Below are 115343 nucleotides of genomic sequence, written 5' to 3'. Positions count from 1 at the left end.
AAGATGAATCATGTAATTGTTCTGAATGTTTTTACATGAAATTATCCACATTAGAAAAATTATATCTGTGCATGAAATATGAATTGCCAGAAATACAAATCGAAGAAGAATTACGAGTTAAAGCGTTAGCTGCAATTAATAGAATGTTAGATTTATCAGAAAAAATCAAATAATGGCTATTCAAGATGTATTAGTCATTGGTTCTGGAATTGCTGGACTTTCGTATGCGTTGAAAATCGCGATTCGAAATCCTGATGCGAAAATTACCATTGTAACCAAAGCAAATAAAGACGAAACCAATACGAAATATGCGCAAGGCGGAGTAGCTGTTGTGAGCGATTTCGAGAAAGATAGTTTCGAGAAACATATCGAAGATACGCTTCGTGCAGGAGATGGTTTGTGTAAGTTGGAAGCGGTTGAGGTTGTCGTAAAAGAAGCACCAGAACGTATCAATGAAATTATAGATTGGGGCGTTCGTTTCGATAAAAATCATGAGGGGATTTATGATTTAGGTCGAGAAGGAGGTCATACCGAAAACCGAATCGTTCATCACAAAGATATTACGGGTTGGGAAATTGAACGTGCAATGCTCGAAGCAATAAAATCTTACCCAAATATCAAAATGCTAACACATCATTTCGTAGTTGATTTAATTACAGAACATCATCTTCGTCAAGATAATACAGATAAAATAACATGTTTTGGTGCATATATTTTAGATTTGAATACCGATAAAGTTGAGCAACATTTAGCCAAAGTAACTTTGTTAGCAACTGGCGGAGTTGGTCATGTTTATAAAAATACAACGAATCCTATTATTGCAACTGGTGACGGAATTGGGTTGGCTCGACGTGCGAAAGCAACCGTTTCGGGAATGCAATTTATTCAGTTTCATCCAACAGCTTTTTACAGTGAGTTTGATGGGCAATTGTTTCTGATTTCGGAAGCAGTTCGTGGTTTTGGTGCAAAATTGCGTACAAAAGATGGCGAATTGTTTATGCATAAATATGATGAACGTGAAGAATTGGCTTCGCGTGATATTGTGGCGCGTGCGATTGACAACGAAATGAAATTGCGTGGAGATGATTATGTTTATATTGATTGTCGACATTTAGAGAAAGAAAAATTCTTGGAGCATTTCCCGAATATTTACGAAAAATGTAAATCCGAAGGTTACGATATGTTTACCGAATTGGTTCCGGTTGTTCCAGCTTCGCATTATTTGTGCGGTGGAATAGACGTCGATTTAGAAGGAAAAACATCTATCGAGAATTTGTTTGCGGTTGGCGAATGTTCGAATACAGGTTTACATGGTGCAAATCGTTTGGCTTCGAATTCGTTGTTAGAAGCGATGGTTTTTGGTCATCGTGCAGCGTTAAAAACGGTCGATTTATTAAATGATAATCAATTTTCGATTTATAATTTTGAGTTTCCAGAATGGAACGAAGAAGGGATGAAAGTGCAAGAAGAATTAGTATTGATTTCTTATTTACGCAAACAATTACAAGCGATGATGAGCGAATTGGTCGGAATTGTACGAAGTGATAATCGTTTGCAAATTGCACAGAATCGTATCAATGAAATTGAGAAAATGGTCAACGAAATTTATTATTTTACGATTGTTTCACCTAAAATTTTAGAACTTCGAAATTTGGTTGATGTAGCACATTTAATCATTGAGCAAAGTATCAATCAAAAAGAAAATCGAGGAACTTTTTACAACAAAGATTTTAATTAATGAAGAAGTTATATCTGTTCGTTACATGTTTTGCAATGAGTTTTTCTTTTGCTCAAAATTCGAAAGAAAAACAAAACGTAAGTTTGACTTTTGGTAAAGAAGCTAAGAAAGCGGTTGTGTATTTTGGTTGCGAAAATTTCAAAGAGAATAGCGAGTTACAAACATGTATGAACAAAAACTTGAATCAAGATATTCAAACTCAAATTTCATTCTTTTCTAATATTGCTGATTATCTTCATATCGAAACTGCTCAATCTAAATTAGGTTTTAAAATTAATGAAGATGGTAATTTTGATGATGTCTCGACTGATGGTTCAAATCCAATTTTTAATAGTGTAGCATTGTCGAGTTTAGTTTTGTTGAACAATAAAATGGAACGAGCTAATTTAAAAATAACGCCTGCAAAAGGAGTTGATGGAAAAGCGGTTGCGATGAAATATACAATGCCTTTACGTTACGAATCGGCAGAAAAAAATAATGATTTTGAAACTTTCCCTTCAGAAAATCGTGTATTGTTTACTTTAAAAACTGATGAAGAAACGATTGAAGTAAGAATTGATAAAGAATTTAATTTAACAACTTTTGGTAATAACGGAAGTCGAGAATATTATTTAGGAAAGTTTTCTAATCTTTTCGAAATGGCTTCTATTGATCCTTATGCAACTGCTTTTGATTCGGCGTTCAAATCTGGAGCAATTGACATTACAAAAGGTAAAATTGATGACAAAGAATATAAACTTCAAATCAAAAACTTCTTCGAAAATGATCCTTCAGTACAAGTGTTGATTACAGTTGTGCGTGAAGAAAACGGTACTTGGGCTGAATATTATGAATACAAAACCAAGAAAGAATTTAATCAATCAAAATTTGCATCCTTAACATATAGATAATGAATTTTCCTCCATATATCACACAAGAAAAATTACAACTTTTTATTCGTCAAGCTTTTTTAGAAGATGTTGGCGATGGCGATCATTCAACGTTAGCGTCGGTTCCGTATGATGCAATTCAAGAAGCGGAATTGAAAGTGAAAGATAACGGAATAATTGCTGGAATTGAATTAGCAAAAATTATTTTCGATACGTTTGATCCATCTTTAAAAATAGAACAATATATAAATGATGGCGATAATGTTCAATTTGGTGATATTGCTTTCAAAGTGAAAGGGTCGTCACAATCAATTTTAACTTGCGAGCGATTAGCGTTGAATTGCATGCAGCGAATGTCTGGTATTGCGACTTATGCACATGAAATGATGGAATTGGTAAGCGGAACAAATGCCAAAATTTTGGATACAAGAAAAACAACACCTAATTTTCGTATGTTAGAAAAATGGGCTGTTAAGATTGGAGGAGCAGAAAATCATCGTTTTGGATTATACGATATGGTGATGTTAAAAGATAATCATGTCGATTTCTGTGGAAATATTACTAAAGCAGTTGTGCAAACCAAAGATTATTTGGAAAAACACCATTTACATCTAAAAATAGAAGTGGAAACACGTAATATGGATGAGGTAAAAGAAGCTTTGAAGGCAAATGTTGATTTTATCATGTTGGATAATTTTGAGCTTGAAACGATGAAAGAAGCCGTTCAATATATAAATGGGCGAGTAAAAACAGAAGCTTCGGGAGGAATTACAAAAGAATCTGTTCGCGCAATTGCCGAAACTGGTGTTGATTTTATTTCTTCTGGTGCGATTATCCATTCTGCTCCTAACTTTGACTTAAGTTTGAAAGCTGTTAAGGTTTGATTTCTTTAACATTTCGATTCTTTTTTATGATTAAGAATACAATACAACAAGTTTTAACGTTAGTTGTATTGTATTTAAATAATTTGTTTTGAAAATTTATTAGTATTAGCTTATAAATAAAAAAGTTATTGAATTTAATTTTATTAATACTAATTCTAAATAACTAATTTTTGATTGAACTTTTTCAGAAATGATAAAATAAAATCATTGTATTCCCATAATTAATGTTAAAAATTAACATTTTAATTATGTTAATTTTTGATTAGATGTTAAAAAATCTTTAAAACTTAATATAATTACTTCATCTAATTTACAATATTGATAATTTATTAACTATCTTGAATAAGATATAATAATTAATATTTAAGATGTTAATTGATTTTATAAAATTTTACCATAATTTAACAATAATCTCATTTAAAGTATAGAAATTTGCCGAAGTAAACTTTTAAACTATTTCAAAAGATGAGGTTAAACTCAACTAAGCTTTTACTAGTAGGAGCTTTTGCCTTAATGGCATCATTATCTTTCGCCCAAGTTGTTGAACCAACAGATTCTACAAAGGTTGAACAGGGCGAAAACGTATCTTTAGGAGAAACATTAATCATTGGTAAAGGGGTGATTGATATTGCAGAGGATCGTAAAACTCCTGTAGCTGTTTCTACAATTACAAAAGCTACTCTTGAAGATAAAGCAATAGGGAATGTAGATTTCCCAGAAATTTTTACTACAACTCCTTCTGTTTATGTATCTGGGCAATCTTCAGGATTTGGTGATTCTCAAATGTTTTTACGTGGTTTTAGTAGCCAAAATACAGCTTATTTATTAAACGGACAACCAATCAATGGGATGGAAGATGGTAAATTGTATTGGTCTAACTGGTCTGCTATGACAGAAGTAGCAAATACAGTTCAGATTCAACGTGGATTAGGATCTTCTAAATTGGCTATTTCGTCTGTAGGTGGAACTGTGAACATGGTGACAAAAGCCACAGATAAAAAACAAGGAGGGTATGTAAGATACAATGTAGGTAATGATAGCTATATGAGTGCTACTATTGCTTATAATACAGGGATGAAAGGTAAATGGGGAGCTTCATTCTTATTTAATCACTGGCAAGGTCATAGAGCATTTGCTCAAGGAACTGATGGTCAAGGTCAAGCATACTTTGTATCTGTAGGGTATAAGCCAAATGATCGTCATAATATTAACTTTATGATTTTTGGTGCGCCACAACAGCATGGGCAGAACTTTTCTACAAAAAGTGAGAAGCAATGGGCTGATGCAGAAAAGTATGGGTATGGTAAAAAATACAATACAACCTATGGTTATTTCAATGGTAAAGGAGAAAATTTAAGAACTAACTTTTACCACAAGCCAGTAGCAAACTTAAACTGGGACTGGACAATTAATGAAAACATGAACTTGTCTACAGTATTATATGCTTCTACAGGTACAGGAGGAGGAACTTCTGGAGTTGGTAAAGCAACAAGTACATTGAAAAATGGATTAGTTGATTTTGATTTAATTCAAAGCAATAACTTATTAGATCCAGACGGTATTGGAAATAATGGAGGTAAAGATGCAAACGGTAAACCAGTATCGAATGGTGCTATCCGTACATCTGTTAATAATCACTTCTGGTATGGAGGTGTAACAAACTTAAACTTTGATACTAAAACAGGATGGAACTTTAACTTAGGTGCTGATATCCGTTTCTATCATGGTAATCACTTCCAACAAATGAATAATTTGTTCGGATTAAAAGGTTGGTCAGAATTGAATAAGTCAAACAATCAAACAGTTGTTGTAACAGAAACTTTTGGAACAAATCCTTGGTCTGCATTATTCAAATCGGCTAAAAAAGATCAAAGAACAGCAAGAGATTATTCTGAAGATATTAATTATCAAGGAGCTTTTGGACAAGTTGAATACTCTAATGATATTTTCACAGTATTTGGACAAGGAGCAATCTCTAATCAATTCTACCAAAAATTTGATACTTGGAACTACGGAGGTGTAGAAACAGCTTCTAAAAAAGTAAACAAAACTGGATGGAATGTAAAAGGAGGTTTATCTGTTAATATTAATGAGGAAAATACAGTTTTTGCTAACGCAGGACGTTATTCTCGTCAACCATTCTTAGATAATGTGTTCGAATACAACAAAGTTGATTTACGTGAACCAAATGTAGATAACGAAGAAATTACTGGTTTCGAAGTAGGTTACAAATACGAAACAAGAGGTTTAAGAGTTAATATTAATGCTTACTCTACAAAATGGGGTAATCGTTTCTTAGGAATTTCAGGTTCTGTAACGCAACCAGATAATACAACTCGTCCTATTTATACATCTTATACAGATATCACACAATTACACAAAGGTGTTGAAGTTGATTTTGACGCTAAAGTTTCTCAAATGTTTAGCTTATATGGATTCGCATCTTACGGTGATTGGAAGTATGATGGAAAAACTCCATTTGAATCGATGTATACTGATGACGATACAATTTTCGAAAAAGGAAATGTTGATTTGACAGGAACTTATATCGGAGAAGCAGCTCAATTTACTTTCGGTATGGGAACTAAAGTTAACTTTACAAGAAACTTATATTGGGATGTAGATTTTATGTACAATGCTCGTACTTATGGACAAGTTAATCCAGAGGATGTTGTTAAAAGTGCATTAAAAGGAGAAGTTTATCAAGCTGAAAAAATCTCTCCATTTGCAAAAGTTAATACAGGTGTTGCATATGAATTCAAATTTGGTAAACAAAAAATCAAATTTAGAGGAAACGTTCGTAATTTATTCAATGATCAATACGTAAGTAGAATTGATAGAAATGGATACGGATATGCAGTAGGTAGAACTTGGAATGCAGGTGTTACTTATAGCTTCTAATAAGAATTAAAATTTCTTAACATATTAAAGTGGACTTAGTAATAAGTCCACTTTTTTTATGAAGTGTTGTGACTGAATTATTTGTATTAAATTAATAAAACCTTAAAATATAATTTATAATAAATCTAAATAAATTTATTTTAAGAATAATTATTCAATTGTTAATGAATTATTATACATATTGTTTTTTTTAAGTGTTATTGTTTATTTGGTCTGTTTTTGATAAAGAATTAAAATTTTTATTATCTGGTAATTTTATTTTAATTAGATTTTAATATTCATAAAATATTAAGAAAAATATTGTAATCATTTAAAATTGATTTTTTAAGTAATAATTATTCTTAATTAACATAACGTTTGTAGTCGTTTTAACATATATACACCTCAACTTTGCAGCGGTAAACATTTAAACTATTTCATAAGATGAGGTTAAACTCAATGAAGCTTTTATTAGTAGGAGCTTTCGCCTTTACGGCATCATTATCTTTCGCTCAAGTTGTTGAACCAACAGATTCTACAAAGGTTGAACAAGACGAAAATGTATCTTTAAGTGAAACTTTAATCATTGGTAAAGGTGTAATCGACTTACAAGAAGATCGTAAAACACCTATTGCAGCAACTACAATCACAAAAGAAGTTATTGAACAAAAAGTTGGTGCTAATGATATTACACAAGCATTTGTTAACACACCATCTGTTTATGTTGCAGGACAAGCAGGAGGTTTTGGAGATTCTCGTATTATTACACGTGGTTTCGATCAATCAAATACAGCTTTCTTATTGAATGGACAACCAATCAATGGAATGGAAGATGGTAAAATTTATTGGTCAAACTGGTCAGGAATGTCTGATATTGCTAACGCAGTACAAATTCAACGTGGTTTAGGATCTTCTAAATTAGCGATTTCTTCTGTTGGTGGTACGTATAACTTCGTAACAAAAGCTACAGAAAAAAGACAAGGAGGTTTCTTTAGTGCAGGTTTAGGAAATGATAACTTTTTCAAATCTACATTAGCTTATAACACTGGTTTAATCAATGATAAATTTGGTGTTTCTGTTATGTTGACTCACTGGCAAGGTGATGGATATAACGAAATGTCAGCAGGTCAAGGACAAAACTATTTTATCTCTTTTGGTTACAAGCCAGCTGAAAACCACACGTTAAATATTATTTTAACAGGTGCTCCACAATGGCACGACCAAAACTCAAGAAACAAAATTTCTGATTTCTTGAAATATGGAAAAAAATACAACAGTAACTGGGGTATGTTAAACGGTGATAAATTCAACGAAAGAAGAAATTATTACCATAAACCAGTGACTAACTTAAACTGGGATTGGGATATTAATGATAAAACATCTTTATCTACAGTTGTTTACGCTTCTTGGGGTAGAGGTGGAGGATCTTCTTCTGCAGGAACTAAAATTGGTACAGATGGTCAAAGAAACTTACAAGAAGTTTATGATTTACAATCAGTAGCTGGTGGTGAAGCTTCAGGACGTATTTTGTCTTCTGTTAATAATCACCAATGGTACGGAATGGTATCTAACTTAAACCATAAATTTACAGAAAACTTAAGTTTAAATGTAGGTTTTGATTTGAGAACATACAAAGGAGAACACTTCCGTCAATTAAACAATACATTAGGTGCTGATTATTATACAGAAAAATATAATAAACAACATCCTTCATACCAAGTTAATCAAACTTATTCAAGAAATCCATGGAAAGCATTGAATGATTTCGCTGATAACTACTCTCAAAAATTAGGTTGGGATTATAGCGAAAGAATTAACTACGGAGGATTATTTGCTCAAGTAGAATATGCTAAAGATGATTTTACGGCATTCTTCCAAGGATCTGTTTCTAATCAAGGAAATCAACGTTGGGATTACTTCAACTACGAAGCTGGTAAAGATAAATCTGAAAAAGTTACAAACTGGGGATATAACTTAAAAGGAGGTGTAAGTTATACAATCGCTGAGGCGCACCAAGTATTTGCTAATGCAGGATACTACTCTCGTCAGCCATTCAATGATAACTTATTCATGAATTATAAAAATGATATTAACCCATTTGCTGAGAACGAAAAAATCTTAGGTTTAGAATTAGGATACAAATTCAAAGCAAGAAATTTCTGGGCTAATTTCAATGCATATTACACAACTTGGGAAAACAGAATCACTTCTTCTAGTAAATTCATCGACGAAAATGGAGATGCTAATTATCCAGGAATTGTAAATGCTTATGTGTACACAGTTAACCAAGGTGTAAAACAAGAGCACAAAGGTTTAGAAGTTGAATTAAACTACAAACCAATGCGCGAATTAACTTTAACAGGTTTCGGATCTTTAGGTGACTGGAAATACAAAGGTCAAGCAACTACAACAGATTATGATGAAAATCAAAATGTAATTGGGGCTGCTAGAAAAGAGAACTGGGACGGTTTAAAAGTTGGTGATGCTGCGCATACTCAATTTGGTTTAGGTGCTAAATACGAATTCTTAAAAGGACTTTCTGTAGACGCTGATTATCGTTACAATGGAGATTTATATTCTTCTAAAGTAACAGAAAAAGACGGAAACTTAGAATTACCTTCTTACAATTTAATGGATGCAGGTATTACTTGGAACCAAAAATTGACTGCAAAAAATAGATTAACTTTACGTTTCAACGTAAACAATGTATTTAATCACATTTATATTTCAGAATCTTCTACAAATATTCAGCAAGCTTACGGTGTAGAAAATTACAAAGGAGTTAACGTAAACAACCAAGTTTATTTCGGATACGGAAGAACATGGAATGCTTCTGTTAAATTCACTTTCTAAGAAATATTTCAATATCATAACAAAAAGACGAACGCTTGTAGTTCGTCTTTTTTTTGTGTTTACCTTTACTAAAATTTTATAGAAAAATGATTCAACCCGATTTTTTAAAAGAAGGTGATAAAATAGCAATTGTTGCGCCAGCAAAACGAATGTTACAAGGCGAATTGGACGAAGCAATAGACTTAATAAAATCGTGGAAATTGATTCCTGTTCTTGGGAAAAATATTTATGCTGAATATGATTTTGGCTACAAATATGCTGGAACAGACGAAATCAGAACCGAAGATTTTCAATGGGCGTTGGATGATTCCGAAATCAAAGCAATTTGGTGCGCGCGTGGTGGATATGGTTCAGTAAAAATTATCGACGAATTAGATTTAACAAATTTCAAAAAATCTCCAAAATGGATAATTGGTTATTCTGATATCACTATTTTTCATAATCATTTTAACCGATTAGGTTTTCAAACAATACATGGTGTTACAGCGAAGAAATTAGCAAATACCGAATATCATCCAACATCTTATCAAAGTGTTTATGAAGCATTGTTTGGACATGAAATTAATTATGAAATTCAATCACATGCTTACAATAATTTAGGTAAAACTGAAGGCGAATTAATTGGCGGAAATCTTTCGATTGTGTATTCACTTTTGGGGAGCGAATCTGCAATTACAAATCCTTCGGATAAGATTTTATTTTTAGAAGATTGGTTCGAGAATTGGTATGCAGTTGATCGAATGTTGATGAATCTTAAACGCAACGGAATCCTCACTCAAGTAAAAGGAATTATTTTAGGAAATTTTACACACATGGATACGGAAGAAGAAAATGCTGATAACTACAATCATCCATTCGATCCAAAAACTTTTGAAGTCATTCATAGTTTCACCAAAAATCTAAATATTCCTGTCGCTTTCGGATTTCCTGCAGGACATACAGGACACAATGTTGCGCTAAAAATGGGTGCAAAAGTTCAGTTAAATGTTACTTCAAATAATGTAACTTTGCATCATTATACAAACATATATGAAACAAGATAATTTAACAGTCATTTCTCACCCGTTGGTAAAAGCAAAAATTACGCAAATGCGTGATAAAAACACAACAACGAAAGAATTTGGTGAATTAGTAGACGAAATTTCAGGTTTGATGTGTTACGAAATTACACGTAACATCGAGCTTGAAGAAGTAGAAGTTGAAACGCCAATTACCAAAACAATCGGTTACAAATTAAAAGGAAATGATATGGTTATCGTTCCAATTTTACGTGCAGGATTGGGAATGGTAAAAGGAATTCATCAATTAATTCCTACCGCTAAAGTTGGTCATATTGGGCTTTACCGCGATCATGATACATTACAACCAGTTGAATACTTGTGTAAACTCCCAACAGATTTAGATTCTCGCGATGTGATTTTGGTTGATCCAATGTTAGCAACAGGAGGTTCTGCAATCAAAGCAATCGAAATTCTAAAAGAGAAAGGAGCGAAATCTGTTCGTTTGGCTTGTTTAGTTGGTTGTCCAGAAGGAGTGGAGGCAGTACAAAATGTTTATCCAGAAGTTCCAATTTTCTTGGCTGCTTTGGATGAAAAATTGAATGAAAATGGATACATCGTTCCAGGTTTAGGTGATGCTGGAGATCGTTTGTACGGAACAAAATAATTTTTTTGAATGAGTATTAGTTACGATTTCGGAAAAGAAGCAGAAGATTTTGCCGTTAATTATTTAATCCAAAATGGATACAAAATATTGGCTCGAAATTATTTTTACAGAAAAGCCGAAATCGATATTATTGCTCAATTTGAAAATGAGATTGTTATTATAGAGGTTAAGAGTCGTACTTCAAATTATGTTGCGGAGCCAGAAAGTTCTATTAACACAAAGAAGAAGAAATTGTTAATTCTTGCCGCAGATGATTTTATTCAGAAAAATAATTTTATTTCTGAGGTAAGATTTGATATTTTAGCACTTTTAAAAAAACAACAATCTTGGAGCGTAAATCATATCAAAAATGCATTTAATGCTTCGGAAATTTAATCAACTTTTATGGAAGTATTTATGAGTCTTTTTGACTTTATTATGCATATCGACCAACATTTAGCAGAGTTTGCAAATGAATATGGTTTGTGGTTGTATGCAATTTTATTTTTAATCATTTTCGTGGAAACAGGTGTAGTTGTGATGCCTTTTTTACCTGGAGATTCATTGTTGTTTGCGGCAGGGATGTTAGCTGCACAAGAAACAAATGATATGAATGTGTGGATTATGATTGCAATTCTTTTGGTGGCCGCGATACTCGGTGATACATTGAATTATACCATCGGAAAGAAAGTTGGTTACAAAGCAACTAAAGTTAAGATTTTTGGTAAAAATTTCATCCAAGAAGAACATATCAATAAAACGCACGAATTCTACGAAAAATACGGTTCAAAAACCATTGTAATTGCACGTTTTGTACCAATTGTAAGAACTTTAGCGCCTTTCGTTGCAGGAATTGGGAGAATGGGATACTCTATTTTCATTACATATAATGTGATTGGAGCCGTGTTATGGGTTGTTGGTTTAACACTTATTGGATACTTTTTAGGAAATATAGAATGGGTTCAAAATAATTTTTCTAAAGTAATTTTAGGAATAACAATCGCTTCTGTACTTCCAATTTTAGTGGAAATTATCAAAGAAAAGTTCGGCAAAAAAAAGGTAGCTGAACAAGAATAACTATAAAAACTTAACTCGACTTCGGTCGAGTTTTTTTATACCTTTAAATCATGGAAATTTTAGATTATATTCTACATATCGATAAATATTTAGAAACCATTTTGAATGATTATCAACATTGGTTTTACTTGATTTTATTTCTCTTAATCTTTATCGAAACAGGTTTGGTTGTCATGCCTTTTTTACCTGGAGATTCGCTTTTATTTGCAGCAGGGATGTTAGCTGCGGCTTTTCCAGCTCAACTCAATATTTATATTGTATTAGGTTTACTTTGGATCGCGGCAATTGCAGGCGACACAGTCAATTATACGATTGGGAAAACCTTAGGAACGAAATTAGTTACAACTAAAATTTTCGGTAAACGAATTATTAAAGATTCTGCGATACTAAAGACCGAAGATTTCTTTACAAAATATGGTTCAAAAACCATTGTAATTGCACGTTTTGTTCCGATTGTAAGAACGCTTGCACCTTTCGTTGCAGGGATTTCTAAAATGCATTATGGCACATTTATCAAATATAATTTTATCGGAGGAACAATTTGGGTTTTCGGGATTACATTGGCTGGCTATTTCCTTGGAACAATTCCATTTATCAAAAACAATTTCGAAATTGTCGTAATGGCAATTATTGTGTTTTCTTTGGTTCCAATTATTGTAGAATTCGTCAAAGAGAAAATAAAAAAATAAAAAATGAGTACAGAAAATTCGATTTTCATCATCTTACTTTTGTGGATAATCTTTTTACCAATTATTTTATTTATCATTGAGTCTCAAAAAGAATATAAACACGAAAATGATGAAGTTATTCGCGTCAAAATTGGTTTTTTAAGCTATATTTCAGTTTTTAATATGATTCTTTTTGCAATTCTTTGTCTTACTTTTTTATTTATAGCTTATCAATTATTGTTTGTGACAGATTTCATTTTAACTAACATAATTATTGGAATGATTTTTTTGATACTATTCTTTTTTTTTACCATTCCAGTTGTCAATACTTACAATCATCTCTTAAAGGAATCTAAGCGCGAAATTTATTTTTTCAGGAATAAAAAGGCTTTGTTAGTTGTAGAAAAAGAAACAGAAATTACTATTGATTTAGAAGATGAAATGATTGAAATCAATCACGAAGTTTCTAATAAAAGTTCTAAATATCAAACTGGTCATGGTAAATATAATTTTATTCAGAATGATGAAATTATTCCAATTTCAGATTTAATCAAATTTCCGCAAGATTTTCTTGATCAAAATAATATTGAACAAGTTAAAGTTTCGAAACTTTTTATTTGGATTTAGATAATCATTCAAATAATTCCTATCTTCTATTTTTAAAAATATCAATCAATGAAAAACCTATTAATTATTTGTTCTATCCTTTTTTCTTTTGTTGTAAATGCACAACAAGGTTATCCTGTTCCTCCAAAATCAGAAAATAGATTATTTTACATTCAACACAACGACAATAAAAATACGTTTGTTTACGATGCACTTTTTTCGAGCAAAGGAATTTTAGATGCTAACAATCCAGTTGATATTTATCGCATTCTTTATGCTGAAGATGGCTCAAAAAAGCCCTTGACTTCTATACAAAAGAAATTGGCATATGGTTTAGATATTAAGAAAATTGAAAAGAATGTTTTTCAGTTGACATTAGTATCTTATCCAACTCAAAAATTAACGCTTAAGCTTGATTCTCAAAAAAATCCAATTGTTCAAACAACTGTTAATAACAAGTTGATAACACTGAATCGTGTTTTCTTAAAACAGAAGAAAGGAACGGCTGGAATTTCGGTAAAGCTTGATTATATTTTATTTTACGGAAAAGATATAAACGGAAAATCTGTAGAAGAGAAAATTGTTCTCTAAAAAATTCTTCCTAAATTAGAATCTGTTAGACGCAATTTAATAGCATATGATCGAAGTAAGAGAGGTGAATACGCCAAGTGAAATGAAGAAATTTGTCGATTTACCTTTTGAAGTGTATAAAGATAATCCGTATTGGGTGCCTTCTTTAAAGAAAGATGAACTCGCAAGTTTTGATAAAAATAATGCAATTTTTGAGACGGTTGAAGCTAACTATTTTTTAGCTTACAAAGGAAAAGAAGTCGTTGGACGAATTGTTTCGATTATTAATTGGACCGAAGTAAAAGAACTTGGAAAGACTAAAATTCGGTTTGGTTGGTTAGTTTTTAAAGATGATATCAACATTTTAAAAGCTTTATTAACAACTGTTGAAAACATTGCTAAAAATAATAAACTGAGTTATATAGAAGGTCCGATGGGATTTTCGAATATGGATAAAGCTGGATTATTAACAGAAGGATTTGATAAAGTTGCCACTTTGATCGGTTTATATAATTACGAATATTATCCAATATATTTGCAAGAATTAGGTTATCAACCAAAAGCCGAGTGGTTAGAATATTCTATTGATATTGCCAATTTGGGCAAGGTAAAGCAAATGGATAAATTGTGTGAAATGCTCAAAAAACGTTACGAAATAGATACGTATAAATTTGATACAATTGACGAAATGTTACCTTACGTAGATGAGATGTTCGATTTGTTGAATGTGACGTATGCAGAATTGCAAAGTTTTGTTCCGATAGAAAAATTTCAGGTTGAGCATTACAAAAAGAAATATCTAAAATTTCTTCATCCCGATTTTATTTCATGTGTAAAAGATAAAAACAACAAAATGATTGCTTTTGCGATTACAATGCCTTCATTTTCGAAAGCATTTCAGAAAACGAAAGGAAAATTGTTTCCATTTGGTTGGTGGCATTTGATGCAAGCGCAAAAAAAGAACGATCATGTCGAATTTTATTTGATAGGAATTGATCCTCATTATCAAAATAAAGGTGTAAATGCCTTGATTTTTAAAGAACTTTATGATCGATTTATAGCAAGAGGGATTAAAACTTTAGAAACGAACCCTTTGCTTGAGGAAAATACAAAAGTGCAACAATTATGGAAAAACTTTGATCCTGTTATCCATAAACGTAGAAAAACATTTTATAAAGATATAGAAGCATAAAAAAAGGTTAGGATTTTGTCCTAACCTTTTTAATTGAAATAATAATTAATCTTGATTGTCTTCTTTCCAATCTTTGATTGTACTTTCAATTTCTTCTCTAGATTTTCCTGTTTTTTCCTGAATTTTACCTACAACTTCATCGTATTTTCCTTCAGCATAAACTTTGTCATCATCAAACCAATCACCATATTTTTGTTTTACAGCACCTTTGATTCGATTCCATTTTCCTTCTAATTCTAATTTGTCCATAATTTTTTGTTTTATAAGTTGTAAATAGATTTATACTATATGTTGAACAAATATTAAACCATAGATTTCGAAAGACTTATAAAAAAATGTTAAATAAAATATAGGAATATTGGTTTAGAATACTGCGAAGTAAATCAAAATAATGATGATAATAACAACCACTATAAATTCAAAAATGGGGATAGTTCTCCCTCCAGATTTCAAATTTCTTTTTCTTTTCGAATACATACCAAACCAACTTATAACCAAATAATGACCTAAATTTATGAAAAATATTATAAATCGTTAGAAAACAATAAATCATAAAAAAAGACTTTGAAAAATATTTTCAAAGTCTTTTTTGTTGTACGGGCGGGGAGACTCGAACTCCCACACCTTGCGGCACTAGATCCTAAGTCTAGCGTGTCTACCAATTCCACCACGCCCGCTAAAATCTCACCGATTTGGATTGCAAATATACACAAGTTTTCTTTCTAACAAAATTTCGAAATAAAATTTTTTTAATCTTTTTTTACATTCTAAATTTGTACAAAGCTTTTACAAAAATGGAAATTACAGGAAGAATTAAAAAAATATTTGAAACTCAAAATATTACTGCAAGTTTCAAGAAAAGAGAATTCGTTGTTACAACGCAAGAACAATATCCACAAGATATTTTAATTGAGCTTACACAAGATAAGACAGATGTGTTGAATGCTTACAAACCTGGTGATGAAGTGAAAGTTTCTATCAACATTCGTGGTCGCGAGTGGGTGAACCCAGAAGGTGTAGCAAGATATTTCAATACAATCCAAGCGTGGAGAATTGAAAATATGGCAAATGCAGCTGCACAAGCACCTCAAGGTTACGATAATTTTGCACCAGCGCCTCCAGTAGATACTTTTTCTAACGGAGATGATGATGATTTACCATTCTAAGGAAAACAAAACATCAATTAATACTAAACGTGTTCTTTATTGGACACGTTTTTTTAATTTTATATAAATTATACACAAAACGATATGTATTGGTTAAGTTCTGATTTAATCTTTCCTGATTACGATGAAGTGAATAGTGAGGGAATTATAGCTGTTGGAGGAGATCTTTCACCAGAACGCTTAATTTTGGCTTATCAGAAAGGAATTTTCCCTTGGTTTAATGAAGAAGATCCAATTATTTGGTGGTTTCCTCAAGATCGATTTGTCTTATTTCCAGAAAATTTACATGTTTCGAAATCGATGAAGAAAGTTTTTCGAGATCAAACATTTACCTATTCAGAGAATAAAGCGTTTCGAGAAGTGATTACAAATTGTTCGCAAGCGTATAGAAAAGATCAAGACGGAACTTGGATTACAAATGATATGATCGAGGCATATTGTACGTTACATGAAATGGGAATTGCAAAAAGTATCGAAGTTTGGCTAAACGACGAATTGGTAGGTGGTTTTTATGGAATTGATATGGGCGACGTTTTTTGTGGAGAAAGTATGTTTGCGAAAGTGAGCAATGCTTCCAAAGCTGGTTTTATACAATTTGTTGCAAAATACCACAAGAAATATAAATTGATCGATTGTCAAGTTTATACCGAACATTTAGCGAGTTTGGGTGCAATGGAAATTCCGAGTGATGTTTTTTTGGAATATTTGGAGAAATAAAAAAAAGCGAAATTCGGATTTCGAACTTCGCTTTTTCAATTTACTTCGTAAAAGTAATAGGATATTTTAAATTTTTATATTCATTTAGATCTGCATTTAACGATCCAACTAATAAACCCGCTTTTATTTTTAGCGGAACTAAGTTATCATCGTCAGAAATCCACATTGTAACCGATTCTGATTCTTTGAAAACACGACCAGATTGTACATACGGACGAATTTTGATTGCTGCAATTTTTCCGAATTTTGTTTTTAGGGTTTCACGTCCCAAAACTTTCAATCGAAATTTAAGCGTTTCATCACCAAGAAAAATATTTTCGTTCAAATAATCTCCTGTTTTAAGAGTGGTATGATTGGCATTACGTAAGCTATAAAAAGCAGAAAGTAAATCTTGCGCATCGTAAGGAATCGTTTCTGTTGTAACTTTTCCATCTCGTTTATTTTCAACTTTTGCTTTTCTATTGGCATGATCAAAATAATAGATTTGATGACGTTTGTAACTTCCTTCTACAATATTTCGAACAAATTTTGTAGGTTTCAAATCTGTTTTGTCAATATACGATTCGTAATTATCATCTACCTTAAAAAAAGCACGCACAGCACCTGTTGAAGTTCCTTTTCCTATGATGTGATAATGGCTTTTTCCATTCAATGTAGCTTCTCTTACATCAATGGAAGCAAAACCTGCATTCAATCCAGAATAATGAACTCTAAATTTTAGATTTTCGCCAACTTTGTAGTTGTTTTGAGCATTTAAAGGCAATGCAAATGAAAGGACAATAAAAGTAAAAAATAAAATATATTTTTTCATTTTGAATTTTTGGTTTTGAGGTTAAGATTCAAATTGTTTGCCAAAAATAATAAAACGCCTTTATAAATTGATATAAAGGCGTTTTAATTTATGAGAATCTAATGATATTCTAATTTTCTTCTTTTAAGGAAGATATTTGATCTGCTTCAGTTGAAGTTTCAAAATCTGAAACATTGATAACCGAAACTATTTCTGGAACATATTTTTTGATGGTCATTTCAACACCTGACTTTAAGGTCATTTGGTTGACAGAACATGCTATACATGCACCTGTAAGGCGAACTTTTACAATATTATCTTCTACAGATACTAATTCGATATCGCCTCCATCTGAATTTAAGAATGGTCTAATTTCAGTTAAGGCCTTTTCAACTTCTGAATATTTTTCTTCTGGAGTCATGATCTTTTACTTTTTTAATTTTTTGCCGAACAACCTGCCATCGTTGTAATACGGACAGCTTCTGTTGGAGGCAAAGTATTGTTACGTTCTACTAAACTTTGTACTGCGTTACGTGCAATTTCTTTGTAAACATTAGCTACAACAGTATCTTCTTGCATTGCAGCTGGACGACCAACGTCAGCAGCTTCGCGAATAGATTGTACAATTGGAATTTCGCCTAAGAAAGGAACACCAATTTGTTCTGCTAAGTTCTTTGCACCATTTTGTCCAAAGATATAATATTTGTTGTTAGGTAATTCTTCTGGTGTAAAATACGCCATATTTTCTACAATTCCTAAAACTGGAACATTAATCGCTTCCATTTGGAACATTCCAACTCCTTTTTTCGCATCTGCTAATGCAATATTTTGAGGTGTAGAAACCACAACTGCTCCTGTAATTGGAACTTGTTGAACGATAGATAAATGAATATCACCTGTTCCTGGAGGTAAATCGATTAATAAGAAATCTAATTCTCCCCAATGTGCATCACGAATCATTTGATTTAATGCTTTTGCAGCCATCGGTCCTCTCCAAACAATTGCTTGATCTGTATCAGCAAAGAAACCAATTGATAATAACTTGATTCCGTAAGCTTCTACTGGTTTTATTTTCGTTTTTCCATTAACTTCTACAGAATATGGACGAGCATCTTGACAATCGAACATAATTGGCATAGAAGGTCCGTAGATATCAGCATCTAATAAACCAACTTTGAATCCCATGTTTGCTAAACTAATTGCTAAGTTTGATGAAACAGTAGATTTACCAACACCACCTTTTCCTGATGCTACAGCGATAATATTTTTAACACCTGGCAATTCTGAACCTTTGATTTCGTTCGGATTTTTTTCTTCAACTTCAACAGAAATGTTAAGTTTAAGATTTGACTCAGGTAAATTTTCTTTAAATGCATTTTTCAACGCAATTTCCAAACGCTTGCGTTCGTGCATTGCAGGCGAAGGAGAAACAATATCCAAAATAATATCATTTCCCATCACTTGAGCGTTACGCATCCAATTGCGAATACCCAATTCTTCTAATACTTGATATATTTGATCTCTTGTGTAAGCCATCTTTTAAATTTAATGAGACAAAATTACGAAGAATCAAAGACTTTAAATAATCTAAAAACGTGATTTTAATTGTTTTGCTTTATAATTTGATAAATAGACTTAATTTGATGTATATTTAAACTTTAAATCTGACTATGGAAGAGCATATTATTTATCTGACGAATATAAGAAAACAGATTATTGATGAGCTTGAACAACACTCTCTGAAACAACTACTTTATATACCTGTTGGCTATAAAAACAATTTGTTTTGGAATGCTGCTCATGTTTTGGCAACACAGCAATTGATCCATTATTATTTAACCGATAATAGGATGTTGGTCGATATTCAGTTTATCCAGAAGTATAAAAAAGGAACAATTGGAAATACGGAAGTAACAGAAGAGGATGTGACAGAATTGAAGGAAATGTTGGAAAGTACACCAATGCAGATGTTCAAGGATTATCGTTCGGAAAAACTATCGTATTATCGATCATATAAAACAAGTTTTGGTATGACGTTAGAATCGATTGAAGATGCAATTTTGTACAACAATATTCACGAAGCAATGCATTTGGGCTATATGATGGCGATGAAAAAGAATATTCCTTTTTAAAATCAAACGCAGAATAAAATTTAAAAATTTAGATGTTAACATATAGAGATGCTAAACGAAGAGATTTAGAAAAAATAACAGAAATTTATAATTCGACAATAGCTTCGCGATTAGTGACTGCCGATACAGAACAAGTTTCAGTTGAAAGTAAAGTAAAATGGTTCGAAGAACATTCACCTGAAAAAAGACCACTTTGGGTTGTAGAAAATGAATCGAAAGACATTGTAGGTTGGGTAAGTTTTCAATCTTTTTATGGAAGACCAGCTTATGATGCAACTGTAGAAATTAGCATTTATTTAGATGCTACGCAACGTGGAAAAGGTTTAGGAAAACAAGTGTTGGAATATAGCATTACGAAAGCGCCAGAATTTGGAATCAAAACGATTTTAGGTTTTATTTTTTCGCATAACGAACCGAGCTTGAAATTATTCAAACATTTTTGTTTCGAAGATTGGGGAAATTATCCCAATATTGCAACTTTAGACGGAATAGAAAGAAGTTTAACTATTTTAGGTAAACGAATCGCATAAAAAAAACCTCACTTCATTTGAAGTGAGGTTTTTTGGTTTATTAGATAAATTTTATTTACCAATACTCCAAATCAGTGCTTTTTCTTTAGTTGCTCTGTAAATTGTAACATGTTCTTCTTTCGGTTCTGGAGAATAATTCCATTGTAGATTTGGAAGTTTTTCTTGCGTTAAAATATTCTTCAAATCATCTGTATAAGGCAAAATATCACTTGCTCCAGATCCTGCAAACCATAACTTTTTTTGAGTAGAAGGAAATTTAGCTAAATCATTTTTTGCATTCAATAACATTTTATGATCGTTCCACCAAAGTGAAGGATCAATTGCAATATAATAATCAAACATTTCGGGTTGTTTCAGAAAAGTTTCCATGATAAATAATCCAGCCAACGATTCGCCAATAATTCCTTTTTGGGATTGAGTGCGATACTTTTTCGTGATTTCAGGAAATAATTCATCCTTGATAAAACTTCTAAATTCATTCGAACCACCCACAATATCGGCTATTTTTTTATCTTCTTCGTTTTCGGTTGGCGGACTCAAATCTTTGCGACGTTGTATATTTTCTATTCCAACCAAAATAACTGGTTTTATTTTTTTCGAAATAATCAAACTGTCCAATGTGTTTGCAATATGCGGAAAATCCTCTTTTGTTCCGCCATCTGGCATATACAAAACGAATAATGAATCCTGAGAAGTCGAATATTCTTTTGGAACCCAAACATTAATAATTCGCTTTTCATTCAGAATTTTAGAATCAATTGTAAATGTTTCATGTTTTGGAATAGGGTCGTCGTAAACAACTGGATTAGAGTTTTTGCAAGATGTCAAAAAACTAATAGAGATTACAACTAATAAATAGTTAAAAATCGATTTCATATATTTCATATTAAAGTGTTTTATCAAATATACAAAAATCATAAAGAGTTGATTTTCTATTTAATAAAAAAGACCACTAAAAAATTAGCAGTCTTTCTCAAATTATTTTCTAAAGAGTTTTTAATACTCTAAAAATCTCACTTTATCTTCGATTGGTTGACGAACAGCTTCTGGAGAATCTCCTTCAATTTTTCCCATATAGAAAACTCCAACACATTTTTCGCCTTCTTCCATAGTTGTAAATTCATCAACATTGGCGATAATATTTGCTGGAGAAGACCAATATGCACCAATATTTAAAGCGCTTGCCATTAACCACATATTTTGAACAGCCATAGAAGTAGCAGCTAATTCTTCCCATTCAGGATTTTTTTCTGTGTTGATAAAATTGATTAATACAATTTTATTCGACTTATCACATTTCTCAATTAATGCATTTATTTTTCTGTCGCTCAATTGATCTGTTGGCGTTCCTTGCACATAAACACGCTTTACGTATTCGCGGAAACGGTCTTTTGCAGGTCCTTCTAAAACAACAAAACGCCAAGGTTCTGTTTTTTTATGAGATGGCGCCCAATTTGCTGCCTCAAAAATTTGATTCAATTCTTCGCGCGTAATTTCTTCTTGATTGTATTGCGGAGGAAATATAGAGCGTCTATTTTTTATGATTGATAATAAATCGTTTGCATTCATGTTGTAACAATTATTAATTTTATTCTACTAATCAAGCAAATTTACATTAATTTCAATTAAACCAACGTTAAGATGAAAACATTAGATTACAACAAAATTGAGTATTACAAAAACAATAAATTTCAATTTGATATCGGGAAATATTTCAATCAATCATTAGAACTTTTCCAAAACAATTGGCAACCATTTGTTATTTATGCTCTTGTCGCAGCCATTATTTATATGTTTACTTCGTTCACTGTAATCGGATTGCTTTTTGTGATGTATCCACTTATAATGGGATTTATGATTGGTGCAGAACGTGCCGAAAACAAAATGTCGTTAGAATTGGGTGACTTTTTTGGAGGTTTCAAAAACATAGGAAGCTATTTCCTTTTAACACTTATCGTTATGGGAGTTTCGCTTGTCGTTTTGTCGCCTTATATTATTTTTTCTTTTTTACCACTTATGTTTAATGATCCCGAAAATGTAAACCCAGCATTGATGATTGGTTCATCACTTTTTGGGATGTTATACATCTTCGTGGCGATGGTATTTTTAATGTTCTTACAAGCGTGTATTTATCTGGCTCCGTATCTTATTCACTACGGAAATATGAATGCTATCGACGCAATGAAAACTTCTTATGCAATCGTAAAAAAGAATTTTTGGTGGATGGTTTTAATGGCGATTGTGGTTAGTCTGGTTGCTTCAATTGGTGCTATTGCTTGTTATGTAGGTGCTCTTGCAACGTATCCATTTGCTTATATTATGGTGTATTTTATGTTAAAAGATATGATTTTGACGGATGATGAAAAATCAGAAATTGATCTACTTGGTACAAATCAAGAATAATATTAATTTTATCGAATGTTAGCAAAGCATTCGATTTTTACGAAAATGAATGAATTGGGAGCTGCAAAAGTTCCCTTTTTTTTTATGATCGATTTTTTGAAAGAAAATGGAGAAGTAATTCCGTTAAATGAATTACCTGATGAGATAAAATTTGAAATAGATTCGCCAAAAAAAGAATCTTTTCAGAAAGATTTTAAATTCAATAAATTCCCGATTTCCTTTGACGAATATTTGCCAAAATTCAATTATGTTCACGATAATCTTTTGTTTGGAAATTCATATTTAACGAATTTAACTCTTCCAACAAAAATCGAAACGAATTTGACTTTAGACGAAATTTTTCAGTTTTCTGAAGCAAAATATAAATTGAAATATAAAGACGAATTTGTTTGTTTTTCTCCCGAACGTTTTGTGAAAATTGAAGATCAAAAAATCTTTTCAAATCCAATGAAAGGAACTATTGATGCTTCGATTCCAAATGCAAAACAACTCATTTTAAATGATGAAAAAGAAGCTGCCGAACATGCTACAATTGTCGATTTAATTAGAAATGATTTGAGTCTTGTTTCAGAAAATGTTGAGGTGACAAATTATCGATATATCGATGAGGTGAAGACAAATGATGCAACACTTTTGCAAGTAAGCTCTGAGATAAAAGGTGATTTGAACGATGATTATTACCAAAACTTAGGAACGATTTTCGATCAACTTATACCTGCTGGTTCTATTTGTGGTGCGCCCAAAAAGAAAACCGTCGAAATTATTTTAGAAGCCGAAAAGTATCATCGAAATTTTTATACAGGTGTTTTCGGCATTTTTGATGGCGAAAATCTTGATAGTGCTGTGATGATTCGTTTCATTGAAAATAATCAAGGTGAAATGTTTTTCAAGAGTGGAGGAGGAATAACGGCAAAAAGCAAAGCGAAAGCAGAATACGAAGAATTAATTCAGAAAGTATATGTTCCAATTTATTGAATCGATTTGTTGTGTGAATAAACAACTTCGAAATTTAGAATTTCATCAAGCGAGATTTGATCGGACAAGAAATGATAATTTTACTGAAATCAATCCGATTTTATTGAACGAAATTATTAAGTTTCCAACAGATTTAACGGATGAAAAATATAAAGTTAGAATTGTTTATGATCGAGAAATTCAAACGGTAGAATTTCAACCGTATCAAATCAAATCAATTGAAAGTATTCAACTTTTTGAGATCGAAAATAAAATTGATTATTCCTACAAATATTTAGATCGTTGGTTTTTTGATGAATATTTAAAAGAATCAAAAACAGATGATTTGGTGTTGATAAAATCAAATTATATTACCGATTGTATTTATTCGAATATTGTTTTTTTTGACGGTTCTCAATGGACCACGCCACGAAGTTTTTTGTTGAAAGGAACAATGAGAGAAGCTTTGTTGCAATCAGGCGAAATCATTCAGAAAAATATAAAGGTTTCAGATCTAGTTAATTTCAAATCGTTCAAACGAATCAATGCAATGATGAATTTGAACGAAAGTCAAGAGTTAGATATTTCATTGTTAATTCAATAACTCTATAAAATTGATAGAGTATTATTTGCATTTTCATTTTTTAACATTACCTTTGCATAACTTATCAAGAAAGGTGGAGGGATTGGCCCTGTGAAACCTTAGCAACCAGATGACTTATAATCTAAGGTGCTAAATCCAACCTATTAGAGGGAAAGATGAGTAAAAGTATTTCACTTTTATCTGTTGGTTTCTTGAAAGTTTTATGAAAATTAAAAATGAAAAGAAACAAATTTTTACTTGCTTCATTCGCATTTATTTGCGCATCTACACTTTTCGCTCAAGAAGTTGAAAAGGAGGAAACAAATCTTAACGAGGTTATTTTAATCGGTGGTCGTACATCAGAAAGAACGGTGGTTAATTCGTCAGTTCCTGTCGATATTATCGATGTTGAGAAATTGAAAACGTCTTCTCCTCAATTGAGTGTGAATGATATTTTGAATGTGGTTATTCCTTCTTTTAATTCGGTTCGTCAATCATCTGCCGATGGAACGGAGCATATCGATCCTGTGACGTTGCGTGGAATGGGGCCAGATCAGGTTTTGGTTTTGATTAATGGAAAACGTCGTCACACAACTTCGTTGGTGAATTACCAAAATACGGTAGGGAATGGTTCTGTAGGAACAGATTTAGGCGCAATTCCGATTTCAGCGATTGATAAAATTGAAGTTTTACGTGATGGTGCAGCTGCGCAATATGGTTCTGATGCGATTGCGGGGGTTGTAAATATTGTTTTGAAATCTAAACCAGGTGGTGACGCGTCTTTAACGTATGGTCAGACTTCTCGAAATGATGGAGAAACATACAATTTTAACGGAAGTTATGGAACGAAATTAGGACAATCAGGTTCAATTGTTTTTTCGGCGGTTGTAAGTGAGCGCAAGAAAACGAATCGTTCAAAAGATCATAATTTAGATATTTTTGGAGATAATTTCGCATACGATTTTGCAGATGATCCAGATGCAGCAAGAGCTGCGGATGATGCTAAAATTGCTGCTTTAGGACTTTCGAGAAAAGATTTTAGATTTCAAATTGGAGATGCGGCAATCAAAAATCAACAATTTTTTGTAAATGCTGAAACGGCGATTAATGATCGATTAGATTTTTATTCATTTGGAGGAGTTTCTTTACGTCAAGGAAATGGATTTGGTTTTAGAAGATTACCAAGCGAATTGTCTGAAGATGCGTTAAAAATTTATCCAAATGGTTTTCAAGCTACCTTAAAATCTAATGTAAATGATTATTCAAATTCGACAGGATTACGTTATTCATATGATGGATGGAAAGTTGAATTGAGTAATACTTTTGGTTTAAATTCATTCAAATATGATTTAGAAAATTCAATTAATCAATCATTAGGCTTAAATTCTCCAACCGATTTTTACGCAGGGAAACATCAATTTTTGCAAAATACAGTCAATTTAGATTTTTCGAAACGAATCAATCAAAATGTTAGTTTAGCGTTTGGAGGAGAATATCGTTTTGAACAATATAAAATCGAAGCTGGAGATGAAGCTTCTTACTCAGGTTCTGGATCTGAATCTTTTGTAGGATTTTCTCCATTGAATGCTGTAAAAGGTGATCGTCATTCAGTTGCGGCTTATGTAGATGGAGAATTGAAATTTGGAGATTTTACAGCTGATTTAGCTGGACGATTCGAAAATTACTCAGATTTTGGAAGTACAATCAATGGAAAATTAGCGATGCGATATGAATACGCAAAAGGATATTCGGTTCGTGGAGCAATTTCGACAGGATTTAGAGCGCCTTCTTTGCAACAAAAATACTTCAGTAATTCATATACTGATTTATTCTTGAATGATAATGGTGATCAAGTTTTGGTAACAAAAGGAATTATCCGAAATGAGTCTGAATTGTCGAAAGAAATTGGTTTGGATAAATTGAAAGAAGAAAAATCAATCAATGCAAGTTTAGGTTTAACATTTCGTCCAACTTCAAAATTATTTATCACATTGGATGGATATTTTATAAAAGTTGATGACCGAATTGTTTTGACTTCTGATATTACAGATCCTGCTTTAGAAAAATATAATGTAGCGACAGCGCGTATTTTTACGAATGCAATTGATACTGAAACCAAAGGTTTGGATTTAGTAATTTCCTATGATACTCGTTTAGGTCGAGGAAAATTGAATGCAAGTTTATCAGGAAATATCAATGAAACAAAGATTGTCGGTTATCATTTTCCAACAGCTTTGACAATTCCAACAGAAGAATTTTTTGGTCCTGATCAAGTCAATATTATCGAATCATTAAGCCCAAAAACAAAAGCAACTTTAGGATTGAATTATGCAATTTCTGGATTCAATTTTATGGTACGTAACACGTATTTTGGAAAAGTGACTAAAGATGGATATCCTTGGGGAAGTATCCAAGAGCACACGGGAAAAGTGGTGACGGATGCTTCGATTGGTTATGATATTACAAAGAATTTCAACTTTACAATTGGTGCAAATAATTTGTTTGATGTTTTCCCAGACAAACAAGTTTACGAAAATTCTTATTATGGAGTTTTTCCGTATGCGCCGGTGCAAATGGGGATGACAGGAGCGTATTATTTTGCGCGCGCAAGTTTTAAATTTTAATCAATAATAAAATATTCTAAGTGTCAATTTTAATGTAAATTCAAACATTCAATTGGCACTTTTTTGTGTATGGCACATTCAAAAATTGGTTGGAAAACCGCAGCAGCTTTAGTGATTTCGAATATGATCGGAACAGGTGTTTTTACCAGTTTGGGTTATCAAATTTCTGATCTAAAAAATACAACTTCTATCTTATTATTGTGGTTAATAGGAGGATTTTTAGCGTTGATTGGCGCATTTATTTATTCGGAATTAGCGTCAAAATTTAAACAATCAGGAGGAGATTATATTTATTTATCTCGGACATTTCATCCCGTTTTTGGTTATTTATCAAGTTGGATTTCTTTGTTTGTAGGCTTCTCTGCTCCAATTTCTTTAGCGGCTTTGGCAATGGGAAAATACCTCAATGTTTTTGGGTTGAATTTAGGAAAAGAATTTGCAATAGCTATGATTTTGATTGTCGCAGTTTTTCAATCATTCAGTCTAAATTTGAGTAGTAAATTTCAGAATATTTTTACTATTCTTAAAGTTATATTTATCATCGTTTTAATTGCTTTAGGTTTTTATTTTGCTCCAGCAGTTGAGCCAAACGCGGTACTTTTTGATTCGACTTGGAAAAGTGAATTGTTACTTCCAGCATTTGCGACTTCTTTGGTTTATGTCACTTTTGCTTACACAGGTTGGAATTCTGCTTCATATATCGTAGAAGAAATTGAGCAACCAAAACGGAATTTACCAAAAGCGTTATTTATAGGCGTTATTTTTGTCACGATTTCTTATGTTTTATTAAATTATATTTTCTTGAAACATGCATCATCAGCAGCTTTGGCTGGACAAGAAAATGTTGCAAATATTTCGTTCGACAATCTACTTGGAAATAATGTGAAATGGGTGAGTTGCTTTATTGCTTTGCAATTGATTGCGACGATTAGCGGTTATTTGTGGATTGGTTCTCGTTTGACACAAGCCACCGCGCGCGAAAATAAATTGTGGAATTTTATGGCAAAAGAGAATAAAAATAGAATTCCGGTTCGTGCAATTTGGGTGCATACAACAATTAGTATTTTGCTTATTTTTTCAGGAGATTTTGAAGTGATTTTTACCTATACATCGTTTGTTTTACAAATTTTGGCCACATTGGCAGTTTGTACAGCGTTCTTTATCAAACAAGATCAATTAACCATTATCAAAAGTAAATTCTTTTATGTTTTACCTGCGATATTTTTAGCATTTAGTTTATACATCTGTTATTTCGTTTTGATGCAAAAACCAAAAGAAAGTTTATTTGGTTTAGGAATTATCGCATTAGGAATTGTATTATTCTATTTTGATAAGAGAATTGAGAAAGAGAAAAATTAGCTATAAATCTTAAGATAAAAAGAATAATTAAACGTTTAAAATAAATTAAACGTTTAATAAACGGATAATTCATTTATTATATAGAATTTTAACATATTAATTAACATAAATTAGTATGATAAAAAAATTACTCTATTTCAATCTCTTAGCTTCGTTAAGTATGTTTGGAGGTTTGGTCAATGCACAAGAATATTGTTCATTTGATGAAGTCAATAAAAGATATTTGGCGGAAAATCCTCAAGTACAGCAAATGGTTAACATTGCTGAGAGAGAAATTGCATTAGCAACTAAAAACGGAAAACTTCTTAACAAAACAGCTGGACAAATTTATGAAATACCTGTTGTGGTTCATGTTTTTGCAGATAAATCAACTTTAGGAACTTTAGGAAATCCTTCTGATGCTCAAATTGTAGAATGGATAGATTTTACTAACAAGTTGTATGCTAATACTTATTATTCAGGAAATAATAGTACTGCATTCCCTTTTCGTTTGGTTTTAGCAAAACGTAATCCTAATTGTGAAAATACAACTGGAATTGTACGTTTTAATTTATCTAATAATCAGGATTATAATGATTTTGGATTAAAGTTTAGTGGTACAAAAGGTGTTACTGAAACTGAACTAAGACAAATGAGTCGTTGGGATCCAACAAGTTACTATAATATATATGTAACGAATAAAATAGATGGTTTTAATGGAACTTCTGGAGGAGGAACTAATGGTTATGCGTATTTATTTGGAGCAGCAGGAGGTGATGTCGATGGAGCTTATCACCACGCAGGAGTAGTAGGAAAAGATAAGCCTACTTTAGGACATGAGTTTGGACATGCACTTGGTTTGTATCATACTTTTGGACAAGAGAATTCAACTACTGCTTGTCAAACAACTTTTGCCGATGATCCATACACAACAGGAGATCTTGTTTGGGATACAGCACCTACAATAAATGGAAACTATTATTATTCAGTTTATGGAGTTTCTCAGCCTACAAGTGCAATTATCAATGGTTGTACAAATGAACCTTTTGATAATGTTGTTACAAACGTAATGAATTATGGAAGCTATCGTAATAAATTTACTCAAGGACAAGTAGAGAGATCAGTTGAATTATTCTTACAATATAGAAGATCTCTTTTAAATTCAAAAGCTCTAGAACCAATTGATAATAATAACCAAATAACATTAACCCAGAGCTGTATTCCTAATGCTTCAACAGTAGCTCAAGGTAGTTATGGATATGGAATGACTAGAGTGCAATTTGGAAGTATTGACGTTTCTTCATCACCAAAAGATGGAACAAATAATTATTATAACGATTATTCTAAATCATGTCTAATTAAAAATAATTCGACAGATATTCTAGAAGGAAAAACTTATGAATTAAAACTTACAGAGAGGACACCAAATGCAATGTCATTTATAGCTTATTTAGATTTGAACAATGATGGAGTTTTTACAAATGATGAGATTTTATTAACGAAAAGTAATGTTGCAAGTGAAACAAATGTTTGGGTAGATAAAACACATACATATTCTGTTGTGATTCCAAATGGAGCCGTTAAAGATACGCCTCTTAGATTACGAATTATAGGAGATTCTCAAACTGCAAGTTTTGAAGCATGTGGTGTGAGAACTCGTGGTGAAATTGAAGATTATGCAGTAACTGTTAAATCTAACAATACAATTTGGAATGGAACAGCTTGGAGTAATGGATTACCAGATGCTACAAAAGAAGCTATTGTAAAAGGAGATCTATCTTTATCAACTAATATTGTTACATCGAAATTAGCATTAGAATCAGGTTCTATAACAGTAAAAGCTAATGCTATTTTGAAAGTTGAAAATGAAATCATTAATAAATTAACTGCTGATAAATTTATTATTGAAGACGGAGGAAATGTTATTCAAACAAATGCTGTAACAAATACAGGAAGTTTCACAGCAATCACAAATAGTAAACCGATGATTTTTAATGATGCAACATTATGGTCGTCTCCAGTAAATGGTCAAAATGTACGTAGTTTCTCGCCAAATACTTTAGATAAACGTTTTTATATTTATAATGAACAAACGAATAAGTTTGCAAGTTTGTTTGTAAATGATCCGTTATATCCAAATAGTAATTTACAAAATCCTGCAACATATAATTTCGAGAATGGATTAGGTTACCACATTCGTGTAGCAAACAATCATACACAAACAGCTCCAGGAGCCATTTTTGCTGGTAAATTTATAGGAAACTTAAATAATGGAAATTATACAAAATCAGTTACGAAACAAAATTTAGGTTATCATTTAATAGGGAATCCTTACCCATCCTCTCTTGATGCTAAAAAGTTCTTGCAAGCAAATCCTTCTGTAAAAGCATTGTATTTTTGGACACACCAAGCTCCATTAACTTCTGCTGGTTATGCTAGTAATAACTATGCTTCATATAATCTAACAGGAGGAACACAAGCTGCTGCTGGAGGTGTTATTCCGAATGGGATTATAGGTAAAGGACAAGGATTTATTGCAGAAATTAATGCTGCTACTACTTTAAAATTTGATAATACTCAACGTACAGATTTGAGTGCGATTTTTTACAAAAATGAAGATGATTCAAAACGAATTTGGATTGATTTATTTGAAGGAACTCAAGCTAAAAACCAAATATTAATTGGTTATGTACAAGATGCAACAAACGAATTTGACGAAAGAATGGATGCGAAACTTAATCAAAATTATGATGGTTCTGCTATTTACTCATTGATTAATAATTTGTCTGATCGATTTGTAATTCAAGGTAGAGCTTTACCATTTAATAATGATGATACTGTGAAATTAGGACTTGATGCAAAAGCAAATGCGTCATATACAATTCAATTGAATAATACAGAAAATATTGCAGATGATGTTTCAATCTTTTTGTACGATAAAGTAGATAAACAAATTGTTGATTTAAGAAAACAAGCTTATACATTTAATGTACAAGAAGGTATTAATAATGATCGTTTCGAATTAATGTTTACGAATAAAACATTAGGAATTAGTAATGTGACGAAGCAAGAAACGGTTGTATTTAAGAAAAATAATACAATTGTAATTCAATCTCCAAAAGAAATAAAATCAGTAGAAGTTTATGATATTTCTGGACGAAAAGTTTTATCTAAGTCTACTTCTGGAAAAGAGATCACATTATCTAATTTACCTAAAACGAATCAAGTATTGGTAATTAAAGTAATCAATACAGATCAAACAATTACTAACACTAAAATCCTATTCTAATGAAAAAAATTATCTTAATAACATTATTTTCATTTTCACATTTAGCTTTTGCTAATGAGCAGGAAGAAGTTTCTTTTTTCTCAAGTTCTAAAGCTTCAAATGATATTGGAACTGTAGACGATCCTGATGATCCAAATGCTACACCAATCTCGGATTATGTATATCCATTAATAGTTTTGGCAACTGCTGTTGGATTTTATTATACTAGAAAGAAAATAGTAGTCAAAAATTAAAAACAAAACCCACTCAGATTTGAGTGGGTTTTTATTTTTTTTTAATCTTTTATTCCATTAAAAATATATTGTAAAATCGGATTGATTTCTGGATTTTCAAGATGTTTTTTGAAAATTTTGGTATGATATTTTGGTTTATTAATCATTTTACGCTCAACTAATTCGTCAATTGTATCAATGTATTCAACCGAAGTTTTTCCAATCAATAAATTATCCAAAGAACGTCCTTGATCAACATAATTCAAAATTGTTTTCAAACCTTTCAAGTAAAGCGCATCTTTTGTAAAACCACCACCACGATAAACACGAGTTGTCAGATAAAATGCGTCTTCTGGTTGCATTTTGTATTCTTCCATCAACGTCATAAATGTTTCGTTGAACGATTTTCCATTTGTCAACATATGTACCGCCATTACGCGCAAACCAAGTTCTCTTAAACGGCTATGATTAATAGAATCAGAATAATACTCACTTAAAATCGCTAAACCTTCTTGTGTCAACGTATTCACAGGTAAACCAATACTAAAGATTTTTAATGGTTGATCCAACGCGTTCATCGTTGTCACCATATGAACTCCAATTTCGTGCTCAATTAAACCATTTGTAAAACGTTTGTCAAACTTAACGCCACGCTTAATCACAACTTTTCTCTTACTATTTATCACAAGCGCTTTTGAAGCGATATCATCCGAAACTTCGATGTCAAATTTGAAACCATAATCATTTGTAGCATTTCTAAAAAGATTAACCACTTCTTCCTCTGTATAATTGCCTTGTTTATCCATTCTAAACTCAGGACAATAAAGGATAAAATTCGCATTTTCGATATCTTTTTTAGATGGTTCGCCAAAATAACGCAACGAATTGTACAGAAATTTATCCGTACCAAGATTCGCTAACAAATCTACTTTATCAAAATAAGCGTTAATCGTGTTAACATACATATTTTGAATACTAATATCATTGATTTTTTCGACTTTAATATTCGATAATTTTCGTTTAAATTCGAATGGATCAATGTTAAGCGGATTGTACTTAAATTGTGGTTCGTATGTATATTTTGAAGCTAAGAATTTCTTCTTTTCAAATTCTAAATTAATCGGATTGATAACACTTAACAACTCAAAATTCTGAACCAATTGATACAATTGTTTATCAATTTTGACCAAATCAGATTCTAATTCATTGTGCAAAATATTCACTTGCTTAGAACCTACTTTGTACGTCGTTTCCGTTTTTACGAACTCGTAAGCGTGGTTAAGAATCGCCGATTTGAAACCTTCTTTTATTTGGTTAATAATCTCAGGAAAAGATTCTCCTGTTAATTCATCACAATAAATTTTTGAAACTTCTGTGGCTAAAACCAATGTATTTTTGAATCGATTTGTAACAAATTCTAACAAATATCCGCGTCCATAAAATACATCGTTAATCGCTGAATAATTGTGAATATTTTCTAACTCAATATTCGCTAATTCATCGCGCCAACTTTCTACATAATTTCCATAACGTTCGTTGTCAACTCGCTCTGCACCAATGTTGAATACAGGAACCGGACGATCCCAACGTTTCCAATTGTACGAATGAATATCATAAACCAAACATGATTTAAATTTAGTTTCAAGCTTATTGATTAAAGCTTCTAAAACCTCATAAAAAGCGTGATGTTTTGCAATACTTTTTTGTTTTTGAGAAACCGACAAAGGCTCTTTCCAAACCTGTTTTCCCCAAGCTTCTTCGTACACAGCAGTTTCTGGACCACGATTTAGATCGTATTCAAATCGAGAATCACAACCTTGAATTAAGATTGGAAAAGTTTCTACAAACTCAGCTGTATGCGGATCTTCCTCGTACCAACGTTCATAATTGCTTAATAAACATTTTTCGCGAATATCTTCGCGCATTTGTCCACCATCATGAATGGCAGCACAAACGTAAGGAATGTATTCGTCTATCTTTATTTTGAATGATTCGTCTTCTGCATAAGCTTCAAATACAATTTCGTTCTCAATATTATCTAAAATTTGCTGTATACTTATGGATTTCATGCTTTAAATTCTTTATATTTCTCCAATAACATCGACACAATTTGTTTCTGAATTTCGTTGTTATTGTTTACATTATTGTGAGGAACAATTCCTCCAGGACTTACGACATTTAGCTCAACCATTTTCCCGTTAATCAAATCGATTCCGCAAAAATAAATTCCATCTTCATTTAGTTGTTTTCCTATTTTACGGCACAATTCTAACTCATGTTCACTCATGTCATGTCTAATCGCAGAACCACCAGCCGAAATATTAGAACGGTGATCGCCTTCTGCAGGAACACGCATAATTGCACCAATTGGTTCTCCATTAATCACAATGGCGCGAACATCACCTTTTTCTGCACCTTCTATATAATTTTGACAAATAATAGGCTGAGAATTTCCGGTATGATTGATATAAAAATCGCAAATCGAGCTTAAGTTACCAATATTTTTTCGTTCGAAAAGTATAACACCTTTACCACCCATTCCGTCTAAAGGTTTGATGATAAATTTCTCGAAATCATTTTCCTCTACAAACGATTTTATCAAATCGATATCTTTTGTAATAAGTGTTTGAGGAACAATTGTTTCTTGACCATCATCAAAAGAAGCGGCGTATATTTTGTTATTTGCTTTACGTAATCCCGAAATTTTGTTAACGAAGAAAACTTTTTCTTCAATTAATTCTAACATATTCAACAAAAGCGGATCAATTGGTGGATCGGCTCTCATAAAAATTATGTCAAATTCGGTCAAATCTTTTATACTACTTTCAAATTTCATGGTGTGATAAAATTCAACACAATCATTTGTTTCTGTAGTTATCATCTTTTTGCAGTTTCCTACAACTTTGCCCTTGGCAATAGAGATATCTTTTTTTGTTAAATAGGATACTTCAAATCCACGATCTACGCATTCTTTAATAATTCGCATAGTGGTGTCTTTTCCTGGTTCAACCTTGTCCCAAGGATACATTACGAAGCATATTTTCATATAAATAAAAAGGGTATTAAAATCAATGCAATAATAACTAAAAGTTTGATACAAAAAATGATCTATAAAAAATTATAGAATATTTATTTTTATTCTATGAAAGGTATTGATTTCTAATGATTAATAAAAGAAAATGGTGATTGATTTTTCAATTTCAATCACCATTTGGTTGGTAAACTATAAACTATTTATTTCTTAAACGATCAATTGTTTCTTGAACTTTAGGATCATCAGCTTTTACGCTGTAATAATCTGCAATTTTTCCATTTTGATCAAGAACCAAATATCTCGGTATCCAATTTAAATCAATCCCTGTGCCAAAATTGCCTTTCCAGTTGTTTCCTAAGTAAAAGTGTTGACCCTCAATTTGATATTTTTCAATACCATTTTTCCAAGCTTCCTCATTCTTGTCCATTGAAAGGTAAACAAAGGTTACATCAGGATTTTTTTCGTGCAAAGATTTCAAAGCTGGCATGTTTTTGATACAATCTCCACACCAAGTTGCCCATAAATCTAATAGAACAATTTTTCCTTTATAATTCGAAAAAACTTTTCCTATAGTTGTCGAATTTCCATCCAAATCAACTACACTATCTTGCAAAGCAGCAGCGGGAAATTCAGTTTTCATCACCGACGGAATATTTTGCGCAAACGCATTCATTCCAATAAATAATATAAAAACGCTAATTATTTTGTTCATGATAAATTTTTATCGATTTCTTGTATTTTCAAAATCTATACCAATTTAGTAGATTTTAAAGCGAAGTTAAATATTTATTTCTAATCATTGCAAAAAGATGTAATTTTGTTTCATGCAAAAATATCTGATTATTGGGCTTGGTAATATTGGTGCTCAATACGAAAATACTCGTCATAATATTGGCTTCAAGGTTGTTGAAGAAGTTGCTAAGAAAGTTGATGCTAAATTTTCGCCATCAAATTTTGGTGAAGTGGCTCAGTTCAAATACAAAGCGCGTCCAGTTACGTTGTTAAAACCAAATACATACATGAATTTAAGTGGGGATGCGGTTCGTTTTTGGATGAAAAAAGAAAATATTTCGTTAGAAAATATTTTTGTCATTACAGATGATTTGAACTTGCCTTTCGGAACAATTCGTATGCGTGGAAAAGGTAGCGATGGTGGACACAATGGTTTGAAGGATATTCAGAATAAAGTTGGCGGACAAAATTATGCGCGATTACGCTTTGGTGTAGGAAACGAGTTTTCGGAAGGTAAACAAGTGGATTACGTATTAGGCGATTGGTCGGCAGAAGAAAATGAAAAAATGAATGAACGATTAAATTTGGCTGCTGATGCAGTTTTGTCGTTTATTTTTCAAGGATTAGGGAATACAATGAATCAATATAATGGTAAATAAAATTTTAGGAGTTGCAATGATTGCAGGAACACTTTTTTTAGGTTCTTGTGCAAGCAATTCGTCAAGTTCAGAAGGAAAAGAAGCGAAAATAGAAGAAGTAACTTCGACATTAGACAATGTAAATGAAATCAATTTCAAGAACAAAAAGAATGTTTTGTTAGACGTTCGTACACCTGAAGAATTTGCTGAAGGTCATGTTCCTGGAGCGGTAAACATTGATGTGAAAAATCCAAATTTCGAAGAAGAAATTCAGAAATTAGACACAAAAAAGAATTATTTTATTTATTGCAAATCTGGTGTTAGAGCAAAATTGGCAACAGAAAAAATGCAAGAAAAAGGTTTCAAAAATGCGAAGAATTTCAAAGATGGAATGTCGACGTACAAAGGAACTGTAGCAAAATAATGGAAGGATTTCGTCCCGAAATATTAAAAGAAATTGTCACAACAAAAATGCCTTTCGGTAAATATGAAGGGCGATTGTTGTGCGATTTACCTGTTTCTTATCTGGAATGGTTTGTTGGTAAAGGTGGTTTTCCGAAAGGAAAATTAGGCGTTTTATTATCGACCGTTTACGAAATAAAACTAAATGGTTTAGAAGATATTATCTACGAATTGAAACGTCAATTTGGTTAAACTTCCCATTCATAAAAATTTGCATCATCGCGCAATTGAAATCCAGCACTTGGATATAATGAATTTCCAATATGATTTGTAACACTGGTTTCTAACAGCATCGCGCAAGCATCAGTTTTGCGGCATAAACTTTTTGCTTCTTCAATCAATTCTCTTGAAAAACCTTGTCCGCGAAATTCTGGCGAAACAAATAAATCGTTCAAAATCCAGAAACGTTTCATTCGAGTAGATGAAAATGAAGGAAACAATTGTACAAAACCAACTGCTTTTTCGTCTTTATTATAGGCTAAAAAGATAACCGATTCGTCATTTATGATTCTGGCTTTTAGAAATTCTTCTGCTGCTTTTACATCAGATTTTTTATTATAAAATTGACGATACGCATCAAATAAAGGAACTATTTCTTGTAAATTATTTATAGAGGCTTGTTTTGTCATGATTCTGTGATTAAATATTCTTTTTTATTGTATTGATCTACAAAATATAATTGATTATTTCTGTATCTCATTTCTCCAAAAACAGATTTTATATTTTCTAATACAATTTTATATTGAAGCGTAAATATATCTATTGCAATAAGATTTGTATCTGGATTTTTAGTAGAATTCCATTGTTGTAAATATATCATCGAATTGTGTTTATAAAACCAATCTCCAAAGATTTTATTATTCAATTCTTTAATTTCTGGATTAGAATTAAGCGAGAAAAAAGTTGGACCAAATCGAATTTCTCCAGCAAATTGTTTTTGAATTATTAATGATTCATATTCTATAAAATTTTCCCAATCCATAATCTTCAAATTCTATCATTTTCAAATTAAATTCATCCATACAAATTACTTCCATCCAAATATTCCCAAACTTTTGGAGGTAACATAGGTTTTATATTTTTTCCATTTTTGATTGCATTTCTGATAAATGTAGAAGAAATTTCCATCAAAGGCGCTTCAACGATTTCGACATTATCCAAATTTTCTTCTTGCGAATAACCAGGACGCGGATAAACATACAATTGATAATCGCGCATTAAAATCTCAGCGTTTTTCCATTTCGAAATTCCATCCAAATTATCAGAACCCATAATCAACGCAAAATCATGCTCAGGAAATTTTTCGTTTAGATGAATTAAGGTATCAATTGTGTACGAAGGTTTTGTTAATGTAAATTCGATGTTAGATGCACGCAGATTAGGATAATCTTTAATCGCTAATTCTACCATTTCTAATCGATCATATTCATTTGCCAAAGAACTTTTTTTCTTCAACGGATTTTGAGGCGAAACCACAAACCAAACCTGATCCAAATCGGTGAATTGTTGAAAATGATTGGCAATAATTAAATGTCCGACATGAATAGGATTGAATGATCCAAAATATAAACCGACTTTCATAAAATTGATTTTTTAGAAAAACAAAAATACGATAATTGTAGAATAAAAAAATCCAGCCGAAGCTGGATTGTATCTTTAGAATTTCACTAATTCTTTATATAGCTTGTGTGTAGGAAGTCCCATTACATTGAAATAACTTCCATTCATATTGTCCACACCTATGTAACCAATCCATTCCTGAACGCCATAAGCACCCGCTTTATCGAATGGTTTGTAATTATCGATATAGAAATAAATTTCTTCGTCCGTTAAATTTACAAAAGTAACTTGCGTTTCGTCCGAAAAAGTAACTTCTTTCTCTACAGAACGAATTGTAACCGATGTATAAACTGAATGTGTTTTTCCGCTTAATTTTTTAATCATTTCGTACGCTTCTTCTCTATTCGAAGCTTTTTCTAACGACTCATCATCAACCCAAACAGTTGTATCCGATGTAATAATTAAATCATTTGGTTGAATATCCGTATAAGCTTTTGCTTTTTTAGCGGAAAGATATTCGGTGATTTGTTCTTTCTTGAATTCGTTGCGATCAAATGTTTCGTCAATATCCAATGAAATTGTCGAAAATTTCAATCCTAATCCAGCTAAAAGTTCTTTTCTTCTTGGCGATTGTGATGCCAAAATAATATTGGTATCTTTTAATTTTTCTGTTAATAACATTTCAAATTCTTTTATACAGAAGCTACTTCTTCTGCATTATACCATTTGTTTTGAACTTTCAAGATTTGTTCTAATAAATCACGAACACAACCTTTTCCGCCGTTTTCTGGTGAAATATATTCCGAAGCTTTGCGAACATCCATACACGCATCGTTTGGACAAGCTGATAGTCCTACTAAATTCATCACAGCTAAATCTGGATAATCATCGCCCATATACGCAATTTCATCAGGATCTAATCCATAAGAAAAAAGTAAATCTTCAAAAGCTTCTACTTTATTACGTTTGTTCACGTAAATATCTGTTAACCCTAAATATTTTAAACGATTCACAACAGCTTCATCTCTTCCCCCTGTAATCACCGCAATTCGTATTCCTTGTTTGATGGCTAATTGCATTGCATAACCATCTCGCGTATTCATTGTTCTCACCATTTCGCCAGTTGGTAATAAAATTAAATTTCCATCTGTCAAAACTCCATCTACATCTAAAATAACGGTTTTAATGTTATTTAGTTTTTCTTTATAACTTATCATTTTTCGTAAACTCGTTTGATTGAATCTGTCAATATTTGGTAAATCTGTAATAATCTCGAATCATCTTGTAAGGCCTCTAAATGACGATCAATAATCACTTGATCTCCACGTTTTGCTGGACCAGTTTGCGCATCTTTTGGACTCATTTCGATCACTTTATTTGCTGTTTCCTGTATAAGAGGCAACAAAACATCGAATGGAACATTGTTTTGTTCACAAATATTTCCAGCGATATAATATAAATGATTGACAAAATTATTTGCCCAAACACCTGTCATATGCACTTGCATTCTACTTGCAAAATTTAGTTCGTGAACTTCGTTTGAAATACGATTTCCTAATTCATTCAGTTTTTTCAAATCTTCAGAATTTTCCGCCTCGATGAAAAACGGAATATTATCATATCGCATCGTTCTTTCTTTGGAAAAAGTTTGCAACGGATAAAAAACGCCTTTTCGATAATCGCCTTTCAGAACAGACATTGGAGACGAACCAGAAGTATGGACAACCAAAACATCATCGTACGGAATATAATGTGAAAATTCTTCAATACCAGAATCGGCACTCGCAATAATATAAATATCTGCTTTTTCTATTTCAGAAATTTTATCTGTGTATGAAATTCTATTTGCTTCTCCGATTTCTCTAGCGTGTTCTAATGTTCTATTGAAAATTTGTCGAACATTGCAAGTGTTTTCGATTAATGCACGAGTTAAGTGAAACGCAACATTTCCCGCACCTAATATGACAATTGAACTCAATGTTTTAGCAATTTTTTGATTAATATTAATTGAATGATAAATGTAAGTTTTTCAGTCGAGGAAAAAAATTTTTAAAAAAAATTAAAAATTCTTGTAACATTTTGAAAGTTGTTGCGTCTTATTAGTAAAATCATCCAACAATTAGGTTTATGTATTATGTAAAACATAGTACTTTAAAATTTTAAAAAAAGTTTAAATATTTTGTAACAAAACATTTTTTAGAACGTCTAATTAGGAAAAAGTACGGACAATTCTTACTATGTATTATGTAAAACATAGTACTATTAAAAATATTAACTATGAGATTAAACAAATTTACTTTAGCTATTCTTTTCTCCGTTTGCTCTATTTACGGATTCTCGCAGGAACAACATCCTGTGAAAGGAAAGATTGAAAATGCAAAAAATGAAGCGGTTGGTATGGCTGCAATTCAGATTTATAAAGCAGATTCAAAAGAATTATTCGATGAAGTCTATGCGAACGCAGACGGAACATTCGAGATTCCAGATTTGGAAGACGGAAATTATCGTTTGGTGATTACAGAATTTGGATATCAACAATCTGTAACAACTGCAGAAGTAAAAGGAGGTGAGTTAAATTTAGGAAATATCATTTTACAAGCTGCAAAGACTGAAACCGTAGAATTAAAAGGTGCTTTTGTACGTGCAGAAGTTTCTCAATATCGCAACGAAATAGATAAACGTGTTGTTGAAGTAGGAAATGATTTGATTTCTTCTGGAGCGGATGCTGCTGCGGTTTTGAATAACATTCCGTCTGTAAATGTAGATCAACAAACAGGAGAATTATCATTACGTGGAAATGAAAATGTAAAAATTTATATTGACGGAAAACCTTCGTCATTATCTGCATCGCAAGTATTGAAGCAAATTCCTTCGAATCAAATTCAGCGTGTAGAAATCATCACAAATCCTTCTGCAAAATATGAAGCGGATGGAAAATCTGGAATCATCAATATTGTGATGGTAAAAGGAAAGAAAAAAGGATACAATGTTGCGTTGAGTACAGGTTATGAGCAAGGAAAGAAAAGTCGTTTCAATAATTCGTTAACAGCAAATGTAAATACAGGTTCTTTCAACTTTTTTGGAAATTATAGTTACAATAAGCGTCCGAGTGAATTTCATGGTTCTTTAAATAATTTTGACACAAATTTCAAAAGTGCAATTGATATTTTAAACAACGATGAAAGCCAAGCAGGTAAAATTGGTTTCGACTGGTTTATCAACGACAAGACAGCTTTAACGGTTTATACAAATCAATGGTTTGGAAAAGGAACAGGACTGATTGGATCGGATATGGTGAATACCAAAACGCAAGAGTTTTATCCTAATAATTCAAATTTTGATGGAGATTGGAGAAGTCAAGATTATAGTTTGAATTTCAAACGTGATTTTGACAAAGTAGATCACAACATTGTTTTAGACGCATTTTACTCGAGAGCTAAAAGTGTAGATTTACGAAACATGCATAATTTTTATCCAGAAGAAGTAAAGTATTATGAAGATCGTGATGACAGAACAAATAACATTCGTGTTAATTTAGATTATACAAACCAAATCAAAGATGGTGGAAAAATAGAGGCTGGATTACAATTTAGAAGAGAAGATAATGATAATATTTTATTAACTGACCGAAGAATAATTGTAAAAGGTGAAATATACAATCCAAGTACAGACTTCAACTTCACAAGAGATTTCTTTTCTGCATATGTAAATTATGGTCAGAAATTCGGGAAGTTTGGAATGCAATTAGGTTTACGTGCAGAACAGTTTAAAGATAAAGGTGATTTCGTTGTTAATGTAAATGAAGAAGGAAAAATAGAACAAGATAAATTAGATTTCTTTCCATCAGCTTTTTTAACATATGATGTTACCGAAAAAGGTCAAGTGTCATTAAATTATAGCCGCCGTATTGACCGTCCAGGAATTGGGCAATTATCTCCAGTACCAGAATGGTCTACACCAATGATGTCAAGTATCGGAAATCCTTATTTAAAGCCAGAATATACAGATAATTTCGAAGTAGGGTATTTACAACGAATTGGTAAAAATTCTATTTCTGCGAATGTGTTTTACAGACATGTCAAAGATAATATCTTCAGAAATGTTTTACGAAATGAAGAAGTTTATGGAGCATATATTCAGAATTACCTAAACTACGATAAAGTAGATGCATATGGTTTTGAATTAGCATTTAACCTTGTGCCAACAAAATGGTGGTCATCTAATATCAGTGGAGATTATACGCATAATACAATGGTTGTTCAACAAGAGAAAGAAGAAAATGGAGTTAAAGTTCCTTACTTTGTCGAAATTGATGCAAATCGTTTAACAGCTCGCATGAACAATACATTCAAAGTTTCGAAAGCTATCAGTTTACAACATTTCTTTATGTATCAAGGTAAATACAAATTTATCCAAGGAGAAATGCGCGATATGTGGCGTATGGATTTAGGAGCGCGTTACACATTTATGGGTGGAAAAGCAAGTTTGAGTGCACGTGTAAGTGATATTTTTAGAACATTTTATGGACGTTTAGAAATGTATAATCCAGATAGAGCAACAGGAAAATTCCGTTGGGAAGCACATACAATGAACATCGGATTTACGTATAATTTCGGTGGAAAAGTACGAAATCGTGCAGAAGCTCAACAAAACAAATCTGAGCAATCAGGAGGAGTTGGTTTCTAATAAATAAAGAACATTCTTCATTTATTTAAATATTCTTAAAACTAAAAAGAGTTCCAATATTTTTTGGAACTCTTTTTTATTGGGTTATTTTTTATTGAACTTATTTCTTGAATAATTTATTCAATGTTACAGCAATAGCACCATCTCCAGTCACATTTCCTGCTGTCCCGAAACTATCCATTGCGATATAAAGTGCAATCATCAACGCTTGATTTTCTGCATTAAATCCTAACATCGAAGCAATAATACCAATCGCTGCCATAATCGCTCCACCAGGAACTCCAGGTGCTGCAACCATCGCAATTCCAAGCATCATCATAAATCCTAAAAATTGAACAAAATCAATTTCCATACCTTGTATTAACATCAATGCTAAACAACAACAAACGATTTTTAACATCGAACCAGATAAATGAATTGTTGCACACAACGGCACAGCGAAATTGGCAATTTCATCTCGAACTCCAATTTTCTTTACTTGCGCAATTGTTACAGGAATTGTAGCCGCTGAAGATTGTGTTCCTAATGCTGTGAAATAGGCTGGTAACATCAATTTCATCATGCTAAATGGATTCTTTTTCGCAATAATTCCTGCAATTGTAAATTGAAGCACTAATAAGAAAACATGTAGCACGAAAATTACACCAATTATTTTCAAAAATACATTCATAATTGTTACCACTTGTCCTGAATATGACATGTTCAAGAAGATTCCGAAAATGAAAATTGGTAATAATGGAATGATTAAATTTTGAATTAAATACGTAATAATTTCTTCAAAATCATCTGCAAATTTCCCAAAAGTCGAATCTTTCAATCGTGATAATCCAATTCCGAAAAGAAATGAAAATACCAAAGCTGGCATTACATCAAATAACGGAGGAAATTCTATCGAAAAGTATGGTGTAAATTCTTTTGCTTTTTCGGCTAAATTAATTTGACCAGTTTGATGTTCTAATAATTGTGGAAAGATAGACATACTCGCTGAGTAACCTAATAATCCTGAAAAAATGGTTGATCCGTAAGCAATTAAAACGGTTGCTAATAATAATTTTCCGGCTGTTTGTCCTAATCTTCCAATTGATGGAACAATTAATCCAACAATGATTAATGGAATCAAAAAGTTAAGTAATTCGCTAAAAAAATCATTGAAAGTCATAAAAATACGACCAATAGCTTCTGGTATTATTCCGCCGAGTGAAATTCCGAGTACAATGGCAAGAATAACTTTTACGAGTAAATTGTCTTTAAGTTTGTGCATAGTCAAATTTAGAAAAAATCCGTTCAATACAAGGTTTTAATTCTAAATGTTGATAAAAAGAAAAAAGCGATGCTAAATTTTAGCATCGCTTTTTGGTATATAATTTTTTGATAAAATTATTTTTTAGGTAAACGAACAATTCGGCTCGCATCATTCGTATAAGCTTTGCTTCCGCTTATTTTTTTGTATGCAAACTTCGATGCCAAACGTGTGTTTTCTGTTGTAATATTGTTGGTAACATCACCTTTATTATTCATTCTGTCCACAATATCGTACGTTACATCGTAACCTAATTGCTCGTAACGCGTCGGAAATTCACAATAAACTTCCTTGAAATCTTTGATTACACTTTGCACTTCCGTATCTCTTGTATTGATTAATCGCGCAGTACTAAACACAAAACCAAATTCGCGGAATGCATCGATATTTTTTGCATTATCTGCATTATAAACATCATAAACCGAAACCGATTTTATTCCGTAAGCTTTGATATTATCTTTGTTAAATGTTTTCAATTTCTCTAAATATTGTTTTCCCAAATTATCATCATCACCAACTAAAACCGTGATAATTGGTGTGTAATAATCTTCGCCGTTAACTTTATCATGTGGTTGAACAATTTTTGCAGCGCTATCTACAATGACAACATTTGCTTTCAACTGTTTTTCTAATTGCTTTTTCGTGTAATTTGCTAACTCTTGATCATCACGATTTGTTAACAAATAAACTTGTTCTCCAGCAAAGTTTTTCCCTATTTCTTCGATAATTTGATCTGCAATTACTTCATCTTTTGGATTAGAAATCAATAAATCATTGAAGGAATTTAACGAATCGTCATTTGCATAAGGCGAAATCACAGCAATACCAGAATTGCTAAAGAAATTCGCAACTTCCGTAACGTCAGACGTGTTCAATGGACCAATAACTGCATCTGTTTTACTGAAATCTGTTGTTGATAGAATATCTTGTAAGTTTCCACTTTTCGTGTCGATCACTTTTACATTTACATTTTTACCTTTTTTAGCCAAACGAGTCAACGCTAATTTAGCTCCAGTAAAAAATTGCATCGCTTGCGAATTTTTCAATTGCGGATTATTTGCAACATCAAAAGGTAGCATAATCGCAACATTAATTTCGTTATCGTTCGCACGTTTCAGCTTTCCTGCAGTTCCGTATTTTATGATTTTAGCATTTTTTTGCAAAGGAATTTTAAGTGTCATTCCAGCTTTTAAACCATTGATCAAATCAGGATTTAAGCGCAATAATTCATCTAAATTTGTGTTGTATTTTTCTAAAATTCCGTAAGCCGAATCTCCATTCTGAACAACATAATTGATTGTGTTTTCTTCAATCACAACAGAACCAGATTTTTTAGGAATTGTAATTACCATTCCTTCTTTTACACCTGTTTGTAAAGCTGGATTTTCTGCATATAAATCGTCAACACTTACATTATATTGTTTTGCTAAAGTGTATAAAGTTTCTCCTTTTTTGATTAAATGTGTTCCTTTTGGAACAGAAAAAACTTTATTTGTCACATCTTTTGGAAGCTTGATTACGTCACCAACTTCTAAACCTCTTTCTTTGATTTGAGGGTTTAATGAGTTCAATGTTTCTTCCGAAATTTTATATTTTTTTGTCAAATTGTAAACCGTTTCTTTCGGCTCAATTGTAATATATTGATAATTATCGTCTGAAGTTTTTACGTTTGACGTAGTTGTTTGTGTATTGGTTTCAGTTGGTTTGGTTGTCGGAGTTCCTTTACCAGGAATCACAATCAAATCACCTGGATGAATCCCATTTTTTTCAATTTTAGGATTGGCTTTATACAATTCTTCTTGCGAAACACCATATTGTTTCGAAATTCCGTAAACGGTTTCTTTTGCTTGAACTGTATGCGTTTTTTGTTGAGCATAAAGTGCTGATGCACCAACAAATAACAATAAAGCTAATATTTTTTTCATTTAGATGAATTTTCGTGGTCAAATATACAAATTATGTTTTGTTTAGAGTTCCTCTTTCAATGTATTTATGATGAACTCAAAATCAAAAGGTCGAAGACTATCTTCAATAAAATCAATGAAATACTGAGTGTTAATATAATCAAAATTAGCAAAATTTTTCACACGTTCTTGCAAACCATTTTGTTGAGAAAGATCATTCAGTAATTGCTCGATTCTCTTCAATAAATCCTCATTTTTTTTCACTTCTGCATGCACCAAACGTTGTTTTATTTTCTCAAAACCTTTCAACTGTTTTGTACGCTGCGCTTGTATCATATCTGCAAAAGAAGATTCTGTTAACGAACTCAAATGTTCCAAACGTTCAAAAATACTTTTTAATTCTTCTTCCAATTCAGGAAGTTTTGGAGCAATTTCTGACGAATTTATCGAACGTTTTTTTGTGATGGCTAAACTATTCGAAAATAAATCTTCGTTTGATAAATCTAATTTTTGTTGCTTTTCGTATTGTTTTTCAGTTCGGATTAGCAATGAATTTCTCAAAACTAAAAGTGGAAAATCAACTTCAAATTGATCGAACATTTCTTTCAATTGCAACCAATAAGCCATTTCGCCACCGCCGCCAACATAGGCAACATTTGGTAAAATTTTTTCTTGGTACAACGGTCTCAAAATCACATTTGGACTAAATTTATCTGGATTTTGATGCAAATCGGTAATAATTTCTTCTTTCGAAAATTTGATTGAAGTGTTATTGACAAAATACGTTCCATTTTGTTCAACAATACGTTCGCGCGAATTATTTTGATTGATATAAAACAAGTTTATCTCACGAGGATTTACTTGAATAGAATAACCCAATTGTTCTAATTTCTCATTTTGAGGAATTACTTTTTTGAATGATGTTGACTGAATTAATTCTTCCTCAAAAGTTGGAATCATTAGTTTTTTTAATTCTTTATCATCTCCATCAATCATCAACAATCCAAGATCTTTGAATAATAAATGAACCAATTTTCTTGTAGCATCAGTCAAATTATCATTCGATAAATAAGAATCTTCAATTAGATTTTGTAATTCAGTTTTCTTTTTTCCATTTGGAATTAATGACAAAAATGAATCAAAAACTTTTTGTAAACCATCTGTTGATAAACGTCCAACTGGTCCGCCAAACTCTTTTTCCCAATGAATAATTCGATCTCCAAATTTGAAATGATTAATTTCTTCGAAATCGTGATCTTCTGTCGCCATCCAAAACATAGGAACAAAATTGATTTCACTTTGTTCATTATTCAATTCCTCGCATGCTTTGATGACTTGCAAAATCTTATAAAAAAAGAAGATTGGACCTGTAAATAAATTTAATTGATGTCCAGTCGTAATTGTTACTGTATTCTTTTCTCTTAATTTTTCTAGATTATTTTGTTGCTTTTTCGATAAATCTAAATGACTTAATTGTTTCGAAACTTGATCAACAAGAATTTCTCTATTTTTATAATGTTCAAGCTTATTTTTCGCTTGTTTTATATAGTTTTCTTTGGTTGGAAATAGGTTGTAGAAGTCTTTCAAATTCTCGTCTTGATTGATATAATTTAACATCAATTTTGAGAAATAATTTGAATCCTTAAGTGATATTGTTTCCATTTAATTTTTATTAATCGTTTGATGTACATCCATTGCTCTGTCCGTTGCAAAAATGTCGACACCATCTTTTTCTAAATCGCGGTAAAGTTGTCCATTTTTCGCCGAAGCACTTTTATCTAAGTTTCCTAAAGTTCCAAAAATGACCAAAATATCTTTGTCATGAATTTTATTTAAAAATGATTTATCATTGCGTCGAGTTCCCGTAAATGCAACCATTTTGTCAGTCGGAATTCCGCTGTTCATCATTTCATTAAATTCTCGTTCGTTTCGCATCGAAACAGATAATAACATATCTGGCGCAAGTTGATGCAACTTTTTCGCTTGACCAACTGTATACGTCACCAAAACAACCTGTTTTTGCATGTTTGCTTGTTCTATTGTCTTTACAATATCACGATAATCAACACCTTTTTTGATGTCAACCATAAAATAAATTGGTTTACTTTTTCCCCAATTTAACGCTTCTGCAAAAGTCGGAATTTTGTATGACGTTTGTTGTCCAAAATCATCTACCAAAAAGTATTCCTTAATGGTTTTTAAGTCAACTTGATTGACATCTTGTCGCCCTGTGCTTGTTCGTTGCAACGAATTATCGTGCATTAAAATAAGTTGATTATCCTTTGTTTCAGCAACATCAATCTCAAAAATTTGTATTCCTTTTTGATAAAGATGTTCAAAAGTTTCGATACAATTTTCGGGAAAACCATGTATTCTACTTCCGCCGCGATGCGCGCTGACAAAGTTTTTATTTTTGGTCGAATATTTGAAGGATATTTCTTCGGATGAAGTATTTTGATGTGTTTCGGATTGATTTTTCTTCGGATTACAACTAAAAATAGTCAGTAAACTGAACATTAAAATTCCGAGATAATATCGTTTAAAATAATTGAAATTCATATTTTTAAATAAAAAATTAAATTAATTCATTCTAAAATTGCGAATGAAGCTGTAAATTTAAACTGAAAATAATCAACAAAATAAATTATTATGGGACTTAGAACTTTTTTGAAAAGAATTTTAGGAAAAACTGAAACTGCGATTGATGTTGCGGGAGATAAATTTGACGATGTTTCGGCAACTGTAAAAAAAGCAGGAACATTGATTGCAGATGACGCATCGGATTTTGCGCGTAAAACAATCAATAATATAAAAGATGCTTCGGGTGATTTGAAAGAACAATCGAAAGAAGCCGCTAAAGATTTTAAAGAAAGATCGAAGCAAGATTATAACGATGTAAAAGATATTGCGGAAAAGCAAATGAAAGAAACAAGTGCTTTTGTGAAAGAGAAAGTTTCGGATTTGAAAGAAACTTTTAAAGAAGAAAAAACAGAATTGGAAGAAAAAGCTGATGAGTTAAAAACAAAAGCCGAAAATAAATTAGACGAAGCTTCTGAAGATATTAAAAAAGAGACAAACGATTAAAAAGTCTTTATTTATTAAGTTTTATTACAATTTATAAATGTTAAATTTAACATTAGTTATTGATTATTATAAAATTGGTTTAATTTTTGATTTAATAATTTTTCCTCGAAATAATTAAAATGACTGAATACAAAGATCTCGAGCCCTCTACAAACCCTAAACATAAAAATGAATTCGTAAAGAATATTATTATTGCTGTTTTAGCAGTATCCTTGTTATTAGCTATTGGGTATATTGTATATTCTAAAGAAGCAAATGCAAAATCTTCGATAGAAATGCAAAGTGATATCAATGATTTGGAACGATCTAGAGAAATTCTGAAACAAGAATTACGTATAATTAGATCAGATTTTGATGATGCTAAAACTCGTGTTGTAAAAAAAGATTCTTCTTTAAGTTATCAAGATCGATTGATTTTGGAGAAACAAAAAGAGATTCAATCAATCTTAAATAAAGAAGGAATTACAAGTGGAGAATTGCAACGTGCTAAACGTTTGATAACCTCTTTACAAGCAGATATTAAAGTTTATAAAGAAGAAATTGTTCGCTTGAAAGACGAAAATAAAAAGCTGACAAGCAAGAATACAGAGTTAACTTCGGAAAATTCTCATTTGAATGAGCAGAAAAAAACTGTTGAATCAAATTTGAGTACTGAAAAAGAAAATCATCAGAATTTAATCAAAGAAACAAATTCTACTTTATCGATTTCAAATTATACGATTAAAGGTTTGAGAGTAAAATCAAGCGGAAAAGAAGTGGAAACAACGCGAGCAAGAAGAATTGATAAGGTTAGAGTATCTTTTGATTTGGATAAAAACTTGAATGCGACTTCAGAAACCAAAGAATTGTATGTATCTATTTATAAACCAAGCGGCGAGATAGGAAAATTTAAAGGTGCTGATGCTGGTGAAACAACTTTACGTTCTGGATCTTCTGTAGAATATTCTGATCGTGTAAAAGTTAATTACAATAATATGTCTGGTTCAAGAGTTAATTTTGACTGGGTTGATTATGATTTTCCAAAAGGTGAATATAAAATCGATATTTACCAAAATGGATACAAAGTTGGTCAAAATGTGATTATACTTCGATAAATATTAAAATTATAAATAAAAAAATCTCTTCAATAATATTGAAGAGATTTTTTATTTTAATGAATTTCTTTATTCAACAATTAAGATGAAATAATTCTTTTTACCTTTTTGTAATAAAACGTATTTATCTGCGATCAAATTTTCTGTTGTTAATACAAATTCTTCCGCTACTTTTTCTTTGTTAACAGAAATTGCGTTTGCTTTTAATTCGCGACGCGCTTCTGAATTTGATTTTAAGAAACCAGATTTTTCAGCTAAAGCAGTTACAATATCTAAACCAGCTTCGATATCAGCTTTTGCAATTGTTGCTTGAGGTACACCTTCGAAAACTGATAAGAAAGTATCTCCATCTAATTCTTTCAAATCTTCTGAAGTTGATTTTCCGAATAAAACTTGAGATGCTTTTTCTGCTTTTCGTAATTCTTCAACACCATGAACTAAAATCGTAATTTCAGTTGCTAATTTACGTTGTAATTCGCGTAAATGTGGCTCTTGACGATGACGCTCGATAAAATCATCAATTGCTTCTTTTTCTAAGAATGTATAAATTTTGATGTAACGTTCTGCATCCGCATCCGCTTGATTTAACCAAAATTGGTAGAATTTATAAGGAGAAGTACGGTTTTTATCTAGCCAAATATTTTCTCCACCTTCTGATTTTCCAAATTTAGTTCCGTCAGCTTTAGTTGTTAATGGACAAGTAAAAGCAAACGCTTCACCTTGTACTGTACGACGAATTAATTCTGTTCCTGTTGTAATATTTCCCCATTGATCAGAACCTCCCATTTGCAATTTTGCACCTAATTCTTTGTACAAATGTAAATAATCGTATCCTTGAATCAATTGATATGTAAATTCTGTGAAAGACATTCCGACATTCGATTCAGAAGAAAGTCTTGATTTTACAGAATCTTTCGCCATCATATAATTTACAGTAATGTGTTTTCCTACATTACGCGCAAAATCGATGAATGAAAAATCTTTCATCCAATCATAGTTATTCACCAATAAAGCTGAATTTCCATTATTTGTATCAAAATCTAAGAAACGAGACAATTGTGCTTTAATTCCAGCAACATATTTATTCAATGTTTCTTCGTCTAATAAACTTCTCTCTGCTGCTTTACCAGTAGGATCACCGATAAAACCAGTTGCACCACCCACCAATGCGATTGGACGATGACCGTGACGTTGCAAATGAACCAATAAGAAAATAGGAACCAAACTTCCCACGTGAAGAGAATCTGCTGTAGGATCGAAACCTACATAACCAGAAGTCATTTCTTTATTTAGTTGTTCTTCTGTCCCTGGCATAATATTGTGAACCAGTCCTCTCCAAGTCAATTCTTCAATTAATGGATTCATAGTATTTTAATATATTTTTTATCTAATTTTTACAAGATACAAAGTTATGATTTTTCAGTAGATTATAAATGATCTGTCAAAATAAAACTTATTTGATATATTTATTTAAAATTTGAATAAAAGGAATACATGCAAATACTTTTCGAGAATGAAAAATTCAAATGGATTAATTTACAAAATCCTACAAAAATTGAGTTGAATGAAATTGCTACAAAATATTGTTTTCAGAAATTAACGATTGAAGATAGTTTGGAGCCTGGACATTTACCTAAATATGAATCAGATGATTCAAAAGTTTCGTTTTTGTTAATTCGTTTTTTTGATAAAGAACACCGTATGTTGAAAAACACTGTTCGAGAATTTAGTCACAAAATCAGTATTTACATCGGAACAGATTTTATTGTGACTGTTCATCAAAAGGAAACGGATATTTTCGAGAAAATTCAGAAAAAATATTTAGCTAATACTGATCCTTCTAAAATCATTATCAAAGGAATTTTGTATCGTATTATTTCCGAAACCATCAAAACGTATGAAGAACCAGCATATCAAATGGACGAAGAAGTCAATCAACTCGAGCATTTGATTTTTACGGATGATTTTAGAAAAATTAAACTTCCTACCTTATATAAAATCAAACGAGAAGCTACAGCTTGCAAAAAAATATTAGATTATACGCTTGAAGCACTGAAAGAATATCGCGCGGATAACAAAAAGACAAGTTCATCACAGGATTTGTACGAAGAAAACGTAAAAATGTTACACTTGCATTCACAAATTGTAGATGACGTACAAAGTTTGTTAACAATTTATCTTTCGTTAAATGGACAGAAATCTAACGAAATTATGCAAACGCTTACCGTTTTTTCTGCATTTTTCTTACCCTTAACTTTTATCGCTGGAATTTATGGAATGAATTTCGATTTCATGCCCGAGTTAAATTACAAATTAGGCTATCCAATTTGTTTACTTGTCATGTTATTAGTGGTAATTTTTATTTACTTTTGGTTCAGGAAAAAAAAATATTTATAATTCAGTATGATTTTCGTAACGGGAGGAACAGGTTTGGTTGGCGCGCATTTGTTGGTAGAATTGGCAAAAAAGCAACAACCTATTCGTGCTTTAAAACGAAAAACATCGAACACAGAAACCATCCAAAATTTCTTTGCGGATCAAAATGCTTCGCAATTTTATCAGTTTATTCATTGGATTGATGGTGATTTGTTGGATGTAACTGAACTTCCGAATTTATTAGACGGAATCGAGACAATTTATCACGCTGCGGCCTTTGTTTCATTTGATGAACGTCAAGAAGAAGAAATTTTCAATACGAATATTTTAGGAACTGAATCTTTAGTAAATGAAGCGATTGATTCTGGCGTGAAAGAATTTTTCTTCATTAGCTCTATTGCTTCGATGGATGATTTGAATCCAGCAACTAAAATGATTGATGAGCGCTCTGGTTGGAACAATGGCTTGACGCATTCTTCTTATTCTATCTCAAAATTTAGAGCAGAAATGGAAGTTTGGCGCGCTTCACAAGAAGGGATTAAAGTTATCATTATTAATCCTGGTGTAATCATCGGAACTTTGGATACAAAACGTGCAAGCGAAAGTTTGTTTCAACAAAATTCGTCAAAAAGCGATTATGCTCCTTCGGGCGGAACTGGTTTTGTTGATGTTCGCGATGTGGTGAAGATTTTTTTAGAATTAATTAATCAACAAGTTTACAATCAAAAATTTGTGGTAATTTCTGAAAATAAAAGTTACCGAGAAGTGTTTGATTTTGTTTCGATTAACAGCAAACGTTCAGTCAAAAATGTTTCAAACACAACCTTGAAAATCATTAAAAATCTATCTATTTTTAGTCGAATTTTTGGTGGGAAATATATGACAAAAGCGAATTATTATTCGTTGACAACTTATACCAAATATGACAATTCTAAAGTTAAAAATTTGCTTCAATACGAATTTATTCCAATCAAAGAAGCAATTGATTATCATTATAAACGCTTTCAAAAGCTGAATTCTACAAAATAGTTTACTTTTGTTTTATGGAACAACAATTCATTTCAACACTTTCAATAATTGCTTCGGAATTAAAATCAGGAAGCGTTTCTGCTAAAAGTCCATCAAATATTGCGTTGGTAAAATATTGGGGAAAAAAGAAAAATCAAATTCCAACCAATAGCTCTATCAGCTACACATTAACGAATAGCTATACAGAAACTGAATTAAAATTTTCACCAAAAACGTCGGATACTTTTGAGGTTGAAGTTTATTTGGAAGGAGAATTGAAAGAAAGTTTTGCTCCAAAAATCATTACTTTTTTTGAAAGAATTACCGCCTACATTCCATTTTTGAATCAATACAAATTTGAAATTCACACACACAATTCTTTTCCACATAGTTCTGGAATTGCTTCTTCAGCTTCTGGAATGTCGGCAATGGCTTTGTGTTTAGTTCAAATTGAGAATATTTTAGGGGCTAATTTATCAGAAGAAGATGCTTTGAAAAAAGCTTCTTTCTTGGCTCGTTTAGGTTCTGGAAGTGCTTGTCGTTCGGTTTACAAAGGTTTGGTTGAATGGGGAGAAAATGATTTTATCGAAGGAAGCTCAGATTTATTTGGAACAAAATATCCAGATGTCGAAATTCATGATGTTTTCAAAACTTTTCACGACACCATTTTATTGATTCACGAAGGTCAAAAATCAGTTTCTTCTACTGTTGGTCACAATTTGATGAACGGACATCCGTATGCTGAACGTCGTTTTGTGGAAGCAAATGAAAACTTGAAAGCTTTATTACCAATTTTAAAATCTGGTAATATCAAAGCGTTTGGAGAATTGGTAGAACATGAAGCGTTGACATTACACGCCATGATGATGATGTCTAATCCTGCATTTATTTTGATGAAACCAAATACAGTTGCGGCTTTAGAAAAACTGTGGGAATTCCGTCGTGAGACTGGAAATCATTTGTATTTTACATTAGATGCTGGTGCAAATGTACATTTATTGTATCCTGAGCAAGATGCGGAAGCGATTGAAATCTTCATCGAAAATGAATTAAAACAATTCTGTCAAAACGGAAATTATATAAAAGATAAAGTGAGTTTTTAATCACTTCTAAAACAAAAAAGGTTGTCAATTTATTTGATGACCTTTTTTTATATGATTTAGTTTTAAAATATAAAGATGTTATTTTTAACACTTTAAATAATTGTTTAATAATGGATTATATTGTTTTTGTTTTGAATATTTTTGCTCGTTGCGTCGTTATTATTTGATAAAACAAGTTTATCTTAGTCATTATCAAAAATTAACACATGAAACAACTTTCATTTTTTTCTCTATTAGCCACACTTGCGGTTTCCAATTTTGTTTCTGCTCAAAATAGTTTCATTCCTCAACCTCAACAATTAGAATTGAAGAAAGGAACTTTAGTTTTAGGAAATAAAATTACGATTAATCCAGATCCAAATTTTCCTGAAATAGATTATTTAATGAAACAATTCAAATCAATTACTGGTAAAAATCTAACGAAAACTACTTCTAACAATTTCGATAATACAATTAATATAATTTATTTGGCTGCTCCAGAAAATAGTAACGAAGAATATTATGAATTAGATATTAATCAAAATGGAATTTCGATTGCTGCGCCCACAAATCGAGGGATTTTTCATGGAATACAAACACTTTTACAATTAATAGAAGAACATAAATCGGATCTCAAATTACCATATCTCAAAATAAAAGACGAACCAAAATTTGCGTATCGCGGAATGCATTTAGATGTTTGTCGTCATTTTTTTACGGTAGATGAGGTTAAGAATTATTTGGATTATTTGGCGGCTTACAAATACAATAAATTTCATTGGCATTTGACTGATGATCAAGGTTGGCGAATTGAAATTAAAAAATATCCGAAGTTAACAGAAGTTGGCGCATGGCGAAATGGATCGCAGGTTGGTGCGTATTCGGATATGAAATTTGATGATAAAAAATATGGTGGATTTTACACGCAAGAGCAGATAAAAGAGGTGGTTGCGTATGCGGCGAAATTGCATATAGATGTTATTCCAGAAATCGAAATGCCAGGTCATGCGCAGGCTGCGTTAGCGGCTTATCCTAATTTAGGTTGTACAGATGAGAAGTTAGAAGTATGGAAAACGTGGGGAGTTTCGGAAGATATTTTTTGTCCAAAAGAAGAAACGTTTCAGTTTTTGCAAGATGTCATGGATGAGGTAATTCCGCTTTTTCCGTATGAATATGTACATATTGGAGGTGATGAGGCGCCAAAGAAACGTTGGAAAGAAAGTGCGTTTGTACAAGATTTGATGAAAAAATTGAACATCAAAGATGAGTTGCATATGCAAAGTTATTTCATCACGCGAATGGAGAAATACATCAATAGTAAAGGGAAGCAAATTATTGGTTGGGATGAAATCCTTGAAGGAGGTTTAGCACCAAATGCAACGGTGATGAGTTGGACAGGAATTGAAGGGGGAATTCATGCTGCGAAAACAAAACATAAGGCAATTATGACGCCAACTTCTACCAATTATTTTGATTATTATCAAGGAAATCCCGAAACCGAACCTTTGTCTATTGGTGGAAATTTACGCTTGCAAAAAGTGTATGCCTATAATCCTATTCCGAAAGAATTGACTGAAGAAGAAGCAAAGTATATTTGGGGAACGCAAGGAAATTTATGGACAGAATATATTTTAGATTTTCCGCATGTTCAACATATGATTTTTCCACGTATGATGGCACTTTCAGAAGTTGCTTGGGGAACTTCAAAACCTGATGAATACAAGAATTTTGAGAATCGTGTAATTCGTCATTTTGCGATTTTAGATGAAAAAGGAATCAAACATAGTACGGCGATTTATGAGGTGGATGGAAAAGCTTCTGTTGACCAAAATGGAAAAATAAAATATGAGTTGAGTTCGGCGAATGAACCTTCACGAATTCGTTTTACAACAGATGGTTCAGAGCCAACTATTAATTCGAATGTGTATCAAAAACCGTTAGAAATTACGAAATCTCAAACCGTAAAATCGGCTTATTTTGAAGATGGAAAAAAAGTAAGCGCAACAACTTCTCAGGACTTTGTTATTACGAAATCAACAGCCAAAAAAATCACATTAGAGCATCAACCTGCTGAGGCATATTCGGTTGGTGGAACGTCTACTTTGGTGGATGGAATAAAAGGAAGTCTTAAAAATCATGGTAAATCGTGGTTAGGTTTTTCTGGAAAAGATGTGATTGCAACAATAGATTTCAAAACTAAAATGGAGTTTTCTACTATTCAATTTTCCACCTTAGACCGTAAAGGAAGTTGGATTTATCTTCCGAAATCTGTTAAAGCGCTGATTTCGGATAATGGAAAAGATTTTAAAGAAATTAAAACTATTTCATCTCCTGAAATCGAAAAATCAAATGGAATAATGAAGATTAATTTACAAAAACAACAAGCGAAATATCTTAAGCTTGTGATTGAAAATTTAGGAATAATTCCAAATGGACAAGCTGGTGCAGGAAATAAGGCATGGTTATTTATTGATGAAATTTCGGTTGAATAAACACAAAATAGTCAAAACCAAAAAAGCAAGCTACAAGAGCTTGCTTTTTGTTTTGAAAACTATTTTTTTATTTCAATTGAGATAGAAATTTTTTTATGGCTTCTGAAAGATTTCCGTTCGAATTTTCTAAAACACGTAAAAAAGCACTTCCGACAATTGCTCCATTTGCGTAATTCCATGCTTTTTCTACATCAGCTTTTGTCGAAATTCCAAATCCAATTTGATGTGGTTTTGTCAAACCTAAATTTTTAACATTTGACAAAAAATCTTCGTTATAATTAGATTGTGTTGCGCCAGTTGTAGCTGAACTCGAAACGATATAAACAAATCCAGAAGTTGCATCATTAATCTCTTTAATGCGTTTTTCTGTTGTTAAAGGTGTAATTAGAAAAGTAACTTTTTGATCGTATTTATCAAATAATTCTTTGTGTTGCGCCAAGTAAATTTCGTACGGCATATCAGGTAAAATCAAGCCTGAAACTCCACTTTCTTGACAATTTTGTAAGAATTTTTCTAATCCAAATGTCATCACTTGGTTATAATAACCCATCAAAACAATTGGTGCAGAAATTTCATTTTGAACCGATTTTAATTGCTCAAACAAAATATCCAATGTCATTCCGTTTGCTAACGCTTTTTCGCTTGTAGCCTGTATTGTTGGACCATCAGCCAAAGGATCAGAATATGGGATTCCGACTTCGATAATGTCAACATTATTTTGATCTAATTCTTTTAAAATAACAGGGGTATCCGATAAATTCGGATACCCAGCTGTTGTGTATATTGTAATGAGGTTTTTATTTTTTTGACTAAATAATTGCTCTAATTTGTTCATTTTTATTTTGCTTGTTTTAATAAGATTGTATAGACTGGAAAGTGGTCAGAATAACCGTTTGCACGATAAGTATCGCCGCTCCACATACGGTTAGGGAATCCTTTATATGCACCTTCTGTCGCTTTTAAATAATCTTTGTTGTAAATTTCAGTTTTGAAGATTTTATACGTTGAATAATCTTTATTTTTTGTAACCAATGATGAAGTCGAGATAAATTGATCAAATAGATTCCAAGCATCACGATAAGCTAAAGTACCAACACCTTTTTTATATAAAGGTAACATAGGGTCATAATACCCGCTATCCGAAACTTTAGCAATTTCTCCTGCTGGATCAAATGTATTTTTAATACTTGGAGAAATAGGATCATCATTAAAATCACCCATTGCAATTACTTTTGCATTTGGATTCTTAGATTTTAACTCATCAAAAATTCCTTTCATCACCTTTGCTGCTTCCATACGAGCTGGCATCGAAACTTTTTCTCCTCCACTACGAGAAGGCCAGTGATTTACTAAAAAAGTGATTTCTTCACCGTCTAATAAACCTGTAACTTGTAGAATATCACGCGTATATTTTCGTTTACCTTCAGCATCATAATTGAAAATAGGATGAGGTCTTGCATCAATTACTTTGAAACGAGATTTTTGATACAATAAACCTGTATCAACTCCACGTGCATCAAATGAATTAAAATGAACAACACCATAATCGTATTTTTTCAAAGCAGAGCTTTTTGCTAAATCTTCTAAAGTTTCTCTTGTCTCAATCTCGCAAATACCAACGATTACTGGAGCAGAACCTGTAACATCTGCACCTAATTCGCTAATAACTTTTGAAATATTATTGACTTTCTGGAAATATTTTTCTGTATTCCATCTTTTATTTCCGTTTGGTAAAAATTCTTCTTGAAGAATTAATGGACGGATAATTTTCTTTCCTTTTATATTTTCGTACGTATAACTTTGTTTGAATTCTTCTGTTTCGTACTTCGAAATGTCAGATTCAGCAATCTGAATGTGGTAATTTTTGTCATTAAAAGGTAAAGTTCCATTTACATATCCAACTGATTTTATGGTGTCAAAAAGATTCTCGACATTATAAAAAGCTACAGTTGCACTTGAATATTTGCTTTGAGCTTTAACATTTAACGTTAAGAATAAATTAAAAATTATTAATAAAGTTAAAGATTTATTAATTTTAAACATATGTTATTAATTATGAATTTACTAAATTTGTTGTCCTATTTTTTTCGATGAAGGAAATAAATAGCTAATTTATAAATAAAAATTCGTTTGAATGAACAAATTATTGTTAAGTCTTTCAGTCTTTGCTGCAACTGTCGCTATGGCGCAGGCGCAAACAAAGGTTACTGGGGTAGCAAAAAATGCTGCTACAGGTGAAGAGGTTTATAACCTCACTGTACGTTTGGACGGAGGAGCAGTAAGCGATGCTGCTATCACCGATCGTATAGGATATTTTCAGTTTGTAGATATTCCGGATGGAACGTACAAATTACAAGTTTATGGCGTGGGCTATGACCCATATGAAAAAGAAATCACTGTAGCAGGGCAAAAAGAGCTTGACTTAGGTGATATTAAATTAACATTTAATCCAAATACAGCAGAAGTTGGAATTATTACATTAACAGATGATGAATTATCTGATGATGAAAGTTCGACAGCTTCAAATTCAGGACTTTTACAATCTTCACGTGATGTTTTTGCTCGCGTATCTGCGTACGAATTAGGTTCGTATTGGTTTAAACCAAGAGGTTTAGACAACAAATATAATGATGTATTATTCAATGGAGTTCGTATGAATAAAATGGATAATGGTCGTGCAACTTTTAATAACTGGGGAGGTCTGAATGATGTTACTCGTCGTCCAGATGAGTTAACATACGGAATCGAACCTTCTAATTATGCTTTTGGAGATTTAGGGGGAGTTACAAATTTTGATACTCGTCCTTCAACAATGCGTAAGGGAGTAAGTTTGGCTTATTCTAGTACAAATCGTTCATACAGAAACCGTGTAATGGCTACATATAATACGGGATTGATGGATAATGGTTGGGCGTTTATGGTTTCTGGAAGTAGACGTTGGGCAGAAGAAGGTATTATAGAAGGTACTTTTTATGATGCATACGCTTACTACTTAGGAGTTGAGAAAAAGTTTAATGAAAAACATACCTTAAACTTCACAAGTTTTGGTGCGCCAACTCGTCGTTCTACAGGTTCACCTAATACACAAGAAGTTGTGGATATGATGGGGATTTATTACAATTCTTATTGGGGATGGCAAGATGGTGAAAAACGTAACGAACGTGTAAAGAAAACTTTCGAACCAATTAATATGTTGACGCATCATTGGAATATTAACAATAAATCAAAATTAACAACAACAGTTTCTTATCAATTTGGTAAAGAAAGTAGTTCTCGTTTAGATTGGTTTGCAGGAAATAATCCTTCTCCAGTTTACTATCGTAATTTACCATCTTATTTTGCGTATAGTGGAGCAAGTCAAGGTGCTATAAATAACCAAACTGAATTATGGAGAAGTGGTCAAATTTCTCAAATAGATTGGACAAGTTTATATGAAGCTAATATTAACAATGCTGGGAGATCTGTTTATTGGTTGACTGCTGATGTTAACGAAGATAAAACAGCAACTGCTTATACAAATTTTCAGACAGAGTTAGCACCTAATATAGATTTGACAATTGCAGCGTCTTATCAAAATACGAAATCTCAACTATACCGTGAAATACAAGATTTATTAGGTGGACAATATGTTGAGAATAAAGATAACTTTACTCATGCTAGATTTAATATTTTAGACCCTGATTATCAACCAACAAAAGGACAGCGTCAAGGATATAATTATGAAATTAATCGTGATTATGCAGATTTATTCATGCAATCTAAAATAAAAGGAAAATTTTTAGACGTAACAATTGGTATGAAAGCTGCTTTGACTAAGTTTTATCGTGAAGGTAAATGGATGCACCAATCATATCAGCAGACTTCTTACGGTAAAAGTAAAACGTATGATTTCTTAGATTTTGGGGTGAAATCTAATTTCTTAGTAAAATTAGATGGACGTAATTTTATCCAAGCAAATGTAATGTATCAAACAGAAGCGCCAACTTCTGATGAGATTTTTCCAAATGCTCGTGTAACTAACGTAACGGTAGATGGAGTAGAAAGTGCAAAAATATTCTCAAGTGACTTATCATATATTTTAAGAGCTCCACGTATTAAAGCTCGTGCAACGGCTTTTTACACAAGAACAAAAGACGAAATCGAGAAAGCATTTGGTTATATCGATGGAGCAAATGACCAAGTCTTTGTTTCAGAAGTTATGACAGGTGTTGGAAAAGAATATTTGGGAACAGAATTAGCGGTAGAAGCACAAGTATTACCAGTACTTACAGTTTCTGCAGTAGCTTCTATTGGTCAATATGTTTACAAAGACAACCCTAGTTATAATTTATATTCTGATGATTATGTGAAACCTGGAAACATTGGAGTTCCTTACCAAAACTTCGGAACTGCTTATCTTCATAATTATAAAGTAGGAAGCGGACCACAATCTGGTTTCTCTTTAAGTGCAGAGTACCGTGATCCTAAATTCTGGTGGATTGGTGTATCTGGAAATTTATTAGCAAATAATTACATAGATCCTGCAGCTTTTCGTAGAACTGTAAATTTCTTTACGAATGAATATGGAGAATTATATGATATTAATGATCAAGATTTAAAAGCTGCTTTAAAGCAAGAAAAGTTGAGTAACGAATTCATGTTAAATATTAATATGGGTAAAACATTTCGTATAGGTAAATATTCTGCAGGAATTTCAGGAACAATTAATAATGTGTTGAATAACAAAAATTATGTAACAGGAGGTTTCGAACAATTAAGAGTTGGGAAATATACGAATGCTATCGATCCTAATTATCGTACATTATTTGGGCCAAAAATGTTCTACGGAATGGGTACAACATATTTTGCAAATGTTTATTTCAGATTCTAAATAAAATATTAACAACGAATACAATTAAAAATGAATACAATATCAAAATTAACAATAGCAAGTCTTTTGAGCTTAGGCTTATTTATAACTCAATCTTGTGTACAAGATGATGATTATGCAACTCCGCCAATCGATTGTGCTGATAAATTAACAGCAAATATTACAATAGCTGATTTAACAACTAAAGTAACTTCTGGGCAGATAAAACTTGATTCAAATGGAGCAATAGCAGAGGATCTTGTAATGGACGCTTATGTAATTTCAAGTGACGAAACAGGAAATTTTTATAAAACAATTTCTTTACAAGACAAAATTGAAGATCCAACAACAGGTATCCAAATTGAAATTGATGGAGCTAATTTATATGCTAATTATCCTTTAGGTGCTAGAATTCAAATTAGTTTAAAAGGACTTGTTGTAGCAAAGGATAGAGGAATTATGAAAATCGGTTCTGTAGATCCTACTTATGCTGTAGGTCGTATACCATCTGCAAACATGAAAAAATATATTTTTAAAACATGTGATCCAATAAAAACGATCACTCCAAAAGTATACAATAGCTTATCAGATGCTTTGAAAGCAGGAAATTTGAATACCTTAGTTACAATCAAAAATGTTCAGTTTCAATCTCCAGATACAGATAAAACTTATGGAGTGGAAGCTACAACTGTTAATCGTGTATTAGTAGATAAAACAGGTAAAACAGTTGACTTACGTAATTCTGGATATGCTAAATGGTACAATGAAGAATTACCTAAAGGTAGTGGAGAGATTACTGTAGTTGTTAGTATTTACAATTCAACTTACCAAGTTTATATCCGCGATACAAAAGATGTAAAATTCGATCAGCCTCGTTTTGACGTTGGAGGAGGCCAAAATCCAGGTGGAGGAAATAATACAGAAGCAACTAATTTATTGTTCAAAGGTTCTGATTTCAATGTTTGGGCTGACTTTTTATCTTCAATTAACTCTTTTGGCTTAGTGAAAGATACCTATGCAACTAGCGGAGTTGGTGTTGGTAGAGATAACACAAATGCATTACTTTTAAAAGGAACACCAAAAGCTAATGATTACGTATTTACAACTATTGTAAATAATACAATTCCTGCAACTCCAAAGAAAATTACATTTTATGTAAAAGGAACATCTGGGAAATCATTGTCACTAAATGTGTATAAATCTGATAAAAAATACGTAGTATATAATGTAGGAGATTTATCGAATGCAAATGTATCTTTATCACCAATTGATGCAAATCAATATACAGGTAAAATTGATACTAAAGGCGAATGGGTTCTTGTTACTCTAAATATTGAAGGAGTAGATATTCAAAAAACTGCTGGTGAAAATATTTTTGCACTAAAAGTAGGAAAAGATGAAGCTTATGATTTAGTTATCGATAATATCAAAATTGACTAATTAATCAGTTTAAATATTATAATAATTAAGGCAACCAATTGGTTGCCTTTTTTTGTTTTTATTAGGTTAATAAACTCCTAAATATTCTTCATTTTTTAACGTGATTTCACATTCTGAAATGTATAAAATTCAAATAAAAATTATCTGTTAATGAGTATTGATTTTATTTAATTCAAAAAATATTAACATAAAATCGATTTTAATTTTATTAAAAAAAGTTAAAAAAAGATTTATTAATCATTTAATAAGTATTTAATAATGGATAATTGATAAAAAAAAGCAATTTATGTCTTATTTGGATAAAATGTTAATTATATATCATTTTGCTTTTTTCTCTAAAAAATAATGTTCAGATTTGTTCCCCTATTTTATAAAAATAAGACTATGAGGAGAAGAATCACATCTTTGAGTTTGTTAGCTTTCTTAGGTTTAGGAACGGCTGCATTTGCTCAAGTAACAGGTGTTGTAAATGATGCAGATAATTTTCCGGAAGCGGATGTAGAAGTATCTGTAAAAGGTACATACAAAGTTGTCTATACTGACCAAGACGGAAAATTTGACATTGATGCTAAAATTGGAGATATTTTAGTTGTTAATGGAAAGGAATTTAGTGTTACAAGTAACGCTTTAGGTACATTAAAGTACGCTGCTGCTACAAGTTCTACGGTTGATTTAAGTGAAGTTGTTGTGAAATCTATTTTCAACGCTCCATCTAAATCAGGTGTTACAACTGTAAAAGCAAAAGATTTAGAACAGATGAATCCATCTGTATCTATTGACCAAATGTTAGGAGGTAAAGTTGCAGGTCTATCATCTCAAGCGATGAGTGGAGCTCCTGGAGCAACAGCTAATGTTACAATTCGTGGTGCAATTGGTTTGAATGGTGGTGTAAAATCTCCATTATATGTTGTTGATGGTACATATATGACAGCAACAGATGTTGTTGCTATTAATCCGGCTGATATTGAAGAAGTAAGGGTGTTAAAAGATGCTTCTCAATTAGCAATCTTTGGTTCTCGTGGAGCGAATGGTGTAATCATCATGAAAACAAAATCAGCGAAAAAAGGTGAAGCTACAGTAAGTTATTCATCTCGTATTGGAGTGAACCAAATGGTTGATTTGCCAAATATCAACTTGATGAATGCCGAGCAATTGTTAAATTATCAAAATGGTTTAAGTACTATTGGTAATTTAGGTTTAGGGCAAGCTCGTACATCTGAAGAGATTGCAACTTTATCAAAAAATAACCATAAATGGTCTGATGATCTATACAAAAATGGACTTACTTCATCACATTTTATTACGATTAATAAAAATGATGGTGATACATCAAATAATTTTTCTGTAGGTTATGATAAAAATGAAGGAGCTGTTCGATATTATAATGGTATGGAAAGAATTACAGCTACTTTCAATAATACAACCAAAGTAAAAGATTGGTTACGTTACGGAATTAATTTAAACGGGTCTTATACCACGTTAGATTCTCCACGTGATCGTGTTAATGCACAATCTCCATTTTATAATACATTGTTAAATCGTCCTTACGAGACTTTTTATTCAATGGACGCGAATGGAAATGTAGTTTTAGATGCAGATGGAAATAAAGTTTACAATCCTAATGCGAACTATATGGGATATCCTGTTGCAGATGAAATGGAAAAAACGGATGCTCAAACAAGATATTTACGTATTTATGGAACTGGTTTCGTTGAAGCAGATCTTGCTAAAAATGTAACAGCTCGTACAACTTTAGGTGCTACTTATAATCGTACACAGTACGAAAACTTCTTAAAACCATCTTCAGTTTTATCTCAATTATTAGGAGACGGAGGTTCTAAAACAGATAGAAGTACAGACCGTTTTGATTACAACTGGCGTAATGAGGTTTCTTACGAAAATACTTTTGCAGGTAAACATCATCTACGTGTAACAGCAGCATCAGAATATATCAATCAAAGTTTATATTCTATGACAATGTACGGAATTGGTTTCCCTAATGATTATTTACAAACACAAGGGTTAGCTACTTTAATTGAACAAGATTCAAAAACAAACAGATGGAGAATTTCTAAGTTTGGATATTTAGGAGCGGCTTCTTATGATTTTGCAAATAAATATTTTGTTGATGCATATATTCGTCGTGACGGAACTTCTTTAGCAGGTGTTGATAATAAATATGGAACATTCTGGGGAGTGTCTCTAGGATGGAATATAGCAAAAGAAGGATTCTTAAGAGATTCTAAAGCTGTCAATAATTTAACACTTAAAGCTTCGTATGGGGAAGTAGGAGATGATTCAGGTTTAGCTGCTTATGCAAATATGAATCTGATGAATATTTTAAATACATATAATGGTAATCCAGCAAGTTTTCCTATAACAGTTTTAGCAGATAACAATGCGACTTGGGAAAAGAATAAAAAATTAAACGTTGGTTTAGATTTTGGCTTCTTTGGAAATCGTTTAACTGGTGCTATGGCATATTTCCACGATTTGAGATCTGATTTCTTATTTAACAAACAATTACCTTTAGAGGCTGGAGGATATACTACAACTATTAATGCAGGAGAAATTAAAACAGAAGGTTTTGAATTAGAATTAAACTATGATGTGATTCGTTCTAAAAACTTCGATTTATCTCTATATGGTAACGTAACCAGCTTAAAGTATAAAGTAAATCAATTAGCAGATGGAGATAATTTAATAATGCCAGATTCATACGAAAGCATGATTCACGTAGAAGGAGGGAAACCTTATCAATTCTATATGGTTCGTTATGCAGGTGTTGATGCAAATACAGGTAAAGATTTATACTTGGACAGAGATGGAAATATAACTGACGTTTATGATGGTGGAGATGCAGTCGCAACAAACAAATCTTCTCTCCCAACTTTAATGGGTGGTTTTGGTTTGAATGCTAAATTCTATGGATTTGATATCAACGCTGACTTTACTTATTCTGCAGGAGGATACATGTACAACAATACATATGCTTATTTAACAGATCCGACATCTTTAGATAACCATGTTGTTGAAGCTGCTGATTATTGGAAGCAAGCTGGTGATAACGCGTCATTCGCTCTACCAAATACAACAGGGCCAGAATATTCTACAAAATATTTAGAAAAATCTGATTACATCGCATTCCGTAGTTTGTCATTAGGATACAACTTTACAGATTTAGTAAAAGGAACGTTTATCAAAAACTTAAGAATGTTTGCTCAAGTTCAAAACTTAGCATTATGGACAAATTACCATGGGAATCCAATTGCAGGAACAGGAACAAGTGAAAGTAGTGCAGTAGGTTCGTCAGGATATGTGTCAAACTCTTTTACAGCATTCTCTTACCCGTTAGTACGTTCTTATTCTATCGGATTTAACGTATCATTCTAAAAATTGTAACAAATGAAAAAAAATATTTTAGTATTATCGTTATTAGCTTGTGCATTAAGTTTTACATCTTGCAGCGATGACGATATCAACCAAAAACCATACGACGCGATTGAAGTTGGAGATTACTATAAAACGGAATCTGATTTCACAAATGCATTGAATGGGGTTTATAAAGGTTTCGCGCAATCAGGTTATTATGCTGGTTTGAGTAATGCTAGCGATTTAGTTTCTGTTGGAGATATCATGGCAGACAACTTAATTCTAGATCCTAATGGACGTCGTGCAGGTCAAAGAGCACATACTTGGTCATATAATTCGAATTCTGTTCCTACAGATATTTACTCAACTTCTTATAATATTATCTCAAGAGCTAATATGATCTTGTCGAATGTTGATAATTTACAAGACGGCGATTTCAAAAATAATGTTATTGCTCAAGCAAAAGCTGTTCGTGCATTAGCTCATTTTGAAGTAGCTCGTACATATGCTGAGATTCCTACTCAAGCTGCAAATGCTGCATCTACTGTAGGTATTGCTTATGTAGATAAATATGATCCTCAGGCAGCTCCAAAACGTGATGCAACAATTGCTGAATCTTATGATAAAATTATTGCTGATTTAGAAGCTGCGATTCCAAATTTAGAAGCTTCTTCAGAAAGTTCTGTTATGGGGAAATCTGCAGCACAAGCTTTATTAGGAAAAGTATATTTATATAAAGGAGATTATAAAAAATCAATCGAATTTTCTCAACCTGCTGTAGATGCAGTTGCTCCAGCATCACAAGAACAATTAGCTGGATTATGGACTTCTAAAAATAGTGATGGTGTATTATTTGAAATTGCATTTATCAATTCAAGCGATCCGACAATTGGTACAAACTATAGCCAAGGGGCAACGAACGAAAATATTGTAATTGAATATGCAGTAGATAAAGATTTCTATGCTTTGTATAATCAAAAAACAGAATCTGAGCGTATAAATGCGTATTTCAAAATTTTCAACCCTAGTAACCACGATAGTCAAGCTGTTATCGCAGTTAATAAATATATCAATGGTAAAGTAAAATTAGGATTGAATAACGGACGTTATTTACGTGTGGAAGAAGCAATTCTTAATTTAGCTGAAGCTCAATATTTATCTGGAGATCAAGGTGCCGCTTTGATTACTTTAAATAAATTAAGAGATGTACGTTACTCTAATTATACAGGTGGAGAAACTGGAACTGCAATTTTTGATGCAATTCAATTAGAGCGTCGTAAAGAATTAGCTTTCGAAAACGGAGATCGTTGGTTTACATTAAAACGTTTACAAGGAGTTGCTGGTATCTCTCCTGTTTACACAAGCGGTATTCAACGTAGTGGAAACGGTTATTTAGCAAATGGTACAGGAACTGCTTCTTCAGAACAAACATTAAAAGCTGGAGACCACAAATGGCAATTACCTATTCCTCAATCCGTTTTAAACTTAAATAAAAATATGACTCAGACTCCTGGGTACTAATTATAATTTTTTATAGCTTTTAATAAAAAGAGAGAGACTACCGTTTTCGGTAGTCTTTTTTTTTACAGTTGATGTTAAAATTTTAACTTTTATTTTTATTTTATTAATATGAATAAGCTTTTTTTATATAGGTAGATTTGTTATTATTTTATTCTAATTATCGGTTTTATCAATGTTAATATTGAGTTTTTGTGCTAAATATAATAATGTATAGCTATTTTGTTAAGATGTTGATAAATAAAAAAATATAGATAACTTTTTGGAAATCTTAAAAAAAAGTTAGAGTTTTGTCTAAAATGTTATAAAATATTAAAACTATGAGGAGAAGATTAACATCTTTGGGCTTATTAGCTTTCCTAGGACTAGGAACAGTGGCTTTTGCTCAAGTTACAGGTACTGTTAATGATGCTTCAAATTTGCCAGAGGCAGATATTGAGGTTAAAGTTAAGGGTACAGATAAAGTAACTTATACAGATGAAAACGGAAATTTTAATATTGATGCTAAAGTAGGTGATACATTAGTAATCAATGGAAAAGAATTTAAAGTAACTTCTACTAATTTAGGAGCTTTAAAATATACTTCAAATGAGAATGTAGATTTAGGTGAGGTTGTAGTTGTTGGTTTTGGACAAACTAAAAGTGTTCAAGAAATCACAGGTTCAACAAGTACAATGTCTTCAAAATCAATTCAAGATGTGCCAGTTGCTTCTGTAGATAAAATGTTACAAGGACGTGTTTCTGGGGTTCAAACAGGAAATGCTTCAGGTCAACCAGGAGGTATGGCAAGTGTACGTGTACGTGGTATTTCTTCTATTAATGGTGTACAATCTCCAATTTGGATTGTAGATGGTGTTCGTGTAGCGAGTGGAGATTTAACAAGAAACAATACGACAGGTAATATTTTAGCGAATATGAACCCTGATGATATTGAATCTGTAACTGTTTTGAAAGATGCCGTATCAACTGCTGTTTATGGTGCTGATGCAGGAGCTGGAGTTATTATTATAACAACTAAATCAGGAAGAAAAGGTGCTGCGAAATTTAATTTTTCTTCTTCTATAGGATGGAATGATAGAGCTGTTGATATGAACAGACCTTTTACAGCGGAAGAGTATAAGATATACTTAAGAGATCAAGTAAATAATTTATATGGAGCTAACTACTCAATTGAAGATTATATTAATGGAAATATTCCATTGATACCAGCTAATCAAACGACTCTTAGAAATAATATGAAGAATATATTAAGTTCTCCATATTCTACAAACTGGCAAGATGAGACAATGAAAAAAGGGTTTCAACAGAATGTTGATTTTAATGTTTCTGGAGCTAATGAAAGATTGTCATATTATGCATCTGCGAACTATTTTAAACAAGAGAGTATAATTAAAAACTCTAGTTTTAAACGTTTATCTTTTACAAATAAGGTAGCTTATCAAGCAACTGATAAGTTGAAATTATCTACAGATATTCAGATGTCTTATGGTAATATTAGAACTTTACCTAACGCAGGAGGTTTTGCTAATCCAATTTTAGCAGGATATTTTAATAGACCTACAGACCCTGTTAGAAATGAAGATGGTTCTTATTATTGGCAAGCATCTAATCATAGATTATCTAATAATATGTTTAACCCAGCGGCTTTATTAGATATGAATTATAATAAAGCTCAAACCGCAAGAATTTTTGCAAATTTTAAAGCGGAATATGATATTTGGAAAAACATTAAATATACATTAGTATTTGCTCCAGAATATATCAATATCGAAGAAGATCAGTATTGGAACCCTCAACACGGAGATGGATATGGATATGGAGGTTATCAAAAATCAGGAACAAATAGATATTTTAATTTTAACGTACAAAATATTGTAAGTTGGAATCAAAAATTTGATTTACATAATGTAGGAATTTCCTTAATCCAAGAGGCATATAAATCAGATCAACGTTATTTATCTGCAACAGGAATTACTGTTGGTAGTCCAATTTTAGAAACACTAACGAATTTTGTTGTTCCTTACGGATACGAAGGTGGTAGAGGGATTTCTTCTCGTTGGGGGTATGCTGCAACAGCTCACTATGACTATGATAAATTAGTATTAGTTGATGCATCTTATCGTCGTGATATCCTTTCTCAATTCATGCCAGGTCAAAAAGAAGGTGACTTCTGGTCTGTTGGTCTTGGATTTGATGTTGCTCGTTTAGGAGATTTGAAAGGAAATGGGACTCTTTCTATGATGAAATTAAGAGCGTCTTATGGTAAGTTAGGTAACCAAGTAAGCGCTAATCCTTATGCGACATATTCGTATTCAACAAACTATAACGACTATGCAGCAGCAAGTTTTAATAGAGTGTATAATCCGAACTTATCATGGGAAACAGTTAATCCTTTAAACATAGGTATTGACTTTGGTTTCTTAAATGATCGTATTAGATTTTCTGCAGAGTATTTCAACAAGAAAACGAAAGACTTGATTTATGATTTACCATTATCAGCTTCACAAGGTCTTTATAACGTAACAAACGGTAATGCAGTTTATACTGATAATATTGGAGAGTTAGTGAATAAAGGTTTTGAATTCACAGTGAATGCAGATATCTTAAAAGGAGATCGTAACCAATTCAATTGGAATGTAGGATTTAACTTGTCAACTTTAGATAATGAAATTACGAAGTTATATGGAGGTGAAGTTAAAGGAAGTTCTACAATTCTCAAAGAAGGAGAAGGTGTAAGAACATTCTACTTAAGAAAATGGGCTGGTGTTGATGCAACAAATGGAGATCCATTATGGTACATCAATGGAAAAGATGGTGCAACAACGAATAATTATGCCGCAGCGCAACAAGCTGTTCAAGGATCATTTATTAGTGATGTATATGGAGGTATGAATACGTCATTAGCTTATGCTGGATTCTCATTAGATCTTCAATTTACTTTTGGTTTCGGAGGAAAAATTTATGATAACTGGGCTGCATATAACTACAGTGATGGACAATATACAATCAACTATCCTGGGTATGGAGATGTAATGGGTGATTACTGGACACCAGAGAATACAAATGCATCTAATCCAAAACCAATTTATGGAGGAAATAAAAGATCGAATAGTGCTTCTACTCGTTTCTTATATGATTCAGATTACATTCGTTTAAGCAATGCAAGATTAGCATATACATTTGATAGTAAAATGCTAAAAGGAAGTGGATTGAATTCAGTTCAAATGTATGTAATGGCAAACAATGCTTGGACACATAGATTTGATAAGGATTTAAAGTTCGATCCTGAAACGAATGTAGCTGGATATACAGATTTTAACTTACCTGTTTTAAAATCATTCTTATTAGGAGTTAATGTAAGTTTCTAAAAAAAAAAAAATGAAAAAAAGATTATTTACCATAGCAGTTCTTACTGCAAGCGTTTTGTCATTAAATATTTCTTGTAGTGATGATTTTGTAGAAAGAGAGTTTTATCAAGAAGTGGAACAAAAACCTTTAACATCATATGATGAAATACAATCATTCGTACGTGGAGCTTATTCTCAGATGAGATCTGCCAAGTATTATGGATGTGATTTCTTAGCATATGGAGAAATACGTTCAGATGAAATGTATAGTAATAAATTGTCAGGTTATTATACTACAATTCAAGATTATACAATGTTGTCAACTGATGCATATGCAAAAGATTCTTGGGGAGTTATTTATAAAATGATTGCTAATTCAAATATTGTTATCAATTCTGATGTAGAAAAGTTTACGGGAACAGATACGGAAAAAAAGCAATCTTATTTTGTTCAAGGTCAAGCTTACGCATTAAGAGCTTTAGGTTTTTTTGATATTTTAAGATTGTATGGTCAAAAATATACAAATGCACCTGATCAATTAGGAGCAGTACTTCCTTTAAAGTACGACCCGAAAGCGAAGATGGCCCGTGCAACAATTACTGAAACTGAAGCTCAGATTGAAGCAGATTTCAATAAAGCTGTAGAAATTATGACTAAATATAGTGCTAATACTACTGTTTCTGGCAAAACAGATATTAACCTTTCTTCAGTGAAAGCATTAATGTCTAGATATTATCTGTATAAAGGTAACTATGCAAAAGTTAGACAGCTAACTAATGAAATTGTTACTGCAGGAGGGTATAGCATAGCTGCTCAAGGTTTGTTAGCAGAAACTTTTAGATTTACAATGAATGGTGCTGCTCCTAACTCAATGTTCGAGTTGTCAGTAGGTACAACTAATTCATTATCTACATCTTCCTATAGACATAAATTACATCCAAATGGATATGGAAATGTAGTTGTAAAACCTGAAACATTAACATTGTATACAACTGGTGATATTCGTAGAAACTTTGTTCAAACTGCAAATGGGTATAATTATTTAACAGGTAAATATACAAATTCAGTAGGAGCTGATAATATTAAAATGATTCGTTACGAAGAGGTTGTTTTAAACGGAGTCGAAGCAGAATTAAACGGAGGAGATCCAGCTAAAGCATTAACTTATTATAATTCTTTAATTACTCAACGAGGATTAACTGCTGCTACTACAGTTACTATGGATGTTCTTAAGAAGGAGAGATCTAAAGAGTTGTTAGGTGAAGGTTTAAGACAATGGGATTTATTACGTTGGGGTGATATATCTTATGCAAATGGTAAAGACAAAAATCTATTAGCTTTTCCAATTCCTAGAATTGAAACTGATTTATCTGGAACTTTAATTAAATCTAATCCAGGATATGATAATTAATTAAAGTTTGTTAAATAAAAAAATCTCGAAGCTTGCTTCGAGATTTTTTTATTTAACAAACTCCCAAGCTCTAATTTCAGCCCAAGAATGTTTATTGTTTTCTAAAGGGAAGCCGCAATGTCCACCGTATTTTGGCATTTCAAATGTGCAGAATTTATGGTTTTTAAAACGTTCGATAGGATAACAATCATTTCCTAAAAAAGGATCATTAGCAGCGTTAACAATCAAACACGATGTTTTGATATAATCTAAAACAGTTGCAGGAGAAGCTTTATGATAATAATCTTCTTTGGAAGAATAGCCATGTAAAGCTGCTGTAAAATATTCGTCTACTTCATCAAAAGTTTTGATTTTATCAATCATTTTTTCATTCAGAACTCCTGGAAATTGTTTTGCTTTTACTTTAAATTTTGGAACTAAAGTGCGTTTAAAATTTTTAAAATAAACAGTATTCGGAAATATTTTCAATGTATCAGCACAAGATTTTAGAGAAATTGGTGCAGAAAAAACTACAGCAGATTTTATCTTGTTCGAAACTTCATAACTTCCAAGATAATTCAAAATTAAAGCACCACCCATCGAATAACCAATCAAATAAATTTCTTGATAATTTTCTTTTAACGCTTTTTCTACAACTCTGTGTACATCGTCAATCGAACCGTGATGATATAATCGACAAGTTTTGTTCATTTCACCACCACAAGAACGATGATTCCAAGCTAGAATATTAAATCCTTTATCATAAAAATAATCTGAACACGAATTAAGATACGTTCGTTTTGAATCGCCTTCTAATCCGTGAAAAAGTATAACTAATTTGTCTTTATTTTTTTGAAATCGCCAATCCAAATTCAGAAAATCACCATCATCAGTTGTGATTTTTTCTCGAGTATAATTTGGAACAGGGTATTTCTTGAATTTCGCAGGAATAATGGTAGAAAGATGAGCATTTCTATTGATAAAATTAGGTGTAGGATAAGAAGAATGTTCAATTAAAGGCATTTAAAATATTTTTACGTCAACTAAAAAATCCTTTTTAATTTCTTCATTTATATTAGCTAAAATCTTCGATTTTCCCATCAATAATTCTTGTCGCATTGCAGGAGAATTAATTTTTACATACAAAACACGTTGTCTTACTTCAACTCGATCAGTATATTTCTCGAAAAACTTTCCCATCACCGTTTGCCAAGCCTCTTCTGCTTTCACTTCCCAAATCAATTCTTCCTTTCCACTTTGTTTAATAAAATGCTCCAAAGCTTGACCAAGCGTTTGCTGATTACTTCTTTTTTCGTACTTTTTCATAAACGGAAAACTTTACTTTCAGAATTAATTTGTTTAATGATTTGCTCTGTTCTTTCGGGATGTGTATCGGTGATAAAAATTTGACCGAATCGTTCCTCGTTTACTAATTTAATCAATTGTGTTACACGATGTTCGTCCAATTTATCAAAAATATCGTCCAATAATAATAAAGGAGTGATGTTTAATGAAGATTTGATAACTTCTAATTGGGCCAATTTCAAGGCAATTAAATACGATTTTTGTTGACCTTGCGAACCAAATTTCTTGATTGGATAATTGGTAATCGTAAACAATAAATCATCTTTATGTATTCCAGCTGTTGAATATTGTGTCGAACGATCTTTGTACAAAGCCTCTTTCAGAACCGTTTCAAAAGGTGCGTCATTTAATTGTGAAACATATTCGATGTTAACTTTTTCTCGACCTTCTGAAATTTCATTGTAATATTTTAGGAAAGCTTCCAAAAAAGTTTGAATAAATTCTTTTCGAACTTCATGTATTTTCTTTCCTAAATGAATCAATTCTTCATCATAAATTTCCAAAGAAGTTGAATCAAATGTATTATTTGCAGCAAAGTATTTTAGCAAGGCATTTCGTTGAACTAAAACCTTGTTGTATCGCATCAAATCAGCTAAATATTGCTTATTCGATTGCGAAATAATATTATCCAAAAATTTGCGTCGAACTTCACTTCCTTCTTTGATTAAATCACTGTCATAAGGTGAAATCATTACCAAAGGATATTGTCCAATATGATCAGAAATACGATCATACGATTTCGAATTTCGCTTTAATTGTTTGGGCTGACCAGAACGAACCAAGCAAAAAATCACATCATCAGATTCGTTTCGATCAAAAGTACCTTCTAATGTAAAAAAATCACAATCAAACTGAATATTCATCGCATCCGAATGATTCAGATACGATTTACTTAAAGCCAAATAGTGAATAGCATCCAAAACATTGGTTTTACCTTTCCCATTTTGTCCTACAAATGCATTAATCTTTGGTGAAAATTCGAAATTATTTTCATCAAAATTCTTGAATTGTCGCGCTTTAAGTTCTTTCAAATACATAAAAGCAAAATTACGATATTAATTAAGATTTATAAGATTGATTTGTGTAGTGATTGTCAAGCTGAATTTATTTCAGCTTCTCATCCTCTTTTTAATTTTGTATAGAATTATCATTCAGAGCTTGTTTCAGAATCTTTCTGCAGCATAATTTATTTTTTAATAACGTGATGTGAACCTGAAACGAGTTCAGGTTGACTTTATGAATTTTAATTAAATTCTTTCTAAAACAATGATTTTGAAACAAAATGTCGTGTTAAAAATCAAAATGATGTATTTTTGCATCTTTATAAGTAAGATTTAGAAAAATGGCAATTCAAAAACCATCGATTCCAAAAGGGACAAGAGATTTCTCGCCTTTAGAAGTGAATCGTCGTCAATATATTATCAACACGATTAAAAAACAATTCGTGTTATTCGGATTCTCTCCAATCGAAACTCCATCATTCGAAAATTTATCAACTTTAACAGGTAAATACGGAGAAGAAGGAGATCGATTAATTTTCAAGATTTTGAATTCTGGAGATTATTTAGCAAAAGTTGATGAGCAATTGTTAACAGATAGAAATAGTCAAAAAGTAATTGCGCAAATCTCTGAAAAAGCGTTGCGTTATGATTTAACCGTGCCTTTTGCGCGTTATGTGGTGCAACATCAAAATGAAATTACATTTCCTTTCAAACGTTACCAAATTCAACCAGTTTGGCGTGCCGATCGTCCTCAAAAAGGTCGTTTCCGTGAGTTTTTTCAATGTGATGCGGATGTTGTAGGTTCGGATTCGTTATTACAAGAAGTTGATTTTATACAATTATATGATTCAGTTTTTACAGAATTAAAAACGCCTGTTGAAATTCATATTAACAACCGTAAAATTTTATCAGGTTTGGCAGAAGTAGCAGATATTTCGGCTCAATTGATTGATTTTACTGTGGCTTTAGATAAGTTGGATAAAATTGGTGAAGAAGCGGTGAAAGAAGAAATGCGTGGAAAAGGAATTTCTGATTCTGCGATTGAAATTTTATCACCTTTATTCTCAATGAATGGAGATTGTAAAACACAATTTGCTCAATTAAAAGAAATTTTAAAATCTTCGGAAACTGGATTAAAAGGAATTGAAGAATTAGAATTTGTTTTTGAAAATACAACAACTATTGGTTTACAATCGGCTGAATTAGTATTAAACTTAACATTAGCTAGAGGTTTAGATTATTATACAGGGGCTATTTTCGAAGTGAAAGCGAAAATCGGAGAATTCTCTTCATCTATTGGTGGAGGAGGTCGCTACGATGATTTGACAGGAATTTTTGGATTGAAAGATATTTCTGGAGTAGGAATTTCTTTTGGATTAGATCGTACATATTTAGTTTTAGAAGAAAATAATTTATTCCCAGCTTTAGAAGATTCAACAAATATCCAAGCATTGTTCATTAATTTCGGAACGAAAGAAGCTGCTGAGGCAATGAAATTGGTAAAACAATTACGTCAAAGTGGAATTAATACAGAGGTTTATCCTGATGATGCAAAAATGAAAAAGCAAATGGGATATGCTGATAAAAAAAGAATTAAGAAAGTAATTCTTTTGGGTGAAAAAGAAATTGCTGAGCAAAAAGCGACAGTAAAAGATATGATTTCGGGAGAACAAACCGAAGTTGCTTTTGCTGATTTGGCTAACGCATTGTCTTAATATGTCTTAATTCAAATCTATTCAATATATTTGCAAACTATTTAATCAAGAATATAAAATGAGTTTATTAACAGTTGGTACAGTTGCCTTTGATAAATTAGAATCTCCTTTCGGGAAAACAGATAAAATCTTAGGTGGTGCCGCTACATATATCGGTATGGCGTCTTCTTTATTGGGCGTGGATACTGCAATCGTTTCAGTTGTTGGTGGAGATTTTCCACAAGAATACATCGATTTATTAATTTCAAAAGGAATTAATTTAGATGGAATGGAAATCGTAAAAGAAGGAAAAACATTCTTTTGGGAAGGTAAATACCATAATGATTTGAACACACGTGATACGTTAGCAACAGAATTGAATGTTTTAGAAACGTTTAATCCAATTGTTCCTCAAGATCGCAAATCTCCAGACGTTTTGATGTTAGGAAACTTACATCCATTGGTACAAAAAGGAGTGTTGACACAATTAGATAATCGTCCAGGTTTGGTTGTTTTAGATACAATGAACTTTTGGATGGATTGTGCTTGGAATGAGTTGATGGATGTGATCAAAGATGTTGATGTAATTTCTATTAATGACGAAGAAGCGCGTCAAATGTCAGGTGAATATAGTTTAGTGAAAGCTGCTAAAAAAATCATGACATTCGGACCAAAAACAGTTATCATCAAAAAAGGTGAACATGGAGCTTTATTATTCCAAGAAGAACAAGTTTTCTTTGCACCAGCTTTACCATTAGAAGATGTTTTCGATCCAACAGGAGCAGGAGATACATTTGCAGGAGGTTTCTCCGGATACTTAGCAAAAACAAACGATTTTTCTTTCGATAACATGAAACGTGCAATTGTTTACGGATCTGCATTAGCATCTGTAACATGTGAAAAATTCGGTACTGAATCATTAGGAGATTTAACACGTGATGGTTTAGCTGAACGTTTGAAAGAATTCAAAAAATTAATGGATTTCTCAATTAATTTATAAGAGAATTATTCATCAAAATATTTAAAGCCTTGCATTTGCAAGGCTTTTTTGTTTTATATTAGATTGTAAATTATTTATATGCAGATTATTCTTGAAATAATTTTTATTGCGATTAGTGAACTTATAATAGAAATTTTTGGAATACGATTTCGATATATTATTTTAAAACTATTTAATCCAAAGTTAAATTTTGAGGAATTTTCTCAAAATGAATCAGGTTGGCATAAATTTTATAATGCAGTAGTAGGTTTGTTAATTCTAATTGGATTAATATTTGGTGTTGCTTTCTTATATTTTAATTAAAATGAAAAACAAAATTATACATCTTCTCATATTGGCATTTTCCTCTTTACTTTCTGGAATAATGATCTCGAAAATGTCATTCATCGGTAAAGTAGGAATCACAATTATTTACAACGAATATACGATCCTGAAATCGTGGTGGAAAACAGCCTTGTTATTATTCGCTATACAAGCTGTTATTTTTATTGTATTATCCATTTGGAATGAGAAAACAACGAAACGTTTTAAACGTTTGTTATTGCCTCTCATTTTCCTTTTTATGGGAATTATTGGATTAATTTATTGCTATTACGATTTTACTGAAACCTCACATCGTTTATTGAAAAAGACGTTCCATTTCGGATTTTATATTTTTTGGTTTACGTGGTTTGGGAATTGTATATTTTTTATGACAAAAAAATCTCAAAAAGTAGAAGAAATTCCTCAAGAAACAGAAGTGTATTAAAATAAAAAAGCTCATCAAATTTTGATGAGCTTTTGCTTTTGTGACCGAGACAGGATTCAAACCTGTAACCTCTTGAGCCGTAATCAAGTGCGCTATTCAGTTGCGCCACTCGGCCATTCTTGATAAGAAACTATTGTTCTTATTTTGGACTGCAAATATAAAGACTATTTTTGAATCTGCAAATATTTTTTAAATAAAATTATCCTCGATCTCTATCGCTTATGAGCATCATCATAAAACTCAAAACAAAAAGTGTATCATTTTCGGATGATTGATATTGATTTAATTTAAATTTTCGTCCAAAGAATGAAGGTTCTTTTGATACTTCCATCATTTCTCTTCCTTGTAAATCAGTTAAAACATATTTTGGATTGAAAATATAACCTGAGAAAAATCCTACAACGGGAATTTCTCCAACCATTCCGTCCATCATACGCGTAAAACCACTACGTTCGTTGATTGTAAATAAATGATTATCATTTGCGTCGTAAATATGAAAAGTCGCTTTCCAAAAGGATTTGAAAGTTTTTCGTTTTGCTTTACCAACAACATTTCCGTTCGCATCTGTAATGGTAAAAGTTTGTTGAAAATCGATGATTTTATTCGAACGAAGTTGAAAAAGTTCTTCTTTTTTCGATGAATCACGGTAGATTTTAATCACATCTCGCCACGAAAGAATTTTTTCGCGTACATAAAACACAGGTTGATTATTAGCATCTGTTACAGAAAAATCATTGGAAAAAGTTGCAATATGAAACTTTATATCAAGCGGAAATTTTAGGTTGTTTAAATTCATAAGTATTGAGTAATTTTTATCAAAAATAGATTTTTTTCGGACATAAAAAAAGGTTCAGAATTTCTGAACCTTTAACTTTTTATCGTTTTAAAACTAAAATATCTATTTCGTTTTTACCATCACCATCAAGATCTTCTCCATAATCAGATTTTAAAATCAATTCGTTTTTTGTTAATTTGGAAATTTCTCCTTCACCAGAACCACCATCCTTGTAAGTTAAACGAACTTTATTTCCTGAAATAGAATAAGTGCCTTCTTCAGTCCAATCAATTTCACAAATATTATTTCTATCGGAATCATATCCTATAGCAGAATATTTATTGTCTTTAGTAAACGTATACGAGTCTTTAGAACTGCATTCATCTGCTAGATATTGATCTTCGATGTGATTGTCTTTAGAGAATTGTGTTTGGTATTTTACAAAACTCCAAGTTCCTACGATACTTTCAGAGTTAATAGAAGAATCATCATCATTGTTACAGCTAAATAACAGTCCAAAAGCAAAAATGCTTGGTAAAATAAACTTTTTCATAAATATTGTTTTTTTAGTTGCGGCGAAAATAAAGAAAACAATATTAGATATTCGGTTATTAAATGATTATTATAAATATTCTTTTACTTCATCTAAATGTGTAATTGTAGGAACATCATCCATCGAAAAATTATCATCTAATCGATCAAAGAAAATAGCCGACATTCCGAAAGCTTTTGCGCCAACAGCATCTGCAATCCAATCGTCACCAATGTAAATTGATTCATCTTTTTTAGCACCAGATTTTTCCATTGCCAAAGAAAAAATACGAGGATCAGGTTTCAAGATTTTGATTTCGTCTGCATAAGTTACCGTATCAAAATAACCATTTAATTCTGACGTTTCAATTTTACGTTTCGAGACTTCGAGAAAACCATTTGTGATAATGTGTAATTGATATTTTGGTTTCAAATAATCCAACAATTCCATCGCACCATCTACCACTTCATTATAATTGGTAATCGTTTCCATGTATTCTTCTTCAAAAATCTTTGCCAAAGCATCATTATCAATTCCAAGATTATCAAAAGCTTCTTTGAAACGACGTGCACGTAATTCTTCTTTTGTAATTTTTTTGTCACGAATCAAAACCCAAAGACCTTCGTTGCTATCGTGATAAAATGGATGAAATTCCTCGAATGTAAAACCATATCTATTTTCTACATCATACTTTTTGTAAAGCTCATCTAGCGCGAATTTTGCATTTTTTCTGAAATCCCAAAGTGTGTTATCAAGATCGAAAAAAACGTGTTTTATTGTGTTCATAAATGCAAAGCTAAGGATTTTATGTAGATTTGCTGATGAAGAAAATATCAATTGAAAGCGAAGTTAGAAAAATTTAAAACGAAGAATGCCAAAGGTGTTTTGTCTTTGTTGGCAGGGAACACGATTGCGCAAGTGATTATGTTTATTGGCGGAATTATTTTGGCTCGAATTTATGGTCCAGAAGCGTCGGGAACTTACAATGCTTTTTCAGCTTTTGTGGCGATTCTAGCTATTTTGACAACGTTTCGTTTAGAGAATATTTTCGTGATTTCGAAATCATCAAAAGCGATTCGAAATTTGTTCACAACTTTATTATTAGTGAGTAGCATTGTAACGATTTTATTCTTTTTGGGCTATGCAGTTTTAGAAGGAATTTTCACATTCAAAACGTCTTTATTTATTGTTTTCTTAAGTTGTATTGCAGGATTATTTACAGCTTGGAATAATGTTCAAAATACATTGTTTACGAAGTATAAATTATTCAAAAGTATTTCGACTGGATTTGTGATTAATGCACTGTTTTCGGTTTTTTTTCAATTCATTTTTTATTGGATGGGCTACAAAGAAACAGGATTGATTTATGGAACAATTTTCGGAACAGTTTTGTCTTGTGCATATTATTTTTCAATTACAAAAGGACGATTTTCTTCTATTGATTTTGGTTTGGCTAAACGAACAATTTCTAAGAACAAAGAAATCATAAAATATACATTACCCTCAGAATCGTTGAATGCGATTGCAAACAATTTGCTCCCCATTATGATTGCGATTTATTTTATGAAAGAAGATGTAGCTTTTGTAGGAAATTCAGCTAAAGTTTTGGTTGTTCCTTTGACATTACTTTCCAATTCGATGTCGAAAGTTTTCTTTCAGAAATCTGCTGCAATGATTGATCATCGTTCGCATCAATTATATGATTTATCGAAAAAAGTGGTGCTGTATAACGTTGGAGCAATTGCTGTTTTTCTTTTGTTGATGAATTGTATCGGAATTTTTATTCTCGAGTGGATGCTTGGACCAGAATGGCGAGGTTTACATATTATGACGTGGATTCTTTCTTTCTGGATTTTGTGTCGTTCTGCAATGAATCCTATTCAGCAAATTGTCGTGGTTATCAAGAAAAATCATTACGCACTATACTTCAATATTTATTTAGTTTTCGTTACATTGATTACTTGTGTGATTGGCGGACTAAATAAAAATATACTTTTGACGTTATCCCTATATTCTTTCTTTGCGGGAATGGGCTATTTAGTTCAACTTTACTTTGTAATGAAAGAGCTGAAACGTTATAAAAAGTCAGGTGAATAATTCGAGAAAAAATATTTTAGCTTTAGCATCTTGGTATCCGAGTAGAATTTTTTTAGATAATGGAGATTTTATTCAGCGCCATTTACGTTCTATCTCTACTTTAAATAATGTGACGCTTGTTCATGCAGTAAAAGATGAAAATTTAAAATCTAATTTTGAAATAGATGATTCTATCAATCAAAATGTAAGAGAAATAATTGTTTATTTTAAACCATCTTTTTTTCGCCCGTTTAATTTAATCAAACAATTTATAGCTTTTCTAAAAGGAGTTTCTTTGGTTAATAATTTTGATATAATTCATCTCAATGTTATTTATCCAGCTGGTTTAGTTGCTTTATTTTTGAAAAGTAAATACAAAAAACCAATAGTTTTAACAGAGCATTGGACAGGGTTTTCTCCAGAACGTTTTATTTCATTTTCATTTTACAAGAAGTTCTTAATTAAGAAAATACTTAGAAAAGTAGATTTTTTAACGCCTGTTTCGAATGATTTAGCACAAAAAATACTTGAAATTTATCCTATAACAAATGTAAAAATTATTCCAAATGTTGTGGATGTAGAATTGTTTTCAGTAAAAGAAGAATGTAAAGTTGAAAAAATAATATTTTTACATCTTTCGCATTTAGGAAACGAGCATAAAAATGTTTTGGGAATGTTGAATGTTGCTAAAAAGTTAGTTGATAATGGTTATAATTTTGAATTTCAGATTGGAGGAAATGGAGATTTAACTTTGATTAATAATTTTATTGTAGAAAATAATTTACATGATTTTGTAAAATCTTTTGGGCGATTACAACATTTTGAAGTGAATCAAAAGATGAAGAACGCAAATTGTTTTGTACTTTTTAGTCACTACGAAAATCAACCTTGTGTTCAAATAGAAGCTTTTGCTTCAGGAATTCCTGTTATCGCAAGCGATGTAGGCGGAATTAAAGAATTTATGCCAAATAATTTTGGATTTATTGTGAATAAAAATGATGAATTAGCACTTTATAAAGCAATGGTTGAGGTGATAGAAGGTTATGAATTTGCAACGTCAAATGAATTAAATACGTATGCTTTGAATAATTTTTCTAAGGAAGAAATTGCTTACCAATTTGATGAAGTTTATGTGAAAATTTTACAATGAAAGATTTAATCAAATTCATACAATCTTTTTTACAAAACAATGGTTTTTACGTTTTTTTATCTTTTGTGGTAGAAAAATTAGTGATGCTGATTAATACCATTTTCATTGTAAAAATGATTCCGCAAGATGAATTTGGTCGTATAACACTTATCGCATCTATTATTGGGTTTGTTGCGCCATGGAATGGATTAGGTTCATTACAGGTTTTGATGAAGTTTGGTGCTGGCGAAGAAAATGAACAAACACGTAAAGACCTAAGTCGAAAATTATTTAGAAATGGCGTTATTAATCAGCTTATTTTATGTAGTATTTTTATTGTAATTGCTAATTTTTATGCCATAAAGTTTGATCATTTATTATGGATTATTCTCTTGTTTTCTGTTCGTCTTTTCGGGATGTTTTTTCAGTCTCATCTTACAATCGATTATCGAATAAATGGTTTCAATAAGAAGTTTGCTTCATTAAATATGTTGATTAATTGTTTGGGATTGATTTTTACATTTTTCTTAACCATCAATTTTGGAGCAATTGGTTATATGACTTCGTTGGCGATTACACCTTTTATTAGTTTATTTTTCTATTCTAAAACAATTTTACAACAATCAATAAATGATTTAAGTGAAATGAATTGGAAAATGATGTGGAAATATGGAAGAATGGAATCTTTGGCTTATTTCGCTTCAGAGTTATTGTTTTCGATTGATATTGCAATGATTGCGATTTTTATGACAGATAAAGATATTGCTTTGTATAAAGTTGCGATTCTTCTGCCTATGAATTTATTATTTATTCCGACTATATTATTTCAAACCGATTTTCCTCGAATTATTAAAAATAGTCAGAACAAGGATTTTCTAAAATTTTATATAAAAAATTATTATAAGCTATTCATTCTTATAGGAATTAGTATTCTTTTAGGAAGTTATTTTCTTAGAGATTTTATAATCGAGTTATTTTTCAATAAAAGTTATTTAGCTGGTGATACAGTTTTTTTTATTGCAACAATAGCAGTTGTTTTAGCAATGTTGTTTAGAGTTCTTTTTCTTAATTTATTTAGTGCAGTTGGTTTGTTTACATATAGTGTACGAGTTTCAATTGTTTCAATTATCACACTTATTATTGCAGATTCTATACTTATTCCTTTTTATCAACTAAATGGAGCAGCTTTCGGTTTTTTAATTATGTATATAGTTTCTGGATTATATGCTACTTTTATATTTAGAAATTATTTAAAAAAATTATAATTTTTTTATTTCTTCTTTTGTCATTGTTTTAGATTTAAGATCAATTAATTTTTGACCTGTTTCTTTCATCCATTCAATATCTTCATTTGTTTCTTCATTATTTAGAATAACTTCCAAAATACCTTTGTTGTTATTCATCCAAGGAAGCAAATAATAATTTAGTCCGTCTTTGTATGCTTTTTGTTGATGAAATTCTTTCCCTTTTGTTGTTTGCATAGCAAGTTGTTTGGCCGAATAATAATAAAGCGGTGTTGAGAAAATAAGGATAGAAATTAATGAAGTGTACTTCGGAAATTTTGTAATGAAATTGTTTAAACCAATACTTAAAATAATCAAATAAGCTAAATTAAAATTTAAGAAAAAGACATAATTATCGCTAACAGCATAAATAGTAGCAAAACAAAAAACAGGTAAACCAAAAATTATAAATAATATAACCTAATGCTTTCATTAAATCTTTTGAATAGCTTACTAAATCTTTCTTCAAAGAATCAGACACCCATGATTTTTCTGAAGATGATAAAACATTTTTCAGAGATTCGTTATTAATAATTGGATAAATATAGAGCAATGCCAAAAATAGAAAAGGAATGAAAAAATAGCTAAAAATCAATCTATTTTTAATATTATTTCTAAAAGCCAAGTAGCATAAATAAAAATAAGAAGGAATTAATAGAACGCCTTGTACATGAGAAAATAAGCTAATTCCAAGCATTATTCCTGCAAATAAAAGCGTTTTAGATTGTTTATTTTGAACAAATTTTATCGCAAATAAAACGTAAAGTGAAATCCAAATTAAACAAAAAGTGTAAACTTCTATATTTTCGGTATTTTTCCAAAAAGTAAAACTAAATCCAAACGCAACTGTACCTAAAAGAGAAATCCAAAGTTTTTTATTTAAGAGTTGAAGAATAGAAAATAAAATATTCAAAACTATTACAGCAGAAATAATATTTACCCAACGTCCAATCTCAATGGTATCTATAAAAGGAAATAATTTGTGAATTAGAATATTGAAGTTGAAATACAAAAAATGAGTTAATGAGTAGGTTTCAAACGTAAATTGATTTGCTTCAATATCCAAAATTTTTCCAGCAGAATCACCAAAAGTTATTTTACTAAAACTTCCTAAACGATAAATGATTAAGAAAAATAAGGTAATAAATAAATGATAAAATTTTTTCACTCTTTTTGTATTAATGAGATACAATATGCTTTTGTAGTAACTTTTGAATATAAAATTTATAACGATTTTTTTTGATAAAAATTGCAGGATCAGTAATACAATTATCCATCGGAAGTCGCTGAATATTTGTTGAAACTTCATCATCTTTTATTCCTGCCGTACCAAATGTAAGATTTGATTTTATAGTATTAAAAAAGTTTTTAGAAACTCCGTCATCTGTAAAAGGAAAAGAAAAAACTCGATAATCTAAATTAAACTTTTGTTGGATAAAATCTAAGCTTTCGTTCGTTTCTAAAAGTTGTTGTTCGAAAGAAATATCGCGATAATAAGGATGATTCATCGAATGTGCACCTATTGTATATCCTTGATTAATTAATGCTTTTATTTCATTTTCATTCAAATAAATTTCAAAATCATTTAGTTTTATTTCTTGTTTTAAAATTAATTCATCAATTTTTTTAAGATCATGAATAGAATAATTTAAAAGTTCTTTTTTAAAGTTGTTGTCTGTAATGTTTTCTAAAATGAAAGCAACTTTATATCGATAAAAAATTTCTTGATTGTCAATAAAATTTGGATTGATAAAAAAAGTTGCATCTAAATTTCGTTCTTTTAATATTGGAGCAATTAAGGAGTAACATTCTTTCAAACCATCGTCAAAACTAAGATGAAAGTAATTTTCTTGAGGAATAAAACCATTTTTTTTGTATAAATCAATTAATTCAATCATAGAAATATTGACATAATTTTTCTGAAAAAAATCTAATTCACGCTGAAATTGATCAATTGATTTTAATGGATATAATTGATCAATATGAACTAATCGTTTATCTGAAACTGTGTGGTAAAAAGGAAATATATTTTTTTTGAATAAATTTAATATCATAAAATAGCAGTCTTAACGTTTGTAAGTAATGAATGCAATTAAAACATTTTATAAAAAATTATTTTCCGAAAAGATAAGAATTAATAATAGAAAAAATTTGAAGAAATTGAATGGATTATTTCTGAAAGGAAATAATTTTTATTGCAATTGTTGCGAACAATCTTTTTCTAAGTTTTTAGATAAATCTAATGGTATAGATAACCGAGAAAATGCTGAATGTCCAAATTGTGGTTCATTAGAAAGGACAAGAGTTTTGTTAGAGTTTATAAAAAATGAAACAGATTTATTAGCTAAACCTAATAAATTATTGCATATTGCTCCGGAAGACGCATTGAAAAATATTTTTAAACAGACCGATAATTTAGGCTATATCAATGCTGACATTAATATCAATCTTGCTGATGAAGAAATGGATATTACTTCAATAAATTATCCTGACAACACATTTGATTATGTAATTTGTTGTCATGTTTTAGGGCATATTCCTGATGAAAAAAAAGCAATTGATGAATTGTTTCGAGTTCTAAAAAAAAGAGGAAAAGCATTGATTCAAACTCCTATTCATCCAATAAATAATACGTTTGAAAATTCTGAATTTAAGACAGAAGAAGAAAGATTAAAAAATTATGGAGAAAAAGATTTATTGCGATTGCATGGACAGGACTTTCAGGAAAGATTAAAACGTGAAAATATGCTAATCAAAAAAATAGATTATCGAAATAAAGTTGATCATAATTTAGCAAAGAAACTTTCTGTTGGAAATGGCTATCGTGAATTAATTTTTCTTTGTCAAAAAGTCTAAATTAGAATAGTTTGTATAATGTTTTTCTATAGCGCCAAAACCTTGCATAAATTTAGCTATAGAAGGAACCATAGAACCTTCGAAATCAAATGCTAATTCTGAATTAGAAAAGGTTTTGATAATGTAATCTATTATGTAAGCTGATCCAAAATTACTTTTTGAATTCTTATTTCTTGCAAAAGCAAAGTTATAAACTCGATTTTTAGAAATCATGATTAGTTGACAACCAAGTAAATTTTCTTCTTGATCAAAAATTTCATAAATATTAATAATTTTTTGATTAAATAAACTTTGAATTTTTTCTTGCGAATAATTTATTAAATTGTTTGTAATTAAATATTCATATGATGAGTTTAATTCGAAAAATCGATTTAATTGAGTAACATTTTCAATTTTATAATTAAATTTTTCTACTTTCCGAATTTCATTTCTTCGGTTTCTACTATAAATTGAAAATAAATTTTCATAATCTTGATTTAAATCCAAAATCTGATTAATACGTCTTAGTCCTTTCGGCTCAAACATTTCCGTATTTTCTTCATTAAAAGCATAAGCTCTAACTAAATTTTGATGTAGTTTTTTCTCAAAAAGTAAGAAAGTTTCTTTTGAAAAATTTTCTTGATGAAAAACACCTAATTGTTGACAATAAATTGGCTGAACAATGAACTTAAACCCAAATTTCTTAACAAAAGGCAAAGGCATTATGGCTTCATAATCGTTCAAGACATAACAATCCCAATTGTTATCAACTAAAGCATCTAAATAAAAAACTTCTGCATAAATGCGATAATTCACCGATCTGTTGAGACATTCGGTGTATTTATTAACATCTAATTTTTTTCGAGAAACTCTTTTTATCATTCAAAAATACTTTCGTAAACTTTTCGCCATTCATTCCAATTTTCGTTCAAGTTTGATTGGTGGAATAATGTTATAAACGTTCCGTTTGTGGCTTTAATTGTTTGTTTCAATCGTTTTATTTCCTCTAGAGCTTGTTGCGGTGTTAATTCTAAATAATTTTTCAATGTAACATCCATTGCGACAAAAGGATATATTGTTAACAATGTTTGTTGATTTGTTGATAAGTCAAACCATTTGAATGGAGTAGAAGTTCCAGCTCTAAAGCCTAATTGATGTGGGAATCCCATCGTGTAATCTTCCAAAATTTCATTTATTAACAATTGTTGATAAGTGTGAGGAAAGCTCAGTTTAATGAAATGTTGACGTGATTTTTTTATCGGTTGATTGCTGATTTTTCCTAATCGATTTATCTCAGTTGTTAATTTATTTTCATAAAAATTAGATTGATAAGATGGATGGATTCCAATTTTTGCCCAAATTGAAATGTTGTTTATTAAATCTTTTTGAGCATTATTTTTCCAATGATGATTTTTATCGAAAGTAGAATAATCGCCCAATAACCAAAAAAAAATTGTTTCAATTTGATGTTTTTCAGCTAAATCTTTCAAATAATCAAATGTATCATAAGGATCTTTTTCTTTCTGATTCAAAACTTTGATTTGCTGTTTTGCTTCTGAGAAATTTCCTTTAATAATTTTCTTAAAAAGTGAACCAAATTTTACTTTAGGTGCATGATGAAGATATTTCCACGAATAATCTACATCGTGAGTATTAATTTGTTTGAAAACTCTCTGTTTAAAAGATATTTCAGGAAATTTAGACTTTATCTTTTTTTGAATTTCAATACAAATTTCATCTACAATTGGCTTAGAATAATCTAGATCCGAACCTAAAAAACGATTGTGTTGATCAAATTGTCCTGGTTTTGCAATGTATTCTTCATAACGAGAAAGCCAATAAAAACATTTACCAAATTCATTTAAAATTGAATAATCAACATCTTTTCGAATAGTTGTTTCTAATAAAATATCATCAACTTTATAATTGATTTCATTTTCTAAAAATTGATTTGAAAAGTTGATTTTTGGTAAAATTGATTGAGAAAATTCATCAAAATATGTAGTCGTTTTGTAGTCGATTCCAGAAAAATCATGAAAAATAAAATCGAAAATATATTCAATTCGATTCGTAATTTTTTCTGTAAATATGATGATTTCTTGACTCAAAATAATTTTCAATAAAGTTTAAAGATATCAAATTAGGCCATCATCCGCAAATGAATAAAAGTCTTTTTGAGAAACAATAATGTGATCTAAAACTTGAATATCCAAAAGCGTGGCACCTTCTTTAATTTTTCGAGTAATATTTATGTCAGATTGACTTGGAGTGAGGTTTCCAGAGGGATGGTTGTGCGAAAGTATCATTCCAGTTGCCATCAATTCTAAGGCTCGTTTAAAAATTACTCGAATATCGACGGCGGTTTGATTAATTCCCCCTCGCGAAATTTGCTCGGTTTTTATAATTCGATTTCCTTGATTGAGAAACATCACCCAAAATTCTTCGTTTGGTAAATCGCCAATTTGTTGTTGTAAAATGATCGCAGCATCCTTGCTCGAAGTAATTTTGTCACGTTCCAGAACCTCTTGCGAATTTCTTCTTCTTCCAATTTCCATTGCAGTGATTATCGAAATTGCTTTTGCTTCTCCAACTCCTTTGAATTTGCATAAATCTACAATTGAATATTTAGCTAATTCATTCCAATTATTATTAGCAGAGTTTAAGATTCGTTTTGCCAACTCTACAGCGGATTCTTCGCGATTTCCGCTTCCCATAATAATCGCTAACAATTCGGCATCAGAAAGCGACGAACGTCCTTTTAAAGCTAATTTTTCGCGAGGACGATCATCCTCATTCCAGTTTTTTATCGAATTTTTATTCTCTAAGTAATCCGTCATCGTCGCTCGCAATTTTTATATAAGTATAATAAAAACCATCGTGAAATTCGTCGCTAATTCCAAGTGTATTTTGTTTAACCTCAAAACTCTTTCCCATCGATGTATTTCCATTGGTGTAAATCATTGGAACAAGCTCTGTTTTGTGAATACTTTTCCCTTTTGCTATATTATAAGTTACTCGATTTGTTTCCTTACCATTGATAATTGTAATCATCTCAGTAGATGTAAATTCTACAACTGTAACACGATCTGCAGGAGGTAGTTGTTCACGTCCTACGATTCCGCCTGAAAGTTTTACCAATTTCCATCTTCCTATAAGTGTTGGTTCTTGCGTTCTTTCAATTTTATCAATAGAATCATTTGACTTTTTTTCTGTTGTAGCTTTTGTGGATTGACAACTTGATAAAGCAATAAAAATGGTAAATATGATATAAGTGATTTTATTTTTCATGTTAAAAATTTAGATTAAATATAATAAAAAAAGCTCGAACAAATTTGTTCGAGCTTGATATTTAATAAAATAGATTTTTTATTTATTGACTTTTGCCCAAGTATCTTTAAGCGTAACAGTTCTATTGAAAATTAATTTTTCTGTAGAAGAATCACGGTCTAAAGCAAAATATCCAATGCGTTGAAATTGGAATTTATCCTCGACTTTAGCTTCTTTCAAAGCAGGCTCAGCAAAACCTTCTTTTACAGTTAAAGAATTTGGATTGACAAATTGTAAAAAGTCAACATCTTTCTCTGCATCTGGCGATTCAACTGTAAATAAACGATCATATTCGCGCACTTCGATTGGAATATTCTCTGTTGCAGAAACCCAATGTAATGTACCTTTTACTTTACGTTTAGAAGCTTCAGTTCCGCTTCCAGACTTTGTTTCAGGATCGTAAGTTGCATAAATTGTTGTGATATTCCCTTCAGCATCTTTTTCTACTCTTTCAGCTTTAATGAAATATGCACCTTTCAAACGAACTTCATTTCCTAAAGATAAACGGAAGAATTTTTTAGGCGCTTCTTCCATAAAATCTTCACGTTCAATATAGATTTCACGAGTAAAAGGAACGATACGAGTTCCAGCAGTTTCATCTTCTGGGTTATTCTCAATTTCTAATTCCTCCACTTGCCCTTCAGGATAATTTTCGATGATAACTTTTACTGGATCAATGACAGCAAAAACACGAGGAGCAATTTTATTTAAATGATCACGAACAGAAAATTCTAATAACGAAATATCTAAAACATTATCACGTTTTGCAACGCCGGCTGTATTCCAGAAATTTTTAATCGATTCTGGCGTATAACCGCGACGACGCAAACCTGAAATTGTAGGCATACGTGGATCATCCCAACCTGTTACAACCCCTTCTTGAACCAATTTCATCAACTTACGTTTACTTGTAATCATGTATGAAACATTACCACGTGCAAATTCGCGTTGTTTTGGTTTTTGAGGTTGATTTGGCAACTCAACATTATTCGCATACCATTCATATAAATCGCGGTGATTTTTGAATTCTAACGAACACAATGAGTGAGAAATTCCTTCGATATAATCAGATTCTCCGTGCGTCCAATCGTACATTGGGTACATTTTCCATGTATCTCCAGTACGGTGATGAGGACGTTTCAAAATACGATACATAACAGGGTCGCGCATGTTCATATTAGGAGAAGTCATGTCAATTTTTGCACGTAAAACATGTGTTCCTTCTTCAAATTCTCCCGATTTCATTCGTTCGAAAAGATCTAAATTTTCTTCAACAGAACGATTTCTATAAGGAGATTCAATTCCAGGTTCAAAAGGTGTTTTACGTTGTTCATTAATTACTTCCGAAGATTGGTCGTCGATGTACGCTTTTCCTTCTTTAATTAATTGAACAGCCCAATCGTAAAGCTGCTGGAAATAATCAGAAGCATAGCGTTCTTCTGCCCACTCGAAACCTAACCATTTCACATCTTCGCGGATAGAATCTACGAATTCTTGCTCTTCTTTGTCAGGATTAGTGTCATCAAAACGTAAGTTTACAGGCGCATTGTAACGCTGTCCTAAACCGAAGTTTAAGCAGATTGCTTTTGCATGCCCGATATGCAAATAACCATTTGGTTCTGGTGGGAAACGAAAACGTAAATTTTCTTTTGGCATCCCGTTGGCTAAATCATCTTCAATGATTTGCTCAATAAAATTCAATGATTTTTTTTCTTCTTCCATTTTTTAATTACGATTGAGTTTGCAAAGGTACGAAATTGACAATAAATATAATGTCGAAAATTTCGGATTTTACAATTAGAAAAATTCAATCAAAAAATAGAAGTAAATAAGTGATTTATAATGGATAAGTTATCCCAAATAAATTTCTAATAATCCGTCAGGAATTTGGATAAGCATTGCTTTTTCTTCGCGATTAACTTCAAGAATCCATTCGTCAATCATCGGAATTAAGATTTCTTTTCCATTCGCATCTACTTCGAAATAAGCTTGCGCTGCAGAATCATTTACAGATTTTATTGTACCAACTTCTGTATTTGTTTGATCATAAATAGTGAAACCAACTATTTCGTGGTAATAAAAATCTGTTCCAGAAAGTTCTGGTAATGATTTTAGAGGTAAATAAAGTTCGCGATTGATTAATTTGTCGACATCTTCGTCTTCAACATCTTCAAACTTTACTAATAATTTTGTGCCTTGATAAGGCTGAGAAGTTTCGAAAAAAAATGGAACCAGTGTACCATCTTGCTCGATGAACACTGCTTCCAAAGTATCGTATAATTCTGGTTCGTCTGTATCCAAGTGAATGATTAAATTACCTTTGAAACCATGTCTCTTTGTAACTTTACCTAAATAGTAGCAATCATTTTTTGTCATTTGGAACGTCTCTGAACTTAAAAATTATTCTTCTGTAGCAACTTCTTCAGTTGTACCTTCTGCTTCTTCAGCAGGAGTTTCTTCAACTTGTGCAGCAGCTTCAGCTTCTTGAGCAGCTTTTACACGAGCTTCATTAACAGCTTTTTCAGCTTCTAATGCAGCAGCTTTAGCAGCAGCAGCACCTGAAGTTAAACCGTCTTTTTTAGCTTGAACTTTTTCACCTTTAGCTTCTAACCAAGCGTCGAAACGTTTGTCAGCTTCTTCTTGAGAAAACGCACCTTTAGCAACACCACCTAATAAGTGTTTTTTCATAAAAGCACCTTTGTAAGATAATAAAGCTTTAGCAGTATTTGTAGGCTCAGCACCAGTTTGTAACCATTTTACAGCAGAATCAACATTTAATTCTACAGTTGCAGGGTTAGTAATTGGGTTGTAAGTACCTAATTTTTCGATGAAACGACCATCACGTTTTGCTCTTGAGTCAGCAACTACGATGTGAAAGAATGGTTTTCCTTTACGACCATGTCTTTGTAATCTAATTCTTGTAGCCATAGTATAACTAATTATTTTGGGAACTCGTCCCGTTTTACAAATTTGAGGTGCAAATATACAATATTTTTGATAAATAATTATTTTAAAAGTGATTATTAAATTAATTCCGAAAAATCAAGTTTTTTGAATCATGATTCTGACGTATTTTTAAACTCAGAAATAAATAAAAAATGAATAAACAAGAAATACTTACTCAGACACAAGCATATATCAAAAAAACGTTTTTAGATGAAGGAACTGGACACGATTATTTTCATATAGAACGTGTGGTAACAAATGCAAAGAAGATTTTAGAGACTGAAAATGCAGATTCTTTTTTGGTTGAATTAGCTGCTTGGACACACGATATTGGTGATTATAAATTACATAATGGAGTTGATAAATCGGAGGAATTAATTAGAGAATTTTTAGAATCAATTTATGTAGGGGAAGAATCAATTCAGAAAGTATTGGAAATAGTTTCGCAAGTTTCATTTAGTAAAGGAAATAAACCAACAACTATCGAGGCGGAGATTGTGCAAGATGCTGATCGTTTAGATGCGATTGGAGCGGTTGGTATTGCACGTTGTTTTGCATATGGCGGAAGTGTTGGTAATATTTTGTATAATCCTTATGATAATTCGAAAGACGCATCGAGTGTGCAACATTTTTATGATAAATTATTTAAATTAAAAGAGTTGATGAATACCAAAACAGCAAAAGAAATCGCTTTAAAACGTCATCAATATATGAAAAATTTTATCGAAGAATTTTATCAAGAAGTAAAATAATATTGTAACTTATTATTCATTTAATTATCCTCAATGCAATTAAAATCTACTCTAATTTATTTGTCATTTTTGTTGATATGCAGCTGTGTTTCTGTAGAGAAATACAATGCACATATTGATAAAGAGATTCCTGCAAATAAATTGAAAAAAGATGTAGATTTTGTTTATAAAAAACTAAAAAGATATCATCCAAAATTAGATTTATACACTTCTCAAGAACAAATTGATTATAAATTTGATAGCCTAAAAAAAACAATTCATCAACCATTGAAACCAAATGATTTTTATGTCAAGTTTTTTCCGATTTTCGAAAGTTTAAAACATGGTCATACAGATATCTATCCGTTATTCAAACGATTAGATAAAAAACGGACAAAGAAGTACAAAGAGTCAAAATCAGCGTTTAGTGATTATAGTTTTTTTTGGCAAAATGATTCAATTTTTTTAGTGGCAGATTACAGTAAAATCAATCCAATTAATCAAGGTTCGGCTTTGTTTTATATAGATAGTGTTTCTACAAAGTATTTATACGATAAATATAAGAAAAGTATATATGGTGATGGTGAAAATCAAACTTTTTCGGATAATGTGTTTAACCGAACTTTTCTTAATTATTTTACTTTAGAAAATGGAATTAAAGATTCGGTTGAGTTAACTTTTAAAATGGGGAATTCAATCATCCGAAAAAAAACATTTCGTACCTATCCTAAGCCCAAAAATGATAAGGCTACAGAAACCCCAAAAATTACAAAAGAGCAAAAAGAAGTTGAGCGAAAAGTTAGGATAAAACAAAAGAAATATGGTTATTCTAAAAGTTCCAAAACTTATTCCAAAGATTTGACTTTTCCTACGAACGACAGCACGATTGCGGTGTTAAAAGTAACTGATTTCAGAAAAGGAAAAATACGTGAACTTTATAAAGAAGTTTTTACGGATATCAAGAATCATAAAGTTCAAAATTTAGTTCTCGATCTTCGCAACAATGGTGGTGGTTATCTAAAAGATTCGCACTATTTATACGCTTATTTGGTCGATGATTCCAAGGCATTTTTAGGTGAAAAAATCGTCGCGAACAAAACCTCTTTTGGTAAGTCGCTGTACAATCTTTTTCCCGCTTATTCCTATCCGTTGCTTTGGTTAGGTTCGGGGTATACTTATTTTTCGACGTCCAGAAATGCGAAAAATGAATACGAATTGCACATGCCTTTTTCGCATGTCAAAATAGATAAAGATCTTGTGTATCATCACAATTTGTATGTCATTATAAATGGTGGTTCTTACTCTGCTTCGGCACTGATTTCGGCAAATCTTCAACTAAAACATCGAGCGTATTTTGTAGGAGAAGAAACAGGTGGAGATTTTAATGGAACGGTTGCTGGGTTGATGCCAAAATTTACGTTGCCCAATTCCAAACTCAAAATGTCAGTTGGTACGGTTTATCTTTCTCCTATCGAAAAACGAAATGAACAAGCACATGGCGTTTATCCAAACCAAGTTATTCAATCTAATTTGCAAGATAAAATTAAGCGTACGGATGCTGAACTGAAATGGATTATAAATGATATCAAAAAAGGAAATATCGAATACAATAAAGTTTTAAAAAAAGAAAATCATCTCCCTAATTAAGGAGATGATTTTTATATTTTTAGCGTTCGAGCGGGCTATTCGTTACAATCTTTTTTGTTGACACAGCGTTTAAAAAAAGGATTTTCACTGCTATCCCTAACGTATTTTATTTTTTGTTAAAACTACAAAAAATAAAATTTTGTATTGTTTCAAACGGCGTTTTATGATCAATTGTAAAACATTCTATTTTTTCAAAATTAGTTTCAAAAGTAGAAGTTAAAGAAGTCTCATCATTTTGTTTAATTTCCAAACCACTACATTTTAATGGTCCGTTTGTGGAAAAAGTTCCAATAACCATTTTTTCTTTTACAGCTTTCGCGACCAAATCTTGGTATTTTTTGATATCATTTTCTTCGGTCAAGAAATGAAAAACTGCTCTATCGTGCCAAATATCGTATTGTTCTGTAGGTTCAAATTCGGTGATGTCAGCAACAATCCAAGTTACTTTTTCTGCCTTATTTCCTAAACGATTTTTTGCTCTTTCCAACGCATTTGCAGAAATATCCAAAACCGAAATATTTTCGTATCCCTCTTCCAATAAGAAATCAACCAATTTACTATCTCCACCTCCAATATCGATAATTTTAGCTGTTTTATCAGTTTCAAAAGAATGAATAAAATTTAAAGAAGTTTCAGGCTTTTCTTGTGTCCAACTCACTTCTTCTGGAGTTTTTACATCGTATATGTGTTCCCAATGAGTTTTTTTATTGTCGTTCATTGTATTTTTTTGGTGCAATTTCGCCTTTTAATTTAAAATGAAGTGTAACAAAAAATACAAAAGGATTGTTTTATGTAAATTTTCTAAGTTGAGAGAGAAATTAACATAATTGTGTATAAAACAAAAAGTTATTAGATATTAAGTGTAGTAAAGAAAAATAAAAAAAAGGTTAGTAGAAAGTTTACAGCTCTTACTTAAGAGTTAGGGTCTACTTTATTTCCAAATAGTATTTCCCTGTAATCTATTCCCCATTGTGCTATTGCATCAATAGTAGGTTCTAATGTTCTTCCTAACTCAGTTAAATTATACTCAACTGTAATAGGTTTTGTATTTAGAACAGTACGAGTAACTAACTGATTAAGTTCTAAATCCTGTAATTCTTTAGATAACATTTTTGATCCTATTCCTGTTATTTCATTTTGTAAATCTGTATAACATAACTTTCCACCATATAGCAATGTTCCAATAATATGTATTTTCCATTTACCAGTTAATAGCGTCATACTGTCTTTAACTGCGTTTGTTCTGTACCTACAAAATTTAGGCGCGTCATATTTTACCATATTTTAAATTTTAATTCAAATATAATGATATTTTGATATCAAAATACCTTTTTGTATATCAACTTCCCTATTGGGGAGTAGTAATAGTTATTAAATCTTTAATATATATTTTTGATGCAAATATTTATTGATAATTATATAAATAGTTATATGCCAACTCAAACCAGACAAATTGTTGATCAAATGCTAGAAGCATTCAACGCAAAAGATGTAGATGCAGTAGTAAGTACTTTTTCTGATGATGCTATTCTTATTTATCATGGAACTCAAGTGATGCCTGCAGCCAAATTTCAAGGAAAAGAAGGAGCACGTATGTTCTTCGAATTTAATATAAATGCTTTAGATGTTGTGTTTTTTAAAGCTAATCAATTCGTAGAACAAGATAATACAGTTGTCATTCTAGGAAATGAACATTTTATTTCTAAAGAGGACGGAACTCATCTCAAGAATTCTTGGGTACAAGTTTATACAATTTCTAATGGTTTAATTTCTAAGATGGAAGAATTTGCAACTTCTGCACAACCAAATCAATATGGAGGTAACGCAGGCGGTGTTTAAATTTTACAGATATAAGATTTGCAAAAAAAGTGGATTAACCTACACTAACTTAGAGGATACAATGTATTTGGACATAACAAATCTTATTGAGTTCACAGCTTAAATTAAAACAAAACTATGTAGGTAATTGATAATTTATTCTTCTAGAATTTTTTGTCAACCTACATAGGAAATTGTTTAATCAAACAAACAATTAAGAAATAATAAAAACAAAATTTTAAAGAAACGAAAAGATTAGTAACTCTATCTAAAAGTTTTAACCATAAACCAACCAAATAACTATGAAAAACTTTGTCCTATTATTAAGAGTAAACACAAATATGGATCCAGGAGCTTTCTCAGATCCAAAAGAAGTCGCTGATCGTAAAAAATGGTTAGATGATATTCAAGAAAAAGGAATAGTAAAATATTTAGGAGGAACTATGCCTCCCATAGAACCAATGGCATGTACAATATTTGCTGATGGTTCTATAAAAGAAGGACCTTTTAAGGAAGTAGATCATTTCTTAACTGGATTTTTAGTTATAGAAGTCGAAGACTTAGAATCTGCTAAGAAAATAGCAAAAACAAATCCTATACTAATTGCAGGAGGAAGTGTTGAGGTAAGAGAAGTTTTGTTACGATAATCGAGATATCACCTATTAAAAATTTGAGATTAATTTTAATCAAAAAGGACCATAAAACTAGTTAAAGTCTTTTTTGACAGAAGGATGTTTTTATTTTATTTAAAAAATAATTTTAACATAATTAACTGATTGTTAAATATTTATTGATTGAATGTATCTAATATCATTTTATTAATTCTAAAAATAATAAAATATGAAATCTATCTCCATCAGTCAAATTATTGACATTATTTTATTAATTCTGTTACTTCTATTTATAGGACAGAATTTAGAAAATATAAAGGTCAAATTATTCATGTTTGGATTTGATATGCCTATTGTAGTTTTAATAGCTATAGGTTTTTTTATAGGATTTTTTACAGCAAAGGTTTTTAAAAAATAATAATTCAAAATACATCACCTATGTCACTGAGAGCGCTTATGAAGGCTTAACATAAAGAATAATATATGTTGCTTTTATCCAGATATTTTAATGGATAAATTAAACTAAAAATTATTTCAAAAAAAACTAAACGTTTTAATTCAAGAGAAGAAATATATAATTTTTAAAATACTAACTAGCTAACCTATGTACCTATTTTCTCTACTACCTTTTATGATTAACCAACAAAGTCTTTTAGAATCATGAATAATTTGAATTATAAAATCTGAATTTATGAAAAAAAAATTAACAAGTTTAACGATATTATTGTTTAATACCGCTGTTTTTTCTCAGGTTGGTATTAATACAGATAATCCAAAATCAACATTAGATATTTCTGTAAAAAATACAGGAGGGGTTATTGATAATACACAATCATATGGTTTACAAGCGCCAAGGTTATCACGCGCCGACCTATCAGCAATCCCAGAAACCAATTATGGTATAGACCAAAAAGGTGCAATGATTTACATTACTGATATATCTGGAGGGGTAACTACTGGACAAAAAATTAATGTAAATGCAATTGGTTATTACTATTTCGACGGATCTGTTTGGGTTAAAGTTACAGATGGTAATACAACTAACACAGGTGCATCAACAGAACCTTGGTATCAAAGTGGTACTACTAACCAGGCTACTGCTAACAATCAAAACATCTACCAATCGGGAAATATCGGTATTAGAACTGTAAATCCAGCGTCAGCATTAGATATAACAGGTGCTAGTGGGACTACTGATGGTGTTATATCAATACGCTCATTCGGGGGTGCGGCAATTTCTAACCCAGCAGGTACTATAAGTTTTGAAAAAAGTGGGGGTACACCTACAGCTCCCACTGCAGTTGCTACTGGAGACTTTTTAGGATCACTAACCTTTTCTGGAAATGATGGAGTTGGTCAAAGGACAGGACCCTCTATAAATGCGGTTGCTGCTGGTCCTGTTTCTGCAGGATCTCTCCCTATAGATTTGGCATTTTCGATGGGATATCCTCGTTTATGGGGATCTGAAAAAATGAGAATAACATCCAATGGTAATGTGGGTATTGGTGTGTCAACTCCTCGTCGGTTATTAGAAGTTAATGATATAATAGGTGCAGCTGGTATTATTACTGCACCACCACAACCAGGTATGCTTTCAACTTTTGATACATATTTAGTTAATCAAATTTATAATCATTCAATTATTGTTACAACAGCACTAGGTGGTTCGTTTAATCTCTTTACTGATGGAGATGCAAGTAACAAATTTATGGGAGGTTTTCAAACCTTAACAGCTTATAATAATAAAGTTGGTATTGGTATTGGAAAAATATATCAAATGGAGCCAGGTAATACACTGGAGGTTCTTAGTGATGCACCTGACACATCAGGTGTTAGGTTAAGCAATTTACCAAATGCTAGTTTCCTTGGTACTAATGAATATGGAGATATTATTAGTGTAACTTCTCCTACTCCTACTCCTGTTCGTGCCACCGTCTATGGAAATATAAATACTGGTTCAAAATCTGTAGCTTCTCTTATTTCAACAGGTTCATCCATCACTTTACCTGCAGGAATTTGGTTGGTAAAAGTAGGACAAATGATAAAAAGTACTTTACCCGGAAGTAGTGTAGATAATATGTGGATGAATCTTACATTATCTTCTGAAAATGTAGATGGTGCTAATCCTTCTTTCACTCTTGGAATGGGTTTCAATGGTAGTAATAATACGGTCTCAGGTTGGTTGGCTCCAGCAGCAACAGCATCGGGAGCAAATTCATTTTTAGAAGGCTCTTTTTCTGTAAATATTCCAAGTAATATTTCTTCTGCAACGATTTACCCAAAATTTAGTACAGTAGAAAAAACTACAAGCTACAGCGCTAGCCAAAGTGTTACAACGCAGAATAGTACAAGTAATTACCTTTATGCAGTGCCATTAAATTAATGTAAAAACAATTAAAACCTCATAAATGCTATCAAGTAATAGATGTTATATGCTCTGTTTATAACATCTAACATACACTAACCAAATCTAAAATTATGAAAAGAAAATTAACTTTTTTTATTTCAGTACTGTCTACCTCTTATGCCTTTTCTCAGGTGGGAGTAAATACTGATAATCCAATGTCAACATTGGATGTCTCTGTGAAAATGAATGGATCAACTATTGATAATTCGCAAATCTATGGTTTACAAGCACCTAGGTTAACGAGAGCTGAATTAATATCAACTTCAGGAACAACATCTAAATATGGTGCAAACCAAAAAGGTGCTATTGTATATATTACAGATGTTTCTGGTACAGATACAGGAGGAAGTTCTACGCAACGTCTTAACATAACAACTGCAGGGTATTATTATTTTGACGGAAGTGTTTGGGTGAAAATTACAGATTCTAGTACTCCAACAGCATCAACAGAACCTTGGTATGATAATCAAACAAAATTACCTGCGACAACTAATGTTCAGAATATTTACCAAAAAGGATACGTTGGTATAGGATATTTTGATGCTACAAAAGGTACTAGTAACGAAACTATAAATAGAGGCTCTCTTACGAATGCCTTTACAATTGCTGGTACAGGTGCAAATAATGATGATATGCTTATAGAATCAGTTTCTACTGATGCGAGCTCGGGTCAATTAAATTTTAAAAAATCTAGAGGAACATATGCTGCTAAAATTGACGTTGTCGCAGAGGATAAAATAGGTGAAATTCTTTTTAATGGTCCTAGTAATTCCTTTGGAAATCTAACCGTGAGATCAGAAACTCCCACGACAGGTTATCTTTCAATGGGCACAAATGGTACTGAGAGAATGAGAATTACAGGTACTGGTAATGTCGGGATTGGGACCAACGCCCCAGCTCAAAAATTAGATGTTTCTGGTAATATACGAGCGAATAGCATAACAAATGGCGGGAACCCAATTTCTGGCGATTTTGGTATTTACAACCAAAATAGTAGTTGGCTAAGAATTGCTACTCAAGGTTCTGATAATGGTGCATCTGGTGCTTCAAAAATTGCATTTTATACAAATGCTACATCTGCTTCACCTATAGGAGTTGGTACTAATCCTGCAATGGTTGTAGACGGAGGAAAGGTAGGTATCGGTACTGCTTCACCTTCTAACAAATTACAAATTACTTCCGGTACGACAGACACGTCAGGTCTAACCCTTACCAATGTACAAAATGCCAAGTTTTTAGCTACTGATGGATCGGGTGTAGTCGTTAAGAAACAGATTACCCAAAATGGTGGCGGATATCCTCTATCATATGACGAATCTACAGGCAACATGTATTACAACAAGTTATGGCAATATACAGGTGAATTTGCTCTTGGTCCGAATAGCGCAATATCTCCAAGCTCTATTTACCCTCTTCCAAACCAATATGATGGCGTATATGACATAACTATTAAAAGAACGAACTATTGTGGTTTCACGGGTTATGGAAAAGTGAGACTTGTAGGAGGTCAGGAGAATAATACTTGGAGAGTATATGGCTTGGAAGGTAGTTTGGCTACTAACAATACTACTACTTATCAAATGAGTAGTGGAGAGGAGGTTCTAAATAATACTGGTACTGTAAGATTAATTTATTTTAAGGCTAATGTCACTGGTTGTGCTAGTGGCGAGGGTTCTGATGGCATGAATATGGCAGTTGGAGTTGATATTTCTAATGGATACGTTTATATATATAACACTTCGGGGGCAGCTGGTCCTGCAACCAAAACTTATTACTATAATATAAAACAAGTACTATAATATAAAACAAGTACTATAATAAATATTTTTTATCACTTGTTATTTACTGAAAAAAATAATGTAACCACTGTAAAATAACAGATGTGTTATAAAAACTTATTCAAATTGTTGAAGCAAAAATATAATTGAACTAGCCCTTTTACTTATAAATTTTAAAAAATATGATTTTTCTGGTTGAGTTTTCAATATCTCATTTTATATACTTCTGTAGGGTGTATTAAATTATGATGAAAATACCCAAAGTAACTAATTAGTATTATCTAGTTTTTGCAAAAATATACATTCAGGAAAATTTCAAAAACAGCTTATTTATTTTAACAATAAAAATTAAAAATTATGAAAAAAAAATTAACCTTTTTAATTATAGTACTTTCTACAACATATACCTTTTCCCAGGTAGGAGTTAACACAACTACACCTTCGTCAACGTTGGATGTCTCTGTGAAAATGAATGGATCAGCTATTGATAATTCTCAAGTATATGGATTACAGGCGCCTAGGTTAACACGAGCTGAATTAGTAGCAACGTCAGGAACAACATCTAAATATGGCACAAACCAAAAAGGTGCTATTGTATATATTACAGATGTTTCTGGTACAGATACAGGCGGAAGTTCTACACAACGTCTTAACATAACAACTGTAGGGTATTATTATTTTGATGGTAATATATGGCAGGCTATAAGTATTAATAGTCAGGAACCTTGGAATGTGGGTGGGTCAACAACCCCAGCAACTCGAAATTCAGAAGCTATTTATCAAACTGGTTATGTTGGGGTAGGAAATTTTTCAGGAGATACCAATAGTAGAGGTTCTCTTACGAATGCCTTTACAATTGCAGGTACAGGTGCAGCTAATGATGATATGCTTATAGAATCAGTTTCTACTAATGCGAGCTCAGGTCAATTAAATTTTAAAAAATCTAGAGGAACATATGCTGCTAAAACTGATGTTGTTGCAGGGGATAAGATAGGTGAAATTATTTTTAATGGTCCTAGTAATTCGTTTGGAAGTCTATCTGTATTAGCAGAAACTCCTACAACAGGTTATCTTATGTTAGGGACAAGCGGAACTGAACGAATGAGAATTACAGGGAGTGGTGATGTCGGTATTGGAACAGCTACACCTTCACAAAAGCTTGATGTTATTGGAAATATACGTGCAAATAGTTTAACTAATGGCAGCAGTCTAATTTCAGGTGATTTTGGTGTTTACAACCAAAGCAACAATTGGTTAAGAATTGCTACACAAGGAAGTGATAATGGAGCATCTGGGACTTCCAAAATTGCATTTTTTACAAATGCAACATCTTCTTCACCTACAGGGACTAATAATACTCCTGCAATGGTAGTAGACGGAGGAAAAGTGGGTGTTGGTACAGTTTCTCCTACAGAAAGCTTACATGTTGCTGGAAATGTATTAGGAACTGGAACTGCCACATTCCAGAGTTTAAAAACAACTAGTATACCTAGTACTGCCTCAATAAAATCTGTGGTTACAGATGCTAATACAGGTACATTATACAGTAGAGATATTATAGAATATAAAGCTTCGAATCAAAATCTAGCTAATAATGCAAGTATACAAGTAACTGTTCCAAATGGTTTTTATAAAGTAACTGTTCTTGGAGTTAATAGCTGTGGACACAGAGCTATGTCTACCTTTAACATTGGTGGTTATAGTACAATATGGGCAATGTTGGGAAGTACACAAGGAACTGCATTGATTGCCGATCAAATTCTACCATATTCTTTCACTTCAACATCCTCTCAGATTACAGCTACTCATGATGATGGTCCAATATGTGCCGCTACAGGAACTTCTTCTGGATTTCAATATCAGGCCACTTTAGATAGTACTGGAACATTAACAATAACTAACAAATCTGGAGCTACTAAATTATTTTCTTTGACGGAGACACCTATTTAATTTACAAGCAAAATATAATAGAACTAGGTCTTTTACTAATAAATTTTTAAAATATGAATTACAAAACGATTTATATAGGAGAGCTTATAAAAGAACTTACTCTTGAGAAAGAAATTACGATATCACGTATATGTAATTTTATGGATTGTACAGAAAAAGAAGTAATTCAAATGTATACAATGAAAAGTATGGATACTGATATTCTTTTGAAATGGAGTAAGTTATTAGAGTATGATTTTTTTAGATTGTATTCTCAACATCTCATTTTATACGCTCCTGTAGGAAACATTAATTATAATAAAAATACCAAAAGTAATCAATCGGTATTACCTAGTTTTCGCAAAAATATATATACAAAAGAAGTGATAGATTATATTTTGAATAAAATAGAAAAAGGGAATATGACAAAAAAAGAAGTTATAGAACGATATCGTATTCCGAAAACAACTCTATACAAATGGCTTCATAAATATAACAAATAACATTTTAATTTTTCTACTAATCATTTTTCAAAATGATTAGTAGATTTTAAATTCCAAAAAAATGAATAATAGCATAAATTATAAGGCACTCTATACGGATATAATTAATGATCTTTATCCAGATGAGTTATCGTTATATCAAGATATTTTAAATAAAGAACAATTATCTTTTTTTGATATATCGAAGCTTAATAGATTAATTTTTCTTGACAAGAATCGTAATAATAGTAAGGTTAATCAAAAATTTAAATCATATCAAGAAAAGGATATTTTATTTATTTTAGATTATCAGAAGATAAATAAATTAAACAATACGCAACTAGCTATACATTTCAAATTAAGTAGAAATACTGTAGCAAAATGGAAAAAGAATTATATCTAGTTAGCAAAGAATATGCACTTTATATAATCATTTTTTAGTTAAAAACTTAGTTGTTTTTCAATGTTTGCTTTAATTTTTTATAGTTTTTTGAGCGAGTAATTTTTCCTTTATCTGTAATCAAAAGAGCTGCGTAATCTTTTTGTTGATTGATCAAATTCAATCCTTTTTCTTTTCCTAAAACCATGATAGAAGTGCTAAAACCATTACACATTTCAGCATTTTCTCCGATTACCGTAACGCCAGTTAAGCCCGTTGCAGGAATCCCCGTTTTGGGATTAATAATGTGTGAATAACGGACTCCATCAATCAAAATAAATTTTTCGTAATCACCAGAAGTCGTAACAGCAGCATTTTTCATTGAGAGAATATCCAACATTTTATGTCGATTAAATGGATTTGTAATTCCAATTTTCCAAAGTTCTCCATTCGGTTGATTTCCCCAAGTTGTCATATCACCAGAAGCATCTATTATACCAGCATTAATTCCTAAATTTTGCATAAAAGTTCGTGCTTTTTGTGCTGCATAACCTTTTCCTGTTGATCCAAAACCGATTTTCATTCCAACTTTTTTTAAGAATATTGTTGAATTTTCTTCATCCAAAATAATGTTTTGATAACCAATTTTTTCAATAGCTTTTGAAATTTCTTCCTGAGTTGGAATTTTGTCCATAGAACCATCAAATTTCCATATTTTTTCCATTGCTGCAAAGCTAATGTCAAAAGCACCATCGGTTAGTTCCGAAAAATAAATCGCACGTTTTGTTAAGTCAAAAACTTCTCGATCTACTTTTATGGGTTTTATTCCAGCATTTTGATTGACAAGAGAAACTTGTGAAGTAGGTTTCCAATCAGAAATCAAACTCTCGATTCTGATCATTTCATCAATTGCTTTATTGATGTTTTTTTCAACGGAAATAGAATCGGTGTCAACCAATGTGATTTTGAATTTACTTCCCATTAAAATTGTATCTCTAACTCCAACCGTTTGAGCATTCATCGGAGTTAGAACATACAATAGTATAAAAGTGAATATATTTTTTAGAATGAATTGCATGATGTTTTATTCATTTGTTATTGTGAGTAAATTTTCGTCTAAGTTCTCGATACAATTTTCTTATTCTGTTGAAACGAAAATCATTCGAACTGACGAAAAATTTCGTTTAATCCGTCACTTCGATTGTTTGAGAAATTTCGTTCAATTTTTCATTACTTATTTATGATTTCAGATTATTTTCGTCTAAGTTCTCAATACAATTTTCTTATTCTATCGAAACGAAAACCACTCGAACTGATGAAAAATTTAGTTTAATCCGTTACTTCGAGAGTTTTAAATATTCGTTAAAATTTTTCACTACTTATTTATGATTTCAGATTATTTTCGTCTAAGTTCTCGATACGATTTTCTTATTCTGTCGAAACGAAAATCACTCGAACTGACGAAAAATTTCGTTTAATCCGTCACTTCGAGTGTTTGAAATATTCGTTAGAATTTTTCAAAATTATCGAGAAGTAAGACGGATTTGTTTAAAACTTCTTTTTAGATAAATTAGGTAAATCTTCGAACTGTCCATTTATTAAAGCTTCTTTTTTTGCTTTTGACCATTTTTTTATTTGTTTTTCTTTTTCTATAGCAATTTCAACATTACTAAATGAAGTGTAAAAAATTAATTTCAAAGGTCTTCGATTAAATGTATATGATTTGTAATCATATCCAGCTTGATGTTCTTCGAATCTTTTGAATACGTCATTTGTAATCCCAACATAATATGAATTATCTGAACAAAGTAATATGTAAACAAAAGAAATTTGCATTCTACAATTTACAATAAAAACCGTCATTTTTTAATATTTTCATCTAAGTTCTCGATACAATTTTCTTATTCTGTTGAAACGAAAACCACTCGAACTGATGAAAATTTCGTTTAATCCGTCACTTCGAGTGTTTGAAATATTCGTTAGAATCTTTCAAAATTATCGAAAAATTAGACGGAATAAATTTTAATAACAATCCGTCAAAAATTGCCCGTTTGTTTTGAATTCTTCGAATGATTTATTCAAATGTTCTTGACAGATTTGTTCCAAAACTTTCTCTACATCATGTTGCATTGTGAGAGCACCACAAATCATAAGAATTCCACCATTTTGTAATGTTTCAGCAAAGAATTTAGCATCACGATTGACTAAATCCATCACATACTGTTTATTTTCTTCACGAGAAAATGCAATGTGAAATTGACTCAAATGATTCGTAAAAATTTGTTTCGTAGCAAATTCTTGATAAGATTTTGTTGTTTCATTATCATGTCTGAAACCACAGTATAAATGCGTTTCAATATTTTTTGAATTCTCATCAATCATCCCAAGAAAAGGTGCAATTCCTGTTCCGTTTGCAATCATCACAACTTTTGAAGCTTTTGGAAATCTAAAGGCTTTATTTTTTACAATTCGAGCTTTAATCGTAGAATTTTGAACCAAATTATATAAATATTGAGAACCTAATCCAAACTCATGCAATTTTACAATTAACTGTAATTTATGATCAACTTTTCCAACCGAATATAAGCGTTCTTTGTGATCGCTTTCGGGATAAATTGCTAATAAATCTCCAGATTTGAATTTCTCTTTTACATCTAAAACAACTTTAAATGTTGCATCTTCTTGTGTGATTTTAGTGGTAGAAATAACCTTAACATTTTTCAGTTTTGGTGCTTTTCCAACATACATCGCAGGCGTTGTTGCTAAAGGAATATCTGTCGTTTCTTTGTATGCAATGACCCAATTTGTGAATTCTTCCAGCGATTTATCATTTACTGTTTTCAAATCCAATAATTGAGTAGCCCATTTTTGATCATTCAACCATTTGTCAACTTTAACTGCATAGCCACAATAATCTGAATATGCTCTTGATCCAAATCCTACAACAGAAAATTCGATGGATTGGTTTTGTGGAAATTGTGTGATTAATTGTTCAAATTTCTTAGCATTCGCAGGCGCATCACCAATTCCATAAGTTGAGGTAAAAATGATAAGTTGTTTTGCTTTTGGAAAAATTTCATATTGATTCATTTGAGCGATGAATGATTTTTTTCCATTTGCTAAAAATTGCTCTTGAATTTTTGAGGCAAATCCAACAGTTGCACCATTTTCTGAACCAACTAAAAGGATAATTTCAGCTTCGTTGGCTTTATATTTATTTTTGCCAATTTTCGTTTTTGTACGTTTGAACGTAATTACAAATCCTGACCAAATAAAGAATAAAATGTTAAGCGAAGCAATTCCTAAAATCGCTGCCCAAATCACATTGGTGCGACCTGTGTGTAAATCGATATTAAATTTTTCTACAATTGCAGAATAAGGATTTAGCGATTCTGAAATAATCGCTCCATTTACTTGATTAACCGAAACCGATTTTTTTCTTAAATGGACGATAAATGGTTCTGCTTCATCATCTGGAATAAAAGGAAATTCAATCTTTTCTACACTACTTAATTTCGTGTTTTTAAAGAATTCAATGTCTTTTAAATCTTTTGGTTGTAAATTTTCTTTGGCTTGATGCTCGATTTCTTTTGGTTGACCAACTAAAGGTTCTAATCGCGCTAAGAAAATTAATGTTCCTGTTAATGCAATGATTAAAACTGGAATTAATAACCAACGTCCAGTTACAACATGGAAATATTGTGAAAAAGAGTCTTTGTTAACTTTGGTAAAGAAATTTAGAATTCCTTGTTGACGTTTTATGATTAAGATTAATCCACTGATTGAAATTAGCATCAATAAAAAAGAGACAACGCCAACGATTGCTCGCCCTGTTTCTTTTAGAAATAATGAACGGTGTAAGGCTGTGACCCAATTGATGAAATCACTTTTTGGAACAATTTCACCAATCTTTTTTCCTGTTGTAGGATCAATGTAAGATTTGATCGAATTTCCATCTTCGTCCATAGCATCAATCGTCACAAAATCATTGTGATCAACTTTAACTTCTATTATTTCAAAATAATGCTCGCGCAAAGTTGGTAAAACTTGCGCGAGTGTTATGTTATCGAAATTTTCTACTTTGTATGCTGGCGATTTTTCGTTTATTGCATCAACAGCCAAAATTACTCCTGTGATAGATAGGATAACTAAAAATGCTGAAGATAGAATTGCAAGACTCAAATGCGCATATCTCCAAATAGATAATGTCATTTTTATTGAACTTTAATAAAACGTACGGCTTTAATATAAACTGAACCTTTGATACCTGCTTTGTTGTCTAAATCCGCAGAATTTAATGCAACTTCAGCGTCTTTTGCAACATATTTTTGAGTTTCAACAGCAGATTCAAAACGTAATTTGTATCCTTTATTCAATTTTGCAGTATCAAACTCGATGACACGTGTCGCTCTCGCTCCTCCAGCAACTGAAGCACCTGTGATTCCGTTTAATTTTTCTTTCTTTTTACTATTGAATTTGTGCCATTCTTTTAACGTGTTATACCACTCGTTATCTGTTCCTAAAACCCCTAAAGTTTTTTCGTATTGTCCTTTTGGATTGATTAATGAAATCACTACATAGGCTTCTTTTCCTGTGTAATTATTCATCTGAATCATTGTTTTGTATTTTGTTGTTTGTGCAAAAGTGGCAGTTGCCATTAAGATTACAACTAATCCAACTAATTTTTTGATTAAGTTAAATTTCATCTCCTTCATTATTTTAAAAAGTCAATAGACACATTATTTTTCTTTAAGAATTCGTTTTCTCCAGCCAAATCATAAGCCGTTTCGTCAAATTCTGTTTTAATATCTTTTTTCGCTCCAGCAGCAACCAAAGTTTTCAAGATTGCATCATCTTTCGCAATCAAAGCTGCTTTGTGTAACGCTGTATTTCCGTCTTCATCTTGTGCATTAATATTCACACCTAATTCAATCGCTTTCTTCACCAAATTTACATTTCCTTTATCAACAGCGATGTGTAACAAAGTTGCACCTTTGCTTTGAGTGGTTTTAAAATCAACTTTTGCATTTGTTAATAAAGCTTGTTTTTCAGTGAATGATTCATCATTTGGTTTGAAAGAATTGAACCAATAATAAGCCAAATTATTTCCATCTTTATCAACAATATTAGCTTTAGCGCCCTTTTCTAATAATAAAGAAACGATTTGAGATGTTCCAGAAGCAACGGCTTTCGTTAAAGCTGATTCACCATTTTTATTAACCGCATTTACATTGTTTGCTTTTGATAAAAATGTATTGATTAAATCTGTGTTTTTTCCTCCAGCAGCAACCATTAATGCAGTGTTTCCTTCTTTATCTGCAATTTTAGCATCAACACCTTTTGATAAGATAAAGTTGATTGTTTCTGAGTTTCCTCTGCGAGATAAAGCATGTAATAATGTTTGTCCGTCTGGATTTAACGCTTTCGGATTTAGTTTATATTTTGTAATTAATTCTTGGAAAACTTCTACGCCATTTTCTTTTGTTCTCGAACCTTGAGTGGCAAAAAATAAAGCTTGATCTGTAGGTTTTACACCTTTCGCGATTAATTTCTCTATGATTGATAAGTTTCCTAATTTAGCAGCATAATCCGCTACAGTACGTCCGTTAGCATCTTTTTCGCTTAATGATAAACCTTTTGAAATAAAGTATTCTGTCACTTTTAAATCATCATCATTTGCAATCGCTTCCATAATTAAATTAGTCCCATTTTCTCCTTTCACTTTTGGATTGGCACCAGCTTTAATTAACGCATCGTAAACCGCTATATTTTGATTTCCAGCACTCGCAGCATACGTAATTACATCGTAACCGTGGCTATCTTTATAGTGAACATCAGAACCTTTGGCTAATAAATAGTTTACCAATTCTAAGTTCCCTGCAGCCGCAGCCCATTGAAGATAAATTCTTGAGTGATGCGTTTTTTTGTTAACAGAGTTTCCTTCTTGTTCAATTAAAAATTTAGTCACATTAAAATCTGCTTTGTTGTTAATTGCTATCACAACTGGATCAAAGAAACCACCATTTTGAAAAGAAGGGCTATTTCCTTTCGAAATTTCAGTTTTTACAGTTTCTATTGTTGGATTATTTTTCCAAAAACTAGCGTCTATCAACGTATTCGTTTGAGCTTGAATAAATGAAGCGACAAGGATAGCAGCAGAAATGAATAATTTTTTCATATGAATAGAATATATTGTAATGATTATTTAGACTAATTTTAATTTGATTTCAAAAGTATTATTTTTATTTATATTAATTCTAATTAAATTAAATAAATTTGGTTAATTCTGCTAAACATCAGTTTTTTGAAAACAAAAAAAGATTGCTAATCTGCAATCTTTTATATTTCTAAACTACTTTATTCAGCTCGTCTTGGACCATTTTCTCTTGATTTCAAAACATTTTCTACATCTTCTAATTTGAAACCTTTGGCTTTTAATAAAATTAAATAGTGGTACATTAAATCTGCGGCTTCATTAATAAATAAATTATCGTTGTTGTCTTTGGCTTCAATTACCAATTCAACTGCTTCTTCACCTACTTTTTGCGCAACCTTATTGATTCCTCTTTTGAATAATTTGTTGGTATACGAATCTGGATCGTTGTCTAAATCAATTCTATCGTTAATGGTTTGTTCTAATTCATATACAAATCCGTGGTTGGTTTCTTCTTTAAAACAAGTCGTAGAACCTGTATGACAAGTCGGTCCAAAAGGTTTTGCTTTGATTAGAACTGTATCGTTATCGCAATCAACTGCAATTGATTTTACTTCTAAAAAGTTTCCTGATTCTTCACCTTTTGTCCATAATCTATTTTTTGAACGAGAGTAAAAGGTCACTTTTCCAATTTCTTGGGTTTTGTTAAAAGCTTCTTCGTTCATATAGCCTAACATCAAAACTTTGTTGTTAAGATAATTTTGAATAATAACAGGAACTAATCCGTCATTACTTTTATTGAAATCGATGTTCATCGTATCGGAATATTTTGTTCTTTTAAATAATTTTTAAGCGTCGGAATTGGAATTTCACCAAAATGAAAAATACTTGCAGCCAATCCACCACTTGCTTTTGTTTGGGTAAAAACTTCTGTAAAATGCTCCATTTTTCCAGCTCCTCCAGAAGCAATTACTGGAAGATTTACAGCATCAGCAACCGCTTTCGTGATATCAATTTTGAAACCAGCTTTTGTTCCATCGCCATCCATAGATGTTAACAGAATTTCGCCAGCACCTAATTCTTCTACTTTTTTGACCCAATCTAGTGTTTCCCATTCGGTTTCAATTTTACCACCGCTTACGAAAACTTTTTGTGTTCCGCTGACATCGCGAGTATCTACTGCAACGACTACACATTGCGATCCAAATCGAGCTGCTAAGTCTGCTATTAATTGAGGATTTTTAACAGCAGAAGAATTCACTGAAACTTTATCCGCTCCAGCTTTGATGACTGCCGAAGCATCTTCCACCGAATTGATTCCGCCACCAACCGTAAACGGAATATTAATCGCTGAAGCAATTTTTTCAACCATTTCAGCTAAGGTTTTACGCTTTTCTAAAGTCGCTGTAATATCCAAAAACACCAATTCATCAGCGCCTTCTTCTACATATTTTTTTGCCAATTCTACCGGATCTCCTGCATCGCGTAGTCCAACGAAATTAACGCCTTTTACTGTTCGTCCATCTTTGATATCAAGACACGGAATGATTCTTTTTTTTAACATTTTAGTTCTAAGTTCTAAGTTCTAAGACTTAAGGTTAGAATCCTACATCCTAAATTTAGAACTGTTTTTTTTATATTAATTTAAATACCTTTAAAATTACAACTTAAGTCTTAGAACTAAAGTTGTCGTTCTTTATAAATTTTTCGTAACCATTTAAAAGTCTTCCTACTTCTTCAGTTAATGGAAAAATAGTATCATAAATTTCTTGATTTAAATAGCCTAAATCTTTAGATAATAGTAGAAAATATTTAACTTCTTCTAAGGATCCTATTGAATGAGATAAGAAACTTAATCTGTGCGGAATTGTACTTTTCTTTCGACCTTCTACAATATTTGAAGGTACAGAATATGCGGCACGTCTAATTTGACTTGTGATACCAAATATTTCTTCTTTTGGAAAACTTTTGGTAATCTCGTAAATTTTTAATGTTAATTCGTGAGATTTTTTCCATACTAACAAAGATTCAAATGTATTCATAGCTATAAGTTTAGTAAGTAAAATTTACGAAATATTTTCCTTAGAACTTAGAGCATAGGACTAAGAACTTTCAAATCAATTCTCCCTTCATAAATCGCTTTCCCTAAAATTGCTCCTTCGCAGCCTAATTCTTTTACTTTGATTAGATCATCAATTGAGGATACTCCGCCAGAAGCAATTAATTTGACATCCGAAGCTGCTAAAATTTCAGCGTACAATTCGTTTGAAGTTCCTTGTAACATACCATCTTTCGCGATGTCTGTACAAATTACATAATCAATTCCTTTGGTTTTATATTCTTGGATAAAATTTATCACATCTAATTCTGAGGTTTCTAACCAACCATGTGTAGCAATTTTTCGATCTTTAGCATCTGCGCCTAAAATGATTTTATCGCTTCCGTATTGATCAATCCATTCTTGAAATAAGGTCGGATTTTGAACCGCAATACTTCCGCCTGTAATTTGGTTTGCACCACATTCAAAAGCAATTCTAATATCATCATTAGCCTTAATTCCACCTCCAAAATCAACTTTTAAATTGGTTTTAGAAGCAATTAATTCTAACGTTTTATAATTAATGATTTGCTTTGATTTAGCGCCATCCAAATCCACCAAGTGCAAATATTCGATACCGTAATCCTCGAATTCTTTTGCTACTTCCAACGGATTTTCGTTGTATATTTTTTTTGTATCGTAATCGCCTTGCGATAATCGAACGCATTTTCCGTCGATAATATCTATAGCTGGGATTATTCTCATTATTCTTTAGTTTTAAGGTGTAAGACATAAGATCTAAGGTGTAACTTCTTACGCCTTACAACTTAAGTCTTAAATTTATTTTAATTCTTTCATGACCTCTTGGATTGCACGCTCCAATTGAGGATCTTTATTTTCTAATCGATCTAAGAATGTATTTTTAATATAAATGTCAGGTTTAACACCAGTTTTTTCTAAATTTTGTCCATCCAAAGTATAAGTTCCCCAACTTGGTAAACGATAAAATGAACCATCAACTAATCCTTTTCCAGAAGTAAAAATGATCCATCGATACGTTTCTTGACCGATGATTTTTCCTAATTTTAAGGCTTTGAATCCTGCGGCTGTCATTTCTGCATCGCTTAATGAGTATTCGTTAATTAATAAAACAATTGGTTTTCCTGACGGTGCAAAGTTCGGTTGAACAGTTAATTGTCCTTCACGATATTTCCATTTCAAATAAGGTCTTTGCGATAAAAAGTTCAAGACTTTATCATGTACATTTCCACCTGTATTGAAACGCAAATCTAAAATGACACCATCTTTTCTATTCTCTTGCTCTACCATGTCTAATAAAAACACATCCAATTCAGAAGTAGACATATTTTTCATGTACGAATAAGCGATTCTATCGTTGCTTAATTTTTTTACACGCTGACGATTTTCATAAATCCATTCATCATATAAAAGCGATTTCAATTCGTTATTTGAAATTGGATGAATCTTCGTCGAAATTGTTTTTCCTTTTCGGTCAAATTCAAGCGTTAATTCTTCTAATTTTTTAGGCGTTGTAAAATAAGTTTCACGAT

The 115343-nt window shown here is 31.5% G+C and carries 109 protein-coding genes, 2 tRNA genes and 1 riboswitch (2 of these 112 only partly in view); of the genes, 59 read left to right on the top strand and 52 right to left on the bottom strand.

Going from position 1 to position 115343, the window contains the following annotated elements:
- From nadA to FH779_RS15830, 14 genes are all read left to right on the top strand, one after another.
- A protein-coding gene (gene nadA, locus FH779_RS15895; RefSeq protein WP_038337116.1) for a quinolinate synthase NadA crosses the window boundary here: on the top strand, positions 1-173 show its 3' portion. The gene continues 832 nt to the left of window position 1, outside the view; 173 of the gene's 1005 nt are visible here — the last part of the coding sequence; the start codon falls outside the window, past its left edge; the stop codon is at positions 171-173.
- Positions 173-1738, top strand: coding sequence for an L-aspartate oxidase (gene nadB, locus FH779_RS15890; protein WP_180905402.1), 1566 nt, complete (start codon positions 173-175; stop codon positions 1736-1738). The genes nadA and nadB overlap by 1 nt, the downstream gene beginning before the upstream one ends.
- Positions 1738-2628, top strand: coding sequence for a hypothetical protein (locus tag FH779_RS15885; RefSeq protein ID WP_180905401.1), 891 nt, complete (start codon positions 1738-1740; stop codon positions 2626-2628). Before nadB ends, FH779_RS15885 begins: the two co-directional genes overlap by 1 nt.
- Positions 2628-3491 carry a carboxylating nicotinate-nucleotide diphosphorylase gene (gene nadC, locus FH779_RS15880; protein WP_180905400.1) on the top strand — a complete coding sequence of 288 codons (864 nt, stop codon included), beginning with the start codon at positions 2628-2630 and terminating at the stop codon, positions 3489-3491. Before FH779_RS15885 ends, nadC begins: the two co-directional genes overlap by 1 nt.
- 465 nt (positions 3492-3956) lie before the next feature.
- A complete protein-coding gene (locus FH779_RS15875) occupies positions 3957-6392 on the top strand; it encodes a TonB-dependent receptor (protein ID WP_180905399.1) in 2436 nt (811 codons plus the stop codon).
- Positions 6393-6830: 438 nt separating this feature from the next.
- Positions 6831-9224 (top strand): TonB-dependent receptor, encoded by a 2394-nt coding sequence (locus FH779_RS15870; protein ID WP_244957979.1) that lies wholly within the window; start codon positions 6831-6833, stop codon positions 9222-9224.
- A gap of 86 nt (positions 9225-9310) precedes the next feature.
- Positions 9311-10267, top strand: coding sequence for a S66 peptidase family protein (locus FH779_RS15865; protein WP_180905397.1), 957 nt, complete (start codon positions 9311-9313; stop codon positions 10265-10267).
- Complete coding sequence (gene upp, locus FH779_RS15860) at positions 10254-10889, top strand: uracil phosphoribosyltransferase (protein WP_180905396.1); 636 nt, start codon at positions 10254-10256, stop codon at positions 10887-10889. The genes FH779_RS15865 and upp overlap by 14 nt, the downstream gene beginning before the upstream one ends.
- Before the next feature lie 9 nt (positions 10890-10898).
- On the top strand, positions 10899-11264 hold the full coding sequence (locus tag FH779_RS15855; RefSeq protein WP_114998692.1) for a YraN family protein: 366 nt from the start codon (positions 10899-10901) through the stop codon (positions 11262-11264).
- Between the two features lie 9 nt (positions 11265-11273).
- Positions 11274-11945, top strand: coding sequence for a DedA family protein (locus FH779_RS15850; RefSeq protein ID WP_180905395.1), 672 nt, complete (start codon positions 11274-11276; stop codon positions 11943-11945).
- 50 nt (positions 11946-11995) lie between these two features.
- Positions 11996-12634 (top strand): VTT domain-containing protein, encoded by a 639-nt coding sequence (locus FH779_RS15845; protein WP_114998694.1) that lies wholly within the window; start codon positions 11996-11998, stop codon positions 12632-12634.
- A gap of 3 nt (positions 12635-12637) precedes the next feature.
- Positions 12638-13240, top strand: a complete 603-nt coding sequence (locus tag FH779_RS15840) for a hypothetical protein (RefSeq protein WP_125349578.1) — start codon at positions 12638-12640, stop codon at positions 13238-13240.
- A gap of 48 nt (positions 13241-13288) precedes the next feature.
- On the top strand, positions 13289-13810 hold the full coding sequence (locus FH779_RS15835) for a DUF4833 domain-containing protein (protein WP_180905394.1): 522 nt from the start codon (positions 13289-13291) through the stop codon (positions 13808-13810).
- Between the two features lie 46 nt (positions 13811-13856).
- Complete coding sequence (locus tag FH779_RS15830; RefSeq protein WP_180905393.1) at positions 13857-14981, top strand: GNAT family N-acetyltransferase; 1125 nt, start codon at positions 13857-13859, stop codon at positions 14979-14981.
- 45 nt (positions 14982-15026) lie between these two features.
- Here the strand turns inward: FH779_RS15830 and FH779_RS15825 are convergent, their stop codons facing one another.
- Both FH779_RS15825 and FH779_RS15820 read right to left on the bottom strand, forming a co-directional pair.
- Complete coding sequence (locus FH779_RS15825) at positions 15027-15230, bottom strand: CsbD family protein (RefSeq protein ID WP_038336421.1); 204 nt, start codon at positions 15228-15230, stop codon at positions 15027-15029.
- A 346-nt stretch (positions 15231-15576) separates the two neighbouring features.
- A tRNA-Leu gene (locus FH779_RS15820) sits at positions 15577-15658 on the bottom strand.
- Between the two features lie 117 nt (positions 15659-15775).
- Between FH779_RS15820 and FH779_RS15815 the strand changes: the two genes are divergently transcribed.
- Positions 15776-16147, top strand: coding sequence for a DUF3127 domain-containing protein (locus tag FH779_RS15815; RefSeq protein ID WP_180905392.1), 372 nt, complete (start codon positions 15776-15778; stop codon positions 16145-16147).
- Positions 16148-16231: 84 nt separating this feature from the next.
- Positions 16232-16864, top strand: coding sequence for a leucyl/phenylalanyl-tRNA--protein transferase (gene aat, locus FH779_RS15810; RefSeq protein WP_180905391.1), 633 nt, complete (start codon positions 16232-16234; stop codon positions 16862-16864).
- 40 nt (positions 16865-16904) lie between these two features.
- Here aat and FH779_RS15805 read toward each other — a convergent pair whose 3' ends face one another.
- The 3 genes from FH779_RS15805 to FH779_RS15795 all read right to left on the bottom strand — a co-directional run bounded on the left by FH779_RS15805 (position 16905) and on the right by FH779_RS15795 (position 19190).
- Positions 16905-17675, bottom strand: coding sequence for a DUF3108 domain-containing protein (locus tag FH779_RS15805; protein WP_114998702.1), 771 nt, complete (start codon positions 17673-17675; stop codon positions 16905-16907).
- Between the two features lie 109 nt (positions 17676-17784).
- Complete coding sequence (locus FH779_RS15800) at positions 17785-18075, bottom strand: NifU family protein (RefSeq protein ID WP_114998704.1); 291 nt, start codon at positions 18073-18075, stop codon at positions 17785-17787.
- Between the two features lie 14 nt (positions 18076-18089).
- Positions 18090-19190, bottom strand: coding sequence for an Mrp/NBP35 family ATP-binding protein (locus FH779_RS15795; RefSeq protein ID WP_114998705.1), 1101 nt, complete (start codon positions 19188-19190; stop codon positions 18090-18092).
- A gap of 134 nt (positions 19191-19324) precedes the next feature.
- Here FH779_RS15795 and FH779_RS15790 point away from each other — a divergent pair, with 134 nt between their 5' ends.
- Both FH779_RS15790 and FH779_RS15785 read left to right on the top strand, forming a co-directional pair.
- Positions 19325-19786, top strand: a complete 462-nt coding sequence (locus FH779_RS15790) for a DinB family protein (protein WP_038336414.1) — start codon at positions 19325-19327, stop codon at positions 19784-19786.
- Positions 19787-19818: 32 nt separating this feature from the next.
- Positions 19819-20316 carry a GNAT family N-acetyltransferase gene (locus tag FH779_RS15785; protein WP_180905390.1) on the top strand — a complete coding sequence of 166 codons (498 nt, stop codon included), beginning with the start codon at positions 19819-19821 and terminating at the stop codon, positions 20314-20316.
- 51 nt (positions 20317-20367) lie between these two features.
- Here the strand turns inward: FH779_RS15785 and FH779_RS15780 are convergent, their stop codons facing one another.
- Positions 20368-21192 (bottom strand): alpha/beta hydrolase, encoded by an 825-nt coding sequence (locus tag FH779_RS15780; RefSeq protein WP_180905389.1) that lies wholly within the window; start codon positions 21190-21192, stop codon positions 20368-20370.
- Positions 21193-21312: 120 nt separating this feature from the next.
- Entirely contained in the window at positions 21313-21885 is a 573-nt protein-coding gene (locus FH779_RS15775; protein ID WP_180905388.1) for a nitroreductase family protein, read from the bottom strand.
- A 72-nt stretch (positions 21886-21957) separates the two neighbouring features.
- On the opposite strand from FH779_RS15775, the gene FH779_RS15770 reads away from it, so the two are divergent.
- The 7 genes from FH779_RS15770 (at position 21958) to FH779_RS15740 (ending at position 31740) form a co-directional block, all read left to right on the top strand.
- Positions 21958-22719, top strand: coding sequence for a hypothetical protein (locus FH779_RS15770; protein ID WP_180905387.1), 762 nt, complete (start codon positions 21958-21960; stop codon positions 22717-22719).
- Between the two features lie 15 nt (positions 22720-22734).
- A complete protein-coding gene (locus FH779_RS15765; RefSeq protein ID WP_180905386.1) occupies positions 22735-23694 on the top strand; it encodes an aminodeoxychorismate synthase component I in 960 nt (319 codons plus the stop codon).
- On the top strand, positions 23678-24277 hold the full coding sequence (locus FH779_RS15760; RefSeq protein ID WP_180905385.1) for an aminotransferase class IV: 600 nt from the start codon (positions 23678-23680) through the stop codon (positions 24275-24277). The genes FH779_RS15765 and FH779_RS15760 overlap by 17 nt, the downstream gene beginning before the upstream one ends.
- Positions 24278-24335: 58 nt before the next feature.
- Positions 24336-24439: riboswitch (SAM riboswitch) on the top strand.
- A 53-nt stretch (positions 24440-24492) separates the two neighbouring features.
- Positions 24493-26880 carry a TonB-dependent receptor plug domain-containing protein gene (locus tag FH779_RS15755; protein ID WP_180905384.1) on the top strand — a complete coding sequence of 796 codons (2388 nt, stop codon included), beginning with the start codon at positions 24493-24495 and terminating at the stop codon, positions 26878-26880.
- 69 nt (positions 26881-26949) lie between these two features.
- Positions 26950-28239: an APC family permease gene (locus tag FH779_RS15750; RefSeq protein ID WP_180905383.1), complete on the top strand. Its 1290-nt coding sequence runs from the start codon at positions 26950-26952 to the stop codon at positions 28237-28239.
- A gap of 115 nt (positions 28240-28354) precedes the next feature.
- Positions 28355-31507, top strand: coding sequence for a M43 family zinc metalloprotease (locus tag FH779_RS15745; protein WP_180905382.1), 3153 nt, complete (start codon positions 28355-28357; stop codon positions 31505-31507).
- A complete protein-coding gene (locus tag FH779_RS15740; RefSeq protein ID WP_180905381.1) occupies positions 31507-31740 on the top strand; it encodes a hypothetical protein in 234 nt (77 codons plus the stop codon). Before FH779_RS15745 ends, FH779_RS15740 begins: the two co-directional genes overlap by 1 nt.
- 41 nt (positions 31741-31781) lie before the next feature.
- On the opposite strand, the gene FH779_RS15735 is transcribed toward FH779_RS15740, so the two are convergent.
- The 3 genes from FH779_RS15735 to FH779_RS15725 all read right to left on the bottom strand — a co-directional run bounded on the left by FH779_RS15735 (position 31782) and on the right by FH779_RS15725 (position 35465).
- Entirely contained in the window at positions 31782-33788 is a 2007-nt protein-coding gene (locus FH779_RS15735) for a flavohemoglobin expression-modulating QEGLA motif protein (RefSeq protein WP_180905380.1), read from the bottom strand.
- On the bottom strand, positions 33785-34765 hold the full coding sequence (gene gshB / locus FH779_RS15730) for a glutathione synthase (protein ID WP_180905379.1): 981 nt from the start codon (positions 34763-34765) through the stop codon (positions 33785-33787). Before gshB ends, FH779_RS15735 begins: the two co-directional genes overlap by 4 nt.
- Before the next feature lie 184 nt (positions 34766-34949).
- Positions 34950-35465 carry a TlpA family protein disulfide reductase gene (locus FH779_RS15725; RefSeq protein WP_180905378.1) on the bottom strand — a complete coding sequence of 172 codons (516 nt, stop codon included), beginning with the start codon at positions 35463-35465 and terminating at the stop codon, positions 34950-34952.
- Between the two features lie 112 nt (positions 35466-35577).
- Here FH779_RS15725 and pth point away from each other — a divergent pair, with 112 nt between their 5' ends.
- From pth to FH779_RS15710, 3 genes are read left to right on the top strand one after another with little or no spacing between them, the layout of a single operon-like run.
- Positions 35578-36144, top strand: a complete 567-nt coding sequence (pth, locus tag FH779_RS15720) for an aminoacyl-tRNA hydrolase (protein WP_038336392.1) — start codon at positions 35578-35580, stop codon at positions 36142-36144.
- Complete coding sequence (locus FH779_RS15715; RefSeq protein WP_114998727.1) at positions 36134-36547, top strand: rhodanese-like domain-containing protein; 414 nt, start codon at positions 36134-36136, stop codon at positions 36545-36547. Before pth ends, FH779_RS15715 begins: the two co-directional genes overlap by 11 nt.
- On the top strand, positions 36547-36777 hold the full coding sequence (locus FH779_RS15710; RefSeq protein ID WP_114998729.1) for a DUF3820 family protein: 231 nt from the start codon (positions 36547-36549) through the stop codon (positions 36775-36777). Before FH779_RS15715 ends, FH779_RS15710 begins: the two co-directional genes overlap by 1 nt.
- Here FH779_RS15710 and FH779_RS15705 read toward each other — a convergent pair.
- The 6 genes from FH779_RS15705 to FH779_RS15680 all read right to left on the bottom strand — a co-directional run bounded on the left by FH779_RS15705 (position 36774) and on the right by FH779_RS15680 (position 40123).
- Complete coding sequence (locus FH779_RS15705) at positions 36774-37214, bottom strand: GNAT family N-acetyltransferase (protein ID WP_180905377.1); 441 nt, start codon at positions 37212-37214, stop codon at positions 36774-36776. The two genes, FH779_RS15710 and FH779_RS15705, sit on opposite strands and share 4 nt — an antisense overlap.
- On the bottom strand, positions 37211-37567 hold the full coding sequence (locus FH779_RS15700; protein ID WP_180905376.1) for a hypothetical protein: 357 nt from the start codon (positions 37565-37567) through the stop codon (positions 37211-37213). The genes FH779_RS15705 and FH779_RS15700 overlap by 4 nt, the downstream gene beginning before the upstream one ends.
- A 32-nt stretch (positions 37568-37599) precedes the next feature.
- Complete coding sequence (gene nadD / locus FH779_RS15695; protein ID WP_180905375.1) at positions 37600-38166, bottom strand: nicotinate (nicotinamide) nucleotide adenylyltransferase; 567 nt, start codon at positions 38164-38166, stop codon at positions 37600-37602.
- 75 nt (positions 38167-38241) lie between these two features.
- The gene (locus FH779_RS15690) at positions 38242-38826 is read right to left on the bottom strand and encodes a Maf family nucleotide pyrophosphatase (protein WP_180905374.1); all 585 of its coding nucleotides are present in this window, start codon (positions 38824-38826) and stop codon (positions 38242-38244) included.
- An 11-nt stretch (positions 38827-38837) separates the two neighbouring features.
- Positions 38838-39362 (bottom strand): KdsC family phosphatase, encoded by a 525-nt coding sequence (locus FH779_RS15685; protein WP_180905373.1) that lies wholly within the window; start codon positions 39360-39362, stop codon positions 38838-38840.
- Positions 39359-40123, bottom strand: a complete 765-nt coding sequence (locus FH779_RS15680) for a Rossmann-like and DUF2520 domain-containing protein (protein ID WP_038336382.1) — start codon at positions 40121-40123, stop codon at positions 39359-39361. Before FH779_RS15680 ends, FH779_RS15685 begins: the two co-directional genes overlap by 4 nt.
- A 299-nt stretch (positions 40124-40422) precedes the next feature.
- Here FH779_RS15680 and FH779_RS15675 point away from each other — a divergent pair, with 299 nt between their 5' ends.
- Positions 40423-42831, top strand: a complete 2409-nt coding sequence (locus tag FH779_RS15675) for a TonB-dependent receptor (protein WP_180905372.1) — start codon at positions 40423-40425, stop codon at positions 42829-42831.
- Positions 42832-42931: 100 nt separating this feature from the next.
- Here FH779_RS15675 and FH779_RS15670 read toward each other — a convergent pair whose 3' ends face one another.
- The 4 genes from FH779_RS15670 to FH779_RS15655 all read right to left on the bottom strand — a co-directional run bounded on the left by FH779_RS15670 (position 42932) and on the right by FH779_RS15655 (position 48594).
- The gene (locus tag FH779_RS15670; RefSeq protein ID WP_180905371.1) at positions 42932-44092 is read right to left on the bottom strand and encodes a dicarboxylate/amino acid:cation symporter; all 1161 of its coding nucleotides are present in this window, start codon (positions 44090-44092) and stop codon (positions 42932-42934) included.
- Between the two features lie 116 nt (positions 44093-44208).
- Positions 44209-46056 carry a LysM peptidoglycan-binding domain-containing protein gene (locus FH779_RS15665; protein ID WP_180905370.1) on the bottom strand — a complete coding sequence of 616 codons (1848 nt, stop codon included), beginning with the start codon at positions 46054-46056 and terminating at the stop codon, positions 44209-44211.
- A gap of 42 nt (positions 46057-46098) precedes the next feature.
- On the bottom strand, positions 46099-47697 hold the full coding sequence (bshC, locus tag FH779_RS15660) for a bacillithiol biosynthesis cysteine-adding enzyme BshC (RefSeq protein ID WP_180905369.1): 1599 nt from the start codon (positions 47695-47697) through the stop codon (positions 46099-46101).
- Complete coding sequence (locus FH779_RS15655) at positions 47698-48594, bottom strand: glycerophosphodiester phosphodiesterase family protein (protein WP_180905368.1); 897 nt, start codon at positions 48592-48594, stop codon at positions 47698-47700.
- A 90-nt stretch (positions 48595-48684) separates the two neighbouring features.
- Between FH779_RS15655 and FH779_RS15650 the strand changes: the two genes are divergently transcribed.
- Both FH779_RS15650 and FH779_RS15645 read left to right on the top strand, forming a co-directional pair.
- Positions 48685-49119, top strand: coding sequence for a hypothetical protein (locus tag FH779_RS15650; RefSeq protein ID WP_180905367.1), 435 nt, complete (start codon positions 48685-48687; stop codon positions 49117-49119).
- Between the two features lie 119 nt (positions 49120-49238).
- Positions 49239-50213, top strand: a complete 975-nt coding sequence (locus FH779_RS15645; protein WP_180905366.1) for a hypothetical protein — start codon at positions 49239-49241, stop codon at positions 50211-50213.
- 69 nt (positions 50214-50282) lie between these two features.
- Here FH779_RS15645 and tyrS read toward each other — a convergent pair whose 3' ends face one another.
- Positions 50283-51578 (bottom strand): tyrosine--tRNA ligase, encoded by a 1296-nt coding sequence (tyrS, locus tag FH779_RS15640; protein WP_180905365.1) that lies wholly within the window; start codon positions 51576-51578, stop codon positions 50283-50285.
- A gap of 129 nt (positions 51579-51707) precedes the next feature.
- Here tyrS and FH779_RS15635 point away from each other — a divergent pair, with 129 nt between their 5' ends.
- The 4 genes from FH779_RS15635 (at position 51708) to FH779_RS15620 (ending at position 57171) form a co-directional block, all read left to right on the top strand.
- Positions 51708-52610, top strand: coding sequence for a CorA family divalent cation transporter (locus FH779_RS15635; RefSeq protein ID WP_180905364.1), 903 nt, complete (start codon positions 51708-51710; stop codon positions 52608-52610).
- Between the two features lie 6 nt (positions 52611-52616).
- A complete protein-coding gene (locus FH779_RS15630) occupies positions 52617-53618 on the top strand; it encodes an NAD-dependent epimerase/dehydratase family protein (protein ID WP_180905363.1) in 1002 nt (333 codons plus the stop codon).
- Between the two features lie 14 nt (positions 53619-53632).
- Complete coding sequence (locus tag FH779_RS15625; RefSeq protein WP_180905362.1) at positions 53633-54700, top strand: diphosphomevalonate/mevalonate 3,5-bisphosphate decarboxylase family protein; 1068 nt, start codon at positions 53633-53635, stop codon at positions 54698-54700.
- A 206-nt stretch (positions 54701-54906) separates the two neighbouring features.
- On the top strand, positions 54907-57171 hold the full coding sequence (locus FH779_RS15620; protein ID WP_180905361.1) for a glycoside hydrolase family 20 protein: 2265 nt from the start codon (positions 54907-54909) through the stop codon (positions 57169-57171).
- A gap of 67 nt (positions 57172-57238) precedes the next feature.
- Here FH779_RS15620 and trpA read toward each other — a convergent pair whose 3' ends face one another.
- Both trpA and FH779_RS15610 read right to left on the bottom strand, forming a co-directional pair.
- Positions 57239-58006: a tryptophan synthase subunit alpha gene (gene trpA, locus FH779_RS15615; RefSeq protein ID WP_180905360.1), complete on the bottom strand. Its 768-nt coding sequence runs from the start codon at positions 58004-58006 to the stop codon at positions 57239-57241.
- 2 nt (positions 58007-58008) lie between these two features.
- Positions 58009-59214, bottom strand: coding sequence for an endonuclease/exonuclease/phosphatase family protein (locus FH779_RS15610; RefSeq protein WP_180905359.1), 1206 nt, complete (start codon positions 59212-59214; stop codon positions 58009-58011).
- A 91-nt stretch (positions 59215-59305) separates the two neighbouring features.
- Here FH779_RS15610 and FH779_RS15605 point away from each other — a divergent pair, with 91 nt between their 5' ends.
- The 6 genes from FH779_RS15605 to FH779_RS15580 all read left to right on the top strand — a co-directional run bounded on the left by FH779_RS15605 (position 59306) and on the right by FH779_RS15580 (position 73108).
- Positions 59306-62041, top strand: coding sequence for a carboxypeptidase regulatory-like domain-containing protein (locus FH779_RS15605; protein ID WP_180905358.1), 2736 nt, complete (start codon positions 59306-59308; stop codon positions 62039-62041).
- A gap of 30 nt (positions 62042-62071) precedes the next feature.
- A complete protein-coding gene (locus tag FH779_RS15600) occupies positions 62072-63460 on the top strand; it encodes a DUF5689 domain-containing protein (protein WP_180905357.1) in 1389 nt (462 codons plus the stop codon).
- Positions 63461-63844: 384 nt separating this feature from the next.
- On the top strand, positions 63845-66853 hold the full coding sequence (locus tag FH779_RS15595; RefSeq protein WP_180905356.1) for a SusC/RagA family TonB-linked outer membrane protein: 3009 nt from the start codon (positions 63845-63847) through the stop codon (positions 66851-66853).
- A 12-nt stretch (positions 66854-66865) separates the two neighbouring features.
- On the top strand, positions 66866-68353 hold the full coding sequence (locus FH779_RS15590) for a RagB/SusD family nutrient uptake outer membrane protein (protein ID WP_180905355.1): 1488 nt from the start codon (positions 66866-66868) through the stop codon (positions 68351-68353).
- 317 nt (positions 68354-68670) lie between these two features.
- Positions 68671-71718 (top strand): SusC/RagA family TonB-linked outer membrane protein, encoded by a 3048-nt coding sequence (locus FH779_RS15585; RefSeq protein ID WP_180905354.1) that lies wholly within the window; start codon positions 68671-68673, stop codon positions 71716-71718.
- Positions 71719-71728: 10 nt separating this feature from the next.
- A complete protein-coding gene (locus tag FH779_RS15580) occupies positions 71729-73108 on the top strand; it encodes a RagB/SusD family nutrient uptake outer membrane protein (protein WP_180905353.1) in 1380 nt (459 codons plus the stop codon).
- 48 nt (positions 73109-73156) lie between these two features.
- Here the strand turns inward: FH779_RS15580 and FH779_RS15575 are convergent, their stop codons facing one another.
- Genes FH779_RS15575 through recF form a run of 3 tightly spaced genes read right to left on the bottom strand, consistent with a single transcriptional unit; the run spans position 73157 to position 75489 of the window.
- On the bottom strand, positions 73157-74110 hold the full coding sequence (locus FH779_RS15575; RefSeq protein WP_180905352.1) for a YheT family hydrolase: 954 nt from the start codon (positions 74108-74110) through the stop codon (positions 73157-73159).
- Positions 74111-74413 carry a DUF721 domain-containing protein gene (locus tag FH779_RS15570; protein ID WP_180905351.1) on the bottom strand — a complete coding sequence of 101 codons (303 nt, stop codon included), beginning with the start codon at positions 74411-74413 and terminating at the stop codon, positions 74111-74113. It abuts the gene before it with no gap.
- Positions 74410-75489, bottom strand: coding sequence for a DNA replication/repair protein RecF (recF, locus tag FH779_RS15565; RefSeq protein WP_180905350.1), 1080 nt, complete (start codon positions 75487-75489; stop codon positions 74410-74412). The genes FH779_RS15570 and recF overlap by 4 nt, the downstream gene beginning before the upstream one ends.
- Before the next feature lie 305 nt (positions 75490-75794).
- Here recF and hisS point away from each other — a divergent pair, with 305 nt between their 5' ends.
- The 4 genes from hisS to FH779_RS15545 all read left to right on the top strand — a co-directional run bounded on the left by hisS (position 75795) and on the right by FH779_RS15545 (position 78895).
- A complete protein-coding gene (hisS, locus tag FH779_RS15560; RefSeq protein ID WP_180905349.1) occupies positions 75795-77168 on the top strand; it encodes a histidine--tRNA ligase in 1374 nt (457 codons plus the stop codon).
- A gap of 58 nt (positions 77169-77226) precedes the next feature.
- Complete coding sequence (locus FH779_RS15555; RefSeq protein WP_180905348.1) at positions 77227-78147, top strand: PfkB family carbohydrate kinase; 921 nt, start codon at positions 77227-77229, stop codon at positions 78145-78147.
- Between the two features lie 78 nt (positions 78148-78225).
- Complete coding sequence (locus tag FH779_RS15550) at positions 78226-78450, top strand: hypothetical protein (RefSeq protein WP_180905347.1); 225 nt, start codon at positions 78226-78228, stop codon at positions 78448-78450.
- A 1-nt stretch (position 78451) separates the two neighbouring features.
- The gene (locus FH779_RS15545) at positions 78452-78895 is read left to right on the top strand and encodes a hypothetical protein (RefSeq protein WP_038336496.1); all 444 of its coding nucleotides are present in this window, start codon (positions 78452-78454) and stop codon (positions 78893-78895) included.
- Between the two features lie 41 nt (positions 78896-78936).
- On the opposite strand, the gene FH779_RS15540 is transcribed toward FH779_RS15545, so the two are convergent.
- The 4 genes from FH779_RS15540 to FH779_RS15525 all read right to left on the bottom strand — a co-directional run bounded on the left by FH779_RS15540 (position 78937) and on the right by FH779_RS15525 (position 80988).
- Positions 78937-79010 (bottom strand) — tRNA-Arg (locus FH779_RS15540).
- An 84-nt stretch (positions 79011-79094) separates the two neighbouring features.
- The gene (locus tag FH779_RS15535) at positions 79095-79691 is read right to left on the bottom strand and encodes an LURP-one-related family protein (protein WP_180905346.1); all 597 of its coding nucleotides are present in this window, start codon (positions 79689-79691) and stop codon (positions 79095-79097) included.
- 79 nt (positions 79692-79770) lie between these two features.
- Positions 79771-80223 carry a lipocalin-like domain-containing protein gene (locus FH779_RS15530; protein WP_038336444.1) on the bottom strand — a complete coding sequence of 151 codons (453 nt, stop codon included), beginning with the start codon at positions 80221-80223 and terminating at the stop codon, positions 79771-79773.
- Positions 80224-80292: 69 nt separating this feature from the next.
- Positions 80293-80988: a YjjG family noncanonical pyrimidine nucleotidase gene (locus FH779_RS15525; RefSeq protein ID WP_180905345.1), complete on the bottom strand. Its 696-nt coding sequence runs from the start codon at positions 80986-80988 to the stop codon at positions 80293-80295.
- A 51-nt stretch (positions 80989-81039) separates the two neighbouring features.
- On the opposite strand from FH779_RS15525, the gene FH779_RS15520 reads away from it, so the two are divergent.
- The 3 genes from FH779_RS15520 to FH779_RS15510 are packed head-to-tail and all read left to right on the top strand — an operon-like array spanning position 81040 to position 84672.
- Positions 81040-82299 carry a lipopolysaccharide biosynthesis protein gene (locus tag FH779_RS15520; RefSeq protein ID WP_180905344.1) on the top strand — a complete coding sequence of 420 codons (1260 nt, stop codon included), beginning with the start codon at positions 81040-81042 and terminating at the stop codon, positions 82297-82299.
- Positions 82292-83428, top strand: a complete 1137-nt coding sequence (locus FH779_RS15515) for a glycosyltransferase family 4 protein (RefSeq protein WP_180905343.1) — start codon at positions 82292-82294, stop codon at positions 83426-83428. The genes FH779_RS15520 and FH779_RS15515 overlap by 8 nt, the downstream gene beginning before the upstream one ends.
- On the top strand, positions 83425-84672 hold the full coding sequence (locus tag FH779_RS15510; protein WP_180905342.1) for an MATE family efflux transporter: 1248 nt from the start codon (positions 83425-83427) through the stop codon (positions 84670-84672). Before FH779_RS15515 ends, FH779_RS15510 begins: the two co-directional genes overlap by 4 nt.
- Here the strand turns inward: FH779_RS15510 and FH779_RS15505 are convergent.
- The 3 genes from FH779_RS15505 to FH779_RS15495 form a co-directional block, all read right to left on the bottom strand.
- Positions 84667-84888 (bottom strand): hypothetical protein, encoded by a 222-nt coding sequence (locus tag FH779_RS15505; RefSeq protein WP_180905341.1) that lies wholly within the window; start codon positions 84886-84888, stop codon positions 84667-84669. The two genes, FH779_RS15510 and FH779_RS15505, sit on opposite strands and share 6 nt — an antisense overlap.
- Positions 84889-85048: 160 nt before the next feature.
- On the bottom strand, positions 85049-85858 hold the full coding sequence (locus FH779_RS15500; protein WP_180905340.1) for a protein O-mannosyl-transferase family: 810 nt from the start codon (positions 85856-85858) through the stop codon (positions 85049-85051).
- Positions 85859-85868: 10 nt separating this feature from the next.
- A complete protein-coding gene (locus FH779_RS15495; RefSeq protein ID WP_180905339.1) occupies positions 85869-86744 on the bottom strand; it encodes a polysaccharide deacetylase family protein in 876 nt (291 codons plus the stop codon).
- Positions 86745-86772: 28 nt separating this feature from the next.
- Here FH779_RS15495 and FH779_RS15490 point away from each other — a divergent pair, with 28 nt between their 5' ends.
- Positions 86773-87546, top strand: coding sequence for a class I SAM-dependent methyltransferase (locus FH779_RS15490; RefSeq protein ID WP_180905338.1), 774 nt, complete (start codon positions 86773-86775; stop codon positions 87544-87546).
- On the opposite strand, the gene FH779_RS15485 is transcribed toward FH779_RS15490, so the two are convergent.
- The 7 genes from FH779_RS15485 to FH779_RS15455 all read right to left on the bottom strand — a co-directional run bounded on the left by FH779_RS15485 (position 87520) and on the right by FH779_RS15455 (position 93780).
- Positions 87520-88407, bottom strand: coding sequence for a hypothetical protein (locus FH779_RS15485; protein WP_180905337.1), 888 nt, complete (start codon positions 88405-88407; stop codon positions 87520-87522). The genes FH779_RS15490 and FH779_RS15485 overlap by 27 nt on opposite strands.
- Positions 88404-89633 (bottom strand): polysaccharide deacetylase family protein, encoded by a 1230-nt coding sequence (locus FH779_RS15480; RefSeq protein WP_180905336.1) that lies wholly within the window; start codon positions 89631-89633, stop codon positions 88404-88406. The genes FH779_RS15485 and FH779_RS15480 overlap by 4 nt, the downstream gene beginning before the upstream one ends.
- A gap of 27 nt (positions 89634-89660) precedes the next feature.
- A complete protein-coding gene (radC, locus tag FH779_RS15475) occupies positions 89661-90362 on the bottom strand; it encodes a RadC family protein (protein ID WP_180905335.1) in 702 nt (233 codons plus the stop codon).
- Complete coding sequence (locus tag FH779_RS15470) at positions 90340-90813, bottom strand: hypothetical protein (protein ID WP_180905334.1); 474 nt, start codon at positions 90811-90813, stop codon at positions 90340-90342. The genes radC and FH779_RS15470 overlap by 23 nt, the downstream gene beginning before the upstream one ends.
- 78 nt (positions 90814-90891) lie before the next feature.
- A complete protein-coding gene (locus tag FH779_RS15465; RefSeq protein WP_180905333.1) occupies positions 90892-92574 on the bottom strand; it encodes a glutamine--tRNA ligase/YqeY domain fusion protein in 1683 nt (560 codons plus the stop codon).
- 129 nt (positions 92575-92703) lie between these two features.
- Positions 92704-93228, bottom strand: a complete 525-nt coding sequence (rimM, locus tag FH779_RS15460; RefSeq protein ID WP_125349534.1) for a ribosome maturation factor RimM — start codon at positions 93226-93228, stop codon at positions 92704-92706.
- A 24-nt stretch (positions 93229-93252) separates the two neighbouring features.
- A complete protein-coding gene (locus FH779_RS15455) occupies positions 93253-93780 on the bottom strand; it encodes a 30S ribosomal protein S16 (RefSeq protein ID WP_180905332.1) in 528 nt (175 codons plus the stop codon).
- Between the two features lie 170 nt (positions 93781-93950).
- Here FH779_RS15455 and FH779_RS15450 point away from each other — a divergent pair, with 170 nt between their 5' ends.
- On the top strand, positions 93951-94550 hold the full coding sequence (locus FH779_RS15450) for an HD domain-containing protein (RefSeq protein ID WP_180905331.1): 600 nt from the start codon (positions 93951-93953) through the stop codon (positions 94548-94550).
- Between the two features lie 33 nt (positions 94551-94583).
- A complete protein-coding gene (locus FH779_RS15445) occupies positions 94584-96176 on the top strand; it encodes a S41 family peptidase (protein ID WP_180905330.1) in 1593 nt (530 codons plus the stop codon).
- A gap of 106 nt (positions 96177-96282) precedes the next feature.
- On the opposite strand, the gene FH779_RS15440 is transcribed toward FH779_RS15445, so the two are convergent.
- On the bottom strand, positions 96283-96894 hold the full coding sequence (locus FH779_RS15440; protein WP_180905329.1) for a class I SAM-dependent methyltransferase: 612 nt from the start codon (positions 96892-96894) through the stop codon (positions 96283-96285).
- Between the two features lie 194 nt (positions 96895-97088).
- Positions 97089-97457, bottom strand: a complete 369-nt coding sequence (locus FH779_RS15435) for a winged helix-turn-helix transcriptional regulator (RefSeq protein WP_244957978.1) — start codon at positions 97455-97457, stop codon at positions 97089-97091.
- A 114-nt stretch (positions 97458-97571) separates the two neighbouring features.
- Between FH779_RS15435 and FH779_RS15430 the strand changes: the two genes are divergently transcribed.
- From FH779_RS15430 to FH779_RS15395, 8 genes are all read left to right on the top strand, one after another.
- Positions 97572-98015, top strand: a complete 444-nt coding sequence (locus FH779_RS15430) for a nuclear transport factor 2 family protein (RefSeq protein WP_180905328.1) — start codon at positions 97572-97574, stop codon at positions 98013-98015.
- Positions 98016-98296: 281 nt separating this feature from the next.
- A complete protein-coding gene (locus FH779_RS15425) occupies positions 98297-98641 on the top strand; it encodes a YciI family protein (RefSeq protein WP_180905327.1) in 345 nt (114 codons plus the stop codon).
- Positions 98642-98834: 193 nt separating this feature from the next.
- A complete protein-coding gene (locus tag FH779_RS15420; protein WP_180905326.1) occupies positions 98835-99023 on the top strand; it encodes a LapA family protein in 189 nt (62 codons plus the stop codon).
- A gap of 273 nt (positions 99024-99296) precedes the next feature.
- On the top strand, positions 99297-100988 hold the full coding sequence (locus FH779_RS15415; protein WP_180905325.1) for a hypothetical protein: 1692 nt from the start codon (positions 99297-99299) through the stop codon (positions 100986-100988).
- Between the two features lie 155 nt (positions 100989-101143).
- Positions 101144-102811: a hypothetical protein gene (locus tag FH779_RS15410; protein WP_180905324.1), complete on the top strand. Its 1668-nt coding sequence runs from the start codon at positions 101144-101146 to the stop codon at positions 102809-102811.
- Between the two features lie 336 nt (positions 102812-103147).
- Positions 103148-104740, top strand: a complete 1593-nt coding sequence (locus FH779_RS15405) for a hypothetical protein (protein ID WP_180905323.1) — start codon at positions 103148-103150, stop codon at positions 104738-104740.
- Between the two features lie 140 nt (positions 104741-104880).
- The gene (locus tag FH779_RS15400) at positions 104881-105222 is read left to right on the top strand and encodes a hypothetical protein (RefSeq protein WP_317169010.1); all 342 of its coding nucleotides are present in this window, start codon (positions 104881-104883) and stop codon (positions 105220-105222) included.
- A 61-nt stretch (positions 105223-105283) separates the two neighbouring features.
- Entirely contained in the window at positions 105284-105604 is a 321-nt protein-coding gene (locus FH779_RS15395; protein WP_180905321.1) for a helix-turn-helix domain-containing protein, read from the top strand.
- A gap of 46 nt (positions 105605-105650) precedes the next feature.
- Here the strand turns inward: FH779_RS15395 and FH779_RS15390 are convergent, their stop codons facing one another.
- The 10 genes from FH779_RS15390 to FH779_RS15345 form a co-directional block, all read right to left on the bottom strand.
- A complete protein-coding gene (locus FH779_RS15390; protein ID WP_180905320.1) occupies positions 105651-106658 on the bottom strand; it encodes an FAD:protein FMN transferase in 1008 nt (335 codons plus the stop codon).
- Between the two features lie 470 nt (positions 106659-107128).
- On the bottom strand, positions 107129-107416 hold the full coding sequence (locus FH779_RS15385; protein ID WP_180906875.1) for a GIY-YIG nuclease family protein: 288 nt from the start codon (positions 107414-107416) through the stop codon (positions 107129-107131).
- Between the two features lie 186 nt (positions 107417-107602).
- Positions 107603-109792 (bottom strand): PepSY domain-containing protein, encoded by a 2190-nt coding sequence (locus FH779_RS15380; protein ID WP_180905319.1) that lies wholly within the window; start codon positions 109790-109792, stop codon positions 107603-107605.
- A gap of 2 nt (positions 109793-109794) precedes the next feature.
- Entirely contained in the window at positions 109795-110286 is a 492-nt protein-coding gene (locus tag FH779_RS15375; RefSeq protein WP_180905318.1) for a DUF2271 domain-containing protein, read from the bottom strand.
- Positions 110287-110294: 8 nt separating this feature from the next.
- Entirely contained in the window at positions 110295-111758 is a 1464-nt protein-coding gene (locus tag FH779_RS15370; protein ID WP_180905317.1) for an ankyrin repeat domain-containing protein, read from the bottom strand.
- Between the two features lie 179 nt (positions 111759-111937).
- The gene (hisIE, locus tag FH779_RS15365) at positions 111938-112549 is read right to left on the bottom strand and encodes a bifunctional phosphoribosyl-AMP cyclohydrolase/phosphoribosyl-ATP diphosphatase HisIE (RefSeq protein ID WP_180905316.1); all 612 of its coding nucleotides are present in this window, start codon (positions 112547-112549) and stop codon (positions 111938-111940) included.
- Complete coding sequence (hisF, locus tag FH779_RS15360) at positions 112546-113298, bottom strand: imidazole glycerol phosphate synthase subunit HisF (RefSeq protein WP_180905315.1); 753 nt, start codon at positions 113296-113298, stop codon at positions 112546-112548. The genes hisIE and hisF overlap by 4 nt, the downstream gene beginning before the upstream one ends.
- A gap of 103 nt (positions 113299-113401) precedes the next feature.
- Complete coding sequence (locus FH779_RS15355) at positions 113402-113776, bottom strand: four helix bundle protein (protein ID WP_180905314.1); 375 nt, start codon at positions 113774-113776, stop codon at positions 113402-113404.
- Between the two features lie 47 nt (positions 113777-113823).
- On the bottom strand, positions 113824-114537 hold the full coding sequence (hisA, locus tag FH779_RS15350) for a 1-(5-phosphoribosyl)-5-[(5-phosphoribosylamino)methylideneamino]imidazole-4-carboxamide isomerase (protein WP_180905313.1): 714 nt from the start codon (positions 114535-114537) through the stop codon (positions 113824-113826).
- A 75-nt stretch (positions 114538-114612) separates the two neighbouring features.
- Positions 114613-115343, bottom strand: the 3' end of a protein-coding gene (locus FH779_RS15345; protein WP_180905312.1) for a S41 family peptidase. 2389 nt of this gene lie beyond the right edge of the window; the window shows 731 of its 3120 coding nt (coding positions 2390-3120); its start codon lies beyond the right edge, outside the window — the gene reads right to left on this strand; the stop codon is at positions 114613-114615.

Source organism: Empedobacter falsenii (assembly GCF_013488205.1).
GTDB classification, from domain to species: Bacteria; Bacteroidota; Bacteroidia; order Flavobacteriales; family Weeksellaceae; genus Empedobacter; species Empedobacter falsenii_C.
This window is presented reverse-complemented; position numbering and strand designations above follow the sequence as displayed.

Coding starts and splice junctions, on each gene's coding strand:
- FH779_RS15735 (WP_180905380.1), bottom strand. CDS start 33,788: ATGAAATCCATAAGTATACAGCAAATTTTAGATAATATTGAGAACGAA.
- FH779_RS15870 (WP_244957979.1), top strand. CDS start 6,831: ATGAAGCTTTTATTAGTAGGAGCTTTCGCCTTTACGGCATCATTATCT.
- FH779_RS15535 (WP_180905346.1), bottom strand. CDS start 79,691: ATGAATTTAAACAACCTAAAATTTCCGCTTGATATAAAGTTTCATATT.
- FH779_RS15755 (WP_180905384.1), top strand. CDS start 24,493: ATGAAAAGAAACAAATTTTTACTTGCTTCATTCGCATTTATTTGCGCA.
- FH779_RS15700 (WP_180905376.1), bottom strand. CDS start 37,567: ATGGATTGGGAAAATTTTATAGAATATGAATCATTAATAATTCAAAAA.
- gshB (WP_180905379.1), bottom strand. CDS start 34,765: ATGAAAATATGCTTCGTAATGTATCCTTGGGACAAGGTTGAACCAGGA.
- FH779_RS15485 (WP_180905337.1), bottom strand. CDS start 88,407: ATGATAAAAAGAGTTTCTCGAAAAAAATTAGATGTTAATAAATACACC.
- FH779_RS15685 (WP_180905373.1), bottom strand. CDS start 39,362: ATGATAAGTTATAAAGAAAAACTAAATAACATTAAAACCGTTATTTTA.
- tyrS (WP_180905365.1), bottom strand. CDS start 51,578: ATGAATCCATTAATTGAAGAATTGACTTGGAGAGGACTGGTTCACAAT.
- FH779_RS15845 (WP_114998694.1), top strand. CDS start 11,996: ATGGAAATTTTAGATTATATTCTACATATCGATAAATATTTAGAAACC.
- FH779_RS15670 (WP_180905371.1), bottom strand. CDS start 44,092: ATGCACAAACTTAAAGACAATTTACTCGTAAAAGTTATTCTTGCCATT.
- FH779_RS15645 (WP_180905366.1), top strand. CDS start 49,239: ATGACTGAATACAAAGATCTCGAGCCCTCTACAAACCCTAAACATAAA.
- FH779_RS15390 (WP_180905320.1), bottom strand. CDS start 106,658: ATGCAATTCATTCTAAAAAATATATTCACTTTTATACTATTGTATGTT.
- FH779_RS15745 (WP_180905382.1), top strand. CDS start 28,355: ATGATAAAAAAATTACTCTATTTCAATCTCTTAGCTTCGTTAAGTATG.
- FH779_RS15525 (WP_180905345.1), bottom strand. CDS start 80,988: ATGAACACAATAAAACACGTTTTTTTCGATCTTGATAACACACTTTGG.
- FH779_RS15780 (WP_180905389.1), bottom strand. CDS start 21,192: ATGAAATCGATTTTTAACTATTTATTAGTTGTAATCTCTATTAGTTTT.
- hisIE (WP_180905316.1), bottom strand. CDS start 112,549: ATGAACATCGATTTCAATAAAAGTAATGACGGATTAGTTCCTGTTATT.
- FH779_RS15835 (WP_180905394.1), top strand. CDS start 13,289: ATGAAAAACCTATTAATTATTTGTTCTATCCTTTTTTCTTTTGTTGTA.
- FH779_RS15770 (WP_180905387.1), top strand. CDS start 21,958: ATGAAAACATTAGATTACAACAAAATTGAGTATTACAAAAACAATAAA.
- FH779_RS15790 (WP_038336414.1), top strand. CDS start 19,325: ATGGAAGAGCATATTATTTATCTGACGAATATAAGAAAACAGATTATT.
- FH779_RS15625 (WP_180905362.1), top strand. CDS start 53,633: ATGGAACAACAATTCATTTCAACACTTTCAATAATTGCTTCGGAATTA.
- FH779_RS15590 (WP_180905355.1), top strand. CDS start 66,866: ATGAAAAAAAATATTTTAGTATTATCGTTATTAGCTTGTGCATTAAGT.
- FH779_RS15805 (WP_114998702.1), bottom strand. CDS start 17,675: ATGAAAAAATATATTTTATTTTTTACTTTTATTGTCCTTTCATTTGCA.
- FH779_RS15425 (WP_180905327.1), top strand. CDS start 98,297: ATGAAAAACTTTGTCCTATTATTAAGAGTAAACACAAATATGGATCCA.
- hisA (WP_180905313.1), bottom strand. CDS start 114,537: ATGAGAATAATCCCAGCTATAGATATTATCGACGGAAAATGCGTTCGA.
- FH779_RS15505 (WP_180905341.1), bottom strand. CDS start 84,888: ATGCAAACAACAAAAGGGAAAGAATTTCATCAACAAAAAGCATACAAA.
- FH779_RS15530 (WP_038336444.1), bottom strand. CDS start 80,223: ATGAAAAAGTTTATTTTACCAAGCATTTTTGCTTTTGGACTGTTATTT.
- FH779_RS15630 (WP_180905363.1), top strand. CDS start 52,617: ATGATTTTCGTAACGGGAGGAACAGGTTTGGTTGGCGCGCATTTGTTG.
- FH779_RS15450 (WP_180905331.1), top strand. CDS start 93,951: ATGAATAAACAAGAAATACTTACTCAGACACAAGCATATATCAAAAAA.
- FH779_RS15715 (WP_114998727.1), top strand. CDS start 36,134: ATGGTAAATAAAATTTTAGGAGTTGCAATGATTGCAGGAACACTTTTT.
- FH779_RS15765 (WP_180905386.1), top strand. CDS start 22,735: ATGTTAGCAAAGCATTCGATTTTTACGAAAATGAATGAATTGGGAGCT.
- upp (WP_180905396.1), top strand. CDS start 10,254: ATGAAACAAGATAATTTAACAGTCATTTCTCACCCGTTGGTAAAAGCA.
- hisS (WP_180905349.1), top strand. CDS start 75,795: ATGGCAATTCAAAAACCATCGATTCCAAAAGGGACAAGAGATTTCTCG.
- FH779_RS15795 (WP_114998705.1), bottom strand. CDS start 19,190: ATGGCTTACACAAGAGATCAAATATATCAAGTATTAGAAGAATTGGGT.
- pth (WP_038336392.1), top strand. CDS start 35,578: ATGCAAAAATATCTGATTATTGGGCTTGGTAATATTGGTGCTCAATAC.
- radC (WP_180905335.1), bottom strand. CDS start 90,362: ATGACGGATTACTTAGAGAATAAAAATTCGATAAAAAACTGGAATGAG.
- FH779_RS15885 (WP_180905401.1), top strand. CDS start 1,738: ATGAAGAAGTTATATCTGTTCGTTACATGTTTTGCAATGAGTTTTTCT.
- FH779_RS15840 (WP_125349578.1), top strand. CDS start 12,638: ATGAGTACAGAAAATTCGATTTTCATCATCTTACTTTTGTGGATAATC.
- FH779_RS15570 (WP_180905351.1), bottom strand. CDS start 74,413: ATGAAAAAGTACGAAAAAAGAAGTAATCAGCAAACGCTTGGTCAAGCT.
- FH779_RS15455 (WP_180905332.1), bottom strand. CDS start 93,780: ATGGCTACAAGAATTAGATTACAAAGACATGGTCGTAAAGGAAAACCA.
- hisF (WP_180905315.1), bottom strand. CDS start 113,298: ATGTTAAAAAAAAGAATCATTCCGTGTCTTGATATCAAAGATGGACGA.
- FH779_RS15725 (WP_180905378.1), bottom strand. CDS start 35,465: ATGAACAAAATAATTAGCGTTTTTATATTATTTATTGGAATGAATGCG.
- nadC (WP_180905400.1), top strand. CDS start 2,628: ATGAATTTTCCTCCATATATCACACAAGAAAAATTACAACTTTTTATT.
- FH779_RS15385 (WP_180906875.1), bottom strand. CDS start 107,416: ATGCAAATTTCTTTTGTTTACATATTACTTTGTTCAGATAATTCATAT.
- FH779_RS15710 (WP_114998729.1), top strand. CDS start 36,547: ATGGAAGGATTTCGTCCCGAAATATTAAAAGAAATTGTCACAACAAAA.
- FH779_RS15865 (WP_180905397.1), top strand. CDS start 9,311: ATGATTCAACCCGATTTTTTAAAAGAAGGTGATAAAATAGCAATTGTT.
- FH779_RS15750 (WP_180905383.1), top strand. CDS start 26,950: ATGGCACATTCAAAAATTGGTTGGAAAACCGCAGCAGCTTTAGTGATT.
- FH779_RS15445 (WP_180905330.1), top strand. CDS start 94,584: ATGCAATTAAAATCTACTCTAATTTATTTGTCATTTTTGTTGATATGC.
- FH779_RS15855 (WP_114998692.1), top strand. CDS start 10,899: ATGAGTATTAGTTACGATTTCGGAAAAGAAGCAGAAGATTTTGCCGTT.
- FH779_RS15830 (WP_180905393.1), top strand. CDS start 13,857: ATGATCGAAGTAAGAGAGGTGAATACGCCAAGTGAAATGAAGAAATTT.
- FH779_RS15825 (WP_038336421.1), bottom strand. CDS start 15,230: ATGGACAAATTAGAATTAGAAGGAAAATGGAATCGAATCAAAGGTGCT.
- FH779_RS15675 (WP_180905372.1), top strand. CDS start 40,423: ATGAGATTAAACAAATTTACTTTAGCTATTCTTTTCTCCGTTTGCTCT.
- FH779_RS15605 (WP_180905358.1), top strand. CDS start 59,306: ATGAACAAATTATTGTTAAGTCTTTCAGTCTTTGCTGCAACTGTCGCT.
- FH779_RS15690 (WP_180905374.1), bottom strand. CDS start 38,826: ATGTTATTAACAGAAAAATTAAAAGATACCAATATTATTTTGGCATCA.
- FH779_RS15555 (WP_180905348.1), top strand. CDS start 77,227: ATGAGTTTATTAACAGTTGGTACAGTTGCCTTTGATAAATTAGAATCT.
- aat (WP_180905391.1), top strand. CDS start 16,232: ATGTATTGGTTAAGTTCTGATTTAATCTTTCCTGATTACGATGAAGTG.
- FH779_RS15470 (WP_180905334.1), bottom strand. CDS start 90,813: ATGAAAAATAAAATCACTTATATCATATTTACCATTTTTATTGCTTTA.
- FH779_RS15395 (WP_180905321.1), top strand. CDS start 105,284: ATGAATAATAGCATAAATTATAAGGCACTCTATACGGATATAATTAAT.
- FH779_RS15705 (WP_180905377.1), bottom strand. CDS start 37,214: ATGACAAAACAAGCCTCTATAAATAATTTACAAGAAATAGTTCCTTTA.
- FH779_RS15575 (WP_180905352.1), bottom strand. CDS start 74,110: ATGCCTTTAATTGAACATTCTTCTTATCCTACACCTAATTTTATCAAT.
- FH779_RS15545 (WP_038336496.1), top strand. CDS start 78,452: ATGAAAAACAAAATTATACATCTTCTCATATTGGCATTTTCCTCTTTA.
- FH779_RS15490 (WP_180905338.1), top strand. CDS start 86,773: ATGAATGCAATTAAAACATTTTATAAAAAATTATTTTCCGAAAAGATA.
- FH779_RS15655 (WP_180905368.1), bottom strand. CDS start 48,594: ATGAATTTCAATTATTTTAAACGATATTATCTCGGAATTTTAATGTTC.
- FH779_RS15665 (WP_180905370.1), bottom strand. CDS start 46,056: ATGAAAAAAATATTAGCTTTATTGTTATTTGTTGGTGCATCAGCACTT.
- FH779_RS15850 (WP_180905395.1), top strand. CDS start 11,274: ATGGAAGTATTTATGAGTCTTTTTGACTTTATTATGCATATCGACCAA.
- FH779_RS15510 (WP_180905342.1), top strand. CDS start 83,425: ATGAAAGATTTAATCAAATTCATACAATCTTTTTTACAAAACAATGGT.
- FH779_RS15610 (WP_180905359.1), bottom strand. CDS start 59,214: ATGTTTAAAATTAATAAATCTTTAACTTTATTAATAATTTTTAATTTA.
- FH779_RS15355 (WP_180905314.1), bottom strand. CDS start 113,776: ATGAATACATTTGAATCTTTGTTAGTATGGAAAAAATCTCACGAATTA.
- FH779_RS15585 (WP_180905354.1), top strand. CDS start 68,671: ATGAGGAGAAGATTAACATCTTTGGGCTTATTAGCTTTCCTAGGACTA.
- FH779_RS15435 (WP_244957978.1), bottom strand. CDS start 97,457: ATGGTAAAATATGACGCGCCTAAATTTTGTAGGTACAGAACAAACGCA.
- FH779_RS15785 (WP_180905390.1), top strand. CDS start 19,819: ATGTTAACATATAGAGATGCTAAACGAAGAGATTTAGAAAAAATAACA.
- FH779_RS15420 (WP_180905326.1), top strand. CDS start 98,835: ATGAAATCTATCTCCATCAGTCAAATTATTGACATTATTTTATTAATT.
- FH779_RS15800 (WP_114998704.1), bottom strand. CDS start 18,075: ATGACTCCAGAAGAAAAATATTCAGAAGTTGAAAAGGCCTTAACTGAA.
- FH779_RS15875 (WP_180905399.1), top strand. CDS start 3,957: ATGAGGTTAAACTCAACTAAGCTTTTACTAGTAGGAGCTTTTGCCTTA.
- FH779_RS15380 (WP_180905319.1), bottom strand. CDS start 109,792: ATGACATTATCTATTTGGAGATATGCGCATTTGAGTCTTGCAATTCTA.
- FH779_RS15595 (WP_180905356.1), top strand. CDS start 63,845: ATGAGGAGAAGAATCACATCTTTGAGTTTGTTAGCTTTCTTAGGTTTA.
- FH779_RS15405 (WP_180905323.1), top strand. CDS start 103,148: ATGAAAAAAAAATTAACCTTTTTAATTATAGTACTTTCTACAACATAT.
- nadD (WP_180905375.1), bottom strand. CDS start 38,166: ATGAAAGTCGGTTTATATTTTGGATCATTCAATCCTATTCATGTCGGA.
- recF (WP_180905350.1), bottom strand. CDS start 75,489: ATGTATTTGAAAGAACTTAAAGCGCGACAATTCAAGAATTTTGATGAA.
- FH779_RS15600 (WP_180905357.1), top strand. CDS start 62,072: ATGAATACAATATCAAAATTAACAATAGCAAGTCTTTTGAGCTTAGGC.
- FH779_RS15430 (WP_180905328.1), top strand. CDS start 97,572: ATGCAAATATTTATTGATAATTATATAAATAGTTATATGCCAACTCAA.
- FH779_RS15815 (WP_180905392.1), top strand. CDS start 15,776: ATGGAAATTACAGGAAGAATTAAAAAAATATTTGAAACTCAAAATATT.
- FH779_RS15650 (WP_180905367.1), top strand. CDS start 48,685: ATGGGACTTAGAACTTTTTTGAAAAGAATTTTAGGAAAAACTGAAACT.
- FH779_RS15635 (WP_180905364.1), top strand. CDS start 51,708: ATGCAAATACTTTTCGAGAATGAAAAATTCAAATGGATTAATTTACAA.
- FH779_RS15620 (WP_180905361.1), top strand. CDS start 54,907: ATGAAACAACTTTCATTTTTTTCTCTATTAGCCACACTTGCGGTTTCC.
- FH779_RS15760 (WP_180905385.1), top strand. CDS start 23,678: ATGTTCCAATTTATTGAATCGATTTGTTGTGTGAATAAACAACTTCGA.
- trpA (WP_180905360.1), bottom strand. CDS start 58,006: ATGAACAAATTAGAGCAATTATTTAGTCAAAAAAATAAAAACCTCATT.
- FH779_RS15415 (WP_180905325.1), top strand. CDS start 99,297: ATGAAAAAAAAATTAACAAGTTTAACGATATTATTGTTTAATACCGCT.
- FH779_RS15740 (WP_180905381.1), top strand. CDS start 31,507: ATGAAAAAAATTATCTTAATAACATTATTTTCATTTTCACATTTAGCT.
- bshC (WP_180905369.1), bottom strand. CDS start 47,697: ATGGAAACAATATCACTTAAGGATTCAAATTATTTCTCAAAATTGATG.
- FH779_RS15400 (WP_317169010.1), top strand. CDS start 104,881: ATGGATTGTACAGAAAAAGAAGTAATTCAAATGTATACAATGAAAAGT.
- FH779_RS15465 (WP_180905333.1), bottom strand. CDS start 92,574: ATGGAAGAAGAAAAAAAATCATTGAATTTTATTGAGCAAATCATTGAA.
- FH779_RS15370 (WP_180905317.1), bottom strand. CDS start 111,758: ATGAAAAAATTATTCATTTCTGCTGCTATCCTTGTCGCTTCATTTATT.
- FH779_RS15440 (WP_180905329.1), bottom strand. CDS start 96,894: ATGAACGACAATAAAAAAACTCATTGGGAACACATATACGATGTAAAA.
- rimM (WP_125349534.1), bottom strand. CDS start 93,228: ATGACAAAAAATGATTGCTACTATTTAGGTAAAGTTACAAAGAGACAT.
- FH779_RS15550 (WP_180905347.1), top strand. CDS start 78,226: ATGCAGATTATTCTTGAAATAATTTTTATTGCGATTAGTGAACTTATA.
- FH779_RS15580 (WP_180905353.1), top strand. CDS start 71,729: ATGAAAAAAAGATTATTTACCATAGCAGTTCTTACTGCAAGCGTTTTG.
- FH779_RS15375 (WP_180905318.1), bottom strand. CDS start 110,286: ATGAAATTTAACTTAATCAAAAAATTAGTTGGATTAGTTGTAATCTTA.
- FH779_RS15495 (WP_180905339.1), bottom strand. CDS start 86,744: ATGATATTAAATTTATTCAAAAAAAATATATTTCCTTTTTACCACACA.
- nadB (WP_180905402.1), top strand. CDS start 173: ATGGCTATTCAAGATGTATTAGTCATTGGTTCTGGAATTGCTGGACTT.
- FH779_RS15775 (WP_180905388.1), bottom strand. CDS start 21,885: ATGAATGCAAACGATTTATTATCAATCATAAAAAATAGACGCTCTATA.